The organism is Methylotenera sp., from assembly GCF_029945705.1.
Classification (GTDB): domain Bacteria; phylum Pseudomonadota; class Gammaproteobacteria; order Burkholderiales; family Methylophilaceae; genus Methylotenera.
The window spans coordinates 1-84,465 of the sequence record NZ_JAQSDC010000053.1; the positions used below are offsets into that span (position 1 = coordinate 1).

The 84,465-nt window shown below is 41.8% G+C and carries 77 protein-coding genes, 1 tRNA gene, 1 pseudogene and 2 riboswitches; of the genes and pseudogenes, 30 read left to right on the forward strand and 49 right to left on the reverse strand.

From position 1 onward, the window contains the following. Positions 1 to 113 precede the first annotated feature (113 nt). Both PSU78_RS11480 and PSU78_RS11485 read right to left on the reverse strand, forming a co-directional pair. Complete coding sequence (locus PSU78_RS11480; RefSeq protein ID WP_300388111.1) at positions 114 to 878, reverse strand: phosphatase PAP2 family protein; 765 nt, start codon at positions 876 to 878, stop codon at positions 114 to 116. Positions 879 to 1,039: 161 nt separating this feature from the next. Beyond that, positions 1,040 to 1,186: a hypothetical protein gene (locus tag PSU78_RS11485; protein ID WP_300388113.1), complete on the reverse strand. Its 147-nt coding sequence runs from the start codon at positions 1,184 to 1,186 to the stop codon at positions 1,040 to 1,042. A 208-nt stretch (positions 1,187 to 1,394) separates the two neighbouring features. Next, positions 1,395 to 1,515, forward strand: a riboswitch (TPP riboswitch). 64 nt (positions 1,516 to 1,579) lie between these two features. On the opposite strand from PSU78_RS11485, the gene thiC reads away from it, so the two are divergent. Next, positions 1,580 to 3,475: a phosphomethylpyrimidine synthase ThiC gene (thiC, locus tag PSU78_RS11490; protein WP_300388115.1), complete on the forward strand. Its 1,896-nt coding sequence runs from the start codon at positions 1,580 to 1,582 to the stop codon at positions 3,473 to 3,475. 53 nt (positions 3,476 to 3,528) lie between these two features. On the opposite strand, the gene PSU78_RS11495 is transcribed toward thiC, so the two are convergent. Together PSU78_RS11495 and PSU78_RS11500 are read right to left on the reverse strand one after the other, a co-directional pair. Continuing rightward, positions 3,529 to 4,605, reverse strand: a complete 1,077-nt coding sequence (locus PSU78_RS11495) for an HpaII family restriction endonuclease (RefSeq protein WP_300388117.1) — start codon at positions 4,603 to 4,605, stop codon at positions 3,529 to 3,531. Between the two features lie 2 nt (positions 4,606 to 4,607). Beyond that, positions 4,608 to 5,765 (reverse strand): DNA cytosine methyltransferase, encoded by a 1,158-nt coding sequence (locus tag PSU78_RS11500; protein WP_300388119.1) that lies wholly within the window; start codon positions 5,763 to 5,765, stop codon positions 4,608 to 4,610. Positions 5,766 to 6,015: 250 nt separating this feature from the next. On the opposite strand from PSU78_RS11500, the gene PSU78_RS11505 reads away from it, so the two are divergent. After that, positions 6,016 to 7,659, forward strand: coding sequence for a hypothetical protein (locus tag PSU78_RS11505; protein ID WP_300388121.1), 1,644 nt, complete (start codon positions 6,016 to 6,018; stop codon positions 7,657 to 7,659). Between the two features lie 3 nt (positions 7,660 to 7,662). On the opposite strand, the gene PSU78_RS11510 is transcribed toward PSU78_RS11505, so the two are convergent. Further along, positions 7,663 to 7,887, reverse strand: coding sequence for a hypothetical protein (locus PSU78_RS11510; RefSeq protein ID WP_300388123.1), 225 nt, complete (start codon positions 7,885 to 7,887; stop codon positions 7,663 to 7,665). A gap of 381 nt (positions 7,888 to 8,268) precedes the next feature. Here PSU78_RS11510 and PSU78_RS11515 point away from each other — a divergent pair, with 381 nt between their 5' ends. The 8 genes from PSU78_RS11515 (at position 8,269) to PSU78_RS11550 (ending at position 16,555) form a co-directional block, all read left to right on the forward strand. Next, positions 8,269 to 9,507 carry a pseudouridine synthase gene (locus PSU78_RS11515; RefSeq protein WP_300388125.1) on the forward strand — a complete coding sequence of 413 codons (1,239 nt, stop codon included), beginning with the start codon at positions 8,269 to 8,271 and terminating at the stop codon, positions 9,505 to 9,507. 47 nt (positions 9,508 to 9,554) lie between these two features. After that, positions 9,555 to 9,947, forward strand: a complete 393-nt coding sequence (locus tag PSU78_RS11520) for a YidB family protein (RefSeq protein WP_300388127.1) — start codon at positions 9,555 to 9,557, stop codon at positions 9,945 to 9,947. Positions 9,948 to 10,073: 126 nt separating this feature from the next. After that, positions 10,074 to 10,874: an undecaprenyl-diphosphate phosphatase gene (locus tag PSU78_RS11525; protein ID WP_300388129.1), complete on the forward strand. Its 801-nt coding sequence runs from the start codon at positions 10,074 to 10,076 to the stop codon at positions 10,872 to 10,874. A gap of 1 nt (position 10,875) precedes the next feature. Further along, positions 10,876 to 11,517, forward strand: coding sequence for an exopolysaccharide biosynthesis protein (locus PSU78_RS11530; RefSeq protein WP_300388131.1), 642 nt, complete (start codon positions 10,876 to 10,878; stop codon positions 11,515 to 11,517). Positions 11,518 to 11,584: 67 nt separating this feature from the next. Continuing rightward, positions 11,585 to 14,539, forward strand: coding sequence for an AsmA family protein (locus PSU78_RS11535; protein ID WP_300388133.1), 2,955 nt, complete (start codon positions 11,585 to 11,587; stop codon positions 14,537 to 14,539). A gap of 126 nt (positions 14,540 to 14,665) precedes the next feature. Then, a complete protein-coding gene (mutY, locus tag PSU78_RS11540) occupies positions 14,666 to 15,703 on the forward strand; it encodes an A/G-specific adenine glycosylase (RefSeq protein ID WP_300388135.1) in 1,038 nt (345 codons plus the stop codon). Between the two features lie 144 nt (positions 15,704 to 15,847). Continuing rightward, on the forward strand, positions 15,848 to 16,246 hold the full coding sequence (locus PSU78_RS11545; RefSeq protein WP_300388144.1) for a phage holin family protein: 399 nt from the start codon (positions 15,848 to 15,850) through the stop codon (positions 16,244 to 16,246). Between the two features lie 3 nt (positions 16,247 to 16,249). Then, entirely contained in the window at positions 16,250 to 16,555 is a 306-nt protein-coding gene (locus tag PSU78_RS11550) for a YqjK-like family protein (protein WP_300388146.1), read from the forward strand. A 77-nt stretch (positions 16,556 to 16,632) separates the two neighbouring features. Here PSU78_RS11550 and PSU78_RS11555 read toward each other — a convergent pair whose 3' ends face one another. The 3 genes from PSU78_RS11555 to PSU78_RS11565 all read right to left on the reverse strand — a co-directional run bounded on the left by PSU78_RS11555 (position 16,633) and on the right by PSU78_RS11565 (position 18,090). Beyond that, a complete protein-coding gene (locus tag PSU78_RS11555; protein WP_013149415.1) occupies positions 16,633 to 16,863 on the reverse strand; it encodes a hypothetical protein in 231 nt (76 codons plus the stop codon). A 128-nt stretch (positions 16,864 to 16,991) separates the two neighbouring features. Beyond that, positions 16,992 to 17,543 (reverse strand): formaldehyde-activating enzyme, encoded by a 552-nt coding sequence (gene fae / locus PSU78_RS11560; RefSeq protein ID WP_300388149.1) that lies wholly within the window; start codon positions 17,541 to 17,543, stop codon positions 16,992 to 16,994. Positions 17,544 to 17,625: 82 nt separating this feature from the next. Then, positions 17,626 to 18,090 (reverse strand): GNAT family N-acetyltransferase, encoded by a 465-nt coding sequence (locus PSU78_RS11565; RefSeq protein WP_300388151.1) that lies wholly within the window; start codon positions 18,088 to 18,090, stop codon positions 17,626 to 17,628. A gap of 75 nt (positions 18,091 to 18,165) precedes the next feature. Between PSU78_RS11565 and PSU78_RS11570 the strand changes: the two genes are divergently transcribed. After that, positions 18,166 to 18,534: a DoxX family protein gene (locus PSU78_RS11570; RefSeq protein WP_300388153.1), complete on the forward strand. Its 369-nt coding sequence runs from the start codon at positions 18,166 to 18,168 to the stop codon at positions 18,532 to 18,534. Positions 18,535 to 18,608: 74 nt separating this feature from the next. Here the strand turns inward: PSU78_RS11570 and PSU78_RS11575 are convergent, their stop codons facing one another. After that, positions 18,609 to 19,523 (reverse strand): quinoprotein relay system zinc metallohydrolase 2, encoded by a 915-nt coding sequence (locus PSU78_RS11575; protein ID WP_300388154.1) that lies wholly within the window; start codon positions 19,521 to 19,523, stop codon positions 18,609 to 18,611. Between the two features lie 121 nt (positions 19,524 to 19,644). Here PSU78_RS11575 and PSU78_RS11580 point away from each other — a divergent pair, with 121 nt between their 5' ends. Then, entirely contained in the window at positions 19,645 to 20,244 is a 600-nt protein-coding gene (locus PSU78_RS11580) for a cytochrome b (RefSeq protein WP_300388156.1), read from the forward strand. Positions 20,245 to 20,292: 48 nt separating this feature from the next. On the opposite strand, the gene hemE is transcribed toward PSU78_RS11580, so the two are convergent. From hemE to PSU78_RS11620, 8 genes are all read right to left on the reverse strand, one after another. Then, entirely contained in the window at positions 20,293 to 21,357 is a 1,065-nt protein-coding gene (gene hemE / locus PSU78_RS11585; RefSeq protein WP_300388158.1) for a uroporphyrinogen decarboxylase, read from the reverse strand. Between the two features lie 114 nt (positions 21,358 to 21,471). Beyond that, positions 21,472 to 22,899, reverse strand: coding sequence for a glutamate synthase subunit beta (locus PSU78_RS11590; protein ID WP_300388160.1), 1,428 nt, complete (start codon positions 22,897 to 22,899; stop codon positions 21,472 to 21,474). An 88-nt stretch (positions 22,900 to 22,987) separates the two neighbouring features. Continuing rightward, entirely contained in the window at positions 22,988 to 27,643 is a 4,656-nt protein-coding gene (locus PSU78_RS11595) for a glutamate synthase-related protein (protein ID WP_300388162.1), read from the reverse strand. 234 nt (positions 27,644 to 27,877) lie between these two features. Next, entirely contained in the window at positions 27,878 to 29,161 is a 1,284-nt protein-coding gene (gene hemL / locus PSU78_RS11600) for a glutamate-1-semialdehyde 2,1-aminomutase (RefSeq protein WP_300388164.1), read from the reverse strand. Further along, positions 29,158 to 29,793 carry a thiamine phosphate synthase gene (gene thiE, locus PSU78_RS11605; protein WP_300388166.1) on the reverse strand — a complete coding sequence of 212 codons (636 nt, stop codon included), beginning with the start codon at positions 29,791 to 29,793 and terminating at the stop codon, positions 29,158 to 29,160. The genes hemL and thiE overlap by 4 nt, the downstream gene beginning before the upstream one ends. 24 nt (positions 29,794 to 29,817) lie before the next feature. Then, a complete protein-coding gene (thiD, locus tag PSU78_RS11610) occupies positions 29,818 to 30,678 on the reverse strand; it encodes a bifunctional hydroxymethylpyrimidine kinase/phosphomethylpyrimidine kinase (RefSeq protein WP_300388168.1) in 861 nt (286 codons plus the stop codon). Positions 30,679 to 30,713: 35 nt separating this feature from the next. After that, a tRNA-Gly gene (locus PSU78_RS11615) sits at positions 30,714 to 30,787 on the reverse strand. 84 nt (positions 30,788 to 30,871) lie between these two features. Then, positions 30,872 to 31,771: a LysR family transcriptional regulator gene (locus tag PSU78_RS11620; protein ID WP_300388170.1), complete on the reverse strand. Its 900-nt coding sequence runs from the start codon at positions 31,769 to 31,771 to the stop codon at positions 30,872 to 30,874. Between the two features lie 113 nt (positions 31,772 to 31,884). Between PSU78_RS11620 and PSU78_RS11625 the strand changes: the two genes are divergently transcribed. After that, positions 31,885 to 32,652: an SDR family oxidoreductase gene (locus PSU78_RS11625; protein ID WP_300388172.1), complete on the forward strand. Its 768-nt coding sequence runs from the start codon at positions 31,885 to 31,887 to the stop codon at positions 32,650 to 32,652. 281 nt (positions 32,653 to 32,933) lie between these two features. Here the strand turns inward: PSU78_RS11625 and PSU78_RS11630 are convergent, their stop codons facing one another. Beyond that, positions 32,934 to 35,132, reverse strand: coding sequence for a primosomal protein N' (locus PSU78_RS11630; protein WP_300388174.1), 2,199 nt, complete (start codon positions 35,130 to 35,132; stop codon positions 32,934 to 32,936). Positions 35,133 to 35,216: 84 nt separating this feature from the next. On the opposite strand from PSU78_RS11630, the gene argS reads away from it, so the two are divergent. From argS to PSU78_RS11670, 8 genes are all read left to right on the forward strand, one after another. Next, on the forward strand, positions 35,217 to 36,887 hold the full coding sequence (gene argS, locus PSU78_RS11635) for an arginine--tRNA ligase (RefSeq protein WP_300388176.1): 1,671 nt from the start codon (positions 35,217 to 35,219) through the stop codon (positions 36,885 to 36,887). A 26-nt stretch (positions 36,888 to 36,913) separates the two neighbouring features. Next, positions 36,914 to 37,552, forward strand: coding sequence for an SPOR domain-containing protein (locus PSU78_RS11640; protein ID WP_300388178.1), 639 nt, complete (start codon positions 36,914 to 36,916; stop codon positions 37,550 to 37,552). A gap of 183 nt (positions 37,553 to 37,735) precedes the next feature. Beyond that, positions 37,736 to 38,380 carry a thiol:disulfide interchange protein DsbA/DsbL gene (locus PSU78_RS11645; RefSeq protein ID WP_300388180.1) on the forward strand — a complete coding sequence of 215 codons (645 nt, stop codon included), beginning with the start codon at positions 37,736 to 37,738 and terminating at the stop codon, positions 38,378 to 38,380. A gap of 192 nt (positions 38,381 to 38,572) precedes the next feature. After that, positions 38,573 to 39,364 (forward strand): SDR family oxidoreductase, encoded by a 792-nt coding sequence (locus tag PSU78_RS11650; protein WP_300388182.1) that lies wholly within the window; start codon positions 38,573 to 38,575, stop codon positions 39,362 to 39,364. A 129-nt stretch (positions 39,365 to 39,493) separates the two neighbouring features. Continuing rightward, a complete protein-coding gene (locus PSU78_RS11655; protein ID WP_300388184.1) occupies positions 39,494 to 40,111 on the forward strand; it encodes a paraquat-inducible protein A in 618 nt (205 codons plus the stop codon). Then, positions 40,108 to 40,845 (forward strand): paraquat-inducible protein A, encoded by a 738-nt coding sequence (locus PSU78_RS11660; RefSeq protein ID WP_300388186.1) that lies wholly within the window; start codon positions 40,108 to 40,110, stop codon positions 40,843 to 40,845. The genes PSU78_RS11655 and PSU78_RS11660 overlap by 4 nt, the downstream gene beginning before the upstream one ends. 21 nt (positions 40,846 to 40,866) lie before the next feature. Next, the gene (locus PSU78_RS11665; RefSeq protein WP_300388188.1) at positions 40,867 to 42,495 is read left to right on the forward strand and encodes an MlaD family protein; all 1,629 of its coding nucleotides are present in this window, start codon (positions 40,867 to 40,869) and stop codon (positions 42,493 to 42,495) included. A gap of 72 nt (positions 42,496 to 42,567) precedes the next feature. Then, the gene (locus PSU78_RS11670; RefSeq protein WP_300388190.1) at positions 42,568 to 43,197 is read left to right on the forward strand and encodes a membrane integrity-associated transporter subunit PqiC; all 630 of its coding nucleotides are present in this window, start codon (positions 42,568 to 42,570) and stop codon (positions 43,195 to 43,197) included. 133 nt (positions 43,198 to 43,330) lie between these two features. Here PSU78_RS11670 and PSU78_RS11675 read toward each other — a convergent pair whose 3' ends face one another. From PSU78_RS11675 to ettA, 3 genes are all read right to left on the reverse strand, one after another. Next, a complete protein-coding gene (locus tag PSU78_RS11675; RefSeq protein WP_300388192.1) occupies positions 43,331 to 44,011 on the reverse strand; it encodes a hypothetical protein in 681 nt (226 codons plus the stop codon). 82 nt (positions 44,012 to 44,093) lie between these two features. Then, on the reverse strand, positions 44,094 to 44,453 hold the full coding sequence (locus PSU78_RS11680) for a hypothetical protein (protein ID WP_300388194.1): 360 nt from the start codon (positions 44,451 to 44,453) through the stop codon (positions 44,094 to 44,096). Positions 44,454 to 44,489: 36 nt separating this feature from the next. Continuing rightward, positions 44,490 to 46,154, reverse strand: a complete 1,665-nt coding sequence (gene ettA, locus PSU78_RS11685; protein WP_300388196.1) for an energy-dependent translational throttle protein EttA — start codon at positions 46,152 to 46,154, stop codon at positions 44,490 to 44,492. A 142-nt stretch (positions 46,155 to 46,296) separates the two neighbouring features. Here ettA and PSU78_RS11690 point away from each other — a divergent pair, with 142 nt between their 5' ends. Further along, positions 46,297 to 46,842 (forward strand): YaeQ family protein, encoded by a 546-nt coding sequence (locus PSU78_RS11690; RefSeq protein WP_300388198.1) that lies wholly within the window; start codon positions 46,297 to 46,299, stop codon positions 46,840 to 46,842. Positions 46,843 to 46,853: 11 nt separating this feature from the next. Here PSU78_RS11690 and PSU78_RS11695 read toward each other — a convergent pair whose 3' ends face one another. From PSU78_RS11695 to mnmG, 16 genes are all read right to left on the reverse strand, one after another. Then, positions 46,854 to 47,480 carry an adenylate/guanylate cyclase domain-containing protein gene (locus tag PSU78_RS11695; protein ID WP_300388200.1) on the reverse strand — a complete coding sequence of 209 codons (627 nt, stop codon included), beginning with the start codon at positions 47,478 to 47,480 and terminating at the stop codon, positions 46,854 to 46,856. A gap of 18 nt (positions 47,481 to 47,498) precedes the next feature. Next, on the reverse strand, positions 47,499 to 49,331 hold the full coding sequence (glmS, locus tag PSU78_RS11700) for a glutamine--fructose-6-phosphate transaminase (isomerizing) (protein ID WP_300388202.1): 1,833 nt from the start codon (positions 49,329 to 49,331) through the stop codon (positions 47,499 to 47,501). A 23-nt stretch (positions 49,332 to 49,354) separates the two neighbouring features. Then, positions 49,355 to 50,725, reverse strand: a complete 1,371-nt coding sequence (gene glmU / locus PSU78_RS11705) for a bifunctional UDP-N-acetylglucosamine diphosphorylase/glucosamine-1-phosphate N-acetyltransferase GlmU (protein WP_300388204.1) — start codon at positions 50,723 to 50,725, stop codon at positions 49,355 to 49,357. A gap of 123 nt (positions 50,726 to 50,848) precedes the next feature. Then, complete coding sequence (locus PSU78_RS11710) at positions 50,849 to 51,274, reverse strand: F0F1 ATP synthase subunit epsilon (protein WP_300388206.1); 426 nt, start codon at positions 51,272 to 51,274, stop codon at positions 50,849 to 50,851. Between the two features lie 72 nt (positions 51,275 to 51,346). Continuing rightward, positions 51,347 to 52,786: a F0F1 ATP synthase subunit beta gene (gene atpD / locus PSU78_RS11715; RefSeq protein ID WP_300388208.1), complete on the reverse strand. Its 1,440-nt coding sequence runs from the start codon at positions 52,784 to 52,786 to the stop codon at positions 51,347 to 51,349. A 55-nt stretch (positions 52,787 to 52,841) separates the two neighbouring features. After that, a complete protein-coding gene (gene atpG / locus PSU78_RS11720; protein ID WP_300388210.1) occupies positions 52,842 to 53,708 on the reverse strand; it encodes a F0F1 ATP synthase subunit gamma in 867 nt (288 codons plus the stop codon). 31 nt (positions 53,709 to 53,739) lie between these two features. Next, positions 53,740 to 55,281, reverse strand: a complete 1,542-nt coding sequence (atpA, locus tag PSU78_RS11725) for a F0F1 ATP synthase subunit alpha (protein WP_013149442.1) — start codon at positions 55,279 to 55,281, stop codon at positions 53,740 to 53,742. A 47-nt stretch (positions 55,282 to 55,328) separates the two neighbouring features. Further along, positions 55,329 to 55,865 (reverse strand): F0F1 ATP synthase subunit delta, encoded by a 537-nt coding sequence (locus tag PSU78_RS11730; RefSeq protein ID WP_300388213.1) that lies wholly within the window; start codon positions 55,863 to 55,865, stop codon positions 55,329 to 55,331. 9 nt (positions 55,866 to 55,874) lie between these two features. Continuing rightward, entirely contained in the window at positions 55,875 to 56,345 is a 471-nt protein-coding gene (locus PSU78_RS11735) for a F0F1 ATP synthase subunit B (protein WP_300388215.1), read from the reverse strand. A 70-nt stretch (positions 56,346 to 56,415) separates the two neighbouring features. Then, on the reverse strand, positions 56,416 to 56,682 hold the full coding sequence (gene atpE, locus PSU78_RS11740) for a F0F1 ATP synthase subunit C (RefSeq protein ID WP_013149445.1): 267 nt from the start codon (positions 56,680 to 56,682) through the stop codon (positions 56,416 to 56,418). A 70-nt stretch (positions 56,683 to 56,752) separates the two neighbouring features. Further along, positions 56,753 to 57,571 (reverse strand): F0F1 ATP synthase subunit A, encoded by an 819-nt coding sequence (atpB, locus tag PSU78_RS11745; protein WP_300388218.1) that lies wholly within the window; start codon positions 57,569 to 57,571, stop codon positions 56,753 to 56,755. 50 nt (positions 57,572 to 57,621) lie between these two features. Continuing rightward, complete coding sequence (locus tag PSU78_RS11750) at positions 57,622 to 57,996, reverse strand: ATP synthase subunit I (protein ID WP_300388220.1); 375 nt, start codon at positions 57,994 to 57,996, stop codon at positions 57,622 to 57,624. Between the two features lie 182 nt (positions 57,997 to 58,178). Next, the gene (locus PSU78_RS11755) at positions 58,179 to 59,069 is read right to left on the reverse strand and encodes a ParB/RepB/Spo0J family partition protein (protein ID WP_300388222.1); all 891 of its coding nucleotides are present in this window, start codon (positions 59,067 to 59,069) and stop codon (positions 58,179 to 58,181) included. Further along, positions 59,062 to 59,847, reverse strand: coding sequence for an AAA family ATPase (locus PSU78_RS11760; RefSeq protein ID WP_300388224.1), 786 nt, complete (start codon positions 59,845 to 59,847; stop codon positions 59,062 to 59,064). Before PSU78_RS11760 ends, PSU78_RS11755 begins: the two co-directional genes overlap by 8 nt. 47 nt (positions 59,848 to 59,894) lie before the next feature. Next, positions 59,895 to 60,551, reverse strand: a complete 657-nt coding sequence (gene rsmG, locus PSU78_RS11765) for a 16S rRNA (guanine(527)-N(7))-methyltransferase RsmG (protein WP_300388226.1) — start codon at positions 60,549 to 60,551, stop codon at positions 59,895 to 59,897. A 6-nt stretch (positions 60,552 to 60,557) separates the two neighbouring features. Next, on the reverse strand, positions 60,558 to 62,459 hold the full coding sequence (gene mnmG, locus PSU78_RS11770; RefSeq protein ID WP_300388228.1) for a tRNA uridine-5-carboxymethylaminomethyl(34) synthesis enzyme MnmG: 1,902 nt from the start codon (positions 62,457 to 62,459) through the stop codon (positions 60,558 to 60,560). A 334-nt stretch (positions 62,460 to 62,793) separates the two neighbouring features. On the opposite strand from mnmG, the gene PSU78_RS11775 reads away from it, so the two are divergent. Next, positions 62,794 to 63,249: a DUF1924 domain-containing protein gene (locus tag PSU78_RS11775; protein ID WP_300388230.1), complete on the forward strand. Its 456-nt coding sequence runs from the start codon at positions 62,794 to 62,796 to the stop codon at positions 63,247 to 63,249. A 228-nt stretch (positions 63,250 to 63,477) separates the two neighbouring features. Here the strand turns inward: PSU78_RS11775 and PSU78_RS11780 are convergent, their stop codons facing one another. Continuing rightward, positions 63,478 to 66,369 (reverse strand): DNA methyltransferase, encoded by a 2,892-nt coding sequence (locus PSU78_RS11780; protein WP_300388232.1) that lies wholly within the window; start codon positions 66,367 to 66,369, stop codon positions 63,478 to 63,480. Between the two features lie 249 nt (positions 66,370 to 66,618). Here PSU78_RS11780 and PSU78_RS11785 point away from each other — a divergent pair, with 249 nt between their 5' ends. Continuing rightward, a complete protein-coding gene (locus tag PSU78_RS11785) occupies positions 66,619 to 66,954 on the forward strand; it encodes a YegP family protein (protein ID WP_300388234.1) in 336 nt (111 codons plus the stop codon). Between the two features lie 52 nt (positions 66,955 to 67,006). Here PSU78_RS11785 and mnmE read toward each other — a convergent pair whose 3' ends face one another. The 5 genes from mnmE to rpmH all read right to left on the reverse strand — a co-directional run bounded on the left by mnmE (position 67,007) and on the right by rpmH (position 70,896). Next, the gene (gene mnmE, locus PSU78_RS11790) at positions 67,007 to 68,368 is read right to left on the reverse strand and encodes a tRNA uridine-5-carboxymethylaminomethyl(34) synthesis GTPase MnmE (RefSeq protein ID WP_300388236.1); all 1,362 of its coding nucleotides are present in this window, start codon (positions 68,366 to 68,368) and stop codon (positions 67,007 to 67,009) included. Further along, positions 68,355 to 69,986 (reverse strand): membrane protein insertase YidC, encoded by a 1,632-nt coding sequence (yidC, locus tag PSU78_RS11795; RefSeq protein WP_300388237.1) that lies wholly within the window; start codon positions 69,984 to 69,986, stop codon positions 68,355 to 68,357. The genes mnmE and yidC overlap by 14 nt, the downstream gene beginning before the upstream one ends. 35 nt (positions 69,987 to 70,021) lie before the next feature. Then, entirely contained in the window at positions 70,022 to 70,231 is a 210-nt protein-coding gene (gene yidD, locus PSU78_RS11800; protein WP_300388239.1) for a membrane protein insertion efficiency factor YidD, read from the reverse strand. Positions 70,232 to 70,249: 18 nt separating this feature from the next. Further along, on the reverse strand, positions 70,250 to 70,657 hold the full coding sequence (gene rnpA, locus PSU78_RS11805) for a ribonuclease P protein component (protein WP_300388241.1): 408 nt from the start codon (positions 70,655 to 70,657) through the stop codon (positions 70,250 to 70,252). Positions 70,658 to 70,761: 104 nt separating this feature from the next. Continuing rightward, positions 70,762 to 70,896, reverse strand: coding sequence for a 50S ribosomal protein L34 (gene rpmH / locus PSU78_RS11810; RefSeq protein ID WP_013149458.1), 135 nt, complete (start codon positions 70,894 to 70,896; stop codon positions 70,762 to 70,764). A gap of 260 nt (positions 70,897 to 71,156) precedes the next feature. On the opposite strand from rpmH, the gene dnaA reads away from it, so the two are divergent. The 4 genes from dnaA to PSU78_RS11830 all read left to right on the forward strand — a co-directional run bounded on the left by dnaA (position 71,157) and on the right by PSU78_RS11830 (position 77,751). After that, positions 71,157 to 72,572: a chromosomal replication initiator protein DnaA gene (dnaA, locus tag PSU78_RS11815; RefSeq protein WP_300388244.1), complete on the forward strand. Its 1,416-nt coding sequence runs from the start codon at positions 71,157 to 71,159 to the stop codon at positions 72,570 to 72,572. A 282-nt stretch (positions 72,573 to 72,854) separates the two neighbouring features. After that, on the forward strand, positions 72,855 to 73,955 hold the full coding sequence (gene dnaN / locus PSU78_RS11820; protein WP_300388246.1) for a DNA polymerase III subunit beta: 1,101 nt from the start codon (positions 72,855 to 72,857) through the stop codon (positions 73,953 to 73,955). A gap of 63 nt (positions 73,956 to 74,018) precedes the next feature. Further along, on the forward strand, positions 74,019 to 76,460 hold the full coding sequence (gyrB, locus tag PSU78_RS11825; RefSeq protein ID WP_300388248.1) for a DNA topoisomerase (ATP-hydrolyzing) subunit B: 2,442 nt from the start codon (positions 74,019 to 74,021) through the stop codon (positions 76,458 to 76,460). A 197-nt stretch (positions 76,461 to 76,657) separates the two neighbouring features. Next, positions 76,658 to 77,751, forward strand: a protein-coding gene (locus PSU78_RS11830) for an IS3 family transposase (protein ID WP_300388250.1) whose coding sequence is annotated in 2 segments (ribosomal slippage) — positions 76,658 to 76,913 and positions 76,913 to 77,751 — 1,095 coding nt in all. Because the reading frame shifts where the segments join, the coding sequence is not laid out codon by codon here. Here PSU78_RS11830 and PSU78_RS11835 read toward each other — a convergent pair. The 6 genes and pseudogenes from PSU78_RS11835 to PSU78_RS11860 all read right to left on the reverse strand — a co-directional run bounded on the left by PSU78_RS11835 (position 77,721) and on the right by PSU78_RS11860 (position 81,276). Next, positions 77,721 to 78,164 carry a cation transporter gene (locus PSU78_RS11835; RefSeq protein ID WP_300388252.1) on the reverse strand — a complete coding sequence of 148 codons (444 nt, stop codon included), beginning with the start codon at positions 78,162 to 78,164 and terminating at the stop codon, positions 77,721 to 77,723. The two genes, PSU78_RS11830 and PSU78_RS11835, sit on opposite strands and share 31 nt — an antisense overlap. Before the next feature lie 27 nt (positions 78,165 to 78,191). Continuing rightward, positions 78,192 to 79,292 carry a nickel/cobalt efflux transporter gene (locus tag PSU78_RS11840; RefSeq protein WP_300388253.1) on the reverse strand — a complete coding sequence of 367 codons (1,101 nt, stop codon included), beginning with the start codon at positions 79,290 to 79,292 and terminating at the stop codon, positions 78,192 to 78,194. Between the two features lie 9 nt (positions 79,293 to 79,301). After that, the gene (locus tag PSU78_RS11845) at positions 79,302 to 79,577 is read right to left on the reverse strand and encodes a metal-sensing transcriptional repressor (RefSeq protein WP_367186356.1); all 276 of its coding nucleotides are present in this window, start codon (positions 79,575 to 79,577) and stop codon (positions 79,302 to 79,304) included. Between the two features lie 132 nt (positions 79,578 to 79,709). Beyond that, positions 79,710 to 80,241, reverse strand: a pseudogene (locus PSU78_RS11850) (TMEM165/GDT1 family protein). 11 nt (positions 80,242 to 80,252) lie between these two features. After that, positions 80,253 to 80,418, reverse strand: a riboswitch (yybP-ykoY riboswitch). Positions 80,419 to 80,770: 352 nt separating this feature from the next. Next, a complete protein-coding gene (locus PSU78_RS11855; protein WP_300388257.1) occupies positions 80,771 to 81,025 on the reverse strand; it encodes a Txe/YoeB family addiction module toxin in 255 nt (84 codons plus the stop codon). Further along, entirely contained in the window at positions 81,025 to 81,276 is a 252-nt protein-coding gene (locus PSU78_RS11860) for a type II toxin-antitoxin system Phd/YefM family antitoxin (RefSeq protein ID WP_300388259.1), read from the reverse strand. Before PSU78_RS11860 ends, PSU78_RS11855 begins: the two co-directional genes overlap by 1 nt. Positions 81,277 to 81,961: 685 nt before the next feature. Between PSU78_RS11860 and PSU78_RS11865 the strand changes: the two genes are divergently transcribed. Then, positions 81,962 to 82,846 (forward strand): dihydrodipicolinate synthase family protein, encoded by an 885-nt coding sequence (locus tag PSU78_RS11865; RefSeq protein ID WP_300388261.1) that lies wholly within the window; start codon positions 81,962 to 81,964, stop codon positions 82,844 to 82,846. Positions 82,847 to 83,013: 167 nt separating this feature from the next. Continuing rightward, positions 83,014 to 84,465, forward strand: a 1,452-nt coding sequence (locus PSU78_RS11870; RefSeq protein WP_300388263.1) for a cryptochrome/deoxyribodipyrimidine photo-lyase family protein, incomplete at its 3' end; no start/stop codon positions are given.

Here is an 84,465-nt window from a genome sequence, read left to right on the forward strand (position 1 = left end):
CCACACATAGTCTCAGTTTGCAAAATTATGGTGGATTTTTAGAGATGCCCTATAGATAAAGTGTTGGAATCATAACACTAGAAACTTACGACTTACTGACATCTGACTGAGGCCTAAACTTTAAGGGCTTTGGGCGACCACACTAGATATTGCACAACTAATATCATCCAAACTACCCAAGCCGTCCACAAATTGTGTGACATAAAATGCGCACCGCGCATCATCTGTCCCCAACCCATAGCAAAACCAAACAATAGTCCTAATATCAGGCCTGCATTTGCTAATTTTGGCAGTGAGTCTCTAAAGCCAAAATAAAGTGCAATCAAGGCAAACCCACCACTAGCATGGCCACCAGGAAAGCAATGCCCCATTTCGGCGGCTGCAGGTAAACTGCCAAAAAGTGGGATCCAAGGCTGTGTACCGCCATATGGTAATAAATCCCAAGGGCAGCTGTGCATACTTAGACGCTTTAATACAGAAATAGCACTGGTAGAAATCACCATTGCTACAAATATCCACAAAAACTGTCGATGGTAAACCTTAGACCAATGACGAACATTCTCGCGCTTAAAAACAAAACTCCATATTTTTAAACCGAAAATCCAAAAACCCAGCATCATTAAACTCACAGCTATCATTAAGTTTCTTAAGCCTTTGTGCATCACATTTTCCAGAAAGCTGTCGTTCTTTAATGGAAACACCAGTGCATGCGCGTCATAAAAAGGTTGAATTAACCAAGCATCTAAACTTGTGTGTGGATATACAAAGGCCAGCATTAATCCGGCGATGACAGGTAGAGCGATATGAGGCAACCAAAATGATCGCTGACAAAATACGCGCTGAAAATTGCTATTATTCAATATAGGTAATGGATTCAAATGATGAGTTTCAAAGAAAGCTAAATAGGTTGGGCTTAAATTAAGTATTAGCTAATTGAACCTAAATAGCCTTGATTAGCAAAACGATTACGCTAAGCTTACGAAAGCGATGAAGCCCAATTAAGTATGTATTAATTTGAATTTGCGGGAAGTTGCTTCCACTACAAATACAGCACCACTGGAAATACCGTGACAGCTAATACCAATATGACCCATTCCATGCCCCAGCGCTCTAGTTGGCCAGTAAAATGAAAAAACAGCGTAATAATTGCGACTAGATAATAAAGAAGATACAGAATTAATGCCATACAACCCCCGACCTTTTTATATTTGTTTAATTACTGAACATTATAGCAATAACATCCATCAATGCTGATGATTTAATGTCATTTTTTACATTTTTTGTTTTCAATATTATGACTATAAAGTTATTAAGAAATAAGCACTTAAATTATTATTTAAAGCCACACCAAAAATATTATGACTTGCTATTATTGACGAATTAGCGTAATTTTCGTTCATTGCTAGGGGTCTATATTTTAGATTAATTGTTTTAGATTAATTTTAAGCATAGTGAGAAACACCCTTTGAACCTGACGCGGGTTATGCCGCCGTAGGAAAGCATGCAATGTGTCGCTACTATATCGTGGTGTACGCATACGATGCTTTTCTATGTTGAACCAAAACTATAGGAAAGCACAATGAACGCCACCGATAAAAATCTACAAAAAAATCTCGCTAAATTTGTGAGCGAAACTGCGGAAATTGATCCCGCAACCAAATTACCATTCGCTAATTCACGTAAAGTCTATGTACAAGGCTCACGCCCTGACATTCAAGTACCGTTTCGTGAAATTTCATTAAGCGATACACCTTCACAATTTGGCGCTGAAAAAAATCCACCAGTGGTTGTTTACGATACATCTGGCCCATACACAGACCCAAATGTGGACATCGATATTCGTAACGGCTTGCCAGCAATGCGCGCACCATGGATTATGGAACGTGGCGATGTTGAGCAATTAGATGGCCCAAGCTCAGAGTTTGGTCATCAACGTCTAGTTGACCCTGAATTAGCAGAAATGCGCTTTAACTTGCACCGCAAACCATTGCGTGCAAAAGCCGGCCAAAACGTGAGCCAAATGCACTATGCACGTAAAGGAATTATCACGCCTGAGATGGAATACATTGCTATTCGCGAAAATCAACGCCGTGAGGGCATGAGTGAATTACTACTTAAACAACATGAAGGCCAAAACTTTGGCGCGAGTATTCCTAAAGTCATCACCGCAGAATTTGTGCGTAGCGAAGTAGCGCTTGGCCGTGCGATTATTCCTGTGAATATTAACCACCCAGAAATCGAGCCTATGATTATCGGCCGTAATTTCTTGGTGAAAATCAACGCCAACATTGGCAACTCTGCGCTAGGTTCTTCTATCAGCGAAGAAGTTGAAAAAATGGTGTGGGGCACACGTTGGGGTGGCGATACCGTGATGGATTTATCTACAGGTAAAAACATTCACGAAACTCGCGAGTGGATAATCCGCAACTCACCAGTGCCAATCGGTACTGTGCCTATCTACCAAGCACTTGAAAAAGTAAACGGCAAAGCTGAAGACCTGACTTGGGAAATCTTCCGCGATACATTGATTGAGCAAGCGGAACAAGGAGTGGATTACTTCACTATCCATGCAGGCGTGCGCTTGGCTTACATTCCAATGACGGCAAAACGTATGACAGGTATTGTGTCACGCGGCGGTTCTATTATGGCTAAATGGTGCTTGGCGCATCATAAAGAGTCATTCTTGTATGAGCATTTTGAAGACATTTGCGACATCATGAAACAGTATGACGTTGCCTTTAGTTTAGGTGATGGCTTACGCCCAGGCTCAATTTACGATGCGAATGATGAGGCACAATTTGCCGAGTTGAAAACACTAGGCGAGTTAACGCAAATCGCTTGGAAGCACGACGTGCAATGTATGATTGAAGGCCCAGGCCACGTGCCAATGCACCTCATTAAAGAAAATATGGAACTTCAATTAGAGCATTGCGGCGAAGCCCCTTTCTACACATTAGGCCCATTAACAACGGACATCGCACCAGGTTATGACCACATCACCTCAGGTATCGGTGCCGCCATGATTGGCTGGTACGGCTGTGCCATGCTTTGCTATGTAACGCCAAAAGAACATTTAGGCTTACCAGACAAAGAAGACGTACGTGTTGGTATCATTACCTACAAAATCGCTGCGCACGCGGCAGACTTAGCAAAAGGTCACCCAGGGGCGCAGATTCGCGACAACGCGCTTTCAAAAGCACGTTTCGAATTCCGTTGGGATGATCAATTTAACCTAGGCCTCGATCCAGAAAAAGCCAAAGAATTCCATGATGAAACATTGCCGCAAGAAGGCGCAAAACAAGCGCACTTCTGCTCTATGTGCGGTCCACACTTCTGCTCAATGAAAATATCGCAAGATGTACGCGATTACGCAGACAAGCTAGGCGTTAGCGGTGAAGAGGCACTACACAAAGGCATGCAAGAAAAAGCCATTGAGTTTGTGAAAAAGGGTAGCGAGGTTTATCAAAAGGTTTAAGTTTTAGAAAGTAGCAATAAAAAAGCCGACAAATTTGTCGGCTTTTTTATTGTTTATCGAATAAATCGAATTTGTAGATTTAGTTTGAAAAACTGACTGCCATTTTCTTCATAAATTTTACCAAACTCATGTCTAGAGCTACTGGCTGTTTCTAATTTTGTATTGTTAAGTAAGTAATCCTCAAAATCGTTGCGATTATAAATATGATAAGAAAGTATCTCACCATCATCCTTTACAACTAAATAACCACCTGTTGCTTCTAACTCACCTGTCCAAACTTTTGAGGGCATCATTCCTAATGCAATATCAGTTAAAAATCTTTTGATTTTGTAGAAATAAAATGGATGGTTTTGATTGTTATCAAAACCCAAAGGATTCTTGACTGACGTTTCCTCAACTAAACGTTTAAGACTACTATGACTAGTTGAATAAAATAAGTATAGGATTTCTGCCAAAATTTGAGGCAATGCACTGTCAATTAGCATTAAGTTATTCGAGAAAGTTGAATTCTCAGCTTTATAAAAAGATAATGACTTACCTGCATTAGTAATTTTCACCAATCTATCTTTAATCTTTGAGCTAGAATCAATCGCATTAATTTCATCTATCAAAGCTTGCGAAAAAAGCTCGCCATTAATTTTATAAATAAAATTAGTAGTCTTTCCCGCATTTAATAAAGTTGAGGCACTACCCAATTGAGATTTGATGCTAAATCCTAGCTCTGGTGAAATGCCAGTTTTTGCATCATGTAAAACTATGCGAATATCACTTTTAACACCTGAGCCAGCTTTTAAAGATTTGCAATTAAATAACTGTATAAACTCTTCAATCTCAGGTACAGAAAAAGTTGAGGTTGATGACTTTATTTTTTCTAAAAGAATCAAAGCATAATGTTCAAAATTTTGTATATTAATACTAAAGCTTTTTCCAGCCCCATTGATAATTACCAAATTCTGATTAATCGTATATTCATATGTACCATCTGATTCATCACGCAGAACTTTGATAATAGGTAAAACTGCATTTTGTATACGATTGAGATTACCATCACCCTGATAAAGCTCTTTATCTGCAATAATTTTAAGCAAGGCATAAATCTCACTCCACTCACCCTTATTACCTGTCAGCATAGTCAATCCAATATTCTTTTTATAATTTCATTAGCAGTCGCGCGTATAGCTGGCACAGCAACTGAGTTGCCAAACTGTTTATAAGCAGACGCATCAGCAACAGGAATCACAAAACTATCAGGATAGCCCTGCAGCCTTGCCCACTCACGTGGCGTCATTTTCCTAATGCCTTGGCGATTAATTTCACCTTTGATATGTGTGACTGGCGTGTAGTCTTCAAGTCTGTGGTCAATCACAAGGTTACGCTCACGCCCCATGCCACCGCAAACAATTGCATTTGCAATGCCATCATCTGCAATTATTTCATAGCCAAAGCCATTACCTTTATCTTCGTGCCTTTTTTTATGTGCCACTAAAGTATTTAGGTATTGATTTGAAAGATAGTACTTGGCAGAAACCACACGCTCTTCTTTTACATCATTAAATACTACTTTCCTGTTCGCTGGCTCAGGGTAACTAAACTCTTCAATGCCTAAGTCTTTACGAAAACCAACGATAAAAATGCGCTCTCTATTTTGCGGAACACCATAATTTTTAGCATTCAATACTTGTGGCTCAGGCACAAAATAACCAAGGTCATTTCTCAATACATTTAATATCGTTGCTAAAGTTTTGCCTTGTCCATGATTAGTTAAACCCTTCACGTTTTCCAAAAAAATAGCTTTCGGCTTTTTACGTTTGATGATTTCAGCCACTTCAAAAAACAGTGTACCGCGAGTATCTTCAAAACCTCCACGCTTACCCGCTATCGAGAACGCCTGACAAGGAAACCCAGCACACAACACATCAAAATTATCGGGGATATATTGCTTAGTAATTTCTTTTGTTATATCCCCAAATGGAGCATCACCGAAATTTGCTTTATAAGTAATTTGCGATTTTTCATCCCATTCGCTAGTAAATACACATTTACCACCGAGGCCTTGCATAGCAATTCTAAATCCACCAATGCCTGCAAATAAATCAATGAAAGTAAACTTTGCTAACTTAGGCGAAGGAAATGGGCTGGATGATTCGTGAAACAATCGGTACTGCAAAGCTTCTTGAGCGGCTTTATATACAGGCAAATCATCAATGCTTGGTTTGGGATACTCGCCCTTAAAAGTCTCTAAACTCTCAGGCTGATGGATGCTTGAATTGGCTCTAATTTCGTATTCCATGGGTGCAAATGTAGCCTAATTTATATTCATGCTAGAAATAGGTGATTTTAAGCTCAAACTTAGAGCTTGAGTAATGCTTAACTCACAAATATTTAAAAGACTAAAATTTTGTTGTAAGCGCCACTCGCTTCATATGCAGGATAACCATTTGAATTAATAGTTTAGCTATATTTAACTACTTTTATTAGGTGTTTGATTTTATCCAAACCGCATTAAGCTAACACTTTACATTTACCTTTCTGGCTGAGTTGTGAACAATATTGAATCCAGTATCGTTGCCGACTTTAGGCAAACCCTGCTTTGGCCCGTCCAGCTCATTTCAGAGTCAAATAGCCAAAAAATCCAACGCCCATGGGATATTCTCAAAGCTGAAAACTGCCCTTGGCAAGAGATTCAGGATGAATTTTCTTTAGCTAAACAATCTTTAAGTGAAGTGCGTTATCAAGAATTTGTCACTTTTATGCCGTTTGCACAGCGTTTTCTATATGGCGAAGGCAAACATGGCCGCGAGTCTGGCGGCTACGGTGAATCACCGCTGCATATATTTTCACGCTCCGATGTAAGCCAAGTCCGCATTACGCTAAACCACGAAAAAGAGCCCATCGTATTAAAAGTTGCGCATATTGAGTTGTACTTCTTTTTTGATATTGACGTGGCTTTTTTAGCACTGGAGGTCACGGGGCAAAACATTAAGCTTAATCATGCCATGGATATTCTCTACCGCTTGGGACGCACTTATCCAAACTATTGGGAAGAAAATGGCGATGCAGGTCATTGTGCAAAAAGTATTGAATGGTTAGATAAGCTAGGCAATGTGCTTTCACGCTCAGACTACCAAGATAAAACTCGCTATTTAGCCTTTGTAAAAGACAATCACGTGCCCTGCGTTTCATTGCATTGGGAGTTTTTAATGCATCCCTTGGTACAGCATTATTCCAGTCAAGAAGGCCAAATTCGCTATCGTGAGATTGAATACCAGCGCATGCCTTTAATGGCATATCTAGCTTTTGAAGATATTAGCAAGCTGACCCGCGGCGATTTGATACGATTAGGCTTGGTCACCCAGCCTTGGGATTCTGACACACTGCCATTTACCGAAGAGTTTTTAAGTAATTTTGAACAAAAACATTGTTACGACCGCTATTGGGACAACAACAAGCGCGACCTCTGGAGTAGCACGCGCATTATGTGCACAGGGCAAAATTTTATTGTAGTCGGCAGCCAACAGCATCGCGTGTACACCAACGACAAAACTGGTATTAAACGCAATTATCAAAATCAATATTTTTTACTGTTTTTAATTGCGCATTTTCAAAAAGCTGCGCTCTTAATGCTATCAGACCGCATGGTGCAAGCCATTAGCCGACTCAACATTGAAGAAGAAGATTCCATCAAGGCATTTAGGCAAAGCATACGCAATGTGATGGGCGTATTTTTACGCTTTACCCACCGCTATTGGTTTGAAAGCGTATCAGACCAAGCCGTGGCAAAAGATGTATTTAGCATGATGCATAAGCAATTAGAGACGGTAGACCTGTTTAAAAAAACTCGTGGTCGCATTATGGATATGGCCGAATATTTAGAAGGCGAAGAGATTAAACGTCAAGCAGATACTGTAGTCAGGCTCACAGTAGTCACCATTTTAGGCTTAATTGGTAGCATGACCAGCGGCCTGTTAGGGATGAATATTTTCGATTTCAGCCAAGCAAGCCTCATAGAAAAATTCAGCTACTTTATAGGGATTTTTATCCCAGTTGGTATACTCACGTTTTACACTGTACTTAAATCGCGCAGACTATCGCTGTTTTTAGACGCACTTTCCAACGAAAATACGGGCTTGCTGTATAAGCTCACTAAATTGAAAAGTGTATGGTTTGGTAAGTCCGAAGATTAGGCTTTAAGCTAGTAAAACATTTGAACGAGTGTTTGATTTAAAACCTTTAGTTTCTTGAGATACCATCACTTCAATATCAAAGTAAGGCGCTGGATACCACACCGCCATCTCTTCCATCAACAAACTTAACGCTCTAGTGCGACTTTTGCCTGCATCCTGTGTATTATTTTTCTTAGTTGCCACTTTATTGAGAATCATTTTCTTCACCCCATTAAGATTATTTAGCATTTTTAATTCACTTAAAAATACTTACCATAATGATGAGCTTGCAAAGACCGTGCCAATAGCTTTAATCAAAATTAATAATTACAACTTATTGATTTAATTAAATATATTAAAAAATCAACACATGAGATTGTGTTGATAATTTAGTATCAATGTTGAGTTATCAGCGAATTTTTGGCACTCTTGGCCAAATAAGGGGGTTTCTAAATCTACACATATCTACTCTCAATACATGTGAACTCCTAACGGCTTTTCTATAAATGCTACGATTGCTGCTATCAACCAATAAGCTCAAACTCAGCATCAAGCACTTGTATTTAATAAATAGAAACTAATCGCTTTATTTTGGTAAAATAGCCTTACAAATTAAATGAATAGACTATTTTGACCACGATTAAACTGAATAAAAAATCTGATGACACGCAAGTAAAGGCGAGTAAGCCGCCTGTGCGTCGCACCAATGCTGGTGTGCGGGACCGTAGCGTTGCGCCGCCTAAAGTAAATGCGCCTGTTAGAGATGAGCAGCCAGCCGAAAGAAAAGTCGAGAGACAAGAACCTGCAAATCAAGCGCCATCCAGCACTGGACAGCGTAACCATCGCTTTGATGGTAAACCGCGTGAAAATACTCAGTCGGATGACAGACAAAACACACGTCCAGCTTATCCAGCTAGATCTGCAGATGAAAGAGAGCAACAACCTCGCCAAGCAAGGCCACAAGGGGTTGATACACGCATTACGCCACGCCCTGATAAGAATGAGCCACAGTATCGCCAAGCACCACGTCGAGGCGGCAAAGTACGCGATGGTTATGATGCAGTCAATACGCCACAGTATGGCGCTGCAGCAAAAGCTGCGTATAAATCTACCACCATTAGCACTGAGTTGCCTCGCCTTTCTAAAGTAATGGCAGAGCGTGGCATTTGCTCGCGTCGTGAAGCGGACGAGTGGATTATGAATAGCTGGGTGATGGTGGATGGCGTGATTATTGATACGCTAGGCACGCGCATTAATCCAGATGCCGAGATTGTGATTAGTAGTTACGCGCATGAAGTGCAAGCTGAAACGGTCACCATTATTCTGCACAAACCTGTTGGCTACGTGAGCGGACAAGCGGAAGATGGCTACCAGCCTGCCATTGTGTTAGTGCATCCTGATAACGAATGGTTAGATGACCCTGAGCTAAATCAACTTCACGAGCGTGAGTTTCAGCGTAGATATTTAAACGGCCTTGCACCTGCAGGCCGCTTAGATATTGACTCTACAGGAATGTTAGTGCTCACTCAGGATGGCCGCGTGGCGCGCCATTTGATTGGTGAAGATTCAACGGTTGAAAAAGAGTACTTGGTACGTGTTGAAGGTAATTTGGATGATGACGGTTTAAAACGCCTAAATCACGGTTTAAGTTTGGATGGCGAAAAACTCAAGCCAGCAAAAGTCAGTTGGCAAAATGAGGACCAACTTCGATTTGTACTGCGCGAAGGTAAAAAGCGCCAAATCCGTCGCATGTGTGAAATGGTTGGCTTGCATGTAGTTGGTTTAAAACGTGTACGTATTGGAAGTGTTAATTTAGGTAAATTACCAGTCGGACAATGGCGCTACTTACGCAATGGCGAACGTTTTTAAGTTATGCTATTGGTAGTCATTTTTTGACATTTATTAAGGGGTAAATCATGAGTTTATTTGATGACGTAGCAGGCGCAGTAATGGGTAAAGTAATGGGCGGCAACCAAGGCGGTATGGCACAAATTGCCATGGAAATGTTTAATCAACATGGCGGCTTAAACGGTGTTTTAGATAAATTCAAACAAGGTGGTTTGGGAGACTTAGCAACCTCATGGGTTGGCACAGGTGCAAACTTACCAATTTCTGCTGAACAAATTTCTAGTGTTTTAGGCAGTGGCGCAATTGCTGAAATGGCAGCGAAATTTGGCATTACACCAGAGATTTTAAGTAGCCAGATCGCACAACATTTGCCTAGCGTAATAGATAAAATGACACCGAACGGTGAAGTTGGCGCAGATTCTGGCAACTTACTAAGCACAGTTTTAGGTATGCTTAAATAAGCATAGAGCACAAATTGAGCGTTGAAAAAGGGCGATATATCGCCCTTTTTCTTGAGCGGAATCTTTAACTCACACTTTGCTATAAAACTGACTTAATCTAAAACTCAAACCTGTTAAAATAACTCCATGGACATACTACTCATACTGAAAGCCTTAATCCTTGGTGTAGTCGAAGGCGCTACCGAATTCTTGCCTATTAGTAGTACAGGGCATTTAATTATTGCTGGTGATTTGCTTAATTTTTTAAGCAAAGATAAGCGCGATGTATTTGAAATCATTATTCAACTAGGCGCCATTCTTGCCGTGATTTGGGAATACCGAGCAAAATTTATCCATGTAGCGAGCCATTTAAATGAAACAAAATCACGACAATTAGTAATTAACCTATTCATTGCCTTTTTACCATTAGCGATATTAGGTTTAGCCTTTCATCACCAAATTAAAGATTTACTATTTAACCCAAAATCAGTGTCCATTGCCCTCATTGTCGGCGGTTTTGCTATCTTGTTTATTGAGAAAAAACTTCCTGCCGTTAAAATTAACTCTGTAGACGATATGGACTGGAAGCTTGCACTTAAGGTTGGGTTTGCCCAAGCCATTGCCTTAATTCCTGGCGCTTCTAGGGCTGGCTCTACTATCATTGGCGGCATGTGTTTTGGCTTATCTCGCACGGCAGCCACAGAGTTTTCCTTCTTTCTCGCCGTGCCAGTCATGTTTGCCGCTACATTTTATGATTTATACAAAAGTAGAGATTTGCTATCCGCAAACGACTTAACACTGTTTTTAGCGGGCTTTATTACAGCATTTATTGCTGCCTTAATTGTCATTAAAGTATTAATTCGCTATGTAGCCAACCACGACTTTACTGCGTTTGCTTGGTACCGCATTGTATTTGGTGCAATCGTGTTAGCCTATTTCTGGCATTAAGATGACACAAACCGCGAGCGGTTACGATGATTTGGTTGCAACGCTTAATCTATTTGCCGCTCCAGCCGCAATTGAACCATTAGCCTTTGGCACTGCAATAGATCAAGTGGGGGCCGATGCCTACACATTAACCGCAACGATTACCGTTTTACCTTTCTTGCAGCCGTTTCCATTAGGGGTATTTGCACTTGTTGGCAGCGCTGCGTTTTTGGCACTGGGTCTGCAGTTGTTTAGGGGCGAGCAAAATCTGAGCCTACCCAATAAAATTCGCAATTTGACGCTGAGTTTGCGCACTCGACAAGCACTAGTCAATACTTGTTTAAAAATCATGCACTTTTTTCATCGCTTCACAAAACCACGTTTAAGGTTTTTAGTCGAAGGTAAATTAGGTCAGCAAATGGGCGGCTTTATCTTCTTGGCGGTTGGCGTGATCGTTGCAATCCCATTGGCGGGCATGCCATTTAAAAACTTATTTCCAAGTTTAGCCGTGCTATTTTACTGTACTGGCGAAACTGAACATGATGGCTTAATGGTAATTTTTTCGCTCATTTGTATCGTTCTGTCTGTTATTTTATATAGCATAGTGCTATTTATCGCATGGAAATTTGGTGCTGCCGCGATTCATCATTTTTTTTGGAAATAGTAATAAGAATAGCGCTAGTGTTAAAATTTTGTAAACTCCGTATTGAATCCTTGTAGCGAGAATCATCATGAAAAAATTTCTTAAATATAGTTTGTATGGTGTTGGCGGCTTAATCGGTCTGGTTTTAATTGCCGTAGGCATTATTGCCGCAACATTCAATCCAAATGATTACAAGCAAAAAGTGATTGATTTGGTGCAAGAGAAAAAAGAGCGTACGCTCAAGCTAGACGGTGACATTAAGTTGGCTTTTTGGCCTAAGATTGGCGCAGATTTAGGCAAAGTTTCAATTTCCGAACATAAAAATAGCAAAGAGTTTGCCTCAGTCAATGGCGTTAAAGTTTCACTCGCTTTGTTGCCTCTACTTAAAAAAGAGTTAGTGGTCGATACCGTTTACATCGATGGCGCGCAAGCCAATATCGTTAAATATAAAGATGGCACCACTAACTTTGACGATTTAATCAGTAAGGATGACGAAGAGTCAAAAGATATTAAGTTTGATATTGATGGCGTTAATGTGACTAACTCAGCCGTGAGTTATAGCGATGAAGGCACTGGTGCAAAATACAATATTTCTAAGTTCAATCTAAAATCTGGCCACATTGCGCTAGCTGAGCCTGTAGATATTGCAACCGACTTTACAATCAACTCAAACCAACCTGAAATTGCAGCCAATGCGAATCTAAAGGGTAATTTTTTAGTAGACCCTGAAACAAAACACTTTGTTGCCAAAGGCTTGGATGCTGCAATAAAAGGTGATTTGCTTGGTGGCAAAAATGTGGATGTAACACTTAGCGGTGATGTAGATGCCAAACCTGAGTCGCGTGAATTTTTAGTGGGTAGCTTGAAACTGGTCGGTTCAGGTCAGTTTAATGATGCAAAACTGAGCATTGAGCTTAACGCACCAAAATTAAACGCTCAAAAAGATGAAGTCACTAGCAAAAAAACTACCGTGACTCTAATACAAGAAAAAGCAGGCGATACCTTTAAAGCTAATCTAGAATTAGCTGACATTAAAGGCTCGCCAAAAGCGCTAGAAAGCAGCGGCATTACTGGCGACATCTTAGCCCTACAAGGAAAACGCACAGTAACTGGTAAGTTCTCTTCACCGTTTAGTGGCAACCTTGAAAATCTGATTTTCGATTTACCAAAATTGGCTGGCAACCTAGATATTAAAGACCCTAGCTTACCGAATGGTGGAATGAAGGGCCTGTTCAACCTTTCTGCGCACACCGATATTAAAAATGAATTAGCAAATAGCAAGTTTAGTTTAAATATTGATGACACCAAGCTCAATGGTGATGTGGCAGTCACTAGCTTTAAAAAACCAAACATTAAATTTAACTTAAATGCAGACAAGCTAAATCTAAATAAACTATTAGCTAAATCTAGCGAAATAAAAACACCCAGTAGCGGAAAACCAGCAGATTTAAGTGCCATGAAAAACTTGCTATTAGATGGCAAGCTGAACGTGGGTAGTATTCAATATGAAAAATTCCAAATCTCAGGTCTTAACGTCGCCATTAAAGCCGATGGTGAGAAGCTCACATTGAGCGGCTTGAACGTTAAAGTGGATGACAGCCAAATTAAAGGTAATTTTGGTATTAGTCAGTTTGCAAAACCACTGTATACCTTTGATTTAGCTATTGATCAGCTAGATGTTGATAAATACGCATCAACAAGCAAAACAGAGTCTAAGACTAGCAGCGATAGCAAACCTCTTGATTTAAGCGCACTTAAAGCCTTGAATGCTGATGGCAACTTGCGAATTGGCAGCCTTAAATACGGCAAAACCAAAGCGTCAAATATACGTATCGACTTAAAGGCTGATGGTCAAAAACTAAATTTGAATCCAGTCGCAGCAAAGATTGATGATAGTCAGGTGAATGCAAACGTTGGCATTTCAAGGTTTAGCGACCCGATTTTCAGCTTTAACGTGAACATCGATAAATTAGATGCAGATAGATACCTCACAAAAAGTGACTCAACAACTAAAAGTGATGGCGATGCACCTATCGACTTATCCGCACTAAAAAAGTTTAACGCTTCAGGCGAGGCGAAAATCGGCTGGCTTAAATTGGCGAATGTTAAAACCGAGAATGTGAACCTTGGTTTAAAAGCGGAAGGTGGCGTGGCGACACTTTCACCATTCTCAGCCAACTTGTATCAAGGTAGTATGAGCGGCTTGCTAAAAGTGGATGCACGTTCCACACCTAGTATCGCGTTCAAACAAAGTATGAAAAATGTTTCGATTGGCCCTTTGTTAGTAGACTCTATCAATAATGATATGTTATCTGGCAAAGGAACTGTTAATGTTGACGTAACAACATCAGGTAACACGGTAGGCGCGCTCAAGAAAGCATTATCCGGTAGCTCATCCCTGAGTCTGACCGATGGCGCGTTAAAAGGCGTGGATATTGCGGGCAGCATCCGTGAGCTTAAAAACAAGGTTAACATCCTTAAAACCAAAGATGCTAGCGCAGATAAATCTAAGAAAACTGACTTCAGTGAGCTCACCGCTTCATTCACCATTAAGAATGGCGTAGCGCATAACGAAGATTTAGCCATGAAAGCACCTATTCTGAGATTAGCTAAAGGCGATAGCCGTGGGGACATCGATATTGGTAATGAATCAATCAACTATTTAGCTAAACCAACGATTGTTAAATCGCTCAAAGGCCAAGAGGGCGCAGACTTAGACGCTTTAGCTGGCTTCGCAATTCCGCTGAAAATTACAGGCACATTTTCCAGCCCGAAATACGCCATGGACTTTGCCGCCATTGGTACAGCACTGGCAAAATCGAATTTACTAGATAAAGTAGGTGGCGACAAAGGGGCTGCCGTGAAAGATTTACTTAATGGTGACAATAAAGTGGATGCGTTAAGTGGATTGCTCGGCAAGAAAAAAGCTGCTGAGACCACAACCGCCCCATCAACAAGCGATACCACCGCAAAACCTGCTGAAGCCCCTAAATCTGCAGAAGATCAAGCCAAAGACAAGCTTAAAAAACTGCTTAAATTTTAGCATTTTGAATTAAAGCTCAAAGCCAAGCTCTTAAGTGTTAAGTCAATTTAAATCCATCATGCAGGTTATACGAATTAATCGTATAACCTGCATCAATATGCTAGCTTCATTTTAAGGTTTCACTTAATGTCTGATTTCGCAAACCGCCTCATTGCATGGCAAAAAAACCATGGGCGGCACGATTTACCCTGGCAGAACACTACCGACCCATATGCAATTTGGGTATCTGAAATCATGTTGCAACAGACACAAGTTACAGCAGTGATTGGTTATTACAGTAAGTTCATGCAGCGCTTCCCAAATATCGCCAGCCTGGCAAATGCAACACAAGATGAAGTGTTACAGCATTGGAGTGGCTTAGGTTATTACTCAAGAGCGCGAAACTTGCATAACGCCGCCGTGACAATAATGGATGAGCATAAGGGACAATTTCCGCAAGACTTTGAAACGATTCAAACGCTGTCTGGCATAGGTCGCTCCACTGCAGCAGCCATCGCATCGTTCGCCTTTAATCAGGTACAAACCATTTTAGATGGCAACGTAAAGCGCGTACTAGCTAGGCATTTTTTAGTTGAAGGCTGGCCAAGCTCACCTAAAGTTGAAAAAAAATTATGGCTGCTCGCTGAAAAGCTACTGCCAGAACAAGGCATGGTAGCGTACACCCAAGGCCTAATGGACTTAGGCGCGACACTTTGTACCAGAAACAAACCAAAATGCGGCCATTGCCCGTTGAATGCCAGCTGCAAAGCTCTTCAAGCACAACGTGTACATGAACTACCGACGCCTAAGCCACGAAAAGCTATCCCTGAAAAACATACCACCATGCTGATATTGCGTCGTGGTAATGAAGTATTGCTCGAAAAACGCCCTTCCACTGGCATTTGGGGTGGCTTATGGAGTTTCCCAGAAGTTGAAAATAGCCAAGATATAGAAGCCATAATTCTGAATAAATTTGGAATAACCGCCGAAAACGATATTACCTTACCCAACTTAACGCACGTTTTTACACACTTTAAGCTGCATATTTGCCCACAAATGTTGCAAGTGGTAAAACAACAACCGCAAGTAAACCAAGCTGCGCATATGTGGTTAAGTATTGAAGATGCGATTGGCGCTGCTATTCCAACGCCCATACGTAAAATTCTACTGAGCATGCAAAAGTAGCAAAGTCACTTTTTATAAACCTGACTGTTTTAAATTAAGCCGTTTTAAATCAAGGTTAAGTAATTATTGTCAGACTAAGATAAACTAAACCTATTGAATACTTAAACAGCTTATTTGAATTGTATTTTCAAACGAGTGCTCTAAATGACTGAAGAAACCAAAACTGATGATGAAGGCTTAATTGCCTCAGTAAAAAATATCGCCACAACCTTGGTGGCGCTGACACGTACGCGTCTAGAGCTACTCTCTACCGATCTAGAAGAAGGTTGGATTCGGCTAGTTTCATTATTAATCACAGCCTTTGTCGCACTGTTCTGCCTTTGCTTTGGTATGGTGTTATTGGCCATTTTTATCATCGTGTTGCTTTGGGATACGCACAGATTATTGATACTAGGCTCATTAACGGCAATTTTTATTACGGTTGGCATCGTGTTATGTATTCTCGCAGTACGCGCACTCAAAGCCATGCCGCGCTTATTTGAAACAAGTATTATTGAGCTGGCAAAAGACCAAAAACAGCTCGATGCTGACCATTCAGTTTAGAAGATGAAGCGGAAACTAGCCTCAATTACTGAACGTCGCCAACGGCTGGTAGCGCAAGCTGAGCAGCAACGTGTCGCGTTAGCAAAAAACATACAACCACTGCAAAGTAGTTTGGCGCTTGCTGATAAAGGCTTAACCATCGTACGCTATGTTAAAAAGCATCCAATGCTCGTCATGGGGCTTGTTAGTTTAGTCGGCTTGCTTAGGCCAATGCGGGCAGTTACATGGTTGCGCCGCAGCTGGATTGCGGGTTTGGCAATACGTGGCTTGCGTGCGTGGTTAACAAAAACACAGACAACAAAAACTTAAGGTACTTTTCATAAGGTGCTTTTCAAAAATAACATTTAAAAAGCATAATAAAAAAGCGGCCTAGGCCGCTTTTTTATTTAGTGATACCTTGCTTGCAGTATTTTATCTGCCAACATTTGAAAACGTGGTGAAACGAATTCTTTAGTCTGTGTACCTGCATCTGCAATATTCAACAACTCTTCAATTGCAGATCTAAATCCCAATTCAAATAACCAGTAATCTGATTGATCAATCGCAGATTTTTTATCTGCGTTCACATCCTCACAAAGTCGCTCAAATGCTTCCATACATGCGTTATATTCAGCCATACTCACTCCCGATTTATGACACTTATATTTTAATCATAGCAAATTTTAATTAGAATTTGCTAATCTTTACAACACCTTGTTTGTTGCTATTGAATCAAAAACTGGCTATTTAAAGCTACATTCAGAAATTAAATCTCGCCCCAGCTTTCTTCCCACATGCAATGTTTGATTTTTTTACGGTTTGCAATCAACTCATCAATCGTTGGTTCATCGTTCAATGCGCGTTTAAGCGCTAATTTAATCGCTTCGTAGTTGTTTTTGTACATATCAGCTTTATCTAAAGTACCCGCTTTTTCTAATTCAATACAACCTGGATCAATCCATAACAAAGCAACGATGCATAAATCATTCACTTGGTCTTTAGGGATAATGCCTTCAATCACTGCATCCAAAATACCATCAGCAACACCTGCTTGTACTACACCGCCAAATAAACCTACATCTGTACTACCTTTAAGCGTAACTTTTGGCACCATCATACAAGCTGGACGCACTAATTGGTTAATGTCACGCACGGCAAACATTGCAGTATGACCTTTACTTTGCGCCATCATGTTTGCAAATGCTTGCCCAACAGGACCATCTACACTGCCGATTAAGATTTCTGGCATAGCCGCAGTCACGTCCTTGCCTTCAGAATAAACAGTTGCTTCACCAGCTTTAAATACAATTTTTGACATAATTTTCTCTTAGGTAATGTTAAATAAAAACGTTATTTTACCAAAGGCTTAGCTTTAGTTTCAATTTAATTAATAAAGTTAACTATAAATCTAATCGCATATCCACGTGCGGAATATCCACGTCACAGTATTCATCACTTATTTGTTTAAAACCGGCTTTTTGATAAAAATTGATAGCATGCGTTTGTGCTGACAAATAAATACTTTGGCTGCCATGTTTTTTGCAAATACCAATGGCTTCTAATAGCAAAGCCGCACCAACCCCAATGCCACGCCAATGTTTCATTACCGCCATACGGCCAATTTTTTCATAATGAATTATTCGTAAACATGCGATAGGCTGACTTTCGTACATAGCAAGCAAATGTACAGCGCTGGCATCAATTTCATCCCACTCAAACTCGGGCGTAACAAATTGCTCTTCAATAAAAACAGGTGTACGCACAGCGCGCAGTTGATACTCTGCCGCCTGCCAAGTCACTTGTTGAATAATGACTTTTGAGCGCATCTCAGATGAAATATTTGTATGACTAGACTTTGGCTGCATTTAGATAAGCTTGCGAAATTAGAATGTTAAGTGCATTATTCAGGCTAACAATTTTTGACTCATCGGAAGTGACTTATGCAACGTTATTTATCAGCCCTTGCCCGCATTTTACTCGCACAAGTTTTTTTATTGCAAGTGACCATGCTCATGGTTGGATTTTTTAGCACCCCTGATGGTTATGCTCAATATCAAGCTGGATTAGGCAGCTTAGGTTTACCAGGTATTTTTGCACCTTTAATTATTTTGATTCAACTAGTTGGCGGTTTAGCATTATTTTTTGGTTACAAAACTAAGTTTTTTGCATTATTTATGGCGATTTATGCCGTGATTATTTCTGTTTTACTGCATTTACCAGTGCTTCAATACTTAGCGATTGCAGGCGGTTTATTGATGCTTTATTTAAATCCAATCACTGCTTGCAGTTTAGATAGCATGAAAAAATAATCGGTATCTCACTCAAAAAAGCGGCTTGTAGCCGCTTTTTTGTTATCTACACTTCGACCGCTACCTAGTTAGAATTACTCCCACTCCAACGCAGGGTAAATTATATTAACGTTGCGTCTATTGGCGACATCAAACAATATCCATTTGCCTTTTTCAGACGCCGCCGCTGTGTTCATGGTCGACTCCATACTCTCACCTTTTTTAATGCTGGTGCGTATATCAGTTAGCAGTACTGTTAAATAATGTTCCTCATTATTCAGCGCTTCAATCCAGTTTTTAGTCACCGGCCCATGCCCAGGAACAACTTGTTTGGCTGGGCTATTTTTAAGCTTCTGGACTTCTGTAATTAAACCTTTTATGTCACCTTCTAGCACTGGCGTACGCTCTATAAACAGCAAATCACCTGTAAATAATGTACCTGACTTGCTTTCAATCACTGAAACATCCGTATTGGTATGCGCTACAGGGTGCGCTGTAAGCGTTAGCTTTCTATCACCTAAATCAAGTTCTAGTGTCGTTTTAACAGTTAATGTCGGCTTAACAAGTTCACTGGCTTGTGCATCCGCACCCAACAATCTGGCGTTTAATTTGGCATAGGCTTCATGACGCAATTCCATAGCGTTTGCCAGTTTATCGTGCCCTATAAACTGCGGTTTATCATTAAGAAAGGCCGCATTGCCATAGATATGGTCAGGGTGTACGTGGGTATTAATGACATATATCACTGGCAAAGGCGTGACTTTTCTTATTGCATCTCGTAATTGCTTACCGATTTTAAAACTGCCTCCAGTATCAATCACCGCAACGCCTTTGCTGCCAACAATAAAGCTCGCATTGCAAATATCACCCTGATAACCATCATCAATATCTAAATGCACCCCATGGTGCACGTAAATACCATCACCCAAACTTTCTATTGCAAAGTTGTCATCATGCGCAGCTTTTACCTGCGCACAACCCACCAACGCCAGTAGACTAAGGGTTATCATTAAAATTCGCATGACTCATTCCTGTTGTTTAAATAATTGGTTAGAATGATGTGCTATTGTGGAATCTATTGCTGTGACACGTGTCACACAGGCACAAAAATTAATATACAGGAATATCACGATGATTCAAACATCTTCTAGCTACACCAAAACCGCTGTTGTACTTCATTGGCTTATTGCTATTTTCCTAGTGGGGATGTTTGTATTAGGTTGGTTTATGACTGATATTCCAAAAGAAGCGCCTAAACAAACGGCTTTTGATTTATTCGATTTAGGTGTTTACACATGGCAAGTCGCTCAAGAAATATCGCCTAGAGCATTTTACTTTAATTTGCATAAATCTTTAGGCATCACCATACTTGCGCTAATCGCTATTCGTATCTTATGGCGTATTACGCACAAACCACCAGCTCTCTTAACATCATATTCTGCACTAGAACGTAAAGTCGCCACTGGAACACATCATCTTCTGTATCTATTCATGGTTGTCATACCATTAACGGGCTTATTAATGAGCATATACGGTAAATATAGTGTTAATTGGTTTGGAATTGAGTTAATCAAAGGCGCTGACAATAAAGGTTTACGTGATTTTTTTGAAGGCTCTCACGAATTTGTTGGTATTGTTTTATTAGTGTTAGTTGCACTCCATGTTGTAGGTGCTTTAAAACATAAAGTGATTGATAAAGACGATACTTTGAAACGTATGACGCTTAAATAATAGATATGCATGTCCAATAAAAAAGCCCGATTCAATCGGGCTTTTTTATTACTGGTGATACTGTTTACTATGCTTTCGAACCGCCTCTAACATCGCTGCGGCATTTTCTGGAGGCGTCCATTGCGTGATGCCATGCCCTAAATTGAAAACGTGCCCATGACCTTTACCGTAGCTACGCAATACGTTTTCTACCTGCTTCTCAATCGCTTCTGGCGTTGATAGCAAAATAGCTGGGTCTAAGTTGCCTTGCAATGCGACTTTGTCACCAACACGTTTACGCGCCTGACCAATATCAATCGTCCAATCTAGGCCAAGTGCATCTGCACCAATTTCAGCTTGCGCTTCTAACCACAAGGCACCGCCTTTGGTAAATACAACGCTAGGTACTTTGCGACCATCATTATCTTTAGTTAAACCAGCCACGATTTTCTTCATATAATTAAGCGAAAACTCAATATAAGCATCGTGCGAGAGTGCGCCGCCCCACGAGTCAAATATCATCACCGCTTGAGCACCTGCGGCGATTTGCGCATTCAGGTACTGAATTACAGTTTGTGCGGTTATTTCTAAAATATGGTGCAACAAATCTGGGCGCACATAAGCCATTTTTTTAATCGTTAAAAAATCCGTACCGCCTTTACCTTCTACCATATAGGTCGCTAGCGTCCACGGGCTACCTGTGAATCCAATCAAAGGTAGACGACCATCTAACGTTTTACGAATTTGCGCTACGGCATCAAACACGTATTGCAATTTAGCCATATCTGGCACTTTTAGCTTTAGAATTTCAGCTTCTTCACGCAGTGTGCGCTCAAATTTCGGACCTTCACCTTCTTCAAAATATAAGCCTAAACCCATTGCATCTGGCACTGTGAGAATATCTGAAAACAATATAGAGGCATCTAAAAGTGGATAGCGTTCTAACGGCTGTATCGTCACTTCAGTCGCGAAGTCTGGGCTTTTGCACAACTGTAAAAAACTACCCGCAGTTTTGCGGCTTTCTCGGTACTCTGGCAAATAACGTCCCGCTTGGCGCATCATCCACACTGGCGTGTAGTCTGTTGGTTGGCGCATTAGCGCTTTCAAGAACGTATCGTTTTTTAATTCACTCATTGTATTAACCTAAATATTCAACTCATAAAAAAGGACGCAAAATAATCTACTTCGCGTCCTTTGTGCCTAATCGTCGCTCTAAGCTTGGACTAGAAATTTGATTTTCGCCGCAACTTAGCGTGGCAATGTAGAGGAACCCATTAAAAACTCATCCACAGCTTTAGCCGCTTGACGACCTTCACGAATTGCCCACACCACTAAAGATTGACCACGGCGCACATCACCCGCTGCAAACACTTTTGTTTTGCTGGTTTTATAGCTATCAGCACCTTCGGTAGTCGCCTTTGCATTACCACGAGCATCTTTTTCTACACCAAACACTTCGAGCAACTTCTGCACTGGTGATACAAAACCCATCGCTAACAATACTAAGTCAGCTTTAATGGTGAATTCTGAATCAGCGATTTCAACCATTTTGCCGTTAACCCATTCAACTTTAGCGCCTTTTAAAGCGACTACTTTGCCATTCTCGCCAATCAGCTCTTTAGTGGTGATAGACCAATCGCGGTTTGCACCTTCCTCATGCGAGCTTGATGTACGCATTTTAAGTGGCCAATTTGGCCAAACGAGCTCTTTATTTTCTTTTTCTGGTGGTTGTGGCATGAGTTCAAATTGCGTAATACTCAATGCACCGTGACGGTTTGAAGTGCCGACACAGTCTGAACCTGTGTCACCGCCACCAATTACAACCACATTCTTGTTGCTCGCCATCACTTGGTTTGCAACAGTATCGCCAGCTACAACTTGGTTCTGCGGTGTTAAAAAGTCCATGGCATACATCACACCATCTAACTCCCGACCTGTTACTGGTAAATCACGTGGATACTCGGCGCCGCCCGCTAATATCACTGCATCAAACTCAGCGAGTAAATCATCAGCTTTAACGTTTTCACCTACATTTTGATTCACGCGAAACTCAACACCTTCAGCTGCCATCTGCGCCATACGGCGATCAATATGTGATTTTTCCATTTTGAAATCTGGAATGCCATAACGTAGCAAGCCACCGATACGGCTATTTTTTTCTAACAACACAACACTGTGGCCTACACGTGCTAATTGTTGCGCAGCCGCCATACCAGCTGGACCTGAACCAACGATGGCTACTTTCTTACCAGTTTTATGCGCTGGAATTTGTGGGGTTACCCAGTCATTTTCCCAAGCTTTATCGATAATTGCATGTTCAATAGATTTAATACCAACAGCATCTGCATTGATATTGAGCGTACAAGCTGCTTCGCAAGGTGCTGGACAGATACGACCAGTGAACTCAGGAAAGTTATTGGTGGAATGCAACACATCAATCGCTGCTTTCCAATCTTGGCTGTACACCAAGTCGTTAAAATCTGGAATGATATTATTGACTGGGCAGCCGGTAGTACAAAATGGGATACCGCAATCCATACAGCGCGCACCTTGCTGTTTTGCTTCTGCATCGCTTAAATGTAATACAAACTCTTTGTAATTCTTAACACGGTCAGTCACTGGTAGATTTGCTTCAGCCAGTCTATCGTATTCCATGAAACCTGTTACTTTGCCCATACTAATAAGCCCTTACCCATATTTAATTTTTTGCAATTCGTATATCGTTGTTTTTAATAAGCAATTATTTGCCAACTTTACGTTGTGACTAAGCTGCAACCAGTGCTTTATCTTCAGCAAGTTCGATTAAAGCGCGTTTATATTCGTTTGGCATCACTTTAACAAACTTAGTTCTATAGTTTGCCCAATCAGCCAACATCGCACTCGCACGAACACTGCCAGTATATTTAACGTGATTTTCAATCAATGTTTTTAGTGTAATTTCATCTGGTTGATCTAGATGATGTACTTTACCTACGCTGGCATCTGCACTTTCAATTTTTTCAAGCGCAACCATGCTCATATTGCAGCGTTTAGCAAACAAACCATCTTCGTCATACACATACGCTACGCCACCGCTCATACCTGCCGCAAAGTTTTGGCCTGTTAAACCAAGCACCACAACAGTGCCGCCAGTCATGTATTCGCAACCGTGATTACCGACGCCTTCAACGACCGCAGATGCTCCTGAGTTACGTACGCAGAAACGCTCACCTGCAACGCCACGAAAATAGCTCTCGCCTGTAGTTGCGCCATACATCACGGTATTACCAATGATAATATTTTCATGTGCAATACCACGGAATGCAACTGGCGGTTTAATGATAATACGTCCGCCACACAAGCCTTTACCGACGTAATCGTTACCTTCGCCAGTCAGTTCAAACGTAATGCCTTTGGCTAAGAATGCCGCAAAACTTTGACCAGAAGTACCAGTAAAGTTGACGTGTATCGTGTCATCTGGCAAGCCTACATGACCATAACGCGTAGCGACTTGGTTAGACAACATAGTACCTACGGTACGATTTGTATTAGAAATTGGTATGTCTAATACTACTTTTGCACCAGTTTCTAAGGCTGTATTCGCCAAGCTGATTAATTTGTTATCTAGCGCTTTCACTAAGCCATGATCTTGTACATCATTATGTTTACGTGAAACTGTTGCTGGCATTTCTGGCAAATGGAACACTTTGGCAAAATCTAAACCTTGAATTTTCCAGTGGTCAATGCCTGCTTGCATATCTAACAAATCTGCACGACCAATTAAATCGTCAAATTTAGCAACACCGATAGAAGCCATTAACTCACGCACCTCTTCAGCCACAAAGAAGAAGTAGTTCACCACATGCTCAGGCTGGCCTGTAAAGCGTTTACGCAATTCTGGGTCTTGTGTTGCCACACCTACAGGGCACGTATTCAGATGGCACTTGCGCATCATAATACAACCTTCAACCACTAGCGGCGCTGTCGCAAAACCGAATTCATCTGCACCTAATAAAGCACCAATCACCACATCGCGACCCGTTTTAATTTGACCATCAACTTGTAGCACCACACGACCGCGCAACTGATTGAGCACTAAAGTTTGTTGTGTTTCTGCCAGACCAATCTCCCATGGACCGCCAGCGTGTTTCACTGATGAAATTGGTGATGCGCCTGTACCCCCATCGTGACCTGCAATCACGATATGGTCTGATTTAGCTTTAGCCACACCAGCCGCAACCGTACCTACACCAGTTTCAGCGACTAGTTTTACTGAAATAGACGCTTTAGGATTTGCATTTTTCAAATCATGAATTAGCTGCGCCAAATCTTCAATTGAATAAATATCATGATGTGGAGGAGGGGAAATCAAGCCAACGCCTGGCACTGAGAAACGCAATTTTGCAATGTATTCAGATACCTTGTGACCAGGTAGTTGACCACCTTCACCAGGTTTAGCACCTTGTGCCATTTTGATTTGAATTTGATCTGCAGATGCCAGATATTCAGCCGTCACACCAAAGCGACCTGAAGCCACTTGTTTGATGCGTGAGCGCATTGAATCGCCTGCTTTTAGTGGAATATCTTTCACAATGACATCGCTACCAATGACTTTCGCCATCGTCGTATCGTTGGCTACAGGAATGAAGCGTTTCGCATCTTCACCACCTTCACCAGTGTTCGACTTACCGCCGATACGGTTCATGGCAATCGCTAAAGTTGCGTGCGCTTCAGTAGAAATTGAACCCAGTGACATGGCACCAGTCGCAAAGCGTTTAACGATTTCTTTAGCTGACTCTACTTGATCAAGCGGAATAGCTGCGCCCACAGGTTTAATTTCAAACAAACCACGCAGTGTCATGTGACGACGTGTTTGGTCATTGATTAACTTAGCGTATTCTTTATATGTGTCATATTGACCAGTGCGGGTTGCATGTTGCAATTTAGCAATAGAATCTGGCGTCCACATATGCTCTTCGCCACGCACTCTAAATGCGTACTCGCCACCTGCATCTAAGCTGTTAGCCAACACTGGATCTTCACCAAATGCAGACGTGTGCAAACGTTCAGCTTCTTCAGCCACTTGGTCTAAGCCAATACCTTCAACATTGGTGGTAGTACCAGTAAAGTATTGCTGCACAAAAGCCGTATTTAAGCCAATGGCCTCAAATTTCTGTGCACCGCAGTATGATTGATAAGTAGAAATACCCATTTTTGACATGACTTTATACAAGCCCTTGCCAACCGCTTTAACGAAGTTTTTAGCAGCTGCGTATTGGTCTTTAACATCCATGTGCTTAATGGTTTCAAACGCTAACCATGGACAAACTGCCTCAGCACCGTAACCTGCGAGCAAGGCAAAATGATGCACTTCACGTGCTGAACCCGTGTCGATAACTAGGCCAGTGCTTGTACGTAGGCCTGCATCCACTAAATGCTCATGCGTTGCTGAACAAGCCAACAATGCTGGAATTGCTAAGCGATCAGCACTGACATTTCGATCTGAAAGAATTAGAATATTAAAGCCACTCTTCACTGCATTTTCAGCCGCATTAGTAATGCTAGCAACGGCTGCTGCCATACCAGCTTTACCCTGGCTTGCAGGATAAGTAATATCCAACACCAAAGATTTATATTGATTTTGAGTGAGTGTCGCAATCGCTTTTAATTGCTCTAACTCATCTAAAGTTAACACTGGTTGGCTAGCTTCCAAACGCATTGGTGGGGTAGATTCATCCACGCCCAACAAGTTTGGTTTTGGGCCAATGAATGTCACCAATGACATCACTAACTCTTCACGAATTGGGTCAATTGGCGGGTTAGTCACTTGCGCAAATAACTGTTTGAAATAGTTATAAAGCAGCTTAGGTTTAGCAGATAAGACTGGCAAAGCCGCGTCATTACCCATTGAGCCAGCGCCTTCTTCACCATTTTGCACCATCGGTTGCATCACGAACTTAATATCTTCTTGGGTATAACCAAAAGCTTGCTGTGTATCCAACAAACTAGCCGCCATTTCTAGGCCGCCATCCACTTTAGGCATATCGCTTAAGAAGTAACGTGTTTTCTCAATCCACTGCTTGTAAGGCTTTGCCGTCGCAAGCGCGTTTTTCACTTCTGCATCACCAATAATACGGCCTTGCTCAGTATCAATCAGCAGCATTTTACCTGGCTCTAAACGCCATTTTTTAACGATTTTTTCTTGAGGGAATGTCAACACACCCATTTCAGACGCCATCATCACGAGATCATCTTCAGTGACTAAATAACGTGCTGGACGTAAACCGTTACGATCTAGTGTGGCACCAATCATGCGGCCATCAGTAAAGGCCACGGCAGCAGGACCATCCCATGGCTCCATTAATGCAGCGTGATATTCGTAGAACGCGCGACGCTCTTCATCCATCATCGCATTGTTGTTCCAAGCCTCTGGAATCAACATCATCATCGCATGTGGCAATGAATATCCGCCAGCTACTAACAACTCTAAACAGTTATCAAAACAGGCTGAGTCTGATTGGCCATCTATAATGAGCGGCCATAGTTTTTCTAAATCTTCACCAATCAGGCTAGACTTCATCGTCTCGTGACGCGCAGCCATCCAGTTAACGTTACCTTTAACCGTATTAATTTCACCGTTATGCGCAATCATGCGGAACGGATGCGCTAAGTCCCAGGCTGGGAATGTATTGGTAGAAAAACGTTGATGTACTAGCGCCAATGCTGAAACTAACGTTTCATCTTTTAAATCTGTGTAATAAACGCCCACTTCATTAGCAAGCAACATACCCTTGTAAACTATGGTGCGTGAAGATAGCGATGGAATATAGAACGTGGCTTTGTCTTGTAAATTCAATGCGCGAACCGCATGTTCTATGCGTTTGCGAATGACAAATAATTTGCGCTCGAAAACGTTTTGATCGGCAACACCTGCACCAATCATCATTTGACGCATAGTTGGCTCAACATCACGTGCCGCATCGGCAATATTGCTGTTATCCACAGGTACATCACGCCAGCCAAGCAGGGTTTGATTTTCTTCAGCAACAATTTTGCTGATTAAGGCTTCGCAAGTTTCACGATTTTTTGCACTCTGCGGCAAAAATACATTACCAACTGCGTATTGACCGACTTCTGGCAGATTGATATTAAGCTTTGCAGCTTCTTTACGCATAAATGCGTCTGGCATTTGCATTAGCAAGCCAGCACCATCACCCAATTTAGGGTCATAACCTGTAGCACCACGATGGGTCAGGTTAGTTAATAATTCCAACCCCTTTTGCACAATTTCATGGCTCTTTTTGCCCTTGATATGCGCCACAAAACCTACGCCACAAGCATCACGCTCATTTGATGGGCTATATAAGCCCTGTTTGGCAGGCTGATTTGAATTCAAATTGTTTGAATTTAGGTTGTTCGAGTTACTTAAAACTGTTGCCATATTATTTAATCACAAAACATTTAGCGGAACCTTCAAGTTTACCGTTAAATGCCTATGTGTTCAATAAGATAGGGGCATAAATTAGGCTGAATTTCGTTTTTTTTAATTTTTAAGTGCTTCATTAAGAATAAAAGCAAGCCCAAACTTAAAACTCGCCTTATCTCATTATTCCACTGATACTGAAATAGCGAGATAAGGCGAGTTGAAGAATACAATTGAAAGCAATAAGCCTTTTTACTTGATTTGTGAGAACGCCTTTTTAGCTGCAGCAATAGTGTTAGCAATATCCTCATCCGTATGCGCGGCGGAAACGAAGCCTGCCTCAAATGCTGATGGTCCTAAATAAATACCGCTATCTAACATGCTGTGGAAGAATTGGTTGAAGTGCTCTTTGTTAGACTGCATCATCTCATGGTAAGAAGTTGGGCATTTTTCGCAGAAGTATAGGCCAAACATACCACCCACGCTTTGGGCATTAAATAGCACGCCAGCTTCTTTTGCTGCGGCTTTTAAGCCATCGACTAATTTTTGCGTTTGCGCTGTTAGTTTGGCGTGGAAATTTGGTGCTTGAATCAACTCAAGAGTTTTTAAACCAGCAGTTACCGCGACAGGGTTGCCAGACAAAGTGCCCGCCTGATATACCTTACCCACAGGGGCGAGGCATTGCATAATATCTTTACGACCACCAAAAGCACCCACTGGCAAGCCACCGCCAATGACTTTACCGAGCGTAGTCATATCGGGCTTAATATTATAAAGCGCTTGAGCACCGCCCAAAGCCACACGAAAGCCCGTCATTACTTCATCAAAAATCAATACAGCGCCGTGTTTAGTGCAAAGTTCACGCAAAATTTGTAAAAACTCCATATGCGGAACGATTAAGTTCATATTACCGACAACAGGCTCAATAATCACACAAGCAATTTCATCACCCGTTTTCTCAAACAGATCTTTTAATTGCTGTGTATTGTTATATTCCAAAGTAAGCGTGTGTGCCGCGACACTGGCTGGCACACCTCCTGAATCTGGCTCGCCAAAAGTCAGCAAACCTGAACCCGCCTTTACCAACAAGCCGTCTGAATGGCCGTGGTAACAACCTTCAAACTTCACGATTTTATCGCGACCTGTAAAACCACGCGCGGTACGAATCGCACTCATGGTGGCCTCAGTACCACTGCTGTTTAAGCGGACTTGCTCCATGCTTGGCACCAGCTTATTAATCAGCTGCGCCATTTCTAGCTCCAAACCTGTAGGCGCGCCAAATGACAAGCTATTCGCCGCAGCTTCTTGCACAGCATTAATCACAGCAGGGTGAGCGTGACCAACAATCATCGGCCCCCAAGAGTTGATGTAATCGATATATTCCTTACCGTCAACATCCCAAAGCTTAGAACCTAAGCCTTTTTTGAAAAATATCGGCGTACCGCCCACGCTACGAAACGCGCGCACTGGCGAGTTAACACCACCAGGAATAAGTGCTAGAGATTTGTCAAAAAGGGTTTGATTGGTAGAGGTCATGTCGTTGCCTTAAGGTTTGATTCTTTGAATAAATGTGCAAATTGTTGAGCGGCTAATTTTACGTCATCTGCATGGAAAATTGCATTAATCACGGCCATTGAATCGGCACCCGCTTGAATCACTGATGGAGCATTTGTTAACGTAATACCACCAATCGCCACTGCTGGGATATGTAACTGCGCTTTTGCTTGTTTAAATAACTCTAAACTTGCTACAGGCGCATGTGGCTTGGTGCTTGATGCAAAGCAAGCACCAAACGCCACGTAAGTTGCCCCAGCTTGTTGCGCGCTAAGCGCTAAATCAAAATGGTTGTAACAGGATGCACCTAGTATTTTATTGGCGCCCAATCTTGCGCTAACTTCATTGATATTGCCGTCATCTGCACCAATATGCACGCCATCTGCACCTAAAGTTAGACAAAGTTCAACGGAATCATTAATAATGAATGGCACTTGATATTGCTTGCATAAGGGCAAAATAGCACCGGCTTGCTGAATTTGTAGTTGATAGCTTGCTTGTTTATTACGATATTGCAGCACGCTTATGCCGCCTTGAAGTGCCGCTTCTACCTTGGCTAACAGTAAATCCGTGTCAACTTCGTCAGGCGTGATGGCGTACAAACCGCGTATCATGAAATGGATTGCGCTAACGTTAGACTAGTGCGTTTTAACGCTGCCATCACCGCTATTCACAACGGCATCTTCTTCGTCACGCGCCCAGAACATACGATCTGGAATAAACTGCCCCATGCCAGGTCTGAATCCATTTTTAAGCGTTTGCCAAGTGTATTCCTGCGCCTCCATCACCGCTTCTTCCATGCTCAAACCATGCGCCATACAGGCAGCAATGGCGCTTGTAAGCGTGCAGCCTGAACCGTGATAACTCCCTGCTAATCGCTCCCATTTGTACGCTTTTATGAGTTTATTTTCACCATACAAGGTGTTGGTGACTTCTAAACTGCGCTCGTGCGTGCCAGTAATGAGCACGTATTCACTGCCCATTTCCAGCAAGCGCGCCGCTGCTTCATCTAACGAGGTTAACGACACTTCATCATCTGCATCGGCAAACGCGAGTCGACGCGCTTCCAAGCTATTAGGTGTAATTAAAGTGGCTTGTGGGAACAACAACTCAATCATCGCGTCCATCATGTCGTCATTGGTTAAATCATCGCCACGACCAGAGGTTAAGATTGGATCTATCAGCAATGGAATATCAGGGTAATCCGCCATGATTTCAGCAATTACTGCAATATTCTCAACTGAACCTAAAAGACCGAGTTTGAATGCAGAAACCTGAACATCCTCTAAAATTGCACGCGCTTGATCATTTACCCAATCAGCATCCATCGCCAGCACGCCATCAACGCCACGTGTATCTTGCACGGTAATAGCCGTCACCACAGATAGCGGATGGCAACCTATGCTGGCAAAAGTGAGAATGTCAGCCTGCAAACCCGCGCCACCGCTAGGGTCTGTGCCCGCAAAGGTTAATACTGTAGGTGGTGCTTGATTGGCCATAATGTTTCTGCGCTAAATGATTACAACAATTTTAATGGAGCGGGTGACGGGAATCGAACCCGCATATCGAGCTTGGGAAGCTAGCGTTCTACCACTGAACTACACCCGCTTAAGCTAGTATTTTACTGCATTTTATTAACGGCTTTAACAATTTGATTGTACTTTTGATTGTCATCAAAGCATAGTCAACACACTATTGCGTATGTTGCCGTACTAAATCGCTTAACCAATCCATAAAAATCCGAACCCGTTTAGAAAGATTTCGCCTATGCGGATACACTAAAGATAAGGGCATCGCTGGTGCACCAAAGTCCTTTAGTATCTCCACTAACTTGCCTTCAGCGATAAGCTTGGCGCCACCGATTAACGGCGCTTGAATAATTCCCAAACCTGCCAAACAAGCGGCTTGATAGCCATCTGCATTATTGACACTCAGCCGACTGGGCATTGGTATACGCTGACATGCTTCGCCATCCCAGTACTCAAACATATCAAACTTAGTGGCGGCATTGACACAATAATGAATCAGCCAGTGTTTGCTTAAATCCTCTAAGCGCAACGGCACACCATGCTGCGCGAGATAGGCTGGGCTGGCATAATTGGTTTGCTTTAACACGCCGAGATGCCGCACAATTAAGCCCGAATCTTGCAGTTTTCCTGTGCGTATCACGCAATCAAATCCTTCAGCAATTAAATCTACTTGACGGTCAGTACTGCACAAATCCACCTGTAAATTTGGGTAGCGGTCTAGAAATTCTGGCAAATGTGGAATCACAATATTGTGTGCCATGGGGTATGACATATCAACACGAATCAGGCCGCGAATACTGGCATCTTCGGTTTGAAACAAGCTATCTAGCTCATCCATTTCAGCCAGCACATCTTTACCGCGTTCATAAAAAATCTGACCATCTGGCGTCAATTGCACTTTACGCGTAGTACGATGCAGCAATTGGGTGCCAAGCCTGTTTTCTAATTGCTGCACAGCTAGAGATACGCTCGCCTTTGGCAAGCCAAGTGCGTCTGCCGCTTTGGTAAAGCTACCCAGCTCCGCCACGCGCACAAAGCGTTTTATTGCATCTGTATTTTCCATAGCACAGTCAATTGTCAATAATAAGTGAACAGTATAATCATTTATTAAGCATTTATCACCCCATTGAATACCAATACGATAGCAACTTGCTCAATAACTCATGGAGAAATAAAATGGTTCAGAAAACTCAAAAAATAGGCGTGATTACAGGTGGCAGTCGCGGACTTGGTAAGAACACAGCGCTAGCAATGGCAGCACAAGGCGTAGATGTGATTTTAACTTACCACAGTCAAAAAGATTCAGCTGAAGCCGTGGTAGCAGAAATCGATGCAATGGGACGTAAAGCCGTAGCACTAAAATTAGACGTGACTAACGCCTCTCACTTTGCCGGCTTTGCAGAACAAGTTTCACAAGCCCTAACGGTTAATTGGCAGCAGAACAGCTTTGATTTTTTAGTGAATAATGCGGGTGGCGGCGCTTATGCCTCTTTTGCAGAAACGACCGAAGCAATGTTTGACCAGATGGTCAATCTGAATCTCAAATCGGTATTCTTTCTCACTCAAAAATTATTACCGCTCATCAATAATGGTGGTCGTATCGTGAATATTTCCAGCGGTCTGGCGCGCTTTGCTATACCAGGTTACATCGCCTATTCTGCAATGAAAGGCGGTGTAGAGGTACTCACTCGCTTTATGGCAAAAGAGTTGGGCGCACGCAACATCACCGTCAATACGGTAGCGCCAGGTGCAATTGAAACAGATTTTGGTGATGGCCTTGTGCGTGATAATAAAGACGTTAACGCTTACATCGCCTCACAGACCGCATTAGGCCGTGTGGGCGTTGCAGATGATATTGGCCCGATGATTGCATCATTGCTATCAGAAAATAATCGTTGGGTTAACGCGCAACGTATTGAAGTTTCTGGTGGGATGTTAATTTAGTCATGTAGATTTAATCCAGCCTATTGAAATAAGTTGGGATTACTAAATACGCGTTAAGTGAGCTTTGTCGCAATCGATTTGACGAGTACTTTAAGTAAAACTTCAAAAACTCGTCATTCCCGCGCAGGCGGGAATCTAGGCAGCTTTCAATATCACTTCTTTTTTACAACAATTACTATCATTGACATTTGACTGGATTCCCGCCTACGCGGGAATGACGGTAATTTAGGATTCACTCAACTCTTTAAATTCGTACAAAGCTCTTGTTAAAAACAAGAACTTCAAAACTCTAATGGATCAACATCAATCGCCCATCTCGCTTTGTTGGCGATAGCTTGACCTCTCAACTGACTCGCCAAGTTTCTAAGTAGCTTTTGCAGAGCACTTCTATTACTCGTTTGCATCAATACGTGGCCGCGCTCCATGCCTTTCAAACGTTCCATTTGCGGACGGATTGGATCGTAAACGGTGACTTCTGTGCTTAAACCTCTTGCTAATTTGAAGGCATGGTTTAAAAATTGCTGTACTAGTTGAAAGTCGTTGGCTTCTGCACGCAATAGCGCCATAAACACATACGGCGGAAACTGCACTTGTTCACGCTCTTGCAGCATGGCGTTGGCGTAGCTCACGTAATCTTGGCTGCGCAGAGCGTTGAATAGTACGTGCTCTGGAAACTGCGTTTGAATAATGACTTGCCCAGCTTTATCTGCCCGACCTGCGCGCCCAGCCACTTGCATCAGTTGCGCGAACAAGCGTTCACTCGCCCGAAAGTCCGGGCTATGTAATGCGCTATCAGTATCAATCACGCCAACTAAGGTCAAATTAGGAAAGTCATGCCCTTTAGCGAGCATTTGTGTGCCCACCAAAATATCAATTTCTTGATTATGTACTTGATCTAAAATCTCAACCAAAGCATTTTTTCGGCTGATGCTATCGCGGTCTACTCGAGCGATTCGCGCAGTAGGTAGCAATTGCGCCAAGGTTTGCTCTAACCTTTGTGTACCATGCCCCGTTGGGTGTAAGTCTGCATTGCCGCAACTTGGACATTGCAATGGGATTTTTTGTTCATGCCCGCAATGATGGCAACGTAGTTTTCGTTGTCCTAAATGTACCACCAAGCGGCTACTGCAGCGTGTGCAGGGCGCAATCCAATGACAAGCGGAACACAACAACACAGGCGAATAACCGCGACGATTAATAAACAATAAACTTTGCTCTTTACGTGCCAACCTGAGTTTTAAAGCAGCAATCAATTGCGGCGTTAAACCCTGTTGCAAATTCACTTTAGTCGTATCGATACACTCAATATTAGGCAATTGCGCCGCCGTTACCGCGCGCTGATTTAAACTAAGTAAATTATATTTATTTGCAGTGGCATTATGCCAGCTCTCTAGCGCTGGTGTAGCTGAACCCAGTACCACGGGAATATTCAAACGTTTGGCACGTACCAAGGCAATATCACGCGCATGGTAGCGCATACTGTCTTGCTGTTTGTAGGAACCATCGTGCTCTTCATCAATAATAATGAGCTTTAAGTTTGGCAAAGGCGTGAAAATTGAAAGCCGTGTTCCGATGATGATTTTAGCCGTGCCAGATTGCGCCAATTGCCAATGATGTAAGCGTTCACTCTCGCTTAAATTACTGTGCAAACTCACTAATGGGATATTGATGAAACGGCTTCTGAAGCGAGACTCTAGCTGCGGCGTTAAATTGATTTCTGGTACTAACACTAGCACTTGAGCATCTTTAGCAGCTAAAAAATGCTGCATCAAACGAATATACACTTCAGTTTTGCCGCTACCCGTAATGCCATGTAATAACCAAGCTTTAAATTCGTTTGAACCTTGCACAATTTGCTCAACTGCATGCGCCTGCTCATTATTCAAGTCTGGTTCAGAGGCTGATTGTTGTTCTAAAACACGCAGCACTGCCTGTACTTGCTGACTACTTGCCCATCCATCTACAACCAACTGTTTCGCAGCTTTGCGTGCGCCGCTGGAAATGGCATCTAACTCAGACTCGGTCAGCAGTTCAGATGCTTGCAATGCCTCAAAAACGCGACGCGTGACCAATTGGCGTTTAGGGATTTGCTCTATCGTCTGCACGCGCCCTAACTCGGTTAATTGATAAGCGAATTGCTTACGCGAAACGGCTGGCGCAATTTGCCGCAAACGTGAGGGTAGGGCAGCCAACAAAGCTTGTCCAAACGGATACTGATAATAATCCGCGCTAAACTTAATCAAATTTAACGTTTCAGTATTAATTGGCAACTCGTCGGCAAACACCTGCGTCACTGGCTTGAGCTTTTCTATCGGAAATTCGCTAGTTTCAGCAAAGCCCATCACAATGCCAATTTGGCTTCTACGTCCAAATGGCACAAGTACGCGCTGACCAATTTGTGCAACATGACCACCGCTCAAATAATCAAATAAGCGGTCTAAGGGCACATCTAAGGCAATTTTTAGGATGGATTTGGGCAAAGTTATATTTAGAAAATCAACTGATTAAAGTAAAAATGGCGACAGTAGGTTAAAATAGCGGTTTTAGCATGTAATGCAACTATTGTGAAAACACATCTTACCCAATTACTGACTGCAGCCGCAAAAACTATTGCGCCTGAATTTGAAGCGACTATTTTACTTGAACGCCCAAAATCTGCCGAACATGGTGATTTTGCAACCAATTTAGCTTTGGTTTTAGCTAAACCGCTCAAACAAAATCCACGCACCATTGCCGCGCAAATTCTCGAAGCATTGCCAGCCAGTGACTATATCGCGAAAACCGAAATCGCGGGCGCAGGATTTATTAACTTCTTTTTAAATGCACAATCGCAGCAAGCGGTTGTGAACGATATTTTAAAAAGCGGCGCGAACTTTGGTCGCAATAATGTTGGTCAAGATGAAAATGGTAAGCCTCAAAAAGTTCAAGTTGAATTTGTTTCAGCCAACCCAACAGGCCCATTGCATGTTGGTCATGGACGTGGTGCGGCAGTCGGCGATTGCCTGGCGCGCCTGTTAGATGCGAATGGCTGGGATGTCACACGTGAGTTTTATTACAACGATGCTGGCGCGCAGATCGATAATCTGACGATTTCAGTATTAGCGCGCTGTAAAGGCACTTCAACGGACGATGCCAGCTTTCCTGAGAACGGTTACCGTGGCGACTATATTATGGACATCGCCAACGCTTTCTTGAATAAAGAAACCGTGACTGCCGATGATATGCAAGTTACCGCCAATGGTGATACTAGCGACGAGGACGCCGTGCGCACCTTTGCTGTAGCGTATTTGCGCCATGAGCAAGATTTAGATTTAAAAGCCTTTCAAATTAAGTTTGACGTATTTTCATTAGAAAGTGCGCTCTACTCAGAAGGCAAAGTTGAAGAAACCGTGCAAGCGCTGATTAAAAGCGGTCACACCTATGAGTTAGACAATGCTTTATGGCTAAAAACCACAGATTTTGGCGATGATAAAGACCGTGTGATGCGCAAATCTGAAGGCGGCTACACTTACTTTGTACCAGATGTGGCTTACCATGCAGAGAAATGGAACCGCGGCTTTGTACGGGTGATTAACGAGCAGGGCGCTGACCACCACAGCACTATTACGCGCGTTCGTGCTGGCTTACAGGCTTTAGATGCTGGTATTCCAAGCGGTTGGCCAGATTATGTATTGCACCAAATGGTCACAGTGATGCGCGGTGGCGAAGAAGTCAAACTATCAAAACGCGCGGGTAGCTACGTAACGCTGCGTGATTTAATTGAAGAAGTCGGCTGTGACGCAACGCGTTACTTCTTGGCGGCGCGGCGTTCAGACTCACAATTGGTGTTTGATATTGATTTAGCAAGAGCACAAACCAATGACAACCCAGTGTTTTATATTCAATATGCGCATGCCCGTATTTGCAGCGTATTAGCCCAATGGGGCGGGGTGGCAACGCAGCTAAATGGTGTAGATTTAAGCCCGCTCAACAATCCGCATGAAACCGCGCTGTTGCAACACTTAAGCTCTTACCCTGAAACAGTTGCAAATGCCGCGACTGAGCTAGCACCACACGTAATCGCTAATTACTTAAAAGATTTAGCGAGTGATTTGCATAGTTATTACAATGAATATAAGTTTTTAATTGAAGATGAAACCGTTAAACTAGCACGCTTAAGTTTGATTAGCGCTACGCAACAAGTCTTAAAAAATGGCTTAGATTTACTTGGCGTAAGTGCGCCCGAAAAAATGTAGTACCAATGTTAGGACTTTAGAAAATTATGAGTAGAGATTACAAACCAAGCCCTGAAAGAACCAAAAGCAGCAACAAAGGCAGTCCATTTTTAACAGGTCTATTGGTCGGCATTTTATTAGGCGTTGCGGCATCACTGAGCGTGGTGATGTTTATTAAAGGCGGCGATAGCCCATTTGGCGTGCAAACCGACAAAGAACCTAAAACGCCACTGGCAGATAAAATTGTTGCGGACACTAAAGCTGAAGCTGCAAAAGCCGCAGCTGAGAAAGACAAACAAGCGGCTGCAGACAATAGCGCTGAAAACGTAGATGACAAAACACGTTTTGACTTTTACACGATTTTGCCGGGTAGTGAGAGTAAAGTAAGCAAAGAAGAAGAAGATAAAATCAAAGCAAACGACCAGCAACCAGTCGTGCAAAAAAGTTACTTTTTACAAGTAGGTGCTTTTCAAACAGATGAAGAAGCTGATAACTTGAAAGCTAAACTAGCATTGCAAGGTTTTGAGGCTGTAGTACAAACAGCGACAATTCCTGACAAAGGCATTTGGCACAGAGTGCGCGTTGGACCGTTAAGTGACTTAGACCAAATCAACAAAACTAAAAAAGACTTAATTAGCAATGGCTTTAACGCTGACTTAATTAAAGTCAATAATGAAAACCAGTAAGGTAGACAAATCACTATAGAGAGTAACTACAATTTTTGTAGATTGAATTGTCAGCCAAATTAAAAGTCACACGTTCGTATGTAAGTAATGATTAGTGAATATCAATCATTAATGTAGATAGTTAAATTTTAGACCCCGTTTTTTAAAGACGTTAATTAAACAAAGTTAAAAGGAAAGTTAAAGATGAAAAAATTGTTGGCCGCATTAATGCTGTTAGCCTCATTCAATGTGTTGGCAGCAGACCCACAATTGGGTCAAGAGTTTGATAAAACAGCAGAAGTCATCAATACAGACAACCCAGCTAAAATTGAGGTGACTGAGATATTTTGGTATGGCTGTATTCATTGCTATCACATGGATCCTATCCTCAACGCATGGGTAAAAAAATTACCAGCAGATGTAGCATTCAAACGCGTACCAGGCTTGCCTAATCCATCTTGGGCGCCTATGGCAAAAGCTTTCTATGCTATGGAAGACTTAAAATTATCAGACAAATTACATACCGCTTTGTTTGATGCTGTGCATAAAGAAAAAGTGCTAGATCCGACCAATGAAGTGGCTATTATTGATTGGATGACTAAAAAAAGCGGCTTAGATAAAGCTAAAGTAGAAGCAGCATTTAAATCATTCTCTATGAATAATAAATTGAACCAAGCGGCAAACTTCTTCCGTGCTTCTGGCGCAACTGGCGTGCCTAGTTTTATTATCAATGGTCAATTCATTACTTCTAGCACAATGGCTGGTGGTAACGAGCAAGCACTTAAAACGGTTGATTATATTGTAGGAAACGTTCGCGCAAGCAAAGGTAAAGCTCCAGCAAAAAAGTAGTTGAAGAATCAAACTGGTTAACGTCTCTGTTCCATAGAGTGTTTAATCGGTGATTTTTACAAGACTTTAGCGCCAACCAATTAACCCGTTTCTGCCTCTTGGTATAAACGGGTTTTTTACGTCTATAATATTTATAGTCATTCGCCCACCTTTGCACAAAGGTTAAATTGATTTCATCAGCAAGGCACACACATGAAAGTTTTTATTACTGGCGCTTCTAGCGGCATAGGCGAGGCGCTTGCTACAGAATATGCTAAACGCTATGAAAATACAGACAGCACAATAGGACTAGTTGCCAGGCGTAGTGAGCACTTACAAAAGTTACAATTTAAGCTACAAGAATCCTACAAAGTTAAATGTGCCATTTACCCGCTTGATGTGCGCAATCATCAAGCGCTTGCCTCAGCCGCCACAGATTTTATGCAGCAACATGGCACACCAGACATAGTGATTGCCTGCGCTGGCGTGAGCCGTGGAACGCTCACCGAACATGTTGAAGACATCGCCGCCTTTCAAGCGATTATGGATATTAACGTCATGGGTTTGGTGCATACCTTTCAACCTTTTATTGAGTCTATGCGCAAGGCTGGGCAAGGTCAATTAGTCGGCGTTGCCAGTGTTGCTGGAATTCGTGGCTTGCCAGGCGCAGGTGCTTATAGCGCAAGTAAAGCGGCCGCCATCAGTTATTTAGAAAGCTTGCGCGTAGAAATGGCGCCAGACAATATTGCCGTCACCACTATTGCGCCAGGTTATATTCGCACGCCAATGACAAACGTGAATCAATACAAAATGCCATTTTTAATGGATGCTGATGTATTCGCAGATAAGTTTGCCAATGCTGTTGAAAACAAACGCCGCTTCTGTGTGATTCCATGGCAAATGGGTTGGGTAGCTAGATTAATGCGCTTAATACCGCCATTTATCTGGGATTTTGCTGTGAAGAAAGCGCCTCATAAGAAACGCCTAGACTGGGATTGGCTATAAATAATCCCACAATAATGAATAGAATTTAACCAACTGTATTACTCTGCTTTAGCTTAGTTAATCCCTGTATCACCTTTTCTAAGTTATAGTTTAATTACAGACATCACTAAACATCGCTAAGCATAAACTATGCATGAAATCCAAGATATGATTGCCTGTGAGCAGTGTGACGCCGTATTTCACAAACTGTCGCTGGCTAATGGCGAAATTGCGCGTTGCACGCGTTGTGGCGCTGAAATTGACCGTAATGCGCAAGAACGGCGTAATCACTTGCTGCCGTTGACCATCGCCAGCCTGATCATTTTTGTCATTGCTAATACCTTCCCAATTGTCCAAATAGAGTTGCAGGGCTTAGTCAGCAAAACGACATTAATGGGTGCCGTATTGTCCCTAAGCACCGAGGGAGCCTCGCTGGTAGCGCTGCTGGTATTAGCAACCACTATATTATTCCCATTCATGCAGATGCTGATCTTGTTTTACTTACTCATTCCATCAACCAGTTCAAATGGCCGTCCTGGATTTAGCTTATTGATACGTGTGATGCAAGTGCTCCGCCCTTGGGGCATGATAGAGGTATTCATGCTGGGCGTGCTGGTCGCGCTCATCAAACTATCAAACATGGCGACGATTATCCCTGGTATTGCTCTGTGGGCATTTTGCATGCTGACTGTCATGCTCACCGTCGTGGTATCGTTTAACCCACGCTACCTATGGCAGATAGAAATCTCTGAACAGAAGGCACGATGACAAATAAGGTGCGGGTTAACATTGCAATGCAAGCTAATGCTGAATCAAACGCTGAGTTTATAAGCACTAAATTCAAAACTGTCAGCAGTTTGGCCATGCTGGCCTGTCACCAATGCGGCAAACTCTGGAAAGATGCACAGGAAGGTGAATGTTGCCAACACTGCAACGCCACATTACACAGGCGTAAGCCAGATAGTCTTAACCGTACTTGGGCACTCCTCATTACCGCATGTATTATGTATATTCCAGCCAATATATTGCCTGTGATGATCACCAGCACCTTCTTTGACACGCATCAGGATACCATTTTGAGTGGCATCATTTTCTTCTGGGTATCTGGAGATTGGGAGCTAGCAGCCATCGTTTTCATCGCCAGCTTTCTTGTACCCTTACTTAAATTAGCCTCACTATTGATATTAGTAATTAGCTCACAGCGGCAAAGTGTGTGGCGGCAACTCGAGCGTGCTAAGTTATATCGTCTATTAGAAATCATCGGCCGCTGGTCAATGCTGGATGTGTTTGTCGTTTCTCTTTTAGTGGGTTTAGTGCAGATTCAGGGATTTGCCCAAATCACTGCTGGCGTCGGTATAGTCGCTTTTGGCGCAGTCGTGGTATTAACCATGTTAGCCTCTCTTAGCTTTGATCCGCGATTAATATGGGACACTTCAAACTCCCTAACTTCAAGTCCGTCAGCTATAGTTACTGATGCCTCATACAAAAGTAATGCCAATTAAAGACATGATGAAAGAAATGTGATGAGCGAAGAGATTACTCAAGAAAATGTAGCTGGCCTGCCGACTCCAAAACGTGAGCAACAACGTAAGTGGTTGCCGTCGCTGGTATGGCTAATTCCTATTATCGCTGCAATTATTGGTATCGTCTTAGTGGCTAAAATACTCATAGACCGCGGTCCCGTCATCACCATTACATTCCGCACTGGTGAAGGCCTAGAAGCAGGTAAAACCCGAGTAAAATATAAAGAGGTGGATATTGGTGAAGTGCAGACTATCAGCTTGAGTAAAGACCGCTCTCAAGTACAAGTCAAAGTGCAATTAGCTAAAAATGCAGAAAGCTTTACCACGATGGACACACACTATTGGGTGGTTCGTCCACGTTTAGGTGCATCTGGTATCTCAGGACTCGGCACATTGCTGTCTGGCGCCTATATTGCCGCGGATGGCGGCGTATCAGAAGAAACAACCAAAGAGTTCACTGGGCTAGAAGTACAACCAACCGTGACGCGCGATGACTCAGGTAAGCAGTTTATGTTGCATGCAGATGACTTAGGATCAGTCGATGTTGGCTCACCCATTTTCTACCGTCGCGTCAAAGTCGGCAGGGTTTCTGCTTATGATTTAGATGAGGACGGCAAAGGCGTTAGCTTGCGTATCTTCATCGATAAGCCTTATGACAAGTTTGTTGGTGTGAATACGCGTTTTTGGCACGCTAGCGGAGTCGATATTCAAGTGAACGCCAGCGGCTTTAAGGTCAATACGCAATCATTGGCTAGTGTGGTGCTGGGTGGACTGGCATTCCAATCAGCAGATGGTAATCCTGGTGCGCTCTCGAAAGAAAACACCACATTTCTACTAGCGCAGGATCAAGCCGATGCGCTCAAAGCGCCAGACGGCGATCCTGAAACAGTCATCCTACATTTTAATCAGTCGGTACGTGGTTTAACACCCGGCGCAACGGTCGATTTTCGCGGTGTGGAGCTAGGTCAAGTTAAGTCGGTGGGTATTGAATATGACGCTAAACTTGAACAATTCAATATGCCCGTGGTGATAGAGATTTACCCTGCTAGGCTTGGTAGTAAATACGTTAAAGATCAAGCTCAGTCGCCTTACACTCAGCAGCAACGTATACAATTTATGATTAGTCGCGGCCTACGTGCACAACTGCGCACAGGTAATTTGCTGACGGGTCAGCTTTATGTTGCACTGGATTTCTTCCCCAAAGCAACACCTGTAGTGCAAGCATCTAGTACACCCATCGAATTACCAACTATCCCTAATGGTCTAGATGAGTTACAAACACAAATTGCGACAATTACTAGCAAGCTCAGTAAGGTGCCGTTCGACCAAATTGGTGTAGATTTGCAAAAGTCATTAGTCACGTTAAACCATACTTTAAACAGTGCAGAGAAATTGACACAAACATTGAATCAAGACGTAGCGCCCGAAGTAACCGCCGCGATGAAAGATGTGCGCAAAACACTTGATAGTGCGCAGCATACACTGTCAGAAGACGCGCCATTACAGCAAGATTTAAGACAAACGCTACAAGATTTATCACGTGCTGCAAGCTCGTTAAAAGTATTAACCGATTATCTTGAACAACATCCTGAATCGCTGATTCGTGGCAAAGCCATTGATAACCCTTAACTTCATAGCCGCATAGAAAGCGCTCACAACCTTGTAACATGAATAAGTAATATGAAAAATTGGAGTCATCGTATGAGTTTCACCAAATCTACCGCATTGATACTGACGCTGGTTGCCGCGCTCGCGGCATGCGCACAAGCCGCAACAACGCGTTTTTATACCTTAAATAACCCAACGCAACACCAGCCTGCAGCTATATCAAAAACAATGCCGATTGCCATTGAGATATTGCCCGTGCGCGTTCCAGAACGTTTGAAACGCCCGCAGCTTGTACTTACCTCAAAAGAGACTTCTCAACTGAAAATTCTTGAGCAGGATCGCTGGTCATCTTCATTTGATGACGAACTTCATGATGCATTTGTTGCTGGCATCACCAATCAACTTGGCGCTATCGAGATTTCACATAGCCGAAGATTAGCCAATCAACCAACTTACCGCATCGCTATTGCATTGCAGCAATTCAATGCGACCCTAGGTGAACAAGTACAAACTAATTTTGCGTGGACGATTACCCGCTTAAATACTGACTCCAGTACAGCCGATAATAGCGCGTTATCGTGCCAAACCATTTTCAGCAAAGCGGTTAGTAACGATATAGATGCCATAATAAAAGGTGTGGGTGAAGCTGTTGCGGAAGCAACTCAGGCAATCTCTACGAATGTGAGCAGCCTTAATAATGGTGAACTAGGTAAATGTCTTTGAGCACAAACACCATTTTTATGGGATTTTGCCATGAAAAAAGCGCCTCATAAGAAGCGCTTAGATTGGGATTGGCTTTAAATAATAGTTAGGCTTGTAAGTTGCAAAGTTAAGTGTTCTTAATTATTACAGCTTTTTATTTGAGCAATAAGTCAAATAATTTTTTAGGTGTTAGTTTTTCAGGCTTGCTAATTTCAGGTTCGCTAGATTGACCTTTAAGTTTGTCTAATCGTAATAATTCATCCATTTCAGCTTTATCTTTTGCATTTTTTTCTTCCAACTCTTTATTAGCTTTTTCATCAGCGGCTGCTCTCTCAAAGAAATCTCGCTGCTCTGGCGACATACTGTCAAACTTCTCATGCCTGCCTTTCTCCATGGCTTCATCAATTTTTTGCATCCGTAATTTCTCAGCATCCGCTAAATCTTGCTGCTTTTTCTCATATTTAATCCGTCCTTCAGGTGTGCTACGTAAATTACTTTCAGTAATTAAGTCGTAGCAAATTGAATCATTCTCCATTACGCCAACACTATCTGCCATAACTACATATCTTACAGTCTGATAGCCGCCATACGCTCCGTACTTATTTTTACCATTAAAAGTAGCACATCCCATTTTGCCATCTTTGGATATTGTAATATCTCGCCATCTCAAAGCCTTTTCGTCAAATGAAGACATTTCTATGGATTTTTTTATATATTTATTCGTTAATTTAAAGTTAGCATTAGCTTCTGGTTCAGCTTGAACTGAGCTGGAAATAATAACTGTGGTGAGCAGGCAGGAAACATTCAGTGCTGTTTTTATTGTTATATAGTTCATTTTTCTATCTTTCTGATAAATTTTAATGTAAAAAGTAAAGGCTTGCGGTAGCGAGCCTTTAGAGATGGGTTGTATGTTGAATTCAGTACTCGTTACCTATCCAATGGTAGGAGCTGACAAGCCCAGCTTTACCAGCTATGAAGGTCCGCTTGTCATCAGCCAAAACACGCTTGACTAGCCACCCCAAGTCCTTGGCGGCATCCTCAGACGCCGATTCGGCGTCTTTTCCAGCGTCGATATGCTTATCGTAGAGTGCTTGCAGGGGAGTACCCGCCCAATCAGTATTTGTGCCACCCATTAGGTCTCGTACAGCGAATGGTTCACCAGCGCGGTTTTTGACCCAGCAATAGATGGCACCTTGCATAAAGGTTCTGATTCGGGATTTTTCGTTATCAGAAATGCCATGCACCTCTCTAAGCTCTGAATGTTCAGTAAATGCCATATGTGATTCCTTTCAGTTGTATAGTGATATAAATGCCTAGCGCGTAATAGGCTTATAACGAATACGTTTAGGTTTAGCGCCTTCTTCACCCAAGCGTTTGCGTTTATCAGTTTCATACTCTTGATAGTTACCGTTAAAAAATGTCCATTGTGATTCGCCTTCTGCGGCTAGAATGTGTGTCGCAATACGGTCTAAGAACCAGCGATCATGTGAAATCACCAATACGCAACCAGCAAACTCTAGTAAGGCATCTTCTAGCGCACGTAAGGTTTCCACGTCTAAGTCGTTTGACGGCTCATCTAGCAGCAACACATTGCCGCCTGAAATAAGCGTTTTAGCCAAGTGCAAGCGGCCACGTTCACCGCCTGAAAGTTGACCAACGATTTTTTGCTGATCACCGCCTTTAAAGTTAAAGCGACCAATGTAAGCACGTGATGGTGTTTCGTAACGACCGACGGTAAGAATATCTGAGCCACCTGAAATTTCGTCAAATACCGTTTTAGCATCGCTCAACGCATCGCGGCTTTGGTCAACATATGCCATTTTCACTGTTTGACCGATGTTCACTTCACCACTGTCGGGCGTTTCTTTGCCTGTAATCATTTTAAACAGCGTTGATTTACCTGCGCCGTTTGGGCCAATAATGCCGACAATCGCGCCTGCTGGCACACTGAAGCTCAAATTATCAATCAATAAACGGTCTTTAAAGGCTTTGCTGACGCCGTTAAACTCAATGACCTGATCACCTAAACGCTCACCTGCGGGAATGAATATTTCCTGCGTTTCATTACGTTTTTGATATTCGGCACTGGCTAACTCTTCGTAGCGGGCAATACGTGATTTACTTTTTGCTTGACGTGCTTTTGGGTTTTGGCGCACCCACTCCAACTCGGTATTCAATGCTTTACGACGTGAAGATTCTTGCGATTCCTCCAGCGCCAAACGTGCTTGCTTTTGGTCTAGCCAGCTTGAGTAATTGCCTTTCCATGGAATACCATGGCCGCGATCTAACTCTAAAATCCATTCCGCTGCGTTATCAAGGAAGTATCGATCATGCGTGACCGCCACCACAGTACCTGGAAAGCGCACTAAGAACTGTTCTAACCATTCCACAGACTCTGCATCCAAATGGTTAGTTGGCTCGTCTAGTAGCAGCATATCTGGCTTAGAAAGCAATAGTTTACATAAAGCCACACGGCGCTTTTCACCGCCTGATAGTGGGCCAATTTTTGCATCCCAAGGTGGTAGGCGCAGCGCATCTGCGGCTATCTCTAGTTGTGTGGTTAAGTCACTGCCGCTTGCCGCAATAATGTTTTCCCACTTGGCTTGCTCTTCAGCCAACTTATCAAAATCTGCGTCTGGCTCTGCATAAGCCGCATATACCGCCTCTAACTTGGCTTGCGCCTCCATTACTTCACCCATGCCTGATTCAACTTCTTCACGCACGGTTTTTTCTGGGTCTAATTGTGGCTCTTGAGGCAAATAACCAATTGTCATATTAGGTTGCCATTGCACTTCGCCCTCAAACTCTTTATCCACGCCTGCCATAATGCGTAGCACTGTAGATTTACCTGAACCATTTAAACCCAACAAACCAATTTTTGCGCCAGGGAAAAAAGATAAAGAAATATCTTTAATAATGGTCTTTTTAGGAGGAACGATTTTGCTCACACGGAGCATAGACATGACATATTGAGCCAAAATAAAACCCTTTTTTGTTTTGCTAAAATAAAAAATGAAAGCTTAACAGAAAGCCAGCATGCTTGCTCGCTCTCAGTCATTCAGGACTAATTGGTGATGATAATGTAGGTATAATGTGCCAACGATAAAAGGCTCAGATTAAATGGCAATTAAATCCACAATTTATAAAATCGATCTGCAAGTTTCAGATATGGATCGTAATTACTACCAGCAACATAATTTAACCATCGCTAAACATCCGTCAGAAACCGATGAGCGCGTGATGGTTCGGTTAATCGGCTTTGCCATGTATGCCAATGAAGCGTTAACATTCGGCAAAGGCTTAAGCGATGATGAAGAGCCGGATTTATGGCAAAAAGACCTGACTGGCGCCATTGAGTTATGGATGGATGTTGGTTTACCTACAGAAAAAGATATTCGCAAAGCGGCAGGGCGTGCCAAGCAAGTAGTGGTAGTGCTTTACGGAGGGCGAGTGGCTGATATGTGGTGGGCGGCTAACAGCAAAGCCTTACTTAAAACCAACAACCTCACTGTGATTAATCTACCTGAAACAAAAGAGCTAGCAAGTATTGCAGAGCGTGGCTTTAATATCAGTTGCACCATTCAAGATGGGCAAATGATGGTGGGGCATGACGGCGGTACTTTAGACATTACCCCTGTGATTTTGAAAGAACCGAGTACTTACTAACTCAGCTCTTTCTAATTGAGAATCACTTTATAAGCAGAATTTGCACCAGCAGGTGCATGCTCTAGCTTTTGATAAGTCACCCCAGAAAAATCTGCGCAAGCTTGCTGAAATGCCCCTGTCACCAAAGTTTCACCTTGTTTGGCAACATCTTCACCCAGCTTACAGGCCGCATTCACTTCAGCACCAAACACTTCAGTATTCCCTACACGCAAAATCTTACCAAAACCCAAACCTACGCATAAATGGACTCTTTCCTGCTCCAGTTTAGCTTCGTTGTAGGGAACTAAAATTTGCTGCATCACAAGTGCGCATTGCAAAGCTTTCTGTGGCTTACGAAAAATGACTAAAAAAGAGTCGCCATCTGTTTTAAGCAAAAAACCTTCATGCTGCTCAATCACTGGTAATAACAAACGCTCAGATTCGTAAATTGTCTGCAAAAAATGAATGATGCCATACTCCGCAACTCGGCGAGAAAACCCCGCCAAATCAGTCATCATCACACACCATTCCTCACCAAACAAATCCCAAATACGCTGATCTATTTCCGCTTTATTGGCCTCTGGCAATAATCTTTGCGCAATTAGGTCATATAAGCGACTTTCAGAATTTCGCATGGCAGTTTTAGAGCTGTGACTCATATGTTGCCTCGTTTAGTTCTATTCAACCGTCACAGATTTTGCCAAATTTCTTGGCTTATCTACATCAGTGCCCTTAATTAATGCCACATGATAGGCTAACAACTGCACTGGAATAGTGTGCAATATAGGGGAAAGCACGCCTACATGGCGCGGGGTACGGATGACATGCACGCATTCACTTTCGGCAAAATGACTATCATCATCTGCAAATACAAAGAGCTCACCACCACGCGCTTTTACTTCTTGCATGTTAGATTTCACTTTTTCTAACAAGGTGTCATTTGGCGCAATGACTACCACGGGCATATCACTATCAACCAACGCTAAAGGGCCATGTTTAAGCTCACCTGCAGGATAAGCTTCAGCGTGAATATACGAAATTTCTTTAAGCTTAAGTGCACCTTCTAAGGCGATAGGATAGTGTATCCCACGACCTAAAAACAGTGCATGGTGTTTATCAGCAAAAGCTTTTGCCCACTCACGTATTTGTGGCTCTAAATTCAGCGCGTGCTGCACGCTACCACCTAATTGCCTCAGCGCTGTTAGATAGTCTTGTTCTTGTGCCTCATTTAGCATGCCGCGTTGTTTAGCTAATGTGGCAGCTAAGGTGAACAAAGCCACCAATTGCGTGGTGAAGGCTTTGGTGGAAGCTACACCTATTTCTGCCCCAGCACGTGTGTAGAACACTAACTTTGAGGCACGTGGAATGGCGCTTTCTTGCACGTTACAAATCGATAGCGTGTAGTGTTGGCCTAATGATTTAGCGTGCTTAAGCGCTTCCATAGTGTCTAATGTTTCACCTGACTGTGAAATAGTGACTATTAATTGCTTTGCGTTTGGCACAGACACTCGGTAGCGATATTCACTGGCAATTTCAACATTAGTAGGTATTTTTGCAATACTTTCTAACCAATATTTAGCAGTTAGCGCTGCGTAATAGCTTGTTCCTGCAGCAAGTATTAGTATGCTATCCACTTGGCTAAAAACATCACTAGCTGAGTCACCAAACAGTACGGGGGAAAAGCTATTATCATCGATTAATGCTTCTATCGTATCTGTAAGTGCTTTAGGCTGCTCGTGTATTTCTTTTTGCATAAAGTGCGCATACGGGCCAAGCTCCATGCTGGCGAGCGACACATCACTCATGTGAATTTTACGTTCTACAGTATTGCCATCATTACCGAAAATTGTAACGCCATCTCGACGTATATCAGCGACGTCTCCATCTTCAAGGTAAATCACTTTGCGCGTGACTGAAAGTACAGCTGACACGTCAGATGCAATGAAGTTTTCATTTTCACCCAAGCCTATTAATAAAGGGCAACCTTGGCGAGCTGTAATCATGTGTTCAGGTTCTTTAACTGAAATGACACTAATCGCAAATGCGCCTGTCAGTTCAGCTACCGCCATTCTGGTTGCGGCTAGCAAGACTAAACCTTGATTGTGGTAAAAGTGAATAAGGTGAGCAATCACTTCGGTATCAGTTTGCGAAGTAAACTGATAGCCAAGTTTCATTAATTTATCACGCTGTTCATTGTGATTTTCAATAATGCCGTTATGAACCACGGCAATTTCGTCTTTTGATACATGTGGATGCGCGTTGTTTTCAGTTACGCCGCCATGTGTTGCCCAACGCGTGTGACCAATACCAACCTGCCCACTTAGGCTTATCTCTAGCGCTTTATCTGTCATGGCAGACACTCGACCTACAGCTCTAACTCTCTCTATACCACCATTATTTAAAACTGCAATACCTGCAGAATCGTAACCGCGATATTCCAAACGACTTAAACCCTCGATAAGTGTTGAAACCACATTTCTATTTGCAACTGCGCCTACAATGCCACACATAAAGTTAATTCTTTCTAAATTAGCTACTTTTGAATCTTGGAAGGTCGCTTCCAACCTTTAATCGATTTTTGATCTTTTGACCGGCAAAACGTGAGCTGATCGGCAGGTGCGTCCTTAGTAATTGTTGATCCAGCTCCTATTGTTGCGCCTTTACCTATAGTGATAGGTGCAATTAGTTGTGTATCAGACCCAATAAATACATCATCCTCAATATTGGTGCGGTGCTTATTCGCACCATCGTAATTACAAGTAATCGTTCCAGCGCCAATATTCACTTGTTTGCCTACGGTAGTATCGCCCACATAACTTAGATGATTAATCTTGCTACCTACATCAACTTGCGAATTTTTGAGCTCTACAAAGTTACCAATATGCGTGTCTGCAGCCAGTGTAGTACCTGGGCGCAATCTTGCAAATGGGCCAATACGGCTGTTTTCACCAATCTCAGTGTCATCTATATGTGTAAACGGTGCGATTTGAGCACCAGCCTTTATAGTTGCATTTTTGATGACACAGTTTGCTGAGATTTTTACGTTATCACCTAAATTAACATCACCTTCAAACACGCAATTAACATCAATCTCTACATCTTTGCCACAGCTTACCGACCCGCGCACATCTAGACGAGCAGGATCTTTTAACGTCACACCTTGTAGCAGTAATTTTTGCGCAATACGTGCTTGATACACTCGCTCTATAGCACTTAAATCTGTTTTAGAATTAATACCTGTCACTGACCACTCATCATCTGTCATTTCTGCAACAACTTCTACACCCTGTTGCACAGCCAGCGCCACAATATCAGTCAGATAATATTCGCCTTGCGCATTGTTATTGGTCAGTTGTGATAACCACTTTGTTAAATGCATATTAGGCATTGCCATAATGCCAGTATTGACTTCAACGATATTACGCTGCGTTACTGTTGCATCTTTATGCTCGACAATCGCTATTACATTTTGATTATCAGCTCGCACAATGCGACCGTACCCAGTGGGATCAGCTTTATTAAAAGATAGAATCGCCAACTTATTATTGGCTTGCTCAATTAAGGCTTTACAAGCTGCTACATCAACCAGAGGAACATCACCCAGCATTACTAACGACTGTGCATCAATATCTAAGAAGGGGAGAGCTTGTTGCACAGCATGACCTGTACCAAGCTGTTCTACTTGGTTTACCCAAGTAATATTTTCAAGCAAAAATGCTTCACGAACAACTTCGCCACCATAGCCATACGCCACAATTATTTTGCTTGGATTTAGCATTTTCGCACAGTCAATCACATGCGCTAATATCGACTTTCCACCTATTGCATGCAAGACTTTAGGTGTATTAGAGTGCATGCGAGTACCTTTACCCGCTGCAAGAATAATGATATTAAGTGGCATCATAACTTTAAAAACTTTGTGACTTTCGCATGGCTAAAGTATAACAAAAAAGGCAGCCTGAGCTGCCTTTTTGCTGGTGTTAACTTACTAGCGTTAAGTAATATAGCACCGAATTGATTATTGCAATTAGTGCTTAACGTTACGTAGTCGCTCAATTGCTTGAATCTGTGCAATCGCCTCAGACAATTCAGCCTGTGCTTTTGCATAATCAATGTCTGAAGTACGATTTTTCATTGCTTCTTCTGCAGCGGCTTTTGATGCAAGCGCTTTAGCTTCATCTAAATCGTGACCACGCACTGCTGTATCAGCCAAAACAGTAATTAAACCTGGTTGAACTTCTAACAAACCGCCAGAGATAAAAATCAAAGTTTCTTCAGCAGAATCAGATAGCTTGATACGTAATGCACCAGGTTTAATTGTAGTGACCATTGGTGCGTGATGAGGGTAGATACCAACCTCACCTGTACTTGCTGGCACTACAACAAACTCAGCTTCACCAGCAAATATGCTAGCTTCTGCACTTACTACATCGATATGTACAGTATTTGCCATATTTTTCTCTATACTTTATTAAATTTTACTAAGTTAACTTGATATTAAATTGCATTTATTAAAATCATTGGCTTAGTTTAAAGTTTTGGCTTTTTCTACTGCTTCTTCAATGCCACCTACCATGTAGAACGCTTGCTCAGGCAAGTGATCGTATTCACCAGCAACAATCGCTTTAAAGCCTTTGATTGTTTCTTTTAGTGGTACATATTTACCTGGCGCGCCAGTAAACACTTCAGCTACGTGGAATGGTTGTGACAAGAAACGTTGGATTTTACGTGCACGGCCAACAGCTAATTTATCTTCTGGTGACAATTCGTCCATACCCAAAATAGCGATAATGTCGCGAAGTTCTTTATAACGTTGTAATGTCTGTTGAACAGAACGGGCAACGTTGTAATGCTCCTCACCAACTACCAATGGGTCTAATTGACGTGATGTTGAATCTAATGGATCAACCGCTGGGTAGATACCTAAAGATGCAATGTCACGTGAAAGAACAACTGTTGAATCCAAATGTTGGAAAGTTGTCGCTGGTGATGGGTCAGTCAAGTCATCCGCAGGTACGTAAACCGCTTGGATAGAAGTAATTGAACCTGTTTTAGTTGAAGTAATACGCTCTTGTAAACGGCCCATTTCGTCAGCTAGCGTAGGTTGGTAACCCACAGCTGATGGCATACGACCTAACAATGCTGATACTTCAGTACCGGCTAATGTGTAGCGGTAGATGTTATCAACGAAGAACAACACGTCACGACCTTCGTCACGGAATTTCTCAGCCATTGTCAAACCAGACAAAGCTACACGTAGACGGTTGCCTGGTGGTTCGTTCATTTGACCGAACACCATCGCTACTTTTGATTCTTTCATGTCGTCAAGTTTAATAACGCCAGCTTCTGCCATCTCGTGGTAGAAGTCGTTACCTTCACGAGTACGCTCACCCACACCTGCAAACACTGATAAACCTGAGTGTTGTTTTGCAATGTTGTTAATAAGCTCAAGCATGTTCACTGTTTTACCTACACCAGCACCACCGAACAGACCAACTTTACCACCTTTAGCAAACGGGCAAACTAAGTCAATCACCTTGATACCTGTTTCTAACAAGTCAACAGAAGGAGATAACTCTTCAAAAGTTGGCGCTTTTTGGTGAATCGCGCGACGCTCGTCACAATCAATTGGACCAGCCTCATCAATTGGGCGACCTAATACATCCATAATACGACCCAAAGTACCTACGCCGACTGGTACAGTAATTTGATCGCCTGTTGATTTGAATGATGTACCACGTGCGAGACCATCTGAAGAACCCATGGCAATGGTACGTACAATACCGTCGCCTAATTGCTGTTGCACTTCAAGTGTCAAGCCTGCTTCAGCATTGCTTGTAGCATCGTCAATAATTAACGCTTCAAATACTTTAGGCATTTGATCGCGTGGAAATTCAACGTCCACCACAGCACCAATAATTTGCACTACTTTACCTATTTTAACACCTACGTTCGCTGTACTCATTTTTTATATCCTATTCAAGCTAATCTGTTGAATTGTAATTTAATTCTTAAAAATACTATGATACCGCTGCCGCGCCGCCGACGATTTCTGAAATCTCTTTGGTAATGGCTGCTTGACGTGCTTTGTTGTAAACCAGTTTCAAATCACCAATCACTTCTTTCGCATTGTCAGAAGCTGACTTCATTGCCACCATACGCGATGATTGCTCTGAAGCCATATTCTCTGCCACTGCGTTATACACTAATGATTCGATGTAACGTGTCATCAATTGATCAACTACTGGCTTAGCTTCAGGCTCGTAAATATAATCCCAATGACCTTTAGGACTACCTAGTTGCTCACCACTCAATGGTAACAATTGCTCCATCACTGGCTCTTGCTTCATGGTATTGATAAATTTAGTATAGCTAATATAAAGTTGGTCAATCTCGCCAGCTTCATACATATCCAACATCACTTTGATCGTACCGATTAAAGTCTCTAAATGCGGCACATCGCCTAAACCAATAATGTGTGACTTAACATTAGCCCCAACACGGTTCATGAAGCCAAAACCTTTGTTACCAATTGCACTAACTGCAATCGCTTTACCTTCAGATTCCCAATTTTTCATTTGGTTAACTGATAGACGCAACATATTAGTATTTAAACCGCCACATAGACCTTTATCTGAGCTCACCACAATCAAACCAACATTTTTAACAACGTCACGTTTAACTAAATATGGGTGTTTATACTCTGGGTTTGCAAATGAAAGATGCGCAGCAACGTTACGAATTTTCTCGGCATACGGACGGCTTGCGCGCATTCTATCTTGCGCTTTACGCATTTTAGAAGCGGCAACCATTTCCATCGCTTTTGTGATCTTGCGAGTATTTTCTACCGACTTGATCTTGGTTCTAATCTCTTTACTACCAGCCATTTTTAATCCTAAAAGTGATTAGTAAGCGCTATTAATATGCATTAGTAGCTTTGAAGTCCTGAATTGCGGCTTCAACTGCTTTTTCGTTATCGCCAGCTAAATCTTTGCTAGACTCAATGCCTTCCATCAATTTAGCGTATTTAGAGCCCATGAAACCGTGTAATGCGTTTTCAAAAGCTAACACTTTATTGGTTGGAACATCATCGAAATAGCCTTTGTTAGCTGCTAACAAAGTAATCGCCATTTTAGAAACACTTAATGGAGCGTATTGCGCTTGTTTCATCAACTCAGTAAACATACGACCGCGGTCTAATTGTTTACGTGTTGCTTCATCCAAATCAGAAGCGAACTGCGCGAACGCAGCTAATTCACGGTATTGCGCTAAAGCTAAACGTACACCGCCACCCAATTTCTTGATGACTTTAGTTTGAGCAGCACCACCCACGCGAGACACTGAAATACCAGCGTTAATCGCAGGACGAATACCAGCGTTGAACAAGTCAGTTTCTAAGAAGATTTGACCATCGGTAATTGAAATCACGTTAGTTGGAACGAATGCAGAAACGTCACCAGCCGCAGTTTCAATCACTGGCAAGGCAGTCAATGAACCTGTTTTGCCTTTAACAGCGCCGTTTGTGAATTTTTCAACATAATCTTCGTTAACACGAGCAGCACGCTCTAATAAACGTGAGTGAATGTAGAACACGTCACCTGGGTAAGCTTCACGGCCTGGTGGACGGCGTAATAGCAATGAAATTTGACGATAAGCAATCGCTTGTTTTGTCAAATCATCATAAACGATCAATGCATCTTCACCGCGATCACGGAAGTATTCGCCCATCGTACAACCAGCATATGGTGCTAAGAATTGTAATGCAGCTGAATCAGAAGCTGTAGCAGCAACAACAATGGTGTAAGCCAATGCGCCGTTTTCTTCTAATTTACGTACCACGTTAGCCACTGTAGAAGCCTTTTGGCCAATCGCAACGTAGATACAGGTCATATTTTGACCTTTTTGATTGATAATCGCATCAATCGCAACTGCAGTTTTACCTGTTTGACGATCACCAATAATCAATTCACGTTGACCACGGCCAACTGGAACCATTGAGTCAACTGATTTCAAACCTGTTTGCACTGGTTGTGAAACTGATTTACGTGCAATCACGCCTGGTGCAACTTTTTCAATTTTATCAGTCATTTTTGCATTAACTGGGCCTTTACCATCAATTGGTTGACCTAGTGCATTGACAACGCGACCGATTAATTCTGGACCCACTGGCACTTCTAAAATACGACCTGTACATTTACAAATGTCGCCTTCAGTAATATGTTCGTAGTCACCTAGAACAACCGCACCTACTGAATCACGCTCTAAGTTAAGCGCCAAACCGAATGTGTTGCCTGGGAACTCGATCATCTCGCCAGCCATCACGTTTGAAAGACCGTGAATACGAACGATACCATCTGTTACTGAAATTACTGTACCTTGAGTACGCGCTTCAGCTGAGGTAGAAAAATTTTCTAATCTGCTTTTAATCAGTTCACTGATTTCTGATGTAGATAACTGCATTTTGACTCCTAATAATTTTCTTTGCCTAAATTATTCTTTGCTTAGGCCTAAGCTGAAAGCGTGTACGCTAAATTTTGTAACTGACCTTTGACAGATGCGTCTATCACGGTATCGCCAACAATAATTTTAATGCCGCCAATCAATTCTGAATCTACAGAAACACTGGCTTCAATCTTTTTACCGAACTTAGCTTCTAAACGTTTTACCAAGTCTTTGACTTCTGCAGCACTAGGTTTTGCAGCGGCAATAATTTGCGCATCCAAAGTACCTTCGTCTAGCGCTTTAAGCTCTTCAAACGCTTCAGTAATTGCAGGCAAAATAGGCATACGTCCATACTCAACCAACACTTTAATCAAGTTTTGACCTTGTTCGTTAAGCTTATCGCCACACACCTTTAAAAAAGTGTCCTGCAATTCGCTGTTGACTACTTTTGGGTCTTGAATGAAAGCTTGCATCTGCGCATCGCTAGCGACTGCAGAAACAAAACCCAACATTTCAGACCATTTAGCTAACGACTTTTGTTCGCGACCTAATTTATAAGCAGCAACTGCGTAAGGCCTTGCGATGGTTGATATTTCAGCCATGTCTTATCCTTAAAGTTCTGCTGCTAGTTTAGATAACATTTCACTGTGTGCTTTTGCGTCAATTTCTTTACGCAAGATTTTTTCTGCACCAGCAATTGCTAGCGCAGACACTTGTGAACGAAGACCTTCTTTAGCGCGGTTTACTTCTTGGTCGATTTCAGCTTTAGCGCCAGCTAAAATACGGTCGCCCTCAGCTTTAGCGTTACCCTTAGCTTCTTCAACGATTTGTGAACCACGTTTTTCAGCCTGGCCAATAATCTCACTCGCTTTTTGTTTGGCTTCAGTCAATGTCGCTTCTGATTTCTTAGCTGCAATGTCTAAAGCACTTCTGCCTTCTTGAGCTGCTGCCAAACCATCAGCGATTTCCTTTTGGCGTGTTTCAATCGCTGATAACAGCGGTGGCCAAACGAATTTCACTGTGAACCAAATCAACACAGCAAATGCAATAGCTTGTGCGATAAGTGTAAAGTTAATATTCATTACTTACTCCAATATTTAAGTCGTTTAATTTGCGCTAAATTTAAGTAGCGCCAAATTATTTATAAGCTAATTACTTAGCTACTACACTTAATAATGGGTTAGCAAATGCAAACATCATCGCTAGACCAACGCCAATAATGAAAGAAGCATCGATAAGACCTAAAAGCAAGAATACTTTACCTTGCAATTGTGGAATCATTTCTGGTTGACGAGCTGCGCCTTCTAAGAAGCTTGCGCACATAATACCAATACCGATACAAGCACCCGCAGCGCCTAAACCAATAATTAAACCAATACCAACGCCTGTGTAGGCTTGAATCATTGCTAATGCATCCATTTTATTACCCTCTCAAAAATTAAACTTACCACTAAAACTACTAAAAAAATAAACTACTAAAAACTTTGAATTAATGTGACTCGTGTGCCATTGATAAATAAACCACTGTCAACATCATGAAAATAAACGCTTGTAATGCCACGATTAAAATATGGAATATTGACCAACCAGCACCTAGAATTGCACCGAAGATTGTGCCTGAAATACCTGTGGCAGCCCACATACCGAGCAATAAGAAAATAACCTCACCGGCATACATATTGCCGAATAGTCGTAATGAGTGTGAAAGTGGTTTTGACACGTATTCAATCAAATTGAATAGGAAGTTCAAAGGTAAAACCCAGAATTTAGTGCCGAATGGCGTGTAGAAAAGTTCATGAATCCAACCACCAAAGCCTTTAACTTTGATCGAGAAGAATATCATCAAGAACCAAACCGCTAAAGCCAATGCGAAAGTTGTATTGATATCTGAAGTAGGGACACTACGCCAGTGCTCCAAACCCAATGGCGCGTATACAAAATGATGCATCACATCTACAGGTAAAAAGTCCATCGCGTTCATGGCTAGTACCCATAAAAATACTGTTAATGCTGTTGGAGCGATGAAGCTGTGGCGGTTGCCATGGAATATATTTTTTACTTGATCATCCACAAAACTAAAAATCAGCTCTACAAATGCCTGGCCTTTTGAAGGTACGCCTGCGGTTGCACTGCGCGCTACCCACCAAATTAAACCCATCACTACAATACCTAGCAATACAGACATAATAAAACTGTCGTAATTTAACATCCAAAAGCTACCGTCACCTACCGGTTGCGAGTTAAAAGTTAAATGATGCGTAATATATTCAGAAGGGGTGAGTGCTTTTTCTGCTTGTTCTATAGCCATAATCTATTATTTACTTTAATTAAATTCGTTTAAATTAAATTTTTAACTTACTAAACTTTTAGTTTGCTTAAGGCGGCACCTGAAAAAAGTGCTGCTGCTGCCAAACCTGCAATAAGCGCAAATGGCACTAATTGTTGATAAAACTTAAATATAACTACCAATAACACGATAATTATTAAAATCTTGGTGGCTTCAGCTTTCAATAAATTGACTAGTATCGCTGTCGCATCTTGTTCATTTTCGCCACGTTTTGCTACTGCAACTGCCGCACAAGCACCTAACACTACGCTCGCACCACCTAATATTGCTGAAACGCAAGCATGCAAACCCGACACAAATAACGCTACGATAGCAACGCAAACCGTAGCAACTAGTTGAATTTTAAGCATTTTGCTAAATACATCTGATGTGTTTGATGTTGACAATTGCTTAAACCCAGTTTCTGAAAGCTAGTTAAATTTGACGCTTATTATTTTTACGTTTTACTACTGTTTTTGCGCTTTTTACATGCTCTATACAGCAAAGACCGCGATTTTGAATTATTACCGATTTTTAGTCAAGGATTAAGTGACAAGCATTTACATTTTGTTTAAGCAAAATGAAACACTTAGCGCGAGATTCTGCTCACTATTTCATCTAATTGATCTAAATTTGTATAGCTTATTTTTAAAGTACCGGCGCCTTTTGCACTTGCTTTTATACTAACTGCTGCTCCTAACTTATCGCTTAATGCTTCTTGCAGCCTTAAAACATCATGATTTAAAGGCGTTTTATGTATTTGTTTTTGTGGTGCTTCAGCGTTTGTAGACTCTAGATTTTTGACTAGATTTTCAACTTCGCGGACAGATAAATTATTTTGTACAATTTGTGTTGCGAGCATAACTTGCTGCGCTCCCTCTAAGCCGATCAACGCACGCGCATGACCCATATCCAACTTGCCATACATCAACATATCTTGTACAGGGGCGCATAAAGTGAGCAAGCGTAATAAATTTGAAACTGCGACGCGCGAGCGGCCAACGGCTGCAGCCGCTTTTTCGTGCGTCATATCAAATTCATCAATCAGTCGCTTAATCCCTTGCGCTTCTTCTAGGGGATTTAGGTTTTCACGTTGAATATTCTCGATTAACGCCATTGCCAATGCGGCTTCATCGGCGATTTCACGCACTAATACTGGCACTTCTTCCAAGCCCGCTATTTGGCTAGCACGCCAACGGCGCTCACCTGCAATGATTTCGTAATGATCATCATCGCCATATTCATTCGGCAGGTGACGCACCAAAATCGGCTGCATAATACCTTGTGATTTTATTGAAGCAGCTAAAGTCTGCAAGGCGGCATCATCCATATAGCTACGTGGTTGATATTTACCAGGCTGCAATTGCGATACTTTGAGCACCAAAAGTGAGTCAGCCTCACCAACGCTACCCATATCGCCCGCAAGCAAACTATCCAACCCGCGACCCAAGCCTCTATTTAAGCCTTTTAACTTAGCCATGTTTTTTATCACTCCGCATTACTTCTTTTGCTAATTCTAAATACGCCACCGCGCCTTTTGAGGCTTTATCATAATTCAACACTGGCACGCCGTAGCTGGGCGCTTCGGCTAAACGAATATTGCGCGGAATAACGGTTTTGTAGACTTTATCGCCAAAATGGCTGATGAGTTGCGCCGACACTTGCTGAGCCAGCATATTGCGATTATCGAACAAGGTGCGCAGCAAACCTTCAATTTCCAGGCTTGGATTCAAGCGTGCACGTACTTTTTTGATGGTGTTCACTAAGTCAGATAAACCTTCCAAAGCGTAATACTCACATTGCATCGGAATCATCACCGCGCTAGAAGCGGTGAGCGCATTGACTGTGACCAAATTCAGGGCAGGGGGGCAATCCAACAATACAAAATCATAAGGTGCGGCTTCTTCAGCAGCTACCAACTTTGCAATCGCCACTTTTAAGCGGTTTTCACGCGCCAGCTCATTGACCAACTCAACTTCAGCACCCGCTAAATCACGGTTTGAAGGTGCAATATCAAAACCGCCTTTTTCACTGGTTAAAATCACCTCTTTAAGCGACTTTTCACCAATCAGCACATGATAAATACTGAACTTTAAGTGCGCTTTATCTATGCCGCTACCTGTACTGGCATTGCCTTGCGGGTCTAAATCAATGAGCAAAACGCGCTTACCTAAACTTGCCAAACTAGCAGCTAAGTTCACGCAAGTGGTGGTTTTACCTACACCGCCTTTTTGATTAGTGATTGCTAATATTTTCATTATTTTCTTATAGATTTATCAGAATAAAATTAACTAAATTGAATTAACTACAAATTGGTACTTATATAAACCAAGTGGCGCTCCGCCTCTAAACCCGCCACTTTCAACACTTCAATTTTGTTTACCTGCACGCCCGCACCTTTAAAATCTTGATGCTCAAACTCATGCGCAGGCACTTGGCCTTTCATAGCAAGCCATAGCCCATTTTCAGCCAATAAGTGCTTTGTAAGCTTTACAAACAAACCAATTTCAGAAAAAGCGCGTGAAATAATCACATCAAATTTCACGTCTTTTTTAAGCGCCTCTACGCGCCCAACTTCCACTTGAAAGTTGCTCAAGCCTAATTCACCTTTTACTTGGCGCATGAAGCTGGTTTTCTTTGCTACGGAATCTATAGCGGTCACTTGCAACTCTGGCAAACATATTGCTAAAACAATACTCGGCAAACCCGCACCTGCGCCAACATCCAATAAATTCTTTGGCGCTAAAGCTTGCACATGCGGCAACACACTTAAGCTATCTAACAAATGCAAAGTCACCATTTCTAGCGGCTCGCGAATTGCTGTGAGGTTATGCACCTTATTCCACTTATCAATAAGCAATAGATAAGCAATCAATTTCGCTTGTTTCTCAGCGTCTATGTGCAAACCCATCTCTTGCAAACCAGATTGCAGCTTGCTTTGTAGCATATCTATCAAAGCCATGCGAAGCTATGCAGCTAAATCGGCAGCTGGTTTACTGCGCGCTTTACGCTTTAAATACACCAATAACAATGAAATAGCAGCAGGCGTAATCCCTGAAATACGTCCAGCTTGACCTATGGTTTCTGGTTTTTGCGCGTTCAATTTTTGTTGTGCCTCAATCGGCAAGCCATGAATTTCACGATAATCTAAATCGTCAGGTAGCTTGGTATTTTCTTGACCTCGGCTACGTTCCACTTCGTCTGTTTGACGGTCAATATAGCCTTGATATTTTGCGGCGATTTCCACTTGCTCGCGCACGGCTGGCTCAACCTCGCCCAAACCAAGTTCACCTAAAGTCAGCACGGCATCGTAGCTCACTTCTGGGCGGCGCAATAATTCAAACAAACTATACTCATGCTCAAGTGGCTTGCCAAACATTTCAATCATTTTTTCTATTGGCACATTGGCAGGTTGCACAAATGTTTTTTTCAAACGCTCTTGCTCGCGCTCAACCGCTTCTTTTTTAATGCTAAAAGCTTCCCAACGCGCATCATCCACTAAGCCCAATTTGCGACCAATTTCGGTGAGGCGCATATCAGCGTTATCCTCACGCAGTTGTAGGCGATATTCCGCACGGCTAGTAAACATGCGGTACGGCTCAGTCACGCCGCGCGTGATTAAATCGTCCACCATCACACCCAAATAAGCTTCATCTCGAGCAGGGCACCAAGATTCTTTACCTTGCGAATATAGCGCAGCATTAGCACCCGCTAGCAAACCTTGCGCGGCAGCTTCTTCATAGCCAGTAGTACCGTTGATTTGCCCTGCAAAGAACAAGCCTTGCACCATCTTGGTTTCTAACGAGCTTTTTAAACCGCGCGGATCATAATAATCATACTCAATGGCATAACCTGGGCGCAGAATATGGGCGTTTTCTAAACCGCGCACTGAGCGCACTAATGCCAATTGAATATCAAATGGCAGACTGGTTGAAATTCCATTTGGGTAGATTTCATTGGTGGTTAAGCCTTCAGGCTCTAAGAAAATTTGATGTGAATCTTTATCGGCGAAACGGTGAATTTTATCTTCTACACTTGGGCAGTAACGTGGGCCGACACCTTCAATGACACCCGTGTACATCGGCGAGCGGTCTAAACCGCTGCGAATAATATCGTGCGTACGCTCGTTAGTATGCGTAATCCAACATGGCAATTGGGCAGGGTGCTGCGCCGCATTGCCCATAAAAGAAAATACAGGCACAGGGTCATCACCTGGCTGAATCGTCATGACAGAATAATCAATTGTGCGGCCATCAATGCGCGGTGGCGTACCTGTTTTTAATCGGCCTGCTGGCAAACCAATTTCGCGTAAACGTGCCGCTAATGAAATAGCTGGCGGATCACCCGCACGGCCTGCACTATAATTTTGTAAACCCACATGCACCAAACCGCCTAAAAAGGTACCCGCAGTCAGCACCACTGACTTTGAATTAAAACGCAAACCAATTTGCGTCACCACGCCCACTGCACGGTCACCTTCTAAAATAATGTCATCAACAGCTTGTTGAAACAGCCAAAGGTTAGGCTGATTCTCTAAGCGATGTCTAATCGCCGCTTTATACAACACGCGATCAGCCTGAGCGCGAGTGGCGCGTACGGCAGGGCCTTTGCTAGAGTTTAAAATTCTAAACTGAATACCGCCTTCATCTGTTGCAGCTGCCATTGCGCCACCAAGCGCATCAATCTCTTTAACCAAATGACCTTTGCCAATACCGCCAATGCTAGGATTGCACGACATTTGACCTAAGGTTTCAATGTTGTGTGTAAGCAATAAGGTTTTTTGCCCCATTCTGGCGCTGGCAAGCGCAGCTTCGGTGCCAGCATGCCCGCCACCAACGACAATCACATCAAAAACGTCTGGAAAATTCATATATTCAAGCTTGTCTTTCAAACAATAGGCACAATATAACAACTAGTAGGCAATACAATCACTTAAGACGCGATTGAATGGATTGTACAAAGGCTAGATTTTACTTTAATAGCCGCCAATAGTCATGTAAAAGCATGTTTTTTCACAGAATTAAGTCAACTCTTTTCACGTTAAAACGTTACCTTTACAAGATAGACACAATTTCTTAATAAACTTGGCATAATATTCGCTTTATAAAAATTAAAGCATGTTTTAGAAAACTACTTTATGATGTGAATGTTGAAGTACGATTGCTAAGTAAGCAAAGTTTTTTATTAAAATAATGGAGCAGCAAATGAAAAAATTAAGTATCCTTTTAGTAGCCATGTTGGGTTTTAGCGCGATTTCTGCACACGCCAGCATTGCCAATGCAAAAAAATTGGTATTGATTTACCATACTCAAGCAATCGCTGAAAACAAAGATTTTGCTGGCCCTTCAGCTGAAGAAGGCAAAGCATTCTTCAACAATAAAGTTAAAACTGTTGACGGTAAAGAAACTGCTTGTGCATCATGCCACACAGCAAACCCAGCCGATAAAGGTAAAAACATTGTAACGGGCAAGGCGATTCAACCATTATCACCAGCGGTTAACACAAAACGCTTTTCTGATTTTGACAAAGTTGAAGCTAAATTCTCACAACACTGTTTTGATATTTTAGGTGAGGACTGTACAGCTGCTCAAAAAGCTAACTACATTACTTACGTGTTAACTGAAAAAACACCAACTGCTAAAGCTAAAGCTAAAAAATAAGTTTTAAGTAGCAAATAAAAAGCAGTGTTTCACGTGAAACACTGCTTTTTTTACGTCCATTTTTTTGCAGAACTCTTTAAGCTTTGCGCCTACCAAAGCGTTGAGTAGCTGAGTCGGGCGGGCAAAGTGCCTTATCTTGCCTAATTCTGCCCACACGTTTACCGTGAAATTTTGCAAAATTCCGCGTGGGTAACAAGTTACCCACGCTACATGGTTTGCAAAGCGCGCTTAAAAGCTATTTTTATGCTTTTTCAACTTGGTTTTTTGCTTTGGTTTTTCTACAGGCAACAAACTGGTGAGCTGCTGATAACGCTCAAACAAAAACGCTACGCGTGCGGCATCGGTATTGGCGCCTTTGTAGCCATAAGCGGTATCTACGGCTTTATCTAAGGCTTGATGCGCTTTAAGTAAATTAGCAGGCATGGTCAGTGGGTCGTATAAATCGGCTAATGAAGCATTGCTATGTTCAGCACGAGCATCTAAAACCGCTTGAGCACAAACCTCTATTGCTTTGTAGGAGCGGCTTGCAGCCGCGAACCTTTTATGTTGCAAGCCGTCGGTTCGCGGCTGCAACCCGCTCCTACTTTCAGGCCATGGGAAGTTGTTATAAGTGATTTTTGCAGAATATTGATAATCGCTTTTCATGCGTCCACAAGTTGTTCGCGTCCAAGCCATGTGCATGTTGCTAGTAATTACGCCAAACTCAAATAAACTGGCGTTAGGGATTGTTTGTAATTTATCACCAGCAATTAAATCGGTGCTAGCGTAGGCAATTGGAATATAAACTCGCCTTTCAGATGAAACCCTAGGCAAAGCCAAATAGTTAGTTTTTGGCTGACGAATTTTCTGAAATAAGGTTGATTTAGCTGAGTCAGCTCTTGTTGTTGCATCGGTGCTTGCTAAGCGCATCGCCTTTACCCCCTCTATGCGCTTTATCACTTCAGGCATGGCGCGTAAAGTTTGTGGCGGACAATCAACCAACCACAAACAATAACGCGCTACGCCGTTAATAAACTCATCACCCATCGCAAAAGGCTTAATCCATTCGGCTGCTTGCGGTTCATTAGCAATTAAATCTGATTTTTCTTGTTCTGACATAATCAAATTGCCACCATCAGTTGGCTTGCTACCATTTACCATCGGCGATACACGGCAAATCGGCGTGGTGCGCGGCATCATTACTAAGTTTGGTGCATCCGCCAAATATGGATTGATATTACCAACCTTAACCGCATGCGGCTGACCCTTAATATCTTCATATTCATAAATGGTTTTATCCGCCACCTCTTGCAAACCAAATCCTATAATCACACAATGTACAGCAGCCTTGCCGCGCGCTTCGTTATTCCAGCTAAACGTGCGATGGGCAAAATGAATCTTAATGCCTTGCGCCAACATCCAACCCCACAACACCCCAACTTGCTCGCCTTGGGTAATGCTGTTGGTAGATACAAATGCCGCACGAATAGTAGGAGCGACGCCCTCGTCGCGAACACCGTTAATCGCGACGAGGGCGTCGCTCCTACCCAAAGCCACATACCGCGCCGCTTTAATATACCAAGCCGCCACAAAATCCAGCAAGCCTGCGTTTTTAATATCCTCACACACCAATTGCATATCAGCTTTTTGTTCAGCCGATTGATTACTTTTACCCAAAAACGGCGGATTACCCAACACATAACTACAGCGCTCTGCGGGTAGCACGCTTTGCCAATCGGTTTGTAGGGCGTTTCCACACACAATATGCAGCGTGGCTTTTAGCGGTATGCGTGCAAAATATTGACCAAATTCTTCTGAAATTTTCATGTTCATTTGGTGGTCAGTAAGCCATAGCGCGACTTGGGCAATTTGTGCGGGAAACTCCTCAATCTCTATACCGTAAAACTGATCCACATCGATATTAATCAGCGCTTGCACATCCATGACCAATTGCCCTGTTTTATGAATAGCGCGAAGTACTTCAAGCTCTAGTAGCCTTAACTCTCGGTAAGTAATCACCAAAAAGTTGCCGCAACCACAAGCAGGATCAAAAAAGGTGAGGGTACGTAGCCTTTGGTGAAACTCTGCTAAGCGGTTTTTATTACCTTTAACTTTTTCAAATTCTGCCCATAGCGCATCTAAAAACAGTGGTTTGATGAGCTTAAGAATATTCTCCTCACTGGTGTAATGTGCGCCTAAATTGCGCCGCACATCAGCATCCATAATGCTTTGAAACAGGCTGCCGAAAATGGCAGGGGAGATAATGCTCCAATCCAAGGCGCACAAATCTAGTAATGCTTCACGCATTTTGCTATCAAACTGAGCGGGTGGTAGCGGCTCTTCAAACAGCTTGCCATTTACGTATGGAAAAGCATTTAAACTTTCATCTAAATTGCTCAAGCGCTTATTTGGCGGTGTATTAAGGACATAAAACAGACTATTGATATGGTGCGCTAAATCGCTGCCATCGGTATTGGTTTTGGTTTCGATGTAATCTTGAAAAATGCGTTTTTCAAAAATAGTGGTGTCTTCTGCAAACAAACAAAATAGTAGGCGCACCAAATATAGCTCGAGCGCATGACCATCATAACCCACGGCTTTAAGCGCATCGTGTAGCTTGCCCATGCGTTCTGCCGCTTTAATATTAATGGGATCTTGCGCTTTAATAATTTGGGTTTGATAGCCTGCAATAAACCCGAACTGTTTTACGTTTTGGTAAAGTTCTTTTAGGGTAAATTCCACAACAGTTTGGGCGGTTAAATCATGCAGCTGAAAGCGCTGAAAATCACACACTAATACATAACGCGGTAAGTCGCGCTCTTGTATGCCAGAGAAATAATCAATAGCTTGCGAGTATGCGCGGGTTAGATCTTTACCTTTAGACTTCATTTCAACCAACAAAATACCTGGCCAAAATAAATCTACAAAGCCTTGCTTGGCTTTATTATCACTGTCACGATTCTGCCCGCCAAACTTTTTAACCGCATGCTCAAAACTTGCCACGCGCTTATTGTTGATGCCAAATATCTCAAAAAAGTCGATTAAAAATGGTTTTGCTTGGCTATCTTCATTGGCCGCATCTGCCCAATGTTTAGAAAAAGCATTCGCGCGAGTTTTAATTTCGTTCCATGAAAGTGGCATTTTTTTTGACTTATTGTTTTTTTATAGTTGATTGAAAGTATACACCGCGGCTTTGTTACGCGCCGTGTTGCTTGCTGTTGTGGTCGTATAAAAATGATTGTTTCACGTGAAACACAAAAATTAACATCTACGTTTGACAATTAAAGAGCAAAGGTATTGACGAGTGCGTGATTGCACGCCTATAGTATGGCAAGCGTATTTGTGCAAATACCACGGCGCTTTCACCGAACAAATATTGAGGAGAACTGTATGGCGGGTAAATTCGAATTAAAAACAGCAAAAAGCGGACAATTCCATTTCAATCTATTGGCTGGTAATGGCCAAATTATCATGCAAAGTGAAATGTATGAAAGCAAAGCAAGTGCATTAAATGGTATTGCTTCAATACAAAAGAACGCTTCAGACGATGCACGTTATGATCGCTTAGTTTCAAAATCTGAAAAACCATACTTCGTACTTAAAGCTGGCAACCATCAAGTAATTGGTCAAAGCCAAATGTACGAAAGCGAAGCTGGCCGCGATAATGGTATTGAGTCTGTGAAGAAAAATGCCCCAGAAGCAACGGTTGATGACCAAACTGCTTAAGTTTTAATTCTTGCTAATAATAAAAAAGGCGCTTAAAGCGCCTTTTTTATTATTACTTTCCAATACAGAATTTACTAAAAATTTCACCGAGCAAGTCATCTGGTGTAAACTCACCCGTAATGCTACTCAGCGCCTCTTGTGAAATTCTTAACTCTTCAGCAACTAACTCAGCTGAGTTAATTTGTTCGCTAGCCAACTGCAAATGTGCCTGCACTTGAATTAAGGCATCCAAATGTCTGGCGCGTGCCATAAAAACACCTTCAGAATTATTTTCATAACCCGCCAGTTTTAATAACTCAATTTTTAATAAATCCATTCCAAGGCCAGTTTTAGCTGAAAGGTAAATGTGCGTTGTACTTTCATTTTCTTGCACAATTTCTTTCACTTGAGCCATTTGGTCGGAGGCATCAATTTTATTATGCACCCAAATTTTGCGAATTTCTCGCGGCAAGCGGGCTAAAATCGATTCTTCAGTTGTCGTGATACCATGAGCTGCATCTATCAATAATAATGCGATATTGGCGCTTTGTGCGGCTCGCCAAGTTCGCTCAATGCCGAATTTTTCTACTTCATCGTCTGTTTCACGTAAGCCAGCAGTGTCAATCACATGCAAAGGTACGCCATTTATTTGAATGGCATTTTTGATGGTGTCACGAGTTGTACCTGCAATTGAGGTGACAATGGCAATTTCTTCACCTGCGAGCTGATTCATCAAACTAGATTTCCCAACATTGGGTTGGCCAACCAAAACGACATTAATACCTTCACGCAATAAACTACCTTGCTTAGCTTTTGCAAAGACCGAATTTAACTCTACGATAATTGCAGCTAATTTATCTGCTACGCGACCTTGTGTAATAAAATCAATTTCCTCTTCAGGAAAATCTAAGCACGCTTCAACAAACATGCGCAAATCGATGAGTTTTAAAAGTAGGGTATTGATGCGCTGCGAGAATTCACCCGATAAAGAGCGAACAGCACTTTTAGCGGCTTCAGCCGTAGCGGCATTAATCACATCGGCTACAGCTTCGGCTTGCGCTAAATCTATTTTGTCGTTGAGATATGCTCGGCGGGTAAACTCACCTGGCTCTGCTTGACGTGCGCCCAACTCAATGCAGCGCGCCAGCAAAATCTGCATCAATGCAGTCCCGCCATGGGCTTGAAGCTCCAACACGTCTTCGCCTGTGTAAGAATGTGGATTAGGGTAAAAAATGGCAATGCCACGATCAATTAAATCACCGTTGGCTTGTTTAAAATCTAGATAAGCAGCATAACGTGCAGCGGGGCAGTGCCCTAGAACTCCGGTCGCTATTGAGTTTGCGGCTGGGCCTGATACTCTTACAACACCAATACCACCAGCACCACTGGCAGTGGCGATGGCGGCAATGGTGTCTAGTGGTTTAGTGCTTGCCACCTGACTTTTTCAATAACGCAGCGGCATGAATTGATTTATTCACATACCATTGTTGCCAGATTGAGATAATGTTATTCACCACCCAGTACAACACCAAACCAGCAGGGAAGAAGAAGAAGAATACGCTGAATATCACAGGCATCCATGTCATTACTTTAGCTTGAATCGGATCTGTTGGTTTAGGGTTGAGCTTAGTTTGAATAATCATAGAAATACCCATGATTATTGGCAAAATGTAGTAAGGATCAACCGCTGAAAGATCTTGAATCCAACCAAAGAATGGTGCGTGGCGTAGTTCAATTGAACCTAGCAACATCCAGTACAGTGAAATAAACACCGGAATTTGAATCAAAATTGGCAAGCAACCACTCATAGGATTGATTTTCTCTGTTTTATAGAGCTCCATCATCGCTTGCTGCATTTTTTGGCGGTCATCACCAAACTTTTGTTTCATTGATTCTAAACGTGGTGCCAACTCACGCATCTGCGCCATTGAGCGATAACTTTTTGCTGATAGCGGATAGAAAGCTGCTTTAATCAACAATGTAAGTAAAATAATAGCTACGCCCCAGTTGTGTACCAAGCCGTGAATAAGTGATAACACCCAAAACAACGGTGAAGCCACCATTTTCAACCAGCCGTAATCTACGGTGTATTCTAAGCCTGGAGCGGTTTCTACTAAATCTTTCTTAGTTTGTGGACCAGAGAACAAACGTGCTGGAACAGATAAACTTGCGCCTGGTGCAATAGTACTTAATGTACTTTTTGAACCGATTCTATACATATGCTCGTTAAGCTTTTCTGTATAAAACTCGCGTGCTAAGCCATCTTTAGGAATCCATGCACTCACAAAGTAATGCTGCAACAAACCTACCCAGCCATCGCTTGAGGTCACTTTAAGCGGTTCTTTAGCCATATCTTTAAAAGCAAGTTTTTTGAATTTAGTCGCTTCAGTATAGTAAGTACCGCCAGTAAAGGTTGGCATCAGCTTAGAGCCTTGATTTGACTCGTTATCATGCACGATTTGGTAGTAAACCACTGGTGTAATGGCCGTCGCAGAGCCATTCTTGATTTCGTAGTTCACATCAATCGCATATTTATTACGATGGAATGTGTACACTTTATCCACAGTAACGCCATCGCTACCAGCCCAGCTTAAACGCACCTCTAAAGTATCTTTTCCTTCTTGCATTTGATAAGTGCTTTCAGCAGAGGTAAACACTGCTTTATGTGAAGGTAAATCTGCACCAATTAAACCTGTTTGCGCAACATAAGTCATTGGCTTTGCCGCATCATCCAACAACACAAAGTTGGTTTGAACGTTATCTGAGGCACGATGCTTCAACAACTCTAATCTACGTAAGTCGCCGCCTGTGGTTTCAATATCAGCTTTATATAGATCTGTAGTAACACTAATACGTTGCCCCGCTGAAAGTTTAAAATCACTATCTACAGCAACATTTCCAGCCACAGCTGCTGTGCCGCTTGCTGTACCAGCTACATTTTGACTGCTTTGTTGCACCACTTCAACTGGTGCATGTTGGCGCTGCCAAGCATCCCACAACATCAAAATTGACATTGAAAATATAACAAACAGAACTAAACGTTTTGTATCCATGATTTTTAGGGCAATCTTATAAAGTTTTTGAAATGTTAAGGAATTGGATCATGCCCACCGACATGCCAAGGATGGCAACGCAACAAGCGACGTAGTGTGTAATAACTACCAACAATCGCACCATGCTTATTAATAGCTTCTATTGAGTAGTGTGAGCAAGTAGGGTAAAAACGACATTGCTGGCCAAAGAATGGACTAAGCAATACTTGGTAAGCTTTAATCAACCATATCAGTATACGCGCCATTATGTTTATCACTAATTATTACAGGCTATCATTTGCTTGTGTCATTACTTGCGAACTCTTTTGTTGACTTAAAATAACACGTTGGTTTAATTTATTAATAAGTAAATCAAACTCTTGTTTTATTTGAATAAAATCTACTTTATCAAACTTTTTTTGTACTCTTATAATTAAGTCAACATGGCAAATATCATGCTGATTTAATCTAAAGAACTCGCGCAAAACTCGACGCATATAATTTCTACTTACCGCTAATTTAGCTGTTTTTTTTCCTACAACTAAACCTAAACGCGCACGTTGAAAATCATTTGGTTGATAGTGCATGACCAAATACTTCAAAGAAAAACGTTTGCGGAAATTAAAAACGGATGAAAAATCATCCGTTTTAATCATCTTGGCTTGCTTAACAAGCCTATATGTTTGCACCATTATTTTTTAACTGCTTTAGTAATACTGTAATTAAAAATTACTGCGATTAAAACTAACGCTAATAATGTTGCGATGTAATATAAAAGTCCTAACGGACTTTAAAATTACAGACCTAAACGTTTACGACCTTTAGCGCGACGAGCTGCAATAACAGCACGGCCACCTTTAGTAGCCATACGAACTAAAAAGCCATGCGTACGAGCGCGACGTGTTTTTGAAGGTTGATAAGTACGTTTCATGTAATTCTCCAGCGAGCGAAATGCTATAAAGGGCGCTATTAGACACGATAACCACCTATTTTGTCAACGTTTATTTAGTTTTGTAAAGATTGTATTTGCCTGTGGATAAGTTAACATAAACCAGCTAAAATGTATTTGATAAACTGTCTGAATTTAATGATGAAATTATATTATTAATGATAATAAAAACAAATAGTTAACAATTAATTATTGCAAGAATGATTGTTCTGCAAACTAAATACCTAGGTAAATCACGATAGATGGAAAATTTCTGGCCAACTTGTCTCAGTCGTTTTGAACAAGAGCTCTCAACGCAACAATTTAATACTTGGATTAAACCTCTACACGCAGAAGTAGATGGTAATGCAGTGCGCTTGGTTGCGCCCAATCGATTTGTGATGCAGTGGGTAAAAGAGCGTTTTCTTAAAAAAATTGAGCAGTTTGCGCATGATTTACAGTTAGCCAATATTAAAATTGATTTTGTTATCTCAGATTCGGATCAAAAAAATAACACTGAAAAGGCAACTACAAAATCTACGGCTAAAGTTGAAGTTAGCCATAATATTAATTTGATGGAATCAAAAATCAGTCAAATTAGCCAAGCGATTTCAACTTCTAAAAGTATCAATAAAAAAACTAATGAGCCATCTAAAGTGAGCTCAGGCTTAAATAGCGCATTTAATTTTGATAATTACGTGACTGGCCGAGCTAACCAATTAGCACGCGCTGCGGCCATACAAGTCGCTGAAAATCCAGGCACTGCATACAATCCATTATTTATTTATGGTGGCGTAGGGCTGGGTAAAACGCATTTACTACAAGCGATCGGCAATGAGCTAAAAAAACATAATCCAGATGCGAAAGTTCGTTATTTGCATGCTGAACGTTATGTCACGGATGTGGTAAAAGCTTATGAACATAAAGCTTTTGATGAGTTTAAGCGCCAATATCACTCTTTAGATTTATTACTAATTGATGATATTCAGTTCTTTGCAAAGAAAACACGTACACAAGAAGAATTTTTCTACGCTTTCAACTCATTGATTGAAGCGAAAAAACAAATTGTCATTACTTGTGACACTTATCCTAAAGAAATAATTGATGTAGATGAACGCTTACGTACACGTTTTAGCTGGGGTTTAACCGTTGCGGTTGAACCGCCAGAACTTGAAATGCGTGTGGCTATTCTATTGAAGAAAGCTGAAGCGGTTAATTTAAATCTACCTGAAGATGTCGCTTTTTTCATCGCTAAGCAAATACGCTCTAGCGTGCGTGAGTTAGAGGGTGCGCTGAACCGTATTATTGCGATGGCTAAATTTACTGGTCACAGTATTGATGTACATTTAGCAAAAGACGCGCTTCGTGATTTAATAGCTGTGCGTGGTAGGCAAGTAACGATGGAAAATATACAAAAAACCGTCGCTGATTACTACAAAATTAAAGTCGCTGAGATGTATAGCAAGAAGCGTACGCGTAATTTTGCACGTCCTAGGCAGATTGCTATGGCTTTATCGCGTGAACTGACTAATCATAGCTTTCCTGAGATTGGTGAGGCATTTGGTGGTAGGCACCACACTACGGTAATGCATGCCTGTGATGAAGTGGATTTATTAAGGCAGAATGATCCTACATTTACGCGTGATATTAGTTTTTTAGTACAAGTAATTAGAGATTAGCAATACTATTTAGATTGAATAAAAGTTTATAAATTACGCATATTTATATGTAGTTTATATCAAGTTAAGTTATGAACTTTCTGTGGATAAAAATAGGATAAGGTTGTGTATTTGTGAATTGCATTTTTTACTCAACAAATTATCCACAGTAGAATATGTTTTTATCAAGACAAAAAAACTAGCATTAACATGCTGATTTAATTAAAAAATAATCAGTTATCAACAGAAAATTGCAACATTATTATTGTTATTATTTATATATATATTATTTAGGTTATAAAGATGAATATACAAATCAACCGCGAAACATTGTTAAAGCCTTTGACTTCTGTCACCAGTATTGTAGAAAAAAGACATACTTTACCTATACTGTCTAATTTATTATTAGAGGCTAAACAAAACAAAATTCATCTAACCGCAACAGATTTAGAAATGCAAATATCGCTTTCAATAGAAAGTGCAACCACAGGTGATTTCTCAACAACAATATCAGCTAAAAAACTATTAGATATTTGTCGTTCATTGCCAGATAGCTCAGAAATTAATATGGCCACAAACGACAGCCGTATTACTTTAAAAGCTGGTAAAAGTAGATTCAACTTACAAACCTTACCTGCAGCAGATTATCCTGTGATGACTAAAACACAAGGTGAAAGTACTTTGGTAACGATTGGTCAGCGTCAGCTAAAGGATTTATTAAAACAAGTTGAATTTGCCATGGCTCAACAAGACATTCGTTATTATTTAAACGGCTTGTTATTTGAAGTGGTTGCTAATCGTTTGAATATTGTGGGTACAGATGGCCATAGATTGAGCTTTACATCTGCCGAACTTAAACAAAACTATGACAAGCAAGATGTTATTTTGCCACGCAAGACTGTGATTGAGTTAATCAAGTTGTTAGATGATAGCGATGAAGATGTACAAATTGAACTAGCAAGTAATCAAGTAAATTTTAGTTTTAGTCATTTTAAATTAATCTCTAAGGTGATTGATGGTAAGTTTCCTGATTACAACCGTGTGATTCCAACAGGCCATCAAAATTCATTTACAACGGATAGAGTAGGAGTGTTGTTAGCGATGCAGCGCGCTTCAATTTTATCGAATGAAAAATATCGTGGTATTCGTATGGTACTAAGTAATAATAATTTAAAGCTAATTAGCACCAATAGCGACCAAGAAGAAGCAGAGGAAGAATTAGAAATCGATTACGCAGGTGATAGCTTAGACATTGGTTTTAACGTTACTTATTTAATTGATGTCTTAAATAACACTAGTAGCGAACAAGCAACCTTCTCATTTGCGGATGCAAATAGTAGCTGCTTAATCACTGTGCCTAAGAATACTGATTACAAATATGTAGTCATGCCAATGCGTATATAAGCTCATGTTTCACGTGAAACACTAAATTAAACCCAAATATATATTTATATAAAGACAAAAAGCATGGCTGAAAATCAAGCAGAATTACCACCAGAATTACCAAAAGTTTCGCCAGATTATGACTCATCAAGCATTAAAATACTTGAAGGTTTAGATGCTGTTCGCAAACGCCCAGGTATGTATATTGGCGATACGTCTGATGGTTCTGGTTTACACCATATGGTGTTTGAAGTACTTGATAACGCGATTGATGAAGCTTTAGCTGGTCATTGTGATGATATTAAGGTCACTATTCACTCGGATAACTCGATTAGTATTTCAGATAATGGCCGTGGTATTCCAACAGATATTAAAGATGATGATAAGCATGAGCCAAAGCGCTCAGCTGCCGAAATCGTGATGACTGAGCTTCATGCGGGTGGCAAGTTTGACCAAAATTCATACAAGGTTTCTGGTGGTTTACATGGTGTAGGTGTTTCAGTAGTGAATGCCTTGTCTGATTGGTTGCGCTTAAAAATTTACCGTAAAGGTGAAGTGCATCAAATGGAGTTTCATCGTGGCGTGCCAGTTTCACCTTTAGTTAAAACAGGTGTGACTGAAAAACGTGGTACCGAAGTTCACTTTTTAGCATCAGTAGAAACTTTTGTATTAGTTGAGTATCATTTTGAAATATTGGCAAAACGTATTCGCGAACTCTCTTTTTTAAATAATGGTGTGAAGATTGAGTTACTTGATCAGCGTACAGGTAAAAGTGAAAACTTTGCCTATTCAGGCGGTATTAAAGGTTTTGTGGAATACATGAATCGTACTAAAACAGTGCTTCATCCAAAAACTTTTTATGCGATAGGTGAAAAAGATGGCATGACGATTGAAGTTGCCATGCAGTGGAATGACTCATATACAGAAACCGTACAATGTTTTACCAACAACATTCCACAACGTGATGGTGGCACGCATTTAACAGGCCTACGCACTGCCATGACACGTACATTAAATCAATATATTGAACAAAGTGATATTGCCAAAAAAGCTAAAGTAGAAACAACAGGCGATGATATGCGTGAAGGTATTTGCTGTGTGTTATCAGTAAAAGTACCAGACCCAAAATTCTCATCACAAACTAAAGATAAGTTAGTTTCAAGTGAAGTGCAACCAGTGGTATCAGAAGTGGTTTCTGCTAAATTAGCTGAATTCTTAGCTGAAAACCCAGCGGATGCAAAAATTATTGTAGGTAAAGTAGTAGATGCCGCTCGTGCCCGTGAAGCAGCTCGTAAAGCCCGTGAAATCACACGTCGTAAAGGTGTGATGGATACCATGGGCTTGCCAGGTAAACTGGCTGATTGCCAAGAGCGTGACCCAGCAAAATGTGAAATTTACCTAGTTGAGGGTGACTCAGCGGGTGGTTCAGCTAAACAAGGCCGTGATCGTAAGTTTCAAGCGATTTTGCCGTTAAAAGGTAAAATTTTAAACGTAGAAAAAGCACGTTTTGATAAGTTATTAGGCTCGCAAGAAATTGCAACGCTCATTACCGCACTTGGTACTAGTATTGGTAAAGCCGACTTTAATGCAGAAAAACTACGTTATCACCGCATTATTATCATGACCGATGCTGACGTTGATGGTGCGCATATCCGTACATTATTGCTCACATTCTTCTACCGTCAAATGACAGAACTAGTAGAGCGTGGTCATATTTATATTGCTCAACCGCCTTTGTATAAAGTAAAACAAGGTAAGGATGAGCGCTATTTAAAAGATCAACAAGAGCTAGATCAATACTTACTACAATCTGCACTAAAAGGCGCAGAGCTAACCACTAAAACAGGTGCCGAAGTTATTACAGGTGCGCCATTAGCCGAAATAGCTAAACAAATGGTGCTGACAGAAGCAGTCATACGTAGAATTGCAGCGCTTTATGATGAAAGCGTGTTGCGTGCTATGCAAGACTTAGGTGAAATGAGTTTAAGTACAAAAGAAACTACCGAAATTGCCGCAGCTAAATTACGCCCTATCTTAGGCGCTATTGGTAGCGATGTTATTGTGGGTTTTGACAAAGAAGCAGGCGCACATCGTTTAGAAATCAATAAATACGTACATGGAAATTTGCAATGCTGCGTGATTGATGCTGAGTTCTTAGGTTCAGGCGATTATCGTCAAATTAGCAAAATGTCAGTGATGCTACAAGGTTTGTTAGGAGAAGGCGCGTTAATCAAACGTGGTGAAAAAGAACAAACCATCACTACATTCAAGCAAGCGCTTGATTGGTTGCTAGAAGAGGCGAAACACAACCTCAACATACAACGCTATAAAGGTCTTGGCGAGATGAACCCATCGCAACTGTGGGAAACCACCATGGATCCAACGGTACGTCGTCTACTTAAAGTACAAATTGATGATGCAATTGCAGCCGATGAAATATTCACCACATTAATGGGCGATCAAGTTGAACCTAGAAGAGCTTTCATCGAAAGCAACGCCCTAGGTGTGGGTAACTTAGATATTTAGTATTGTAGGTTCTCTCTAAAGTCGCGATAATTCGCAAAAAGTGAGATATTGAGAGAATAATAAAAAAGCCCGAAAGGGCTTTTTTAGTACTTAAAATAATAATTATGATTTTAGAAATTGTAGTTATTGATGTGACCTGCCCCCCACTTGCCCTACCAATGTAAAATGAAATAAAGTCCACTTTTAGGAGTGGCTAAATGAAGAAGAGTAGATATACAGAGCAACAAATCATTGGTTTTTTAAAAGAAGCAGAAGCTGGTTTCCCAATAGCCGATTTATGCAGACGTGAAGGATTTGGCGTCGGCACCTTTTACAGTTGGCGTGCCAAGTTTGGCGGCATGGATAGCACAGAAGCGCAGCGCCTTCGTTCATTAGAGCGCGAGAACGCCGACTTAAAGAAGCTACTAGCCGAAGCCCATTTAGATATATCAGCACTTAAAGTGGCCTTTGGGGTAAAGCGCTAACCCCACAAGCGAAGCGTGACGGCATTCAACGCATCCTAGATGCACAAATAATGTCCGAGCGTCGAGCCTGTCGTTTGGTGGGGTTAACCAGATCATCATGGCGCAAACCGCCACAGCATGATCAAAGCACATTAGATTTAAAAGCGCGGATCAAAGCGTTAGCGCATGAGCGCAAACGCTTTGGCTATCGTCGCATACACGACATGCTGAGGTTTGAGGGTGTGCAGGTTAATCACAAGCGCGTCTATCGTTTATATACCGAGCAAAAGCTATCAGTAAAGCGACGTAAGAAAGCTAAGAGACCAATGACTGAGCGAGCCGAGCTATTAATACCAGAAGCAGCCAACCAAGTCTGGAGCATTGACTTTGTGATGGACAGCTTGGCGAATGGGAGGAAACTTAAATGTCTAACTATTGCCGACGATAAAACACATGAGTGTGTGGATATTGCGGTGGATCATGGCATCAGTGGTTTATATGTCACACGCATACTTGAGCAAGCGGCAGTGTTTCGGGGCTTTCCACAAGCGATTAGGACTGATGGTGGCCCAGAGTTTACCAGCCGCGTTTTTATGGGCTGGATGCATACCAATGGCATAGAGCATTTATTGATACAGCCAGGCAAACCGACGCAGAATGCTTATATAGAGTCATTCAATGGTAAGTTTCGAGATGAGTGTTTGAATGAGTATTGGTTTGAAACATTAAACCAAGCGAGAGTTGCCATCAACAAATGGCGTAAAGATTATAATGAGGTAAGACCGCATAGTAGTTGTGGACGTATCCCACCAGCTATCTATGCGCAAAGGCTTAGACAAATAAAATGATTTTTAAACGGACTTTTTTCAATAAATACTGGTAGGGTTATTGGGGGCAGGTCAACTGCACCAATTATTCCTATGGTGCTTGCGTTTGGAATGATTGGATTGAAAACTTTATAAACAGCTTCACCCAACACCACAACAGCAAAGAAAAGCATAAATAGGCCTTTAACCATTGATGCTTGTGCTTGCTTTCTAGGCTCACTGGTAATCACATAAATGCTCAAGCCATAGACTAAGGCATCACCGAACATATCTAGGGCATCTGCCATTAATGAGGTTGAATGCGCTAATGTTCCAGCAACGCCCTCAATCAGGAACATAAGTGCATTGATTACTAAAACCACCTGCAATACCTTACGGTGTTTATTGACTAGATTAGTAATCTCACAGGATTTATCTTCACAGCAGTTTGCCATATGTTTACTTCCTAGTTACTCCCACTTCTATCCTAATATGTGTTTCAAGCCTTCAAACCCAACATAGCAACCTATCAAAATCATCAGTCCGCTTGAAAAGTATGGTGCTTTACGTGACCAACTTCCAAATCCACTCCATTTAGTAGAAATATGTTTCACACTTAATGCTGCAATGACGCCTGAGAAAACCATCGTGAGTGCTAGGCCAATACTAAAGCCTAAAACCAATGTGGCACCCAATGCAAAACGTTTTAATTGTAAGCATAACAACAGGACTGTGATAGAGGCTGGACATGGAATTAAACCGCCAGTTAAGCCAAATATCACGATTTGCCCAGTGGTCACTTCACGATTGGTGAAGCGTTTCTTAATATCGTTGGCATGTGCCAGTTCGTGGGCATCTTGATACTCAGAATCATTGAGGTCTAGCCCAGTATGCTCACCTGCATGTTGATGACTGTGTTCGGTAAATTCAACATCATAATCATGCGTATGCTGATCATGACCCAAACGCAGACGCACCATAAATTCATGTGGCTCAGGAATCTCTTCAATAGACTCAACAAAACCATCACGTTGCACAAACTGGAAAGATTGTTTTGTGCCATCAGCACGTTCAATTTCAATATGTACTTGATCTGTTGCCCATGCATGGCTAGGTTTCTCTGCAAATAAGCGGAAACGTGGAGGTACACCCTCTTCAAATACTTCTAAGCGAACAACACCGTGGCCGGTATCAATGTATTTGGTTTCATCATGGTCATGGTGGTGTTCCGCTTCCTGTCCTTGAGACCATGTACGCCATACCATCCATAAAGCAATACTAATGATTAATACGGCTGAAACTACTTGTAAATAGGGTTCAGTGGCTTCGGCATTCCAACGACTACCAAAATACAATCCTGTTAACGCAACTGCCCAAACTACAGCAGTATGTGATGCAGCAGCAGATAAGCCCAGTAAGACTGCCTGACTCACTGTGCCACGCACTGCGACTATAAATGCTGCCATCATGGTTTTAGAATGACCCGGCTCTAAGCCGTGTAAAGCACCTAAGAGAATAGCAGTTGGTATAAACAGCCAAGCATTGGCTGAACCTTGCTGTAATAAAGCTGATAAATCTGTCATGCGACTTCCTTAGAGATACTTAGTAATTTGTTTGAATTCTTTGATAGTTTCATCTGCACTTTGGCTGCCTTCACGTACGGCATGCTCAAGGCAGTGGTCAATGTGATCGTGCACTAATACCTTCTTGGCATTGGCTACGGCACTTTCAACGGCTTGTAGTTGTTGTGCTATATCTAAACACGGGCGAGCGTCTTCTAGCATGACGATGATGCTCTTCAAATGGCCTTCGGCGCGTTTGAGACGTTTAATGATGTCGGGATGCGAATTGTGTATACTCATGTTCATCCTATCCTATGGGGTAGGATAGGATGATAACATCTTTTAATATATATAAATTAGTCAGCTTAGTTTTTTGTTCTACTTAACTGACAACGCTCAGGGCATTTGGCATCAACAAGCTATCACTCTAAGAAATACTTAAGTGAAAAGTTTTTCAATTTTAAGAAGTGTCAATAGACCCATCAAGGCAAATATACCTGCAGCGATAGAATGAACAAGTTTCATCGGTATTTTTGCAGCAAATTTGTTACCAACGAAAACTGCTGGAACATCGGCTATCAGCATACCCAGGGTAGTACCAATGACTACCAGCAAAGGTGTACCATAGTTTGCCGCTAGGGCAACTGTGGCAATCTGTGTTTTATCGCCCATCTCTGCAAGAAAAAATGTGACTAGCGTTGCCCCAAAAACACCTAACTGCTTAGCCACTTGAGTTTCTTCTTCTTCAATTTTGTCTGGAATGAGTGTCCATATCGCCATGCCGACAAATGAAAGTCCAAGCGCCTAGAGCACCCGCTAAACCATGATTAATGAGGGTTGCACAAAGAATACCTAAAATAATAGGTACTGGTTTTTTAAATCGAGCTGCGAGGATAAAAGCAAGCAGTTGAGTTTTGTCGCCAATTTCTGCTAAAGCGACAACGCCAGTTGATACAAGTAAAGCTTCCAATTTGAAATTCCTTAGCTGGTGTGAGACAAAAGGCTACAGTCAGCCCACCAGCGTGAAGCTCTCTATAGCCAAAAGTCTTGCTAAGCATTTGCTGCTTACACCATAGCTTTTAGAAGCTAAGTATGTTGATGTAAGCCACCTCTTTGCGAGGCGAAGCTACTCCCTAATGACGAACAGATATTAGCGTTAATTAAGTGATTTGTCCAATATTGCAATGCCTGCTTTGGGGACTTAGCGTGCATTCTCAACTGTCCGCTATTGGGCAGCCTAATCAATGGTAGCTAAGGTCGGCTCCGTGCCGACCACGGACGTACCCGTTCCCTTCTAAAATGGCCGCTGCCGGCAGTATTGCAGTCATCAAAACTTAATTACCTAGCTGGCGTAACAGCACTACCTTTTCAACTAAATATTGCACGAAACAGAGCACTTGCTTATAGATGGTCATCATTCGAATCCAACCTCAGATTGCAAATAGCCTTAATTTTAAAGCCAAGCCATAGGACTGATTGCTAATTTAAAAAATCAATGATTAATAGTGATAACGACACTGCGCTATTGATAGTCGTGAATCGTCCACCTTATAAACAAGCCTATGCTCTTTATCTATTCGCCGAGACCAATAGCCAGACCAATTATGTTTTAAAGGTTCGGGGTCGCCTAACTCTTCAAACGGGCTACGTTTAATATCTTTAATCAACTCATTAATACGCTTAACCTTTTTTTTATCCACTTCTTGCCAATATAAATAGTCATCCCAAGCGTGTTCCGCCCACATTAAAATCATTATTCAATCATCTCATGTTGCTTGGCTTTACCTTGTGAAATCTCTGATATAGCTTGATTCAAACGCTCTCCATTTTTAGGACTTGCCATCAAATAAGCGGTTGCTTCATAAGACTGAAAGTCATCATAGCTCATCACAACAACTGGTTTAGCATTTTGGCGTGTGACAAGTAAAGGCGTATGATCTTGATTTACTTTGTCCATTTGCTTGGCTAAATTTGTGCGAAAATCTGAATAGCTTAGTGTATCCATAGTTAAAACTCCTCTTTAATTAACATTGTACGTATTATTGTACCTATTTACCTATTAAGTACAATAGTACGTAAAATAACTTTAAACTTCTTTTTTATTTTGTAAAGAATGGTGGGTTTGAATCGGAATTACTGGCGGGTTTGAACTGGAATAGGTGGCGGGTTTTACTGGAATAAGCAACTTATCCAATAAATTGCGATTCATATATTTTTTTGGTCTTCGTAAAGTAATGTGTAGGTAATTATGCCTACCGCACTTCGTCAAGTAAGAGTGGACTTAACCCGTTTTGGTAGACATATAACAATGTCGAAACTTAAATGTAGGATTATCTAGAAAATTGAGAATAATTTACATTAAATTCTCTTTACTATACAGTTAACTTATTGATTTTTCATTATTGAAATATAGGAATAAAAGAGAACCTACAATGACAAAATAAATGAAACTTTGTACAAGAAAGTTAAATTGAACTGACAGAATAAGAGAAATAGTTCGTTAAAAAAACAGGCACTAACGCCTGTTTTTTTATGTGTTAATTTTGAGGTTAATTAAATTTGTCGAATGCCAGATAACTTGAAAAATGTGCCAACTAAGTGAAAAATCATTGCCAGATAAAATGCAAATTTCGGAATTTATACAAGATAACAGATAAACTAGCACTTTTCATTTTTTAGGAAGTCTAGAGATGTTCACTGGTCTGAGTGCTTTTCCGTTAACACCAATGAATGAATCTTCAATTGATAAAGCCTCATTCATTGGTTTAATCCAACGGCTTGCAGAGGCCAAAGTTAACTCGATTGGTGTGTTGGGTTCAGCAGGAAGTTACGCTTATCTCAACCGAGAAGAACGAAAACTAGTGACTGAGTTGGCTATCAATCATGCACATGGGACAGCTGTCGTGGTTGGTATTGGGGCGTTACGTACAAGAGACGTGCTTCTATTGGCAGATGATGCCCAAAAGGCTGGCGCTAGCGGCCTTTTATTAGCGCCAGTCTCGTATCAAAAACTGACCGATGATGAAGTATTCACGCACTACAAGGCAGTCTGTGAAAATATCTCTATTCCACTTTGTATCTACGACAATCCCACCACAACCCATTTTGAGTTCAACGATGTTTTGCATGGGCGTATCGCCGCATTACCAAATGTTACAAGTATCAAAATTCCACCACTTCCCAATAATCCTAAGGAAGCTAAAGCGCGTGTTGACCGATTGCGCTCTTACATTCCTAACCATATCACCATTGGAGTTAGTGGCGATCATTCAGGGGCAATAGGTTTAAATGCAGGCTGTGAAGCATGGTATTCGGTGATTGGTGGCCTATTTCCATTGCCCATTCTTGAAATAATTCAAGCATCGCAGGCAGGCAACCCAGAAGAAGTAAGCCGTCTCTCAGCAGGACTAGAGCCCATATGGGGCTTCTTTAAAAAGCACGGAAGTCTTAGAGTAGTTGCAACTATTGCTGAGTTGATGGGGTTAGTTCAAGTACCATCCCTTCCATTGCCAATTAAATCGCTTAGTGGGGAAGAGCGTCAAAAATTGAAAGCTTGCTTAATATATTTTAATTAAAACCACATAAATTTTAAAAACTGAATTTTTGTTATTCGACATAATTTTTAACGTTATTTGACTTTTATCTTTAGGCTCCTTAAGGGAGCCAAATTTTTTGCTGTGATCCAGTGTAATATTGATAATCTCATCAAATTTTAATGGTTTTTTAGTTTACAAAAGTTAAGATGAAACCTTTAGCTCATATTGTATGGTTCAAACATGACCTAAGAGTGCACGATCATGCTGCGCTATTAGGAGCTAGTCAGCTAGGGCCAATTTTGCCAATTTTTTGTTGGGATACTTCTATTTGGCTAGGTAAAGATTACGCCACCCAACATCAACAATTTGTTAAAGAGTGTTTGGTTTCACTTCGGTATCAATTGCAATTGATAGATTTATCATTGCTTGAGTTTCACGGAGGTATGATTGAGATACTTAACCAAATCGCGCAGCATTACAACATTAGCAGCTTACATAGCCACGAGGAAACGGGTAACAATGATAGTTATCAGCTTGATAAATCCGTTGCTAAATGGTGTAAAGCCAATTATATAGAGTGGTTTGAGTATCCCCAAAATGGGGTAGTCAGACGCTTAAAAAGTAGAAATTCGTGGGCTGCACATTGGGAAAAGCGCATGGCTGCTCCGCAAGCACCTTTACCATTACAAGCAAATATGGCCGTTATCTCGACTGGATTAGTGTTAGAGAACATCACAGAAATTAAGCTAATCCAATCCAATTTAAGCCAAATGGATAAACCTTTAAGGCAAAAAGGTGGGAAAGATGAGGCTATAAAAGTATTACACACTTTTTTAAATGGCCGCGCCAGCCGTTACCGTGGCGGTATTTCAAGTCCACTTTCTTCGGAATCAGCTGGTTCTAGAATCTCACCTTATTTAACCTGGGGTGTGCTCAGCATGCGTGAGGTGGTGCAAAAATTACGTCAGCAAAAAGCCAATATTCAGTCTAAGCCATCTATTTATCCTAAGGGCTTGTCTGCTGGCTTAGTAGGATTTGAGAGCAGGCTGCATTGGCATTGTCATTTCATACAAAAGTTAGAGTCAGAACCGGCAATTGAGTATCAAAACCTGCATCCCATGTTTAATCATTTGCGAGATCAGCAGTACGCCAGCACAGAGCAGCAAGCTAGATTAATAGCATGGTGCAATGGACAAACGGGCTGGCCATTAGTGGACGCTTGTATGGCGATGTTAAAGCAAACGGGTTGGATTAACTTTAGAATGCGTGCAATGTTGATGAGTACTGCAAGCTATTTACTCTGGCTGCATTGGCGTGAAACAGGACTGCATTTGGCCAGAGAGTTTTTGGATTACGAGCCAGGTATTCATTGGTCACAAGTACAAATGCAATCAGGTACCACTGGTATTAACACTTTACGAATATATAACCCCGTTAAGCAGGCCATTGACCAAGATCCTGAAGGGATATTTGTGAGACGCTGGCTGCCAGCTTTACGCACGGTGCCCAATACTTGGATTTTTCAACCATGGTTGATGCCCGAATCATTGCAAGCGGAATACGGCTGTAGGATTGGAAGTGATTACCCCGCACCATTGACTGATGCGTATTACGGCTATCGTGACCGATCAAAACGGACTATCGTGACCAGTTGCGCA

Coding starts and splice junctions, on each gene's coding strand:
- PSU78_RS11485 (WP_300388113.1), bottom strand. CDS start 1,186: ATGGCATTAATTCTGTATCTTCTTTATTATCTAGTCGCAATTATTACG.
- thiC (WP_300388115.1), top strand. CDS start 1,580: ATGAACGCCACCGATAAAAATCTACAAAAAAATCTCGCTAAATTTGTG.
- PSU78_RS11495 (WP_300388117.1), bottom strand. CDS start 4,605: ATGCTGACAGGTAATAAGGGTGAGTGGAGTGAGATTTATGCCTTGCTT.
- PSU78_RS11500 (WP_300388119.1), bottom strand. CDS start 5,765: ATGGAATACGAAATTAGAGCCAATTCAAGCATCCATCAGCCTGAGAGT.
- PSU78_RS11510 (WP_300388123.1), bottom strand. CDS start 7,887: ATGCTAAATAATCTTAATGGGGTGAAGAAAATGATTCTCAATAAAGTG.
- PSU78_RS11520 (WP_300388127.1), top strand. CDS start 9,555: ATGAGTTTATTTGATGACGTAGCAGGCGCAGTAATGGGTAAAGTAATG.
- PSU78_RS11525 (WP_300388129.1), top strand. CDS start 10,074: ATGGACATACTACTCATACTGAAAGCCTTAATCCTTGGTGTAGTCGAA.
- PSU78_RS11530 (WP_300388131.1), top strand. CDS start 10,876: ATGACACAAACCGCGAGCGGTTACGATGATTTGGTTGCAACGCTTAAT.
- PSU78_RS11535 (WP_300388133.1), top strand. CDS start 11,585: ATGAAAAAATTTCTTAAATATAGTTTGTATGGTGTTGGCGGCTTAATC.
- mutY (WP_300388135.1), top strand. CDS start 14,666: ATGTCTGATTTCGCAAACCGCCTCATTGCATGGCAAAAAAACCATGGG.
- PSU78_RS11545 (WP_300388144.1), top strand. CDS start 15,848: ATGACTGAAGAAACCAAAACTGATGATGAAGGCTTAATTGCCTCAGTA.
- PSU78_RS11550 (WP_300388146.1), top strand. CDS start 16,250: ATGAAGCGGAAACTAGCCTCAATTACTGAACGTCGCCAACGGCTGGTA.
- PSU78_RS11555 (WP_013149415.1), bottom strand. CDS start 16,863: ATGGCTGAATATAACGCATGTATGGAAGCATTTGAGCGACTTTGTGAG.
- fae (WP_300388149.1), bottom strand. CDS start 17,543: ATGTCAAAAATTGTATTTAAAGCTGGTGAAGCAACTGTTTATTCTGAA.
- PSU78_RS11565 (WP_300388151.1), bottom strand. CDS start 18,090: ATGCAGCCAAAGTCTAGTCATACAAATATTTCATCTGAGATGCGCTCA.
- PSU78_RS11570 (WP_300388153.1), top strand. CDS start 18,166: ATGCAACGTTATTTATCAGCCCTTGCCCGCATTTTACTCGCACAAGTT.
- PSU78_RS11575 (WP_300388154.1), bottom strand. CDS start 19,523: ATGATAACCCTTAGTCTACTGGCGTTGGTGGGTTGTGCGCAGGTAAAA.
- PSU78_RS11580 (WP_300388156.1), top strand. CDS start 19,645: ATGATTCAAACATCTTCTAGCTACACCAAAACCGCTGTTGTACTTCAT.
- hemE (WP_300388158.1), bottom strand. CDS start 21,357: ATGAGTGAATTAAAAAACGATACGTTCTTGAAAGCGCTAATGCGCCAA.
- PSU78_RS11590 (WP_300388160.1), bottom strand. CDS start 22,899: ATGGGCAAAGTAACAGGTTTCATGGAATACGATAGACTGGCTGAAGCA.
- PSU78_RS11595 (WP_300388162.1), bottom strand. CDS start 27,643: ATGGCAACAGTTTTAAGTAACTCGAACAACCTAAATTCAAACAATTTG.
- hemL (WP_300388164.1), bottom strand. CDS start 29,161: ATGACCTCTACCAATCAAACCCTTTTTGACAAATCTCTAGCACTTATT.
- thiE (WP_300388166.1), bottom strand. CDS start 29,793: ATGATACGCGGTTTGTACGCCATCACGCCTGACGAAGTTGACACGGAT.
- thiD (WP_300388168.1), bottom strand. CDS start 30,678: ATGGCCAATCAAGCACCACCTACAGTATTAACCTTTGCGGGCACAGAC.
- PSU78_RS11620 (WP_300388170.1), bottom strand. CDS start 31,771: ATGGAAAATACAGATGCAATAAAACGCTTTGTGCGCGTGGCGGAGCTG.
- PSU78_RS11625 (WP_300388172.1), top strand. CDS start 31,885: ATGGTTCAGAAAACTCAAAAAATAGGCGTGATTACAGGTGGCAGTCGC.
- PSU78_RS11640 (WP_300388178.1), top strand. CDS start 36,914: ATGAGTAGAGATTACAAACCAAGCCCTGAAAGAACCAAAAGCAGCAAC.
- PSU78_RS11645 (WP_300388180.1), top strand. CDS start 37,736: ATGAAAAAATTGTTGGCCGCATTAATGCTGTTAGCCTCATTCAATGTG.
- PSU78_RS11650 (WP_300388182.1), top strand. CDS start 38,573: ATGAAAGTTTTTATTACTGGCGCTTCTAGCGGCATAGGCGAGGCGCTT.
- PSU78_RS11655 (WP_300388184.1), top strand. CDS start 39,494: ATGCATGAAATCCAAGATATGATTGCCTGTGAGCAGTGTGACGCCGTA.
- PSU78_RS11660 (WP_300388186.1), top strand. CDS start 40,108: ATGACAAATAAGGTGCGGGTTAACATTGCAATGCAAGCTAATGCTGAA.
- PSU78_RS11665 (WP_300388188.1), top strand. CDS start 40,867: ATGAGCGAAGAGATTACTCAAGAAAATGTAGCTGGCCTGCCGACTCCA.
- PSU78_RS11670 (WP_300388190.1), top strand. CDS start 42,568: ATGAGTTTCACCAAATCTACCGCATTGATACTGACGCTGGTTGCCGCG.
- PSU78_RS11675 (WP_300388192.1), bottom strand. CDS start 44,011: ATGAACTATATAACAATAAAAACAGCACTGAATGTTTCCTGCCTGCTC.
- PSU78_RS11680 (WP_300388194.1), bottom strand. CDS start 44,453: ATGGCATTTACTGAACATTCAGAGCTTAGAGAGGTGCATGGCATTTCT.
- PSU78_RS11690 (WP_300388198.1), top strand. CDS start 46,297: ATGGCAATTAAATCCACAATTTATAAAATCGATCTGCAAGTTTCAGAT.
- PSU78_RS11695 (WP_300388200.1), bottom strand. CDS start 47,480: ATGAGTCACAGCTCTAAAACTGCCATGCGAAATTCTGAAAGTCGCTTA.
- glmS (WP_300388202.1), bottom strand. CDS start 49,331: ATGTGTGGCATTGTAGGCGCAGTTGCAAATAGAAATGTGGTTTCAACA.
- glmU (WP_300388204.1), bottom strand. CDS start 50,725: ATGATGCCACTTAATATCATTATTCTTGCAGCGGGTAAAGGTACTCGC.
- PSU78_RS11710 (WP_300388206.1), bottom strand. CDS start 51,274: ATGGCAAATACTGTACATATCGATGTAGTAAGTGCAGAAGCTAGCATA.
- atpD (WP_300388208.1), bottom strand. CDS start 52,786: ATGAGTACAGCGAACGTAGGTGTTAAAATAGGTAAAGTAGTGCAAATT.
- atpG (WP_300388210.1), bottom strand. CDS start 53,708: ATGGCTGGTAGTAAAGAGATTAGAACCAAGATCAAGTCGGTAGAAAAT.
- atpA (WP_013149442.1), bottom strand. CDS start 55,281: ATGCAGTTATCTACATCAGAAATCAGTGAACTGATTAAAAGCAGATTA.
- PSU78_RS11730 (WP_300388213.1), bottom strand. CDS start 55,865: ATGGCTGAAATATCAACCATCGCAAGGCCTTACGCAGTTGCTGCTTAT.
- PSU78_RS11735 (WP_300388215.1), bottom strand. CDS start 56,345: ATGAATATTAACTTTACACTTATCGCACAAGCTATTGCATTTGCTGTG.
- atpE (WP_013149445.1), bottom strand. CDS start 56,682: ATGGATGCATTAGCAATGATTCAAGCCTACACAGGCGTTGGTATTGGT.
- atpB (WP_300388218.1), bottom strand. CDS start 57,571: ATGGCTATAGAACAAGCAGAAAAAGCACTCACCCCTTCTGAATATATT.
- PSU78_RS11755 (WP_300388222.1), bottom strand. CDS start 59,069: ATGGCTAAGTTAAAAGGCTTAAATAGAGGCTTGGGTCGCGGGTTGGAT.
- PSU78_RS11760 (WP_300388224.1), bottom strand. CDS start 59,847: ATGAAAATATTAGCAATCACTAATCAAAAAGGCGGTGTAGGTAAAACC.
- rsmG (WP_300388226.1), bottom strand. CDS start 60,551: ATGGCTTTGATAGATATGCTACAAAGCAAGCTGCAATCTGGTTTGCAA.
- mnmG (WP_300388228.1), bottom strand. CDS start 62,459: ATGAATTTTCCAGACGTTTTTGATGTGATTGTCGTTGGTGGCGGGCAT.
- PSU78_RS11775 (WP_300388230.1), top strand. CDS start 62,794: ATGAAAAAATTAAGTATCCTTTTAGTAGCCATGTTGGGTTTTAGCGCG.
- PSU78_RS11780 (WP_300388232.1), bottom strand. CDS start 66,369: ATGCCACTTTCATGGAACGAAATTAAAACTCGCGCGAATGCTTTTTCT.
- PSU78_RS11785 (WP_300388234.1), top strand. CDS start 66,619: ATGGCGGGTAAATTCGAATTAAAAACAGCAAAAAGCGGACAATTCCAT.
- yidC (WP_300388237.1), bottom strand. CDS start 69,986: ATGGATACAAAACGTTTAGTTCTGTTTGTTATATTTTCAATGTCAATT.
- yidD (WP_300388239.1), bottom strand. CDS start 70,231: ATGGCGCGTATACTGATATGGTTGATTAAAGCTTACCAAGTATTGCTT.
- rnpA (WP_300388241.1), bottom strand. CDS start 70,657: ATGGTGCAAACATATAGGCTTGTTAAGCAAGCCAAGATGATTAAAACG.
- rpmH (WP_013149458.1), bottom strand. CDS start 70,896: ATGAAACGTACTTATCAACCTTCAAAAACACGTCGCGCTCGTACGCAT.
- dnaA (WP_300388244.1), top strand. CDS start 71,157: ATGGAAAATTTCTGGCCAACTTGTCTCAGTCGTTTTGAACAAGAGCTC.
- dnaN (WP_300388246.1), top strand. CDS start 72,855: ATGAATATACAAATCAACCGCGAAACATTGTTAAAGCCTTTGACTTCT.
- gyrB (WP_300388248.1), top strand. CDS start 74,019: ATGGCTGAAAATCAAGCAGAATTACCACCAGAATTACCAAAAGTTTCG.
- PSU78_RS11835 (WP_300388252.1), bottom strand. CDS start 78,164: ATGGCAAACTGCTGTGAAGATAAATCCTGTGAGATTACTAATCTAGTC.
- PSU78_RS11840 (WP_300388253.1), bottom strand. CDS start 79,292: ATGACAGATTTATCAGCTTTATTACAGCAAGGTTCAGCCAATGCTTGG.
- PSU78_RS11845 (WP_367186356.1), bottom strand. CDS start 79,577: ATGAACATGAGTATACACAATTCGCATCCCGACATCATTAAACGTCTC.
- PSU78_RS11855 (WP_300388257.1), bottom strand. CDS start 81,025: ATGATTTTAATGTGGGCGGAACACGCTTGGGATGACTATTTATATTGG.
- PSU78_RS11860 (WP_300388259.1), bottom strand. CDS start 81,276: ATGGATACACTAAGCTATTCAGATTTTCGCACAAATTTAGCCAAGCAA.
- PSU78_RS11865 (WP_300388261.1), top strand. CDS start 81,962: ATGTTCACTGGTCTGAGTGCTTTTCCGTTAACACCAATGAATGAATCT.